This window comes from Massilia sp. 05N420, assembly GCF_056397205.1.
Map to the genome: position 1 here is coordinate 1 of NZ_JBFTMX010000012.1, position 113,718 is coordinate 113,718.

The 113,718-nt window shown below is 66.5% G+C and carries 102 protein-coding genes and 1 pseudogene (1 of these 103 only partly in view); 45 read left to right on the forward strand and 58 right to left on the reverse strand.

The genetic code is table 11. The annotated features are described in order from the left end of the window. The 6 genes and pseudogenes from AC1DIX_RS09120 to AC1DIX_RS09145 all read right to left on the reverse strand — a co-directional run. Window positions 1-98: pseudogene (locus tag AC1DIX_RS09120) on the reverse strand (electron transfer flavoprotein subunit beta/FixA family protein); the annotation flags it as partial. 222 nt (window positions 99-320) lie between these two features. Then, window positions 321-548 carry a sulfurtransferase TusA family protein gene (locus AC1DIX_RS09125; RefSeq protein WP_036238555.1) on the reverse strand — a complete coding sequence of 76 codons (228 nt, stop codon included), beginning with the start codon at window positions 546-548 and terminating at the stop codon, window positions 321-323. Window positions 549-765: 217 nt separating this feature from the next. Further along, the gene (gene alaS / locus AC1DIX_RS09130) at window positions 766-3,375 is read right to left on the reverse strand and encodes an alanine--tRNA ligase (protein WP_477323710.1); all 2,610 of its coding nucleotides are present in this window, start codon (window positions 3,373-3,375) and stop codon (window positions 766-768) included. 127 nt (window positions 3,376-3,502) lie between these two features. Further along, a complete protein-coding gene (gene ugpQ / locus AC1DIX_RS09135; protein WP_477323712.1) occupies window positions 3,503-4,282 on the reverse strand; it encodes a glycerophosphodiester phosphodiesterase in 780 nt (259 codons plus the stop codon). A gap of 11 nt (window positions 4,283-4,293) precedes the next feature. Beyond that, window positions 4,294-4,629, reverse strand: a complete 336-nt coding sequence (locus AC1DIX_RS09140; RefSeq protein WP_477249648.1) for a DUF1294 domain-containing protein — start codon at window positions 4,627-4,629, stop codon at window positions 4,294-4,296. A 49-nt stretch (window positions 4,630-4,678) separates the two neighbouring features. Next, on the reverse strand, window positions 4,679-5,671 hold the full coding sequence (locus tag AC1DIX_RS09145) for an alpha/beta fold hydrolase (RefSeq protein WP_477323714.1): 993 nt from the start codon (window positions 5,669-5,671) through the stop codon (window positions 4,679-4,681). 172 nt (window positions 5,672-5,843) lie between these two features. Here AC1DIX_RS09145 and AC1DIX_RS09150 point away from each other — a divergent pair, with 172 nt between their 5' ends. From AC1DIX_RS09150 to AC1DIX_RS09160, 3 genes are read left to right on the forward strand one after another with little or no spacing between them, the layout of a single operon-like run. Then, a complete protein-coding gene (locus AC1DIX_RS09150) occupies window positions 5,844-6,359 on the forward strand; it encodes a hypothetical protein (protein ID WP_442122612.1) in 516 nt (171 codons plus the stop codon). A gap of 15 nt (window positions 6,360-6,374) precedes the next feature. Continuing rightward, window positions 6,375-6,830, forward strand: coding sequence for a DUF3597 domain-containing protein (locus AC1DIX_RS09155; protein WP_477323716.1), 456 nt, complete (start codon window positions 6,375-6,377; stop codon window positions 6,828-6,830). Window positions 6,831-6,880: 50 nt separating this feature from the next. Next, window positions 6,881-7,999 (forward strand): sensor histidine kinase, encoded by a 1,119-nt coding sequence (locus tag AC1DIX_RS09160; RefSeq protein WP_477323718.1) that lies wholly within the window; start codon window positions 6,881-6,883, stop codon window positions 7,997-7,999. Window positions 8,000-8,001: 2 nt separating this feature from the next. Here AC1DIX_RS09160 and AC1DIX_RS09165 read toward each other — a convergent pair whose 3' ends face one another. Together AC1DIX_RS09165 and trpS are read right to left on the reverse strand one after the other, a co-directional pair. Beyond that, window positions 8,002-9,051: a serine endopeptidase gene (locus AC1DIX_RS09165; RefSeq protein ID WP_477323720.1), complete on the reverse strand. Its 1,050-nt coding sequence runs from the start codon at window positions 9,049-9,051 to the stop codon at window positions 8,002-8,004. A 126-nt stretch (window positions 9,052-9,177) separates the two neighbouring features. Beyond that, on the reverse strand, window positions 9,178-10,206 hold the full coding sequence (gene trpS / locus AC1DIX_RS09170; protein WP_477323722.1) for a tryptophan--tRNA ligase: 1,029 nt from the start codon (window positions 10,204-10,206) through the stop codon (window positions 9,178-9,180). A 282-nt stretch (window positions 10,207-10,488) separates the two neighbouring features. Between trpS and AC1DIX_RS09175 the strand changes: the two genes are divergently transcribed. From AC1DIX_RS09175 to AC1DIX_RS09185, 3 genes are all read left to right on the forward strand, one after another. Then, window positions 10,489-12,810, forward strand: a complete 2,322-nt coding sequence (locus AC1DIX_RS09175) for a family 1 glycosylhydrolase (RefSeq protein ID WP_477323724.1) — start codon at window positions 10,489-10,491, stop codon at window positions 12,808-12,810. 111 nt (window positions 12,811-12,921) lie between these two features. Next, entirely contained in the window at window positions 12,922-13,749 is an 828-nt protein-coding gene (locus AC1DIX_RS09180; RefSeq protein WP_442122606.1) for an MORN repeat-containing protein, read from the forward strand. Between the two features lie 45 nt (window positions 13,750-13,794). Next, a complete protein-coding gene (locus AC1DIX_RS09185) occupies window positions 13,795-14,712 on the forward strand; it encodes a hypothetical protein (protein ID WP_477323727.1) in 918 nt (305 codons plus the stop codon). On the opposite strand, the gene AC1DIX_RS09190 is transcribed toward AC1DIX_RS09185, so the two are convergent. From AC1DIX_RS09190 to AC1DIX_RS09205, 4 genes are read right to left on the reverse strand one after another with little or no spacing between them, the layout of a single operon-like run. Further along, window positions 14,706-15,455, reverse strand: coding sequence for a hypothetical protein (locus tag AC1DIX_RS09190; protein ID WP_477323729.1), 750 nt, complete (start codon window positions 15,453-15,455; stop codon window positions 14,706-14,708). The genes AC1DIX_RS09185 and AC1DIX_RS09190 overlap by 7 nt on opposite strands. A gap of 2 nt (window positions 15,456-15,457) precedes the next feature. Beyond that, the gene (locus AC1DIX_RS09195) at window positions 15,458-16,084 is read right to left on the reverse strand and encodes an alpha/beta fold hydrolase (RefSeq protein WP_477323731.1); all 627 of its coding nucleotides are present in this window, start codon (window positions 16,082-16,084) and stop codon (window positions 15,458-15,460) included. Beyond that, the gene (locus AC1DIX_RS09200) at window positions 16,081-16,323 is read right to left on the reverse strand and encodes a hypothetical protein (RefSeq protein ID WP_477323733.1); all 243 of its coding nucleotides are present in this window, start codon (window positions 16,321-16,323) and stop codon (window positions 16,081-16,083) included. Before AC1DIX_RS09200 ends, AC1DIX_RS09195 begins: the two co-directional genes overlap by 4 nt. Window positions 16,324-16,329: 6 nt before the next feature. Continuing rightward, on the reverse strand, window positions 16,330-16,563 hold the full coding sequence (locus tag AC1DIX_RS09205) for a hypothetical protein (RefSeq protein WP_477249670.1): 234 nt from the start codon (window positions 16,561-16,563) through the stop codon (window positions 16,330-16,332). 129 nt (window positions 16,564-16,692) lie between these two features. Here AC1DIX_RS09205 and AC1DIX_RS09210 point away from each other — a divergent pair, with 129 nt between their 5' ends. Together AC1DIX_RS09210 and AC1DIX_RS09215 are read left to right on the forward strand one after the other, a co-directional pair. Then, window positions 16,693-18,453 carry a cation:proton antiporter domain-containing protein gene (locus AC1DIX_RS09210; protein WP_477323735.1) on the forward strand — a complete coding sequence of 587 codons (1,761 nt, stop codon included), beginning with the start codon at window positions 16,693-16,695 and terminating at the stop codon, window positions 18,451-18,453. 46 nt (window positions 18,454-18,499) lie between these two features. Continuing rightward, window positions 18,500-19,720, forward strand: a complete 1,221-nt coding sequence (locus tag AC1DIX_RS09215) for a CaiB/BaiF CoA transferase family protein (protein WP_477323737.1) — start codon at window positions 18,500-18,502, stop codon at window positions 19,718-19,720. On the opposite strand, the gene AC1DIX_RS09220 is transcribed toward AC1DIX_RS09215, so the two are convergent. The 5 genes from AC1DIX_RS09220 to AC1DIX_RS09240 all read right to left on the reverse strand — a co-directional run bounded on the left by AC1DIX_RS09220 (window position 19,717) and on the right by AC1DIX_RS09240 (window position 22,793). Further along, complete coding sequence (locus AC1DIX_RS09220) at window positions 19,717-20,040, reverse strand: hypothetical protein (RefSeq protein ID WP_442122598.1); 324 nt, start codon at window positions 20,038-20,040, stop codon at window positions 19,717-19,719. The two genes, AC1DIX_RS09215 and AC1DIX_RS09220, sit on opposite strands and share 4 nt — an antisense overlap. Before the next feature lie 213 nt (window positions 20,041-20,253). Next, window positions 20,254-21,138 carry a hypothetical protein gene (locus tag AC1DIX_RS09225; protein ID WP_477323877.1) on the reverse strand — a complete coding sequence of 295 codons (885 nt, stop codon included), beginning with the start codon at window positions 21,136-21,138 and terminating at the stop codon, window positions 20,254-20,256. A 17-nt stretch (window positions 21,139-21,155) separates the two neighbouring features. Beyond that, on the reverse strand, window positions 21,156-21,953 hold the full coding sequence (locus AC1DIX_RS09230; protein WP_442122597.1) for a hypothetical protein: 798 nt from the start codon (window positions 21,951-21,953) through the stop codon (window positions 21,156-21,158). Then, window positions 21,950-22,471, reverse strand: coding sequence for a hypothetical protein (locus AC1DIX_RS09235; protein WP_442122596.1), 522 nt, complete (start codon window positions 22,469-22,471; stop codon window positions 21,950-21,952). The genes AC1DIX_RS09230 and AC1DIX_RS09235 overlap by 4 nt, the downstream gene beginning before the upstream one ends. A 31-nt stretch (window positions 22,472-22,502) precedes the next feature. Continuing rightward, entirely contained in the window at window positions 22,503-22,793 is a 291-nt protein-coding gene (locus AC1DIX_RS09240) for a DnaJ domain-containing protein (protein ID WP_442122595.1), read from the reverse strand. Window positions 22,794-23,002: 209 nt separating this feature from the next. Between AC1DIX_RS09240 and AC1DIX_RS09245 the strand changes: the two genes are divergently transcribed. From AC1DIX_RS09245 to AC1DIX_RS09255, 3 genes are all read left to right on the forward strand, one after another. After that, window positions 23,003-24,757, forward strand: coding sequence for a glutamine--tRNA ligase/YqeY domain fusion protein (locus tag AC1DIX_RS09245; RefSeq protein ID WP_477323739.1), 1,755 nt, complete (start codon window positions 23,003-23,005; stop codon window positions 24,755-24,757). Window positions 24,758-24,909: 152 nt separating this feature from the next. After that, window positions 24,910-26,763, forward strand: coding sequence for a sensor histidine kinase (locus AC1DIX_RS09250; protein WP_477323741.1), 1,854 nt, complete (start codon window positions 24,910-24,912; stop codon window positions 26,761-26,763). Window positions 26,764-27,127: 364 nt separating this feature from the next. Continuing rightward, window positions 27,128-27,862 carry a glycine-rich domain-containing protein gene (locus AC1DIX_RS09255; RefSeq protein ID WP_477323743.1) on the forward strand — a complete coding sequence of 245 codons (735 nt, stop codon included), beginning with the start codon at window positions 27,128-27,130 and terminating at the stop codon, window positions 27,860-27,862. 74 nt (window positions 27,863-27,936) lie between these two features. Here AC1DIX_RS09255 and AC1DIX_RS09260 read toward each other — a convergent pair whose 3' ends face one another. Both AC1DIX_RS09260 and AC1DIX_RS09265 read right to left on the reverse strand, forming a co-directional pair. Then, window positions 27,937-28,212 carry a hypothetical protein gene (locus tag AC1DIX_RS09260; RefSeq protein WP_477323745.1) on the reverse strand — a complete coding sequence of 92 codons (276 nt, stop codon included), beginning with the start codon at window positions 28,210-28,212 and terminating at the stop codon, window positions 27,937-27,939. A 158-nt stretch (window positions 28,213-28,370) separates the two neighbouring features. Next, window positions 28,371-29,258 carry an NAD-dependent epimerase/dehydratase family protein gene (locus AC1DIX_RS09265; protein ID WP_477323747.1) on the reverse strand — a complete coding sequence of 296 codons (888 nt, stop codon included), beginning with the start codon at window positions 29,256-29,258 and terminating at the stop codon, window positions 28,371-28,373. A gap of 12 nt (window positions 29,259-29,270) precedes the next feature. Between AC1DIX_RS09265 and AC1DIX_RS09270 the strand changes: the two genes are divergently transcribed. The 5 genes from AC1DIX_RS09270 (at window position 29,271) to AC1DIX_RS09290 (ending at window position 33,592) form a co-directional block, all read left to right on the forward strand. After that, the gene (locus AC1DIX_RS09270; RefSeq protein ID WP_477323749.1) at window positions 29,271-30,299 is read left to right on the forward strand and encodes a CDP-6-deoxy-delta-3,4-glucoseen reductase; all 1,029 of its coding nucleotides are present in this window, start codon (window positions 29,271-29,273) and stop codon (window positions 30,297-30,299) included. 33 nt (window positions 30,300-30,332) lie between these two features. Next, window positions 30,333-31,070, forward strand: coding sequence for a class I SAM-dependent methyltransferase (locus AC1DIX_RS09275; protein WP_442122588.1), 738 nt, complete (start codon window positions 30,333-30,335; stop codon window positions 31,068-31,070). Between the two features lie 140 nt (window positions 31,071-31,210). Beyond that, window positions 31,211-32,470 carry an MFS transporter gene (locus AC1DIX_RS09280; RefSeq protein WP_477323751.1) on the forward strand — a complete coding sequence of 420 codons (1,260 nt, stop codon included), beginning with the start codon at window positions 31,211-31,213 and terminating at the stop codon, window positions 32,468-32,470. Then, window positions 32,467-33,132: a DUF1345 domain-containing protein gene (locus AC1DIX_RS09285; RefSeq protein ID WP_477323755.1), complete on the forward strand. Its 666-nt coding sequence runs from the start codon at window positions 32,467-32,469 to the stop codon at window positions 33,130-33,132. The genes AC1DIX_RS09280 and AC1DIX_RS09285 overlap by 4 nt, the downstream gene beginning before the upstream one ends. 76 nt (window positions 33,133-33,208) lie before the next feature. Further along, entirely contained in the window at window positions 33,209-33,592 is a 384-nt protein-coding gene (locus tag AC1DIX_RS09290) for an HPF/RaiA family ribosome-associated protein (protein WP_477249685.1), read from the forward strand. Here the strand turns inward: AC1DIX_RS09290 and AC1DIX_RS09295 are convergent. Further along, complete coding sequence (locus tag AC1DIX_RS09295) at window positions 33,586-34,395, reverse strand: helical backbone metal receptor (RefSeq protein WP_477323759.1); 810 nt, start codon at window positions 34,393-34,395, stop codon at window positions 33,586-33,588. The two genes, AC1DIX_RS09290 and AC1DIX_RS09295, sit on opposite strands and share 7 nt — an antisense overlap. Before the next feature lie 107 nt (window positions 34,396-34,502). On the opposite strand from AC1DIX_RS09295, the gene AC1DIX_RS09300 reads away from it, so the two are divergent. Then, a complete protein-coding gene (locus AC1DIX_RS09300) occupies window positions 34,503-35,462 on the forward strand; it encodes a GGDEF domain-containing protein (RefSeq protein ID WP_477323763.1) in 960 nt (319 codons plus the stop codon). An 85-nt stretch (window positions 35,463-35,547) separates the two neighbouring features. Beyond that, window positions 35,548-37,002 (forward strand): exodeoxyribonuclease I, encoded by a 1,455-nt coding sequence (gene sbcB, locus AC1DIX_RS09305; RefSeq protein WP_477323767.1) that lies wholly within the window; start codon window positions 35,548-35,550, stop codon window positions 37,000-37,002. A gap of 39 nt (window positions 37,003-37,041) precedes the next feature. On the opposite strand, the gene pyrF is transcribed toward sbcB, so the two are convergent. Next, window positions 37,042-37,863, reverse strand: coding sequence for an orotidine-5'-phosphate decarboxylase (gene pyrF, locus AC1DIX_RS09310; RefSeq protein ID WP_477323771.1), 822 nt, complete (start codon window positions 37,861-37,863; stop codon window positions 37,042-37,044). Between the two features lie 203 nt (window positions 37,864-38,066). Between pyrF and AC1DIX_RS09315 the strand changes: the two genes are divergently transcribed. The 4 genes from AC1DIX_RS09315 to AC1DIX_RS09330 are packed head-to-tail and all read left to right on the forward strand — an operon-like array spanning window position 38,067 to window position 40,887. Further along, complete coding sequence (locus AC1DIX_RS09315) at window positions 38,067-38,645, forward strand: LemA family protein (RefSeq protein ID WP_442122623.1); 579 nt, start codon at window positions 38,067-38,069, stop codon at window positions 38,643-38,645. Window positions 38,646-38,658: 13 nt separating this feature from the next. Further along, the gene (locus AC1DIX_RS09320; protein ID WP_477323775.1) at window positions 38,659-39,531 is read left to right on the forward strand and encodes a TPM domain-containing protein; all 873 of its coding nucleotides are present in this window, start codon (window positions 38,659-38,661) and stop codon (window positions 39,529-39,531) included. After that, a complete protein-coding gene (locus AC1DIX_RS09325) occupies window positions 39,531-40,052 on the forward strand; it encodes a TPM domain-containing protein (RefSeq protein WP_442122579.1) in 522 nt (173 codons plus the stop codon). Before AC1DIX_RS09320 ends, AC1DIX_RS09325 begins: the two co-directional genes overlap by 1 nt. Window positions 40,053-40,110: 58 nt before the next feature. Then, entirely contained in the window at window positions 40,111-40,887 is a 777-nt protein-coding gene (locus AC1DIX_RS09330; RefSeq protein ID WP_477323778.1) for an SDR family NAD(P)-dependent oxidoreductase, read from the forward strand. 548 nt (window positions 40,888-41,435) lie between these two features. On the opposite strand, the gene AC1DIX_RS09335 is transcribed toward AC1DIX_RS09330, so the two are convergent. Then, entirely contained in the window at window positions 41,436-41,678 is a 243-nt protein-coding gene (locus tag AC1DIX_RS09335; RefSeq protein WP_477323780.1) for a hypothetical protein, read from the reverse strand. Between the two features lie 245 nt (window positions 41,679-41,923). On the opposite strand from AC1DIX_RS09335, the gene AC1DIX_RS09340 reads away from it, so the two are divergent. Together AC1DIX_RS09340 and AC1DIX_RS09345 are read left to right on the forward strand one after the other, a co-directional pair. Continuing rightward, window positions 41,924-42,316: a VanZ family protein gene (locus AC1DIX_RS09340; protein ID WP_477323782.1), complete on the forward strand. Its 393-nt coding sequence runs from the start codon at window positions 41,924-41,926 to the stop codon at window positions 42,314-42,316. Window positions 42,317-42,481: 165 nt separating this feature from the next. Next, the gene (locus AC1DIX_RS09345; protein ID WP_477323784.1) at window positions 42,482-43,078 is read left to right on the forward strand and encodes a hypothetical protein; all 597 of its coding nucleotides are present in this window, start codon (window positions 42,482-42,484) and stop codon (window positions 43,076-43,078) included. Window positions 43,079-43,246: 168 nt separating this feature from the next. On the opposite strand, the gene AC1DIX_RS09350 is transcribed toward AC1DIX_RS09345, so the two are convergent. The 6 genes from AC1DIX_RS09350 to AC1DIX_RS09375 all read right to left on the reverse strand — a co-directional run bounded on the left by AC1DIX_RS09350 (window position 43,247) and on the right by AC1DIX_RS09375 (window position 53,005). After that, window positions 43,247-45,874 carry an NAD(P)-binding protein gene (locus tag AC1DIX_RS09350; protein ID WP_477323786.1) on the reverse strand — a complete coding sequence of 876 codons (2,628 nt, stop codon included), beginning with the start codon at window positions 45,872-45,874 and terminating at the stop codon, window positions 43,247-43,249. A 152-nt stretch (window positions 45,875-46,026) separates the two neighbouring features. Beyond that, window positions 46,027-47,835 carry a glycoside hydrolase family 2 protein gene (locus AC1DIX_RS09355; RefSeq protein WP_442122573.1) on the reverse strand — a complete coding sequence of 603 codons (1,809 nt, stop codon included), beginning with the start codon at window positions 47,833-47,835 and terminating at the stop codon, window positions 46,027-46,029. Further along, window positions 47,822-48,922, reverse strand: a complete 1,101-nt coding sequence (galK, locus tag AC1DIX_RS09360) for a galactokinase (protein ID WP_477323788.1) — start codon at window positions 48,920-48,922, stop codon at window positions 47,822-47,824. The genes AC1DIX_RS09355 and galK overlap by 14 nt, the downstream gene beginning before the upstream one ends. Further along, complete coding sequence (locus AC1DIX_RS09365; protein ID WP_442122571.1) at window positions 48,919-50,022, reverse strand: M24 family metallopeptidase; 1,104 nt, start codon at window positions 50,020-50,022, stop codon at window positions 48,919-48,921. The genes galK and AC1DIX_RS09365 overlap by 4 nt, the downstream gene beginning before the upstream one ends. Further along, window positions 50,019-51,131 carry a galactose-1-phosphate uridylyltransferase gene (gene galT, locus AC1DIX_RS09370; RefSeq protein WP_442122570.1) on the reverse strand — a complete coding sequence of 371 codons (1,113 nt, stop codon included), beginning with the start codon at window positions 51,129-51,131 and terminating at the stop codon, window positions 50,019-50,021. Before galT ends, AC1DIX_RS09365 begins: the two co-directional genes overlap by 4 nt. Before the next feature lie 326 nt (window positions 51,132-51,457). Beyond that, the gene (locus tag AC1DIX_RS09375; protein ID WP_477323790.1) at window positions 51,458-53,005 is read right to left on the reverse strand and encodes a dipeptidase; all 1,548 of its coding nucleotides are present in this window, start codon (window positions 53,003-53,005) and stop codon (window positions 51,458-51,460) included. 126 nt (window positions 53,006-53,131) lie between these two features. Here AC1DIX_RS09375 and AC1DIX_RS09380 point away from each other — a divergent pair, with 126 nt between their 5' ends. Next, on the forward strand, window positions 53,132-53,989 hold the full coding sequence (locus tag AC1DIX_RS09380; protein ID WP_477323792.1) for a pirin family protein: 858 nt from the start codon (window positions 53,132-53,134) through the stop codon (window positions 53,987-53,989). 63 nt (window positions 53,990-54,052) lie between these two features. Here AC1DIX_RS09380 and AC1DIX_RS09385 read toward each other — a convergent pair whose 3' ends face one another. Together AC1DIX_RS09385 and AC1DIX_RS09390 are read right to left on the reverse strand one after the other, a co-directional pair. Continuing rightward, entirely contained in the window at window positions 54,053-54,421 is a 369-nt protein-coding gene (locus AC1DIX_RS09385) for a hypothetical protein (RefSeq protein ID WP_477323794.1), read from the reverse strand. Between the two features lie 236 nt (window positions 54,422-54,657). Next, window positions 54,658-55,575, reverse strand: a complete 918-nt coding sequence (locus AC1DIX_RS09390) for a LysR family transcriptional regulator (RefSeq protein WP_477323879.1) — start codon at window positions 55,573-55,575, stop codon at window positions 54,658-54,660. A gap of 95 nt (window positions 55,576-55,670) precedes the next feature. On the opposite strand from AC1DIX_RS09390, the gene lhgO reads away from it, so the two are divergent. From lhgO to moaA, 4 genes are all read left to right on the forward strand, one after another. Continuing rightward, on the forward strand, window positions 55,671-56,879 hold the full coding sequence (gene lhgO, locus AC1DIX_RS09395) for an L-2-hydroxyglutarate oxidase (protein ID WP_477323796.1): 1,209 nt from the start codon (window positions 55,671-55,673) through the stop codon (window positions 56,877-56,879). 73 nt (window positions 56,880-56,952) lie between these two features. Beyond that, window positions 56,953-58,266 (forward strand): MFS transporter, encoded by a 1,314-nt coding sequence (locus AC1DIX_RS09400; RefSeq protein WP_477323798.1) that lies wholly within the window; start codon window positions 56,953-56,955, stop codon window positions 58,264-58,266. A gap of 94 nt (window positions 58,267-58,360) precedes the next feature. After that, the gene (locus AC1DIX_RS09405) at window positions 58,361-59,383 is read left to right on the forward strand and encodes an asparaginase (protein WP_477323800.1); all 1,023 of its coding nucleotides are present in this window, start codon (window positions 58,361-58,363) and stop codon (window positions 59,381-59,383) included. Window positions 59,384-59,461: 78 nt separating this feature from the next. Then, on the forward strand, window positions 59,462-60,511 hold the full coding sequence (gene moaA / locus AC1DIX_RS09410) for a GTP 3',8-cyclase MoaA (protein WP_477323802.1): 1,050 nt from the start codon (window positions 59,462-59,464) through the stop codon (window positions 60,509-60,511). 6 nt (window positions 60,512-60,517) lie between these two features. On the opposite strand, the gene AC1DIX_RS09415 is transcribed toward moaA, so the two are convergent. Next, on the reverse strand, window positions 60,518-60,772 hold the full coding sequence (locus tag AC1DIX_RS09415) for an ArsR family transcriptional regulator (protein WP_477323804.1): 255 nt from the start codon (window positions 60,770-60,772) through the stop codon (window positions 60,518-60,520). A gap of 246 nt (window positions 60,773-61,018) precedes the next feature. After that, complete coding sequence (locus AC1DIX_RS09420; RefSeq protein ID WP_477323806.1) at window positions 61,019-62,497, reverse strand: aminotransferase-like domain-containing protein; 1,479 nt, start codon at window positions 62,495-62,497, stop codon at window positions 61,019-61,021. 139 nt (window positions 62,498-62,636) lie between these two features. Here AC1DIX_RS09420 and AC1DIX_RS09425 point away from each other — a divergent pair, with 139 nt between their 5' ends. Together AC1DIX_RS09425 and AC1DIX_RS09430 are read left to right on the forward strand one after the other, a co-directional pair. Continuing rightward, window positions 62,637-64,940 (forward strand): FdhF/YdeP family oxidoreductase, encoded by a 2,304-nt coding sequence (locus AC1DIX_RS09425; RefSeq protein ID WP_477323808.1) that lies wholly within the window; start codon window positions 62,637-62,639, stop codon window positions 64,938-64,940. Between the two features lie 118 nt (window positions 64,941-65,058). Then, a complete protein-coding gene (locus tag AC1DIX_RS09430) occupies window positions 65,059-67,188 on the forward strand; it encodes a TonB-dependent receptor plug domain-containing protein (RefSeq protein WP_477323810.1) in 2,130 nt (709 codons plus the stop codon). Between the two features lie 33 nt (window positions 67,189-67,221). On the opposite strand, the gene fdhD is transcribed toward AC1DIX_RS09430, so the two are convergent. Both fdhD and AC1DIX_RS09440 read right to left on the reverse strand, forming a co-directional pair. After that, complete coding sequence (gene fdhD, locus AC1DIX_RS09435; protein WP_477323812.1) at window positions 67,222-68,040, reverse strand: formate dehydrogenase accessory sulfurtransferase FdhD; 819 nt, start codon at window positions 68,038-68,040, stop codon at window positions 67,222-67,224. Between the two features lie 73 nt (window positions 68,041-68,113). After that, window positions 68,114-68,971 carry a hypothetical protein gene (locus AC1DIX_RS09440; RefSeq protein ID WP_477323814.1) on the reverse strand — a complete coding sequence of 286 codons (858 nt, stop codon included), beginning with the start codon at window positions 68,969-68,971 and terminating at the stop codon, window positions 68,114-68,116. 106 nt (window positions 68,972-69,077) lie between these two features. Between AC1DIX_RS09440 and AC1DIX_RS09445 the strand changes: the two genes are divergently transcribed. The 4 genes from AC1DIX_RS09445 to AC1DIX_RS09460 are packed head-to-tail and all read left to right on the forward strand — an operon-like array spanning window position 69,078 to window position 73,778. Beyond that, window positions 69,078-69,527: a MarR family winged helix-turn-helix transcriptional regulator gene (locus tag AC1DIX_RS09445; RefSeq protein ID WP_477323816.1), complete on the forward strand. Its 450-nt coding sequence runs from the start codon at window positions 69,078-69,080 to the stop codon at window positions 69,525-69,527. Between the two features lie 56 nt (window positions 69,528-69,583). Further along, a complete protein-coding gene (locus AC1DIX_RS09450) occupies window positions 69,584-71,083 on the forward strand; it encodes an MDR family MFS transporter (RefSeq protein WP_477323881.1) in 1,500 nt (499 codons plus the stop codon). Between the two features lie 18 nt (window positions 71,084-71,101). Further along, on the forward strand, window positions 71,102-72,604 hold the full coding sequence (locus AC1DIX_RS09455; protein ID WP_477323818.1) for an efflux transporter outer membrane subunit: 1,503 nt from the start codon (window positions 71,102-71,104) through the stop codon (window positions 72,602-72,604). A gap of 16 nt (window positions 72,605-72,620) precedes the next feature. Beyond that, window positions 72,621-73,778 (forward strand): EmrA/EmrK family multidrug efflux transporter periplasmic adaptor subunit, encoded by a 1,158-nt coding sequence (locus AC1DIX_RS09460; protein WP_477323819.1) that lies wholly within the window; start codon window positions 72,621-72,623, stop codon window positions 73,776-73,778. A gap of 130 nt (window positions 73,779-73,908) precedes the next feature. Here the strand turns inward: AC1DIX_RS09460 and AC1DIX_RS09465 are convergent, their stop codons facing one another. From AC1DIX_RS09465 to AC1DIX_RS09480, 4 genes are all read right to left on the reverse strand, one after another. Beyond that, the gene (locus AC1DIX_RS09465; RefSeq protein ID WP_477323820.1) at window positions 73,909-74,847 is read right to left on the reverse strand and encodes a 2-hydroxyacid dehydrogenase; all 939 of its coding nucleotides are present in this window, start codon (window positions 74,845-74,847) and stop codon (window positions 73,909-73,911) included. After that, window positions 74,844-75,539, reverse strand: coding sequence for a fumarylacetoacetate hydrolase family protein (locus tag AC1DIX_RS09470; protein WP_442122552.1), 696 nt, complete (start codon window positions 75,537-75,539; stop codon window positions 74,844-74,846). Before AC1DIX_RS09470 ends, AC1DIX_RS09465 begins: the two co-directional genes overlap by 4 nt. 176 nt (window positions 75,540-75,715) lie before the next feature. Continuing rightward, window positions 75,716-77,413 carry a methyl-accepting chemotaxis protein gene (locus AC1DIX_RS09475; RefSeq protein ID WP_477323822.1) on the reverse strand — a complete coding sequence of 566 codons (1,698 nt, stop codon included), beginning with the start codon at window positions 77,411-77,413 and terminating at the stop codon, window positions 75,716-75,718. Window positions 77,414-77,565: 152 nt separating this feature from the next. Then, window positions 77,566-78,645 carry an aldose epimerase family protein gene (locus AC1DIX_RS09480; protein ID WP_477323824.1) on the reverse strand — a complete coding sequence of 360 codons (1,080 nt, stop codon included), beginning with the start codon at window positions 78,643-78,645 and terminating at the stop codon, window positions 77,566-77,568. 103 nt (window positions 78,646-78,748) lie between these two features. Here AC1DIX_RS09480 and AC1DIX_RS09485 point away from each other — a divergent pair, with 103 nt between their 5' ends. Beyond that, on the forward strand, window positions 78,749-79,543 hold the full coding sequence (locus tag AC1DIX_RS09485; protein WP_442122549.1) for a hypothetical protein: 795 nt from the start codon (window positions 78,749-78,751) through the stop codon (window positions 79,541-79,543). 78 nt (window positions 79,544-79,621) lie between these two features. Then, a complete protein-coding gene (locus AC1DIX_RS09490; protein ID WP_477323826.1) occupies window positions 79,622-81,733 on the forward strand; it encodes a putative bifunctional diguanylate cyclase/phosphodiesterase in 2,112 nt (703 codons plus the stop codon). 6 nt (window positions 81,734-81,739) lie between these two features. On the opposite strand, the gene AC1DIX_RS09495 is transcribed toward AC1DIX_RS09490, so the two are convergent. From AC1DIX_RS09495 to AC1DIX_RS09545, 11 genes are all read right to left on the reverse strand, one after another. Further along, a complete protein-coding gene (locus AC1DIX_RS09495; RefSeq protein WP_477249735.1) occupies window positions 81,740-82,180 on the reverse strand; it encodes a MarR family winged helix-turn-helix transcriptional regulator in 441 nt (146 codons plus the stop codon). Between the two features lie 22 nt (window positions 82,181-82,202). Continuing rightward, a complete protein-coding gene (locus tag AC1DIX_RS09500; protein WP_477323828.1) occupies window positions 82,203-83,657 on the reverse strand; it encodes a sensor domain-containing diguanylate cyclase in 1,455 nt (484 codons plus the stop codon). A gap of 154 nt (window positions 83,658-83,811) precedes the next feature. Beyond that, complete coding sequence (kdpE, locus tag AC1DIX_RS09505; RefSeq protein ID WP_477249739.1) at window positions 83,812-84,507, reverse strand: two-component system response regulator KdpE; 696 nt, start codon at window positions 84,505-84,507, stop codon at window positions 83,812-83,814. Beyond that, window positions 84,500-87,238 carry a DUF4118 domain-containing protein gene (locus tag AC1DIX_RS09510; RefSeq protein ID WP_477323830.1) on the reverse strand — a complete coding sequence of 913 codons (2,739 nt, stop codon included), beginning with the start codon at window positions 87,236-87,238 and terminating at the stop codon, window positions 84,500-84,502. The genes kdpE and AC1DIX_RS09510 overlap by 8 nt, the downstream gene beginning before the upstream one ends. Window positions 87,239-87,248: 10 nt before the next feature. Further along, window positions 87,249-87,833, reverse strand: coding sequence for a potassium-transporting ATPase subunit KdpC (kdpC, locus tag AC1DIX_RS09515; RefSeq protein WP_477323832.1), 585 nt, complete (start codon window positions 87,831-87,833; stop codon window positions 87,249-87,251). A gap of 14 nt (window positions 87,834-87,847) precedes the next feature. Then, window positions 87,848-89,905: a potassium-transporting ATPase subunit KdpB gene (gene kdpB, locus AC1DIX_RS09520; protein ID WP_477323883.1), complete on the reverse strand. Its 2,058-nt coding sequence runs from the start codon at window positions 89,903-89,905 to the stop codon at window positions 87,848-87,850. 82 nt (window positions 89,906-89,987) lie between these two features. Further along, window positions 89,988-91,724: a potassium-transporting ATPase subunit KdpA gene (kdpA, locus tag AC1DIX_RS09525; protein ID WP_477323834.1), complete on the reverse strand. Its 1,737-nt coding sequence runs from the start codon at window positions 91,722-91,724 to the stop codon at window positions 89,988-89,990. Next, window positions 91,724-91,813, reverse strand: a complete 90-nt coding sequence (locus AC1DIX_RS09530; protein WP_442122541.1) for a potassium-transporting ATPase subunit F — start codon at window positions 91,811-91,813, stop codon at window positions 91,724-91,726. The genes kdpA and AC1DIX_RS09530 overlap by 1 nt, the downstream gene beginning before the upstream one ends. A gap of 112 nt (window positions 91,814-91,925) precedes the next feature. Then, window positions 91,926-92,672, reverse strand: coding sequence for a TorF family putative porin (locus AC1DIX_RS09535; RefSeq protein WP_477323836.1), 747 nt, complete (start codon window positions 92,670-92,672; stop codon window positions 91,926-91,928). Window positions 92,673-92,713: 41 nt separating this feature from the next. Beyond that, window positions 92,714-93,265 (reverse strand): P-loop NTPase family protein, encoded by a 552-nt coding sequence (locus tag AC1DIX_RS09540; protein ID WP_477323837.1) that lies wholly within the window; start codon window positions 93,263-93,265, stop codon window positions 92,714-92,716. Window positions 93,266-93,474: 209 nt separating this feature from the next. Next, window positions 93,475-95,382, reverse strand: a complete 1,908-nt coding sequence (locus AC1DIX_RS09545) for a sensor domain-containing diguanylate cyclase (RefSeq protein ID WP_477249751.1) — start codon at window positions 95,380-95,382, stop codon at window positions 93,475-93,477. Between the two features lie 447 nt (window positions 95,383-95,829). Here AC1DIX_RS09545 and AC1DIX_RS09550 point away from each other — a divergent pair, with 447 nt between their 5' ends. Further along, complete coding sequence (locus tag AC1DIX_RS09550) at window positions 95,830-96,960, forward strand: serine hydrolase domain-containing protein (protein WP_477323838.1); 1,131 nt, start codon at window positions 95,830-95,832, stop codon at window positions 96,958-96,960. Here AC1DIX_RS09550 and AC1DIX_RS09555 read toward each other — a convergent pair. Continuing rightward, window positions 96,944-97,726: an MBL fold metallo-hydrolase gene (locus AC1DIX_RS09555; protein ID WP_477323840.1), complete on the reverse strand. Its 783-nt coding sequence runs from the start codon at window positions 97,724-97,726 to the stop codon at window positions 96,944-96,946. The two genes, AC1DIX_RS09550 and AC1DIX_RS09555, sit on opposite strands and share 17 nt — an antisense overlap. A gap of 113 nt (window positions 97,727-97,839) precedes the next feature. On the opposite strand from AC1DIX_RS09555, the gene AC1DIX_RS09560 reads away from it, so the two are divergent. After that, window positions 97,840-98,817: a GlxA family transcriptional regulator gene (locus AC1DIX_RS09560; RefSeq protein ID WP_477323885.1), complete on the forward strand. Its 978-nt coding sequence runs from the start codon at window positions 97,840-97,842 to the stop codon at window positions 98,815-98,817. Here the strand turns inward: AC1DIX_RS09560 and AC1DIX_RS09565 are convergent. Further along, window positions 98,768-100,969 carry a TonB-dependent receptor plug domain-containing protein gene (locus tag AC1DIX_RS09565; protein ID WP_477323842.1) on the reverse strand — a complete coding sequence of 734 codons (2,202 nt, stop codon included), beginning with the start codon at window positions 100,967-100,969 and terminating at the stop codon, window positions 98,768-98,770. The genes AC1DIX_RS09560 and AC1DIX_RS09565 overlap by 50 nt on opposite strands. Window positions 100,970-101,231: 262 nt before the next feature. On the opposite strand from AC1DIX_RS09565, the gene AC1DIX_RS09570 reads away from it, so the two are divergent. Continuing rightward, window positions 101,232-101,879, forward strand: a complete 648-nt coding sequence (locus tag AC1DIX_RS09570) for a PEP-CTERM sorting domain-containing protein (RefSeq protein WP_477323844.1) — start codon at window positions 101,232-101,234, stop codon at window positions 101,877-101,879. 70 nt (window positions 101,880-101,949) lie between these two features. Then, on the forward strand, window positions 101,950-102,384 hold the full coding sequence (locus AC1DIX_RS09575; protein ID WP_442122533.1) for a DNA-binding transcriptional response regulator: 435 nt from the start codon (window positions 101,950-101,952) through the stop codon (window positions 102,382-102,384). 12 nt (window positions 102,385-102,396) lie between these two features. On the opposite strand, the gene AC1DIX_RS09580 is transcribed toward AC1DIX_RS09575, so the two are convergent. The 3 genes from AC1DIX_RS09580 to AC1DIX_RS09590 all read right to left on the reverse strand — a co-directional run bounded on the left by AC1DIX_RS09580 (window position 102,397) and on the right by AC1DIX_RS09590 (window position 106,753). Then, a complete protein-coding gene (locus AC1DIX_RS09580; protein ID WP_477323887.1) occupies window positions 102,397-104,958 on the reverse strand; it encodes a family 20 glycosylhydrolase in 2,562 nt (853 codons plus the stop codon). A gap of 16 nt (window positions 104,959-104,974) precedes the next feature. Continuing rightward, window positions 104,975-106,264 carry a sugar MFS transporter gene (locus AC1DIX_RS09585; RefSeq protein ID WP_477323846.1) on the reverse strand — a complete coding sequence of 430 codons (1,290 nt, stop codon included), beginning with the start codon at window positions 106,262-106,264 and terminating at the stop codon, window positions 104,975-104,977. 279 nt (window positions 106,265-106,543) lie between these two features. After that, window positions 106,544-106,753 carry a cold-shock protein gene (locus AC1DIX_RS09590; RefSeq protein WP_056136492.1) on the reverse strand — a complete coding sequence of 70 codons (210 nt, stop codon included), beginning with the start codon at window positions 106,751-106,753 and terminating at the stop codon, window positions 106,544-106,546. Between the two features lie 227 nt (window positions 106,754-106,980). Here AC1DIX_RS09590 and AC1DIX_RS09595 point away from each other — a divergent pair, with 227 nt between their 5' ends. Further along, window positions 106,981-107,436: a hypothetical protein gene (locus AC1DIX_RS09595; RefSeq protein ID WP_477323848.1), complete on the forward strand. Its 456-nt coding sequence runs from the start codon at window positions 106,981-106,983 to the stop codon at window positions 107,434-107,436. 325 nt (window positions 107,437-107,761) lie between these two features. Here AC1DIX_RS09595 and AC1DIX_RS09600 read toward each other — a convergent pair whose 3' ends face one another. From AC1DIX_RS09600 to AC1DIX_RS09615, 4 genes are all read right to left on the reverse strand, one after another. Next, a complete protein-coding gene (locus AC1DIX_RS09600; protein ID WP_477323850.1) occupies window positions 107,762-108,718 on the reverse strand; it encodes a hypothetical protein in 957 nt (318 codons plus the stop codon). 260 nt (window positions 108,719-108,978) lie between these two features. Next, window positions 108,979-109,296: an ArsR/SmtB family transcription factor gene (locus AC1DIX_RS09605; RefSeq protein ID WP_477323852.1), complete on the reverse strand. Its 318-nt coding sequence runs from the start codon at window positions 109,294-109,296 to the stop codon at window positions 108,979-108,981. Between the two features lie 37 nt (window positions 109,297-109,333). Continuing rightward, window positions 109,334-110,668, reverse strand: coding sequence for an MFS transporter (locus AC1DIX_RS09610; protein ID WP_477323854.1), 1,335 nt, complete (start codon window positions 110,666-110,668; stop codon window positions 109,334-109,336). Next, window positions 110,602-111,969 (reverse strand): FAD-dependent oxidoreductase, encoded by a 1,368-nt coding sequence (locus AC1DIX_RS09615; protein ID WP_477323856.1) that lies wholly within the window; start codon window positions 111,967-111,969, stop codon window positions 110,602-110,604. The genes AC1DIX_RS09610 and AC1DIX_RS09615 overlap by 67 nt, the downstream gene beginning before the upstream one ends. 281 nt (window positions 111,970-112,250) lie before the next feature. On the opposite strand from AC1DIX_RS09615, the gene AC1DIX_RS09620 reads away from it, so the two are divergent. The 3 genes in view from AC1DIX_RS09620 to AC1DIX_RS09630 are tightly spaced (at most 27 nt apart) and all read left to right on the forward strand, a layout consistent with a single transcriptional unit that may run on beyond the window. Next, a complete protein-coding gene (locus tag AC1DIX_RS09620) occupies window positions 112,251-112,595 on the forward strand; it encodes an ArsR/SmtB family transcription factor (RefSeq protein WP_477323858.1) in 345 nt (114 codons plus the stop codon). A 27-nt stretch (window positions 112,596-112,622) separates the two neighbouring features. Next, a complete protein-coding gene (locus AC1DIX_RS09625) occupies window positions 112,623-113,111 on the forward strand; it encodes an arsenate reductase ArsC (protein ID WP_477323860.1) in 489 nt (162 codons plus the stop codon). Between the two features lie 21 nt (window positions 113,112-113,132). Further along, window positions 113,133-113,718: the 5' portion of an aquaporin gene (locus AC1DIX_RS09630; RefSeq protein WP_477323862.1), read on the forward strand. Its footprint extends 152 nt past the window's final position; only the first 586 of its 738 coding nucleotides appear in the window; its start codon is at window positions 113,133-113,135; its stop codon lies off the right edge, out of view.

Consider the following 113,718-nt stretch of genomic DNA (forward strand, 5'->3'; position numbering starts at 1 on the left):
ATTTTGACGTTGGCGATATCGACACCGCTGCCGTCGGACTTGACGCGGACCTTGACGTTGTAGTCGACCACGCGTTTGACGGGTACCAGGACTTTCATAGTGGGCCTTTGAAAAATGGAATGTGACTGACTAAAAATGATCCGAATTATAAGAGCAAAACTGCTTCAGCACAGAATTAAAGCACGATCGTGCGTTTTTTACTTAGAAGGATGCCACTAATTCTGAGGAAAATCGATTTGCCGGATAGAAAAGTCGGATATGGAAAACACGAGGCTGCCCCTGCCCTGCCCCGTGCAGCGCTGCGCGCCGTCCTTGCGCGCTTACTTCCGGCGCAGCCAGAAGGTGAATTCGCCGTTGATGTGGGTATGCGCCAGCAATGCATTGCCAGTCTGCTTGGCGAAGGCCTGGAAGTCGCGGACCGAGCCGGTGTCGGTCGCGACGATGCGCAGCACTTCGCCGCTTGCCAGTTCTGCGAGGGCCTTCTTGGCCTTGAGGATCGGCAGAGGGCAGTTCAAGCCACGTGCATCCAGGTCCTTCTGGACCTCGATGGTGCCGGTGTCGAGTATGGTTTCGCTCATCATTTGCCTGCGGTTTTAGGGGGCAGATGCCCGCATGGTACTCCAATTGCGGGATTATGACGCGCCGCATCAAAATTTGGTATCCATGTTGCGTTGTGACAACGGCAAGACATTGACAGAAATGACAACGGCCGGAATTTCCCGGCCGTTCATGCTGAGCGCGTGGGCACGATGTGCCCACCCTGGCTTATACGCGTTCGCCGACCCAGCCAGCCACGCCGGCCAGTGCCTGCGGCAGCGCAGCAGCATCGGTACCGCCGGCCTGGGCCATGTCCGGACGGCCGCCGCCCTTGCCGCCCACCTGCTGGGCGACGAAGTTGACCAGCTCGCCGGCCTTGACCTTGGCGGTCGCGTCCTTGGTGACGCCGGCGATCAGGCTGACCTTGCCCTCCAGCACCGAGGCCAGCACGATGGCGGCGGTCCCGAGCTTGTCCTTCAGCTTGTCCATGGTCTCGCGCAGTGCGTTCACATCCGCGCCTTCCATGGTGGCGGCCAGCACCTTCACGCCGTTGACGTCGACGGCCTTGCCGGCCAGCTCATCGCCCTGGCCCGCGGCCAGCTTCGACTTCAGTGCGTTGACTTCCTTCTCCAGCGCCTTGACCTGGTCCTGGACCTGGCCGATGCGCGACGGCAGTTCGTCCGGGCTGGTCTTCAGGCTGGCCGCGGCTTCCTGCAGCTTGCGGTTGGTCGCCTGCACCCATGCCAGTGCGCCCTCGCCCGTCACCGCCTCGACGCGGCGGATGCCGGCAGCGACGCCGCCTTCCGAGACGATCTTGAACAGGCCGATGTCGCCGGTGCGGGTGACGTGCACGCCGCCGCACAGCTCTTTCGAGGAACCGATGTCCAGCACGCGCACGGTATCGCCGTACTTCTCGCCGAACAGGGCCATCGCGCCGTGCTTGATGGCGTCGTCCATCGACATGTGCTGGGCTTTCGTCGAATGGTTCTGCAGGATCTCGGCGTTGACGATCTGCTCGACCCTGGCGATTTCTTCCGCGCTCAAGGGAGCGTTGTGGGCGAAGTCGAAGCGGGTCTTGTCCGGATCGACCAGCGAGCCCTTCTGCTGGACGTGGGAACCCAGCACTTCGCGCAGGGCCTTGTGCATCAGGTGGGTGGCCGAGTGGTTGCGGATGGTGCGCGCGCGCTTGGCTTCGTCCACTTGCGCGTCGACCGTGTTACCCACCTTCAGGGAACCGGAGCGCAGCACGCCGTGGTGACCGAACACGTCGGCCTGGATCTTCAGGGTGTCCTCGACTTCGAACAGGCCGTCCGAGGATTTGATGACGCCCTTGTCGCCCACCTGGCCGCCGGATTCGGCGTAGAACGGGGTAGTGTCCAGCACCACGATGCCTTCCTGGCCGGCCTTCAACTCCTGCACCGAGACGCCGTCGGCGTACAGCGCTACCACGTGGGTATTGTGGACCAGCATTTCGTAGCCGACGAACTTGTTCTTCTCGCCCGAGTACTCGACGTTGGCGGCCATCTTGAACTTGCCGGCGGCGCGGGCGGTCTTCTTCTGCTGTTCCATGGCGGCGGCGAAGCCTGCCTCGTCCAGCGTCACGTTGCGCTCGCGGCAGATGTCGGCGGTCAGGTCCAGCGGGAAGCCGTAGGTGTCGTACAGGGTGAAGGCGGTGGCGCCGTCCAGGTTCCGCGGATCCCTGGCCAGTTGCGCTTCCAGGATCTTCATGCCGTTTTCCAGGGTCTCGCCGAAACGCTCTTCCTCGGCCTTCAGCACCTGCATGACGCGCGCCTTGGCGTCGCGCAGTTCCGGATAGGCGTCGCCCATCTCGATGTCGAGGTCTTCGACCAGCTTGTAGAAGAAGGGTTTCGTCTGGCCCAGCTTGTAGCCGTGGCGCAGCGCGCGGCGGATGATGCGGCGCAGGACGTAGCCGTGGCCTTCGCTGCTCGGGATGATGCCGTCGACGATCAGGAAACTCGATGCGCGGATGTGGTCGGCGATGACCTTGAGCGAGTTGTTCGCCAGGTCGGTAGCGCCGGTTTCGCGGGCGGCGGCCTTGATCAGGTGCTGAAACAGGTCGATCTCGTAGTTCGAGTGCACGTGCTGCAGCACGGCGGCCAGGCGCTCCAGGCCCATGCCGGTGTCGATCGACGGCTTCGGCAGCGGAGTCAGGACGCCCTGTTCGTCGCGGTTGAACTGCATGAACACCAGGTTCCAGATCTCGATGAAGCGGTCGCCGTCTTCTTCCTTTGATCCGGGAGGACCGCCCCAGATGTCGGCGCCGTGGTCGTAGAAGATCTCGGTGCAGGGGCCGCAGGGGCCGGTGTCGGCCATCTGCCAGAAGTTGTCGGAGGCGTAGCGGGCGCCCTTGTTGTCGCCGATGCGGATGATGCGCTCTTTCGGCACGCCGATCTCGTTGGCCCAGATGTCGTAGGCTTCGTCGTCTTCGAAGTAGACGGTGATGGTCAGCTTCTCGCTAGGGAGCGCGTAGACCTTGGTCAGCAGTTCCCAGGCGAAGTTGATGGCGTCGCGCTTGAAGTAGTCGCCGAAGCTGAAGTTACCCAGCATCTCGAAGAAAGTGTGGTGGCGCGCGGTATAGCCGACGTTTTCCAGGTCGTTGTGCTTGCCGCCGGCGCGCACGCAGCGCTGCACGGTGGTGGCGCGCTTGTACGGACGGCTATCCAGGCCCAGGAACACGTCCTTGAACTGCACCATGCCGCTGTTGGTCAACAACATCGTCGGGTCGTTGCCCGGCACGAGCGGGCTGGAGCGGACGATCGTGTGGCCTTTGGACTCAAAGAACTTGAGAAACTTTTCGCGTATTTCGGTGGATTTCATGTCGTAGGGGCGTGTGAGGGCAGCATGCTATATAAAGAAAATGATTATAGCGTAGCTGTTGGAAGGAATTGCAGGCAGCGAATGGTGGGATTGCACTAATTGCAACAGCAACGATGGAACGACGGATTCAAGGTCGCGGGAGGTCGTTCCAGCTTGCCGCAAACTCCGCCCCAATCAGATCGATCCGATCGGTACAAAAGGCGTCCACACCCCAGCCCAGCAATTCCCGAGCCCGCCCCGGGTCGTTGACGGTGTAGCAGAACAGCCCGAAACCGGCCGCCTTGATCTCCGCCGCCTGCCCCGGAGCAAGGTGGCGGTGGTTGACGTGGACGGCGACGGCATCCACCGCGCCGGCGCGGCGCTCCCAGTCGGGCGGCAGCGCATCCATCAGGCAGGCACGCGGCAGGCGGGGCGCCGCCTCGCGCGCGGCTTCCAGCGCCGCCTGGCTGAACGAGGACAGCAGCGGCGCCCGTTCCAGCTGTCCGGCCGCCAGCTCTTCGGCGAACAGGGCGGCGGCCATGCGCGCGACCGTGGCGCCGGTCTCGGTGTCGTGGCCCGGCACCGGCTTGATCTCGATGTTCATCCACACGCCGTGGACCTTGCAGTATTGCGCGAACTCGACGAACAGCGGCACCGGCTCGCCCTCGTAGGCGCGGCCGAACCAGGCACCGGCGTCCATGCCGGCCAGTTCCAGCGCGTCGTAGTCGCAGATCTTGCCGGAGCCGGCGACGGTGCGGCCCAGCCAGGGGTCGTGCATCACGATGGGCACGCCGTCGCGCGCCAGCATGACGTCGTATTCGATGGCGCGAAAGCCTGCGCGCATGCCGCGTCTCAGGCCGGCGAAGGTGTTTTCCGGCGCCAGGGTACCGCCGCCGCGATGCGCCAGGACTTTCGGGTAGCGCCACATGCTTCGTTCTCCTATCCGCGTGCCGACAAGACCAGGAAACCCGCCAGGTTGAGCGCCACCGTGCCCCAGAACATCCGGCGGAAGGGCTGCTTGACCGTCTTGTGCCGCAGCCATTGCTGGGCCACCAGGGCGCCGGGCCAGCCGCCCAGCAGGCCCAGCACCAGCAGCCTGCTTTCCGGGGTGCGCCGCTCGCCGCGCCGCGCCGCCGACTTGTCCAGCGCATAGCTGAAGAAACAGACCACGCTCAGCGCCAGATAGGCGGCGCCGACCACCGGCGGCAGGCGCCAGGCAAGGGTCGCGCCCGCATACAGCGCGGCGAACAGGAGGATGGGCAGATAGGGCGTCATGAACGGCAGCTTACGCCCCGCCGCTCATGGTGTCCATACGGAAAGGGCCTTAGTTGGCGGACTTCAGGAAGCCCACCACGTCGTTGTTGAAACGCTGCGACACGTCCAGATAGGGAAAGTGGCCGGCGCCGGCGTACTCGACCAGCTTCGCCTTCGGCAACGCCTTGGCGAGCGAGCGCTGGGCCGGCAGGCCGATCGCATGATCCTCTTCGCCTGCCAATACCAGCACCGGCATGGTCAGGCGGTCGAAGCGGGTGAAGCGGTAGGACAGGAAGCCGCTGTTCCACAGGGCGCCGCCCAGTTCGCCGGTATTGCGCAGGCCGCTCTTCGCATCGACGTCGCGCTGCTCGGCCACCCGTTTCATATCCGGGAACATGGTCTCGTCGTTGACGCGCTCGCGGATATCGTCGGCCACCGAGTTGAAGGCGAAGAAGCACTCGTCCGGCGCTTCCTTGCGTTCGGCGGCGGCGGCGCGCGCCTTCCGCAGGTCGGCCGGATAGCGCTGCGTCAGGAAGGCGACGCGGGCGGCGCAGGCGTCGGGAATGCTCGACGCCGCGCTGACCAGCACCAGCCTGTCGACGTGCTGGGGATAGGCGGCGGCGTACTCGAGCGCCAGGGCGCCGCCGAAGGAATGGCCCATCAGCGCCAGCTTCGGCACGCCGAGCTGCTTGCGCAGGGCTTCGATGTCCTCGACCATGATCGGCAGGGAATAGGCGCCGGTCCAGGGACGCTCGGAACGGCCGCTACCGCGCTGGTCCAGGTAGATGATCCTGAGCTTCCCTTCCAGGGCCTTGCCGGCCTGGACCTCGAAGCTGTAGCTGTTGTAGCCGGGGCCGCCGTGCAGGAACAGCAGCGGCGCAGCGCTCCCCTGGCCGGCGACCTTGTACCACAGGCGCACGCCGTTGACGACGGTCTGGTGTTCGCCGGCCCGGATGGCCGCGCTGCCGGCCTGGGCGACGGACGCCGCCTGGGCGGCAGGCGGCATGCCGGCGAAGGCGGCGGCGATGGCCACGATGGCCGCCAGGGTTGTGCTGAAGCGCATGATCTCTTGGTCTATCTTGCTGTTGTAATTACACAATTATAGAGAGCATGCCCCTCCTGGCGAAAGCCCCGGTTTGTCCGGGCTGTCCGCACTGTCCGTTAATGAACGTACGGAGAAATCCGGCCGAAGCGCCTACCCTCCATTTTCGACTGTCTCAACACCGGAGGAAATCATGGGATTCGATCTAGGCAACCTGCTGCAGCAATACCTGGGCGGCGGCGCCAACGCCAACCATGCGCAGGCCGAGGACGACTTCGACCGCGTCGCGCAACAGGCGCCGCAGGAAGAGGTGGCGCGCGGCGTGACCCAGGCGCTGCGCTCGGACCAGACGCCGCCCTTCCCGCAAATGGTCGGCCAGCTGTTCGGCAACAGCAACCCGGACCAGCGCGCCGGCATGCTGAACCAGTTGCTCTCCAGCGTCGGCCCGTCCCTGCTGTCGTCGGTGGCCGGCGGCGCGCTCGGCAATATCCTCGGCGGCGGCCAGACCAGCGTGACGCCGGAACAGGCTTCCCAGCTCTCGCCCCAGCAGGTGCAGGAAATCGCCGCCCACGCGGAACAGCAGAATCCAGGCATCGTCGACCAGATGGGCAATTTCTATTCGCAACATCCGACCCTGGTAAAAGCCCTGGGCGGCGCCGCGCTGGCGATCGCGCTGGGCCATATGGCGCAAGGCATGCAACGTCATTAAACAAAGGAGAATTACATGGGTATCCTAGGCGACATCTTCCACAAGATCTTCCCGTCCCACCATCCGGCAGCCACCCAGGCCGGCGCCCCCGGCGGCCAGCAGAACGTGCCGCCGCCGGCCCAGCAGGCGCCGGCCCAGCAGCCACAGGCCGCGCCGGCGCAGACCACCGGCACCACCGGGGCCGCAGCCGCTCCGGCTTCCACCCTGGACCAGCAGGTGGACGTCGAGGAGATCCTGACCAACATGCAGAAGCAGTCGGGCCAGCAGCTGAACTGGCGCACCTCGATCGTCGATCTGCTGAAGCTGCTGAACCTGGACAGCAGCCTGCAGGCGCGCAAGGAACTGGCGGCCGAGCTGAACTACACCGGCGACACCAACGACTCGGCCACCATGAACATCTGGCTGCACAAGCAGGTCATGACCAAGCTGGCGCAGAACGGCGGCAAGGTGCCGGCCGATCTGCAGGGCTAACGACGACGCCGGGCCGGGACGCGCAGCGCGCACCGGTCCGGCCCTTTTTGATGATGCTTTCGACCAATCAACAGTCCAGCACCAAGAACTTATCCGAGCAATCCAGGAAAGTCCTGGCCATCCGCGACGATGTTTTTGCCGAATGGGAAAAACGTGTGCGCAGCCTGATCCTCGGCGCGGATGAAGTCAGCCATCCCGTGCTGCTGGATACCCTCCCCTTGTTCTACGGGAACATCGCGGAAGCGCTCAGCCCGGGATTCGAGCGCGCAAACGGGGCCAGCGATTCGACCGCCGCCACCGGACACGGCAGCGAGCGGGCGCGCACGACCGAATACAAGGCCGTCGAGATCGTCCACGAATACCAGCTGCTGCGCGACGTCCTGTTCGAGGTCGCCGAACAGCACGGCATCAAGTTCAGCGGCGAGGAAGCCCGCATCATCCGCTCCTCCTTCGACCAGGCGATCCGCGACGCCATCGAAGAATTCACGGCCCTGCAGCGGACCTTCCGCGAACGGGTCGCCGCCTCGCTCACGCACGACATGCGCAGCCCGCTGTCCGTCATCGTCTCCGGCGCGGAACTGCTGCTGGCGACCAGTCCGGGCCAGTCGGACAAGATCGCCCGGAAGATCCTGGACAACGGCCTACGCCTGGAAACGATGATCCAGGAGCAGCTCGACGCCATCGTCCAGCCGGCGCCCCACACCGCCGCCCTGCCCCTGGCCCAGGTGGATGCCCTGGCGCTGGCGCGGAAGGTGGGCGAACACGTCAACGACACGACTTCGGCGCACTGCGAGGTGAGCGGCGAAGCCGTGACCGGCTGGTGGAACGAAAGCGCGCTGCGGCGCGCCCTCGAAAACCTGGCCCTGAACGCGGCCAAGTACGGCGACGGAAAGGCAGTGAGCGTGAAGGTCGCCCAGACCCACGGCCGCGTCGTCATCTCGGTCCACAACTGCGGCAACCCGATCCCCGACGACAGGCGCAAGGACATCTTCGAATACCTGAACCGCGGCGAACAGTCCGACAAGATCGGCTGGGGCATCGGCCTGCCCTTCGTCCAGGAAGTCGCCAAGCGCCACGGCGGCACCGTGGTGCTCGACAGTTCGGAACAGGCCGGCACCACCTTCACCCTCGACATCCCGATCGACGGACGCCAGTTCAACGGCGGCTGAACTCAATCGGCCAGGCTGGTATTCGCCGGCGTTCCGCAGGAAAAGCAGAAGCGCATCAAGGCATTCTTGCGCACCGTGCACACCGGGCAGCGGTCGAACAACCGGAAGCCGCAATGCGGGCAATGCGCCAGGGTCTCGTCCTTGTAGTTGGCGGGCCGCTCGCAGGACGGGCACAGGCCCTTGCCGATGCGCCCCATCACGAGGTCGTAGCGCATGCCGGTCTTGCGCTGCTGTTCCGGCATGGCCTCGATCGCCCTCTGGCGCGCCAGGTAGGCCTGCAGCCAGCGGATCGCGTAGCGGCCGCAGACTACCGTCAGCAGGATGCCGACGATGTAGCGCACATAGCCGCCATAGCTGGGCAGGTAGGGCACCAGCTCGAAGAAGAAGGCGAACAGGGCAAAGAAGATGAAGCCCCAGGCGAAGGGCCAGTAGGTGCTGTTGCGCTTGTGCCGGAATAGCCAGCCGGCAAGCAGCAGCAGCGGCAGGGTCAGCGCCAGGCGGTACAGGAAGACGTGCAGCTCGGCGCGGCGCGCGGCCTGCTCGGCCTGCTTCTCGGCCGGTTCCAGCAGCGCCGCATAATCTTGCCGCGCCTTCTGCTCGGCCTGGGCCGCATCCAGCCGGACCTGGCGCTGGGCTTCCACCGCGGCCAGCGCCGTCCGTTCGTCCTGCGCCAGGCCGTCCAGCGCGCGGGTACGTGCTATCAGCTCGGCATCCTGGTCCGGCCGCACGGTGGCATGGCGGGTGGCGAGCCAGTTGTGGAAAGTCTCGCGCGCGCTGCGCGTGTTGGCTTGGGCGACCTCATGCTTCTGCTCGGCCTGGTCGAGCGCGCGCCCGGCTTCCTCGCGCACTTTGGCCGCACGGTCGATTTCCGTCCTGATCTGCGCCGCCGCGGCCGGCTCCAGCATGGCCTGCGCGGTCGGCGCCGGGTCGAGCCCGCCCAGGTTGTCGATCAGCTTGCCGCCGAGGCCGATCAGGAAGCCGGCAAAGATGACGGCCACCAGCCACAGGGCACGGTGCATCCAGGTTTCGGTCAGGCGCAGGCCTTTGTTCATGGCGGAGTTCTCTTTTAAGGATGGCAACCCTCGCAGCTTGCCATTTTCGAAGAACGCGCACCAGACCCGAATCCGCGGCAGCCGCCGCGCGCTACCCGGGGTAGCGGATGGCGCTACCGGCGGGAATCAGAAATAGGACAAGCCCAGCGCCTTGCGCACCTCGTCCATGGTCTGCGCCGCCACTTCGCGCGCCTTGAAGGTGCCGTCCTTCAGGATCTGCATGACCTGGCCCTTGTCCTTGGCGAATTCCTCGCGGCGGGCGCGGATCGGCGCCAGCATCTCCTGCAGGATGCCTTCGAGACGCTTCTTGACGATCGAGTCGCCCAGGCCGCCGCGGGTGTAATGGGCCTTCATCTCGGCCAGGCCTTCCTTGTCCGTGTCGAAGGCGTCCAGGTAGATGAAGGCGACGTTGCCCTCCAGGTGGCCCGGGTCCGACACCTTGAGGTGCAGCGGGTCGGTGTAGACCTGCTTGACGGCGGCGCGGATCTCGTCGGCGCTGGCGCCCAGGTTGATGGTGTTGCCCAGTGACTTGCTCATCTTGGCGCGGCCGTCGGTGCCCGGCAGGCGGCCGACTTCCGGCACGATCGCCTTGCACTCGACCAGGATGTCCTTGTCCTGGCCGTAGGTGCGGTTGAACTTGCGCACGATCTCGTTGCACTGCTCGATCATCGGGATCTGGTCGTCGCCGACCGGTACGATGCCGGCCTTGAAGGCGGTGATGTCGGCGGCCTGGCTGGCCGGGTAGGTCAGGAAGCCGGCCGGGATGTCGCGCTCGAAGCCGCGCTGCACGATTTCGGCCTTGACGGTCGGGTTGCGCTCGAGGCGGGCGACGGTGACCAGGTTCAGGTAATAGAAGGTCAGCTCGGCCAGTTCCGGAATCTGGGACTGGATCAGGATGGTCGACTTGGCCGGATCGATCCCTACGGCAAGGTAATCGAGCGCCACCTCGATCACGTTCCGGTGTACCTTACCTATGTCATCCATGTTGTCCGTGAGCGCCTGGGCGTCCGCGAGCATGATGAATTGGCGATATTGATCCTGGTAAGTGACGCGATTGCGCAGGCTGCCGACGAAGTGGCCGAGATGCAGCGGCCCAGTGGGACGGTCGCCGGTCAGGATGACAGAGCTGGTAGCGGTGGGGGTTTGCTGACTCATCGGGGTTCCTTTTTATCCTTGCCCCGATCCTGCCGCGCCATTGACAACGCCACCTTGAATCGAGGCGGCGTTCATTGATTCACATTCAACTCTCTGGCCGCGCGCGCTTAGCGGCGCCACCAGGAAACGAGAATGAAATGTGTATTCGAAAAATTCATGATGGCATGGTTACAGGTTGCCGCACCGCTGTCAACCGCCAGCTTACCGATACCCCTGACATCCTGGACCGGAAGGGAGTTCCATGAATTTTTTGTTGCAATAAAACTAATAGATTGGTGATTTATGGATTCTACGAAGAGCACGAACAGCCAGCACAACCGCCCTTTGGCCCTCTGGGGCGGTCTCGAATGTACCGTCAATCGCGTCCGCGATGACTATTTCCACCAGCTCGATCGCAACGGCCACGCCACCCGTCCGGCCGACATCGAGCGTTTCGCCTCCCTCGGCATCCGTGCGATCCGCTATCCCATCATCTGGGAGCGTACCGCCCCGGACGGCATCGCCCATGCCGACTGGAGCTGGCCGGACGAGCGCCTGAACGCCCTGCGCGAAGCCGGCATCACCCCGATCGCCGGCCTGGTCCACCACGGCAGCGGCCCGCGCCATACCAGCCTGGTCGACCCGGCCTTTGCCGAGCAGCTCGCCGAATATGCCGGTGCCGTGGCCGCGCGCTACCCCTGGCTGGAGTACTACACCCCGGTCAACGAACCCTGCACCACCGCCCGCTTCGCCGGCCTCTACGGCGTCTGGTATCCGCACGGCCGCGACGACCGCACTTTCATCCAGGCCCTGCTGGTCCAGTGCCGCGCGGTGGTGCTGTCGATGCGCGCGATCCGCGCCGTCAACCCGAACGCCAAACTGGTCCAGACGGACGACCTCGGCAAGACCTACAGCACGCCGGAGCTGGCCCACGTGGCCGAGTTCTACAACGAACGCCGCTGGCTGGCCTGGGACCTGCTGTGCGGCATGGTCGGCCCCGACCACGCCCTGTGGAACTATCTGCTGCGGACCGGCATCCCGGCCGAGGATTTCCTGTGGTTCCGCGAGAATCCCTGCCCGCCCGACCTCATCGGCGTCAACTACTACGTCACCAGCGAGCGCTGGCTGGATCACCGCCCCGAGCGCTACCCGCAGCACCACCGCGGCACCGCCGACGGCATCCCCTGCGCCGACATCGAAGCCTCGCGCGCGCTGGCGACGCCGACCGCCGGCATCGCCCCGCTGCTGGCCGAAGTGTGGGACCGCTACCGCATCCCGCTGGCCGTCACCGAAGCCCACATCGACGCCAACCGCGAGGACCAGCTGCGCTGGCTGCTGGAGATCTGGGAAGCGGCCAAGGAGGTCCGCAACAACGGCGTCGACCTGCGCGCCGTGACGGTCTGGTCCCTGCTCGGCTCCTTCGACTGGAACAGCCTGGTCACGCAGAACCGCGGCTATTACGAGCCCGGTCCCTTCGACGTCCGTTCGCCCGAGCCGCGCCCGACCGCGCTGGCGCGCATGATGCGCGAACTGGCGTCGGGCCAGCCGCTGTCGCACCCGGTGCTGCGCGGCCAGGGCTGGTGGCGCCGTGCAGGCCGCTTCCTGTGCCCGCCGGTGGCGACCCCGGCCGCCGTCACCTCGATCACGGCCGACGGCCATACCCTGGTCGGAAAAGGCAGCCGCCCGATCCTGATCACCGGCGCCAGCGGCACCCTGGGGCGCGCCTTCGCCCATCTCTGCCGCAAGCGCCACCTGGCCTTCCGCCTGCTGTCGCGCCAGGACATGGACATCACCGACCCCGACTCGGTCGAGCGCGCGCTGGCCCATCACCGGCCGTGGGCGGTGATCAATACCGCCGGCTATGTGCGCGTCGACGAGGCCGAGAACGACGTCGAGCGCTGCATGCGCGAGAACGCGATCGGTCCGGCGATCCTGGCCGCCGCCTGCGCCCGCCACGGCGTCCACCTGACCACCTTCTCCAGCGACCTGGTGTTCGACGGCCGCCAGGACGCCCCCTATGCCGAGAGCAGTACGGTGTCGCCGCTGAACGTGTACGGCCGCAGCAAGGCCGAGGCCGAACAGCGCGTGCTGGACAAGCATCCCGGCGCCCTGGTGGTACGCACCTCCGCCTTCTTCGGCCCCTGGGACCGGCACAACTTCGTCACCCTGGCCCTGCAGGCGCTCGAGCGCGGCGAGGCCTTCACGGCCGCCAGCGACATGACGGTCTCGCCGACCTATGTGCCGGACCTGGTGCACGCCTGCCTGGATCTCGCCATCGACTTCGAGGCCGGAATCTGGCACCTGGCCAACGCCGGCGGCGTCACCTGGGCCGAACTGGCCGCGAAGGCGGCCCTGGCCGCCGGCGTGGACGCCAGCCGCCTGGAAGCGAAGCCGTCCGCGGACTGCGGCTTCGTCGCTGCCCGCCCGGCCTACACGGCAATGACCAGCGAACGCGGCATCCTGCTGCCGGCGCTGGACAATGCGCTGGCCCGCTACCTCGAGCTGCGCCGGCAGGGCGATCCGGAGATGGAGGAGCTGATCAGGTCGATGGAAACCCGCCAGCCTCTGGCCGGCGAACATCGCCAGATGGAAGTGACGCCACCGGAGGCGGTCCAGGCCTCCTGATCCCGATGCCGGCTGTAAGGACGCGGCTTTACTACGTTGCAATTTTTTTATTGACTGGAAGTAACAAGTTAATTGAAAATTAATGCATCCGAACTCGTAAGGAGCCCGTCCATGAGGTCCGCAGTTTTCCTGTCCGCCCTGCTGGGGCTTGCGATGCCGTGCGGCGCCGCTCTCGCGGCGTCGAACACGCCGAACCAGCCCGAAATCCAGCTCAGGATGCCCGCCCGCGGCAGCTACAACGGCCCCATCATCAATGGCATCGCCAAGGCCCGTTTCTCGAATGGCGATATGTACCAGGGCGAGTGGAAGAACGGCAAGCCCGACGGCATCGGCACGATGAGCTATATGCTGGGCGGCTCGTACGAAGGCGAATGGAAGAACGGCAAGCGGAACGGCAAGGGCGTCATGACCTTTGCCGGCAGCGAGCGCCGCGCCGAAGTCCGCTTCGTGGACGACCAGAGGGTCGACGTGGATGCGGAGCGTGTGTCCGCCGCCACGGCCTCCGCCAGGTTCTGGCTGTTGTCGGGCGACGAGCCGACCGGTTCGCACATCCGCAACAAGGTGGTCTACTCGACCCTGCCGCTGGACCGGGGCTTCGACGAGCTGACGCCCGACCAGCAGCGCCTGGTCCGCTCCACCTATCCGGCGCTGGATGCCGGCGACCAGCCGCCTTATCCGCTGAAGGGCGGGAAGGAGCTGTACAAGCTGCTGGTGCAGATGATCCGCCGTATGGAACTGATGGAGGACATCCTCGTCTACGTGGCGGTGGACGCGGAGGCCAATGTGACCTCGGTGACCACCATGACCACCATGGATCCCAAGCTCAGGGACCTGATCGCGGCCGGCGCCGGCCTGATCAAGTACAAGCCGGCGCAATGCGGCGGTCAGCCCTGCGCGGGCGTCGTGCCGTTCAACCTGCACCTGCGCACCCTGCTCTGAACCCTCTGAAGCTATTGAATCCCTATTGAATCAAGGAGCCCATCCGTGCAGTCTGCCGCTTTCCTGCTCGCCCTCGGCCTGGCCCTGGGCAGTTCCACCAACGCCTGGGCCCAGGCGGTGTCCGCGCCGGCAATGGCGCCGGGCGAAGTCCAGCTCAAGATGCCCGACGGCGGCACCTACATCGGCACCGTCACCAATGGCGTCCCCGACGGCAAGGGCTATTTCAAGGATGCCGACGGCATGCAGTACGAGGGCGAGGTCCGCATGGGCCATCGCACCGGCGTTGCCGAGGGCCTGTTCCCGAAGGGCGACCGCTACCAGGGCGAATGGAAGGACGGCAAGCCCGACGGCACCGGCAAGATGAGCTACATGCTCGGCGGCGCCTACGAGGGCGAATGGAAGAACGGCCGGCGCCACGGCAAGGGCACGATGACCTTCGCCGGCAGCGGCCGCCGCGCCGAGGTGCGCTTCGAAAACGGCCTGAGGGTCGACGTGAAGCCGGAACTGCCGTCGCGTGCCACGACCTCCGCCAACTATTCCCTGTCATCCAGCAATGCCCCTGTCGGCTCGCATATCCCGGACAAGGTGGCGCATGGACCGCTGCCGCTGGACCGGGGTTTCGCCGAACTGACGCCGGACCAGCAGCGCTTCGTGCGCTCCTACTATCCGGCGCTGGAGGTGGGCGACGATCCGCCCTACCCGCTCAGGGGCGCGCAGGACCTGTATGCCGGGCTGTCGAAGCTGGCCGGCCGCCTCCGGCTGAACGACGATGTGCTGTTGTACGTGGCGGTGGATGCGGACGGCAAGGTCACGACCGTCACCACCATGGGCTCCCTCGATCCGGAGGTCAAGCGTGCGATCGGCACCGCCGCCGGCCTGCTCGGGTACACGCCCGGCAAATGCGGCGGCCAGCCCTGCGGCGGCGTGGTGCCCTTCAACATGAAGCTGACCGTCAGCTACTGAGGCGTTTTCAGCATCCCGCCGGTCAACGCGTCCAGCTCGCGTTCGGCGAGCGCCTGCAGCGCCTCGAATGTCGGCGCCGCGGCGCCATCGACGATGATGCTGAACTCGCACAGGAAGTCGCCTGTCACCACGTAGCGCGACACGCCGAGGCTGCCCTTGGCCTGCGCCGTATCCATCATGACGCGATACGGAAAGTGCCATGAAAAGGCACGGTTCCTGACCGTTCGCTGGAGCGCCTGTCCCAGCGGGGTGTCGACCGCCTTGAAGCTCACGCCCTGTTTCTCGTACTGGGCGAATTCGGCGGCGCTCCCCGGGGCGAACCGGGCGAGGATCTCGGTGCGGCTCTTGGGCCTGTCGTCCCGCAGGCGCGTCACCACGACCGCCTGCGCCCCGAAGCCGCCATCCGGCAGGAACAGCACATGGCTCGTGATGACGGTGCCGTCCGGCCTGCGCGCGATGAGCGCCTGGTGGACATGGACGCGCGGATTGTCCGCCACTTTCGGGATACGGATCTGCCAGCCCTGGTAGGGCGAGGAATAGATGCCGTTGCCGATGACGCCTTCCATCGATTCCAGCTTCTTCGAGTAATGCGGCGGCGCGGAAGGCCCGTCCGGCGATCCCAGGAAGCTGTCTTCCCGCAGTTGAACGACAAGGACTTCCCTGTCCTGCTTGCCGTCGCCGCTGGCGCTTGCCGCTTGCGTCACGGCGATCAGGAGAGCGAAGACGATCCGGGCCAGCGCCATGTTTACCTCGACAGGTGTCGGTTGATGAGGGGCGCGACCACGCCCGCATGGGTGGCGGCGACATCGTGTTCGCCGCCCGGAATGACGTGCAGCTCCGCCAGCGGCAACACGGACGCCAGGCGCTCGCCGGCCCGGACGGGGCTGATCGGGTCGGCGTCGCCCCACAGCAGCAGGGTAGGAATCCGCAGCGCCGGCAGTTTCGGCGTCAGATCCTCGTGGTAGCCGGCGAACCAGTCCGGCAGACCGGGATGCGCGGCCCGGGTCGCCGGGCGCCAGTCCTGTGCCCCGAGCTCGTCCATGCGCATTCCGCCCGAGGTCACCGACAGCACCAGGTGGGTGATCAGTTCCGGCCTGCGCAGCGCGGCAAGCATGGCGACCACGCCACCCATCGATTGCGCGATCAGGGCGCTGGGCCGGTCGATGTGCCCGAGTACCCTGGTGACGAGGTCGTCGATGCCGTGGACGGCCGGATCCGGCGGTACGCCGCCGAAGCCGGGCCAGCCCAGGTGCCGCTTTTGCGCCGGATGCGTCAGCAGATCCGCGACGGGGTGCCAGAATTCGGTGCGGCCGAGGGCGCCGGGGAGGAAAAGCAGGCTGGACGGTTTTTCGGCCATGGCGTCGAATTTCATCGTTGCCGCCTGATCAGCCGCTCGAAAAGCATGAATATCGCCGCCGCCAGCAGCCCGCTCACGATACTTGCGGAAACGGGAGGCAGGTCAAGCCACCTGGGCAGCAGCGCACCCGCCGCCGCAGCTGCGATCAGCGCCTTCGAGGGCCTCCTGCGATGCAAACGGGCTTTCAAGGCGTCGTGGCGCAATGCCTTCGATACTTCCGCTTCCGCGCTCGATTCGTAGTCCGGATAAGGCATGTTCGCTTACCTTGTGCGTTCCCGCACTTCGCTCGCCGGCGACAGGCACAGCACGAGCAGCCAGCCGGCAAACGAAAAGCCGCGCTGCAAGCCTGCGAAGCACAGGAAGTACAGCAGCCATTGGGAAAAATTGTAGGGGTGGGCAATCCCGGCGGCATTCATTACATACTGGGTCAGCAGTACCGCCACCACCGCCACCGGGGCGGCAAACCACCATTTGCGTTCGAGTCTGGATGCCATGGTCGAATGATCGGAATAGATGACGCAGTGTACGAAGAATGCTGGCAAAGTGGCAAGTAATGGTTTTGCCGGCAACATGAACACGCGTTATACAATGTCCCGGATCGTCTTCGTGAAAGGCCGTATTCCGTGCAAGAGCAACACCCCTTTCCCTTTCTGCGGGAAATCCTGCTGTTCCTCAGTCTCGCCGGCATCCTGATCCCGCTATTACAGCGCCTGCGCATCAACCAGGTGCTGGGCTTCCTGGCGGTCGGCGCCCTGTTCGGGCCCTTCGGCCTGGGCCGCCTGGCCCAGGACCTGCCCTGGCTGGCCTGGTTCACCTTCCCCAACAACGAGGACGTCGCCATGCTGGCCGAACTCGGGGTGCTGTTCCTGATGTTCATGATCGGCCTGGAGCTGTCAGCGGCGCGCCTGTGGGCGATGCGGCGCTGGGTGTTCGGCGCCGGCACGTCCCAGGTCCTGCTGTGCGCCCTGCTGCTGGGCGGCGCCGTGTTCCTGCTGCTGGGCCAACGCATCGAGACGTCGCTGGTGCTCGGCCTGGTGCTGTCGCTGTCCTCCACCGCGGTCGTGATGCAGTTGCTGAGCGAGCGCCAGACCACCGGCACGCCGCTGGGCCAGGCCGCCTTCGCGGTGCTGATGCTGCAGGACCTGGCCGTGGTGCCGATCCTGATCCTGATCGGCGCCCTCGGCGGCCATGCGCCCGGCGACAGCGTGACTGTGCTGGCGCTGCTGGCGATGGGCAAGGCGGCCGTGGCGATCGCCCTGATCTACCTGATCGGCGGACGGGTCGTCCATCCGCTGTTCCGCGCCTTTGCCCGCCACCGCCAGCCGGACGTGTTCATGGCCCTGATCCTGCTGTCGACCTTCGGCATCGCCGGCCTGTCGTCGATGGCCGGCCTGTCGATGGCGCTGGGCGCCCTGATCGCGGGCCTGCTGCTGGCGGAGACCGAGTTCAAGCACGAGGTCGAGCTGATGGTCGAGCCCTTCAAGGGCCTGCTCATGGGCCTGTTCTTCATGACGGTCGGGATGAACATGGACCCGCTGCAGATCGTCCACGCGCCGCTGTGGCTGGCCTGCGCGGTGCTGATCCTGGTGCTGATCAAGGCCGGCGTGATCGCTTCCCTGATGCGGATCGGCGGCCTGCCCTGGGGCCGCGCGCTCGAAGGCGGCCTGCTGCTGGGCCAGGGCGGCGAATTCGCCTTCATCGTGATCGGCTACGCGGTCAGCAGCCGCCTGCTCGACGCCAGCCTGGGCGGCCGCGTGATGCTGGCGGTGGGCCTGTCGCTGTTCCTGACGCCRCTGCTGGCGCGGATCGGGCGCACGATCGGCGAGCGTGCCGAAAGCCAGGCGCGCGAGCTCGAGGCGCGGCACATGGAAGGCGGGCTGGAAGAGGCGCGCGGCCGCGTGGTCATCGCCGGCTTCGGCCGCGTCGGCCAGCAGCTGGCCAAGCTGCTCGCCAGCCAGCACATTCCCTACGTGGCTTTCGAGAACGACGCCAAGCTGGTGTCGAAGCTGCATGCCGAGGGCATTCCGGTGTATTTCGGGAATGCCGCCCGCCCCGAACTGCTGCGCCGCGTGCACGCGGACGAAGCGCCGGCCATCGTGCTGACCATGGACCACCCCTCGTCGGCGCTGCAGGCGGTGCGCGGGATCCGGCGCGAGTTCCCGCACGCGCGCCTGTTCGCCCGCTCGCGCGACGAGCGGCATGCGCGCGCCCTCAAGCTGGCCGGCGCCAGCGTGGTGGTGCCGGAGACGCTGGAAGCCAGCCTGCAGCTGTCCGCCTTCGTGCTGGAAGCGATGGGGCTGGACGAGCGTGTGGTGGACGGCATCGTCGACCGCGAGCGCGACCAGTTCGCCCAGGCCCTGACCGCGCCCGGCAGCGCCGCCTAGCGCCCGATATAATCCCTTCGATAATTACCCATCCATTGGAGACAGAATGGCAGCATTGAACCACATCCGCGTGCTCGACCTTTCGCGCGTGCTGGCCGGCCCCTGGTGCTCGCAGAACCTGGCCGACCTCGGCGCCGACGTGATCAAGATCGAGCGCCCGGACAGCGGCGACGATACCCGCGCCTGGGGTCCGCCGTATGCGCCGGGGCCTGACGGCAAGCCGACCGGCGAGGCTGCCTACTACCTGTCGGCGAACCGCGGCAAGCGTTCGGTGACGGTCGATATCGCCAGTCCGGACGGCCAGGCCCTGCTGCGCGAACTGGTGCGCCACTGCGACGTCGTGCTGGAGAACTTCAAGGTCGGCCAGTTGAAGCGCTATGGCCTGGATTACGAGTCGCTGAAGGCGCTCAAGCCGGACATCGTGTACTGCTCGATCACCGGCTTCGGCCAGGACGGCCCCTATGCGCACCGCGCCGGCTATGACTTCCTGATCCAGGGCATGGGCGGCCTGATGTCCGTCACCGGCGAGCGCGACGAGCTGCCGGGCGGCGGTCCGCAGAAGGCCGGCGTGGCCCTGACCGACCTGATGACCGGCATGTACGCGACCATCGCCGTGCTGGCGGCCCTGACCCACCGCGACCGCACCGGGGAAGGCCAGTACATCGACATGTCCCTGCTCGACACCCAGGTGGCGATGCTGGCCAACGTCGGCAGCAACTACCTGAACAGCGGCAAGCGTCCCAAGCGCTGGGGCAATGCCCACGCCAACATCGTGCCCTACCAGACCTTCGCCTGCGCGGACGGCCACATCATCGTCGCCGCCGGCAACGACGGCCAGTACCAGAAGTTCGTGCAGGCCGGCGGCCGCCCCGAGCTGGCGCTCGACGAACGCTTCGCCACCAATCCCCAGCGCGTGAAGAACCGCGACATCCTCGTTCCGCTGCTGGCCGATATGGTGAAGGAGCGCGGGCGCGACGAATGGATCGCGATGCTGGAAGACGTGGGCGTGCCCTGCGGGCCGATCAACAACCTGGACGAGGTATTCGCGAACGAGCAGGTGAAGGCGCGCGGCATCGAGATGACCCTGCCGCACCCGACCGCGGGTGAGGTGAAGCTGGTGCGCAGCCCGATGCGGATGTCCGCGCTGCCTTCCACCAGCGCCAAGGCGCCCCCGCTGCTCGGCCAGCATACCGAGGAGGTGCTGGCCGAGATCCTGGGCAAGAGCGGCGAGGAGATCACCGCCCTGAGGGAGAAGAAGGTTCTTTAATGTAGCTGGTGCTTTAGATTAGAGAGTTCGGCGTGCACCTTGGTGACCGCCGTCTCCAGCTCCGGCGACATGCTCGATGCCGAGCGGCTGATGCGCTTCGCCTCGTCGCCCATCGATTCGAGGTTGTCGACGGCTTCGACCATGCGCTGCTGGTCGCTCGATTGCATCACCTGCTGGGCCTGCTGGGATTCGCGGGCCATTTTCTCGATACAGTCCTTCAGGTCCTCGGGAGCGTCGTGCGAACGGCAGGCCTGCTCGGCGTCCTTGATGGTTTGCTGGATGTGGGAAAAGCGCTGCTGGATTTCGCGTGCTTGCAACATGTCGATCTCCTTGCTTTGTTGACGAAAGAGAGCTGCATGGTAGCCCTGTTGACCGGAGCGTGGCGCACGAACGGCATGGATGAGCTGGCGAACCCGGCAATAAATTCGCCGGATTTGAGCATCAGGAAGCCGCTTCCTGCTGCCTCAGAATAGATATTTGCCGAATCCAGGACTTATATAGGGTGAGCACGCCGTGCCCACCCTACGCAAACATCACGGGTACTCGGCGTCGATCTCGGAACCGGCAAAGTTTTCCAGCTCGACGAACAGCTGCTTGAGCGGCGTGCTGCCGCCGATGTCGCGAATGATGTCGCTGTTGCGGTACAGGGCGATGCGCTCGGCGATGATGGCGTGGTGCGGCGCCGGAATATTCTCCAGCAGCTGGACCCAGCCGGTATCGAAGTCCGGCTTGTTCTTGCGCACCGCCTTCACGAAGCGCTCGAATTCCTTCTGGCCGGTGCGCGCCACGATCCGCCCGCCTCCCTCGATGCCGAACACGATCGCCAGCGCGATCACGCCCTCGGCGTTCAGGTCCGGATCCTTGACCGGGCCTTCGTAGTGATGGCGGCGCAGCCACTGGGCCGCGCGCACGATCGCCTGCACGCCCTGGCGCTGCTTGAGCTGGCCCTGGTAGCGCTCGTAGCCCGACCAGGTCTCGCCCGGATCGGCGGTGCAGATGTCGACGAACAGCTCCTTCAGGCGGCGCTGGGCGTACACCGGGTCGGTGTCGTACTCGCCCACCAGGCTGTCCTCCGGCAGCGCGGCCAGTTCGCGAATCAAACGGAAGCCCTGCTGGAACACCAGCTCCGCGCCTTCCGAGATCAGGATGCCGGCCGCGGCCTTGTCGCCGACTTCGTCGTCGGTTTCCTCTTCCAGCAGGTACTCCAGGCCCAGCGACATTCCGCCGACGGTCAGGAGCTGCGCGCGCTGGATGCCTTCGGCGGTGCGGTCATTGGTGAACTTCTCGGCCACCATCGCGGTGATCCCGGCCAGTTCGTCGGCCAGGCCCACCGCTTCGTCGGGCGTGGCGGTCTCCGCCAGGTGCCTGATCGCGCGGATCAGGCGTGGCAGCTTCTCGATAACGATTGCCGGCAGCATGCTTGCGATGGCTCCGCTCACGAGAAGATGTCCGTGCCCATGCTGCGGCGGGAGCTGCGCTTGGGCGTGCCGCGCACCGACGGCACCTGCTTGCGCAGGCGGTGCAGCAGTTCGCGGGTGCCGCGATGCTGGAATTCCGACTCCTCGTCGGGGTCGTCCGGCAGCTCGACGTCGGCCAGGTCGGCGGTATTGCGGTATTCCGGGAACAGCTCCAGCAGCGAACGTTCCCAGCCGTCCTCGCTGGCCTTGGCCAGGTCGATCGCCAGCGGCACGATGTCGCTGTCGGAAGTCGTCTGGCCGGTCACGTAGCGGCCGCGGCTGTTGATCTCGCCGGCCACCTCGAGGATCTCCTTCGGCGCCAGCGACCACACGATGGCGAAGGCGGTCGCGCCCCAGTCGGAGCTGGAGGCCTCGCTCAGCAGCTCGTGGCGGCGGTCCTCGTCGTCGGTGGCGTAGACCACGCCGTGGATATGGTTGAACAGGTTCTCGGCGATACGCTCGGGATCGTCCTCGATCATGTCGTCCGGCCAGGTGGCGGCCAGGTAGGCCAGGCTCTCGGCCCAGGCCTTCGGCGGCACCAGCAGGGTCGCCACCGAAGTCTTGGCGCCGTCGAAGCCGGCCAGGTGCAGGGCCGTCACCTGCGGCGGCAGGGTCGACAGCACCTCGGCCACGGCATAGTCGCCGTGCTCGTCGGCGGCCTTGGACAGGGCTTCCTCGGCGTGCTGCAGGGAGCCGGCCAGCACCAGTTCATTGACCTGCCGGGTCAGTGCCGGCAGGTTGGATTTGGATTCGTTGGATTTAGATTCGTCGCTCATTCGCGCTCACCCTCCGGGTCGAAGATCTGCGTGAAATCGTCGCCGGCGGCGGTTTCATCCAGCTCGTCGTCGCCCTCGTCGTCCTTCGCCAGCTGGTCGAGCGACTGGTCGTCGTCTTCCCAGCGCGCCTGGTTCTTGTACAGGAAGGCGGTGACGATGGCCTGGCGCGCCAGTTCCGGATGGTTCTCGCAGATTGCGGCGTACATGGCCTTGCCTTCCTCGTCGTTACCGTCGGCGCCGTCGCAATTGGCCATGGCAAAGACTTTCGCCGGATCGTCGCCTTCGTAATCGATGGCTTCGCGGATCAGGCCCTTCGGATCCGTGAAGCGGATGCGGTCGACCAGGGCGAAGGCCATCATGTTGACGTCGTCCAGGCCGTCGCCGTTGGCGTATTCCGACACCAGGGCCTGCACCATCATGTCGTAGTTCTTGCGATTCGGCGGATCGCCCAGCGTGCCTTCGATCTGGCCTTCCAGTTCGCGCGACTGGAAAGCGAATTCCGGATGTACTTTTTTCATGGTTGCTTCAATTCTTTCGTTAATCCCGCATTCAGTGCGGAAGGTTCACGCCGTGCAGCGCGAACACCGAACGCCACAATTCGAAGGCCTCGCCTTCGGCATCGAGCACGATGCGGTGGTTGACGCTCTGGTTGTATTCGGCGCGCCTGGTCGGGTCCGACAGGACCTCGTAGGCCTTGGTGACGGCCTTGAAACGCGCTTCCGCGCCCGGCGCCTGGTTGCGGTCCGGGTGGTAGCGCATCGCGAGCGAGCGGTAGACTTTCTTGATCTCGTCGTCCGTCGCGTTCGGCGCGACGCCGAGGATCGCGTATAAATTTTCCACTTAGAACTCTCCGGCTGATGCCCGTAAAAACCTCAAACCGGGATTATCCTATAGAAAACGCCATCTTGACAGGCAGGACTGGCCGCGGTGATGGGCTTGTGGCGGGAGACAATATCCCCAAGTATGCCCAGCGGCCTCCCGGCAAACCGTGCGCTTTACCACATAGCTACGGTAAAATGCCTGCAATCTTACCCATCTAAAACTAATTCATGAGCAACGAGAAGAACCCCGCGGCGGCGGCACCTGCGCCGTCGTCGAATTTTGTGCGCGCGATCGTCGAATCCGACCTGGCGGCAGGCACCCATCAGCGCGAGGGCATGCCTTCCGTGATCACCCGCTTCCCGCCGGAGCCGAACGGCTACCTGCACGTGGGCCACGCGAAGTCGATCTGCCTGAACTTCGGCCTGGCGCGCGACTACCAGGGCCGCTGCAACCTGCGCTTCGACGACACCAATCCGGAAAAGGAAGACCAGGAATACGTCGACACCATCATGGACAGCGTCAAGTGGCTGGGCTTTTCGTGGGAGCAAGGCGGCCAGGAGCACCTGCACTACGCCAGCGACTACTTCGACCAGCTGTACGCGATGGCCGAGTACCTGATCCAGAAGGGCTATGCCTACGTCGACAGCCAGAGCGCCGAGAACATGTCGCGCAACCGCGGCAACTTCGGTACGCCGGGCATCAACTCGCCCTTCCGCAACCGCCCGGTCGAGGAATCGCTGCAGCTCTTCCGCGACATGAAGGCCGGCAAGTACAAGGATGGCGAACACATCCTGCGCGCCAAGATGAGCGAAGACGCGATGTCTTCCCCCATCATGACCAACCGCGACCCGGCGCTGTATCGCATACGTCACGCGCATCACCACCGCACCGGCGACAAGTGGTGCATCTATCCGATGTATGACTACACCCACCCGATCTCGGATGCGCTGGAAAACATCACCCATTCGCTGTGCACCCTGGAATTCCAGGATCACCGCCCCTTCTACGACTGGCTGGTCGAGACCCTGGCCGAGGGCGGCTTCTTCCAGCGCCCGGTGCCGCGCCAGTACGAATTCTCGCGCCTGAACCTGACCTATGTGGTCATGTCCAAGCGCAAGCTGCGCCAGCTGGTCGACGAGAAGATCGTCACCGGTTGGGACGATCCGCGCATGCCCACCATTGTCGGCCTGCGCCGCCGCGGTTACACGCCGGAATCGATCCAGCTGTTCTGCGAGCGCATCGGCGTCAGCAAGGCCGACGGCTGGATCGACATGAGCACGCTGGAAGGTTCGCTGCGCGACGACCTCGATCCGAAGGCGCCGCGCGCGATCGCCGTGCTGCGTCCGCTGAAGCTGGTCGTCGACAATTTCCCGGAAGGCGAAACGGTCGAGTGCAGCGCCCCGGTCCACCCCCACCATCCGGACATGGGCCAGCGCAGCTTCCCGTTCTCCAGGGAACTGTGGATCGAGCAGGAAGACTTCATGGAAGTGCCGAGCAAGGGCTACCACCGCTTCACCCCGCCGACCGCCGACAAGCCGGGTTCGCGCGTGCGCCTGAAGTACGGCTTCGTGGCCGAGTGCACCGGCTTCGACAAGGACGCGGACGGCAACGTGACCGCGGTGCACGTGAACTATTTCGAGGATTCGAAATCGGGCACCCCGGGCGCCGACAACTACAAGGTCAAGGGCAACATCACCTGGGTCAGCGCCGCCCACGCGCTCGAGGCCGAGGTGCGCCTGTACGACCGCCTGTTCAGCGATCCGAATCCGGACGCCGGCGGACGCGACTTCAAGGACCTGCTGAACCCGAACGCACTGGAAACCGTCACCGCCTACCTGGAGCTGGGCCTGAAGTCGGCCGAAGCCGAACAGCGCTTCCAGTTCGAGCGCCACGGCTACTTCGTGGCCGACCGCGTCGATTCCCAGCCAGGCAAGCCGGTGTTCAACCGCGTGACCACGCTGAAGGATAGCTGGGGCAAGTAAGCGCCTGCGCCGGCGGCCGCCCGCGCCGCCTCCGCCGAAGCCCGGTTCCTGCCGGGCTTTTTTTTCGCCCCGGCCACAACTAGTCGAACAGCTAGGTACGTCCTCCCTCCAAAGACCGTAAGTTGCTGTTGGTTACTATTCAGGGATAGCCGATGTCGAGGGTACTGAGAGACGCATTTTCGGTCACCCGGTTCTCGTTCTGGACCGGCCTGCTGCTGTCGTCCCTGATCGGCGGCCTGGCCTATATATTCACGGCGCGTTCCATCGAGAGCGATGCCCAGCAGCGCTTTTTCAACCACTGCAAATATGCCCAGAGCGTGATCGCAGTCCGGATCAAGTCCTATACCGACCTGCTGCGCGCCAGCGCCAGCACCCTGCAGAGCGCCGACACCGTGACGCAGCGCCTGTTCCACGATTACGTGAACGGCCTGAACCTGGCAAGGGATTATCCTGCCCTCGACTTCATCAATTTCGCCGTGTATGTCCGCGCGAGCGAGCGCCAGGACTTCGTGCGCCGTTTGCGCGCCGAAAAGAGCGCTCTCGGGGCACGCGCCGCCCAACTGGACATCGTACCGCCCGCCCCCAGGCCAGCCTATCTTCCGGTTGCCTATATCGAGCCGCAAGGGCAGCTTTCCGGCATGTACGGGTATGACCTGATGAGCAATCCCTATTTCGGCGACATGTTGTCGCGGGAGCGGGACGAAGGTACGGTGCAGGCCTCCGGTACGCCGATCCCGGTGCTGTCCCGTCCGAACGATGTCTACCTCGGCATGCGCATGCCGGTCTACCGGATGGGCGCACCGCGGGACACCGTCGACCATCGCCGTGCCTCCTACCTTGGCTCGATCGGGATTGCCTTCAGCGTCACCAAGCTGCTGAAAGGAGTGATGGACGAAATCTCGGTGCCGAACCTGAGAATGACCCTGTACGAGACCGGCCCCCATGTGGACGACGAAGTCGGCGACGATCCGGGGCGCAAGATGACGCTGTACGACAGCTACGGCACCCTCACCCTCCCCAGTCCTCCGCTCGACACCAGTAACCATGGGTTCACGGTGACCTTGCCGCTGGATTTCAACGGCCGTCCATGGACGACCGTCTTCAGCGTGCCCAAGTCCGCCCTGTACACCGACTTCGACGTCCATTATCCGAACCTGATGATGGCCTTCGGCTTTCTCGGTTCGATGCTGCTGTTCGCACTGGTGCAGACGTTGACGTCGTCGCGCCGCGCCGCTCTCGAACTGGCGAAGGAGATGACCAGCGAACTGCGCGAGAGCCAGAACAAGCTGCAGCTGTCGCACCACAAGCTGCGCCGCCTTGCCGATCATGCCTACCAGATCAAGGAGCTGGAACGCAAACGCATCGCGCGCGAGATCCACGACGACCTCGGCCAGAACCTGCTGGCGCTGCGCATCGAAGGCGAGATGCTGGCCGCCCGCACCAAGGCAAGCCATCGCCACCTGTATGGACGCGCGCGCGAGACGCTGCAGCAGATCGATACCATCATCAAGAGCGTGCGCCAGATCATCAACGACCTGCGCCCAACCGTACTCGACCTCGGCCTGTCGGCAGCCGTCGAGTGGCAGGTCAACCAGTTCGAGCGGCGCACCGGCATCCCCTGCGAACTGCGCAACGAGCAGGGAGAGATCGCCCTGCCCGACCACTGCGCAACCGCATTTTTCCGCATCCTGCAGGAATCGCTGACCAATGTCGTGCGCCATGCGAACGCGACCAGGGTCTGGGTCGAGCTGAGCCTGAACGACGGCTGGCTGTCGCTCATGGTGCGGGATAACGGTTGCGGCCTGCCGCCGGGCGGACATCACAAGTCCGGGTCCTTCGGCCTGGTCGGGATCGAGGAACGCGTCATCATCCTCGGCGGCACCTGTTCCGTGTTCAGCAAGCCCGGCGGCGGCACGACGGTGACGGTCTCGGCACCGGTCGTGAACGCACCCGAACATCTTCTGCAGGAACATCAGGAGCACGGCGCCGGTTCGGCCGTCATCTGAAGCAACCGGCGMCGATGCAGGCCGGCTCATCGCCCTCTTCCCTTTCTTCTGCGCCAGAGGCCTTGGCTCGCTATTCGCCATCGCGCACGGCCTTGCGCTGATCGGCGCACAGCGGTTCCCGCTTTAGTACACCACTTTCCTTTGATAAATGTCAAATTAAAAACAAAAACCTTTAACAAATATCAAAGCCTGAGCTTATTTCCTAAATTACATTAATCACATGCAACGCACATCAAGAAGTCTGAAAACGTTGCTAAAAATCATCATGCACAATTGGTAAATAGTTCAGCAGTTGCAGTGGATAGAATTACAATACAAAAGGGAAGCTGTTCAAAACATGCTGTCAATAAATTTGAGGATGATCATGAACGCCAACGACCTGTTCAAAGCAGTGACCGAGCTCGACCTGGAACCGATCAAGATGAAGCTGATGCACGTCGAATCGGGAGAAGGCTGGAGCCTGGAGAAAGTCAACGCTGTAGAAAAGGAATACCGGCGCTTCCTGTGCCTGATGAAGCTGTATCCTGAAGAAGATACGTCGCCCCTGGCCGATGTCGATACGTTCTGGCACTACCACATCCTCGATACCATGAAGTACGCCACCGACTGCGAGCGCGTGTTCGGCTACTTCCTGCACCACTATCCCTACGTCGGCATGGACGGCAGCGAAGAAGATGAACAGTTCCGCCTCGACAGCGGCGACCGCATGCGCGACCTGTACGAAGCCACCTTCGGCGAGGCCTACCCGGGATCGTCCGTGGAAGCCGCCGAAGCGACCGCCTTCTGCGCAGGCCCCTCGCGCGACAGGCTGAAAGCAATCGGTACGAACGTCTCCGGCGCGATCGCCTTCTGCGCGGGACCCTCGCGCGACAGGCTGAAAGCAATCGGTACGAACGTCTCCGGCGCGATCGCCTTCTGCGCAGGCCCCTCGCGCGACAGGCTGAAAGCAGGCGATACGAACGTCTCCGGCGCGATCGCCTTCTGCGCGGGCCCCTCGCGCGACAGGCTGAAAGGAATCGGTACGAACGTCTCCGGCGCGATCGCCTTCTGCGCAGGCCCCTCGCGCGACAGGCTGCAAGCCGAAGCCTGCCACCAATGACATCACCCTGATCCGGCCTTCCGCGCCGGATCTGCGCCGGGACCGGTTCTTGAGCCGGCCCGGCTTCCGGCGTTTCAGGCCGCGGCGGTCCCGGCGTCGGACTCGCTGCCGGCCCGCACCATCAGCGCGCGCAGTTCGCGGATGCTGAAATCGGATACCTCGTGCATGCGCAGCAGGATGGTCGCGCCGATCGGCAGCGTATTGTGGCGGATCTTGCTGATCACCGGCGGTGCGACTTCGAGCACGCGCGACAGTGCGGCGTCGTTCTTGAGCCTGAGTTTGCCGATGATGGCGTCGAGAACCCGGTTCGGGTCGTAGATGGAACCCTCCGGTATCCTTCTGATGGGCATGGTCTTCTTTCTAAAATAACAATCCGTGGGATATTCTTCACAACCCTTATAGGGTCGTGAAAAATCCGATAGTTTTGGGGTATAGGTAGTATTTATATGGCTGCGAGGCAGCTACCCCGAATGATACACGGACCAGTTATCTTTTGCTTAAGAGCACCTTATTTCGCCATTTCCAGCACCGCCTCCTCGACCCGCGGGTGATGCAGCCGGGCCCGCAATTCGCGCCTGATGCGGCGGTTGTCGAGCCGGCGCGACTCCGACATGAAGGACAGCAGCATCGGCGAGACCGCCTTTTCCAGCTCTGCGCGCGGCAGGCGCGGCGGGCGCGGCAGTCCGAAGGCGTCGGCCACCAGGTCGAAGTACTCTCCCATCTTCATGTGGGTATCGTCGCTGGCGTTGTAGGCGCGGCCGGGCCGTGCGCGGAACAGGGCCAGCAGGGCCAGGCGGGCGAGATCGTCGGCGTGGATGTGGTTGGTGTAGACGTCGTCCGCCGCCGCCAGCGCGGGCGTGCCCTGACGCAGCCGCTCGAGCGGCAGGCGCTCCGCCGCATAGATGCCGGGGGCGCGCAGGATGGACACCTGTCCGCCCGTGCCGACGGCCCAGGCGCGCAGCACCTGTTCGGCGTCGACGCGGCGCCGGGCGCGGGGGTTGCGGGCGGCGCGCGGCGCGGTCTCGTCGATCAGGGCGCCGCCACGGTCGCCATAAACGCCGGAGGTGCTGATATAAACGACATGGGTCCCCTCGGGTAGAATGGCGGTCAAATTTCGTGTGCGCAAGTCCAGAGCGCCCTGCCGCGGCGGCGGCGCCAGGTGCACGACCCATGGCGCGAGCCGCGCCAGGCGGCGCAGCGTTTCCGGCCGGTCGAGATCGGCCACGATGGGAACCGCCCCCGCGGCCCGCAGCTCGGCGCGGCGCGCCGGCTGGCTGGTGACGGCGAACACGCGAAAGCGCTCCCTGACCAGCGGCAGCAGCCGCATGCCGACATCGCCGCAGCCCACGATCAGGAGGCGCGGCTTGTTGAACCTGATATTGTTTAAAGTATTCATTCCGAGGATTGTATGACGTTCCAGATTACCGTTCAGCCCAGCGGCCACCACTACGAATGCGAGCAGGACGAAACCGTGCTCGCGGCGGCGATCCGCTCCGGCATCGGACTGCCGTACGGCTGCAAGAACGGCGCCTGCGGCTCCTGCAAGGGCAAGGTCGTCGAAGGGACCATCCACCACAAGCCGCACCAGCAGCGCGCCCTGTCCGAACAGGAAAAGCTGCAGGGCTATGCGCTGATGTGCTGCGTCGTCCCCGAAGGCGACGTGACGATCGAGGCGCGCGAAGTCGGCGGCAGCACCGACTACCCGGTGCGCAAGATGCCGACCCGCGTGACCGCGATCCGCCGCGCCGCGCCGGACGTGGCCATCCTCAGCCTGCAACTGCCGGCCAACGAAGCCCTCGCCTACCGCGCCGGCCAGTACGTCGAATTCATGCTGAAGGACGGCAAGCGCCGCGCCTACAGCATCGCCAATGCGCCATCCTTCAGCGGTCCGCTGGAACTGCACGTCCGCCATCTGCCGGGCGGCCTGTTCACCGACCACGTGTTCTCGACCATGAAGGAGCGCGACATCCTGCGCTTCGAAGGCCCGCTCGGCACCTTCTTCTTGCGCGAGGAATCCGCCAAGCCGATCGTGCTGCTGGCTTCGGGCACCGGCTTCGCGCCGGTCAAGGCCCTGGTCGAGCACATGATCCACCTGAAGTCGGAGCGCCCGGTCCACCTGTACTGGGGCGGCCGCCGTCCGCAGGACCTGTACATGCACGAGCTGTGCGAACAGTGGGCGCGCGAGCTGCCGCACTTCCGCTACGTGCCGGTGATCTCGGATGCCCTGCCGGAAGATGCGTGGACGGGCCGCAGCGGCTACGTGCACGCCGCCGTGATGCAGGATATTCCCGACCTGTCGGGCTACCAGGTGTATGCTTGCGGTGCGCCCATCATGGTCGACTCCGCGCGCCGCGACTACGTGGCGCAGTGCGGCCTGCCGGCCGAAGAATTCTACGCCGACGCCTTCACCACGGAGGCCGACCTGGCGCAGTCCTGAGGCGCTTTCTCAACTTCGATGAAGGGTCCAACCATGCGTAATCCGCTTCGCTCCGCCCTCGCCTTTTCCGCACTCTCCGCCGCGCTGCTGGCCGGCGGCTTCGTGCACGCCGCCGACCAGCCGGCCGCTTCCGGCTACCAGGCCGCGATCGCCAGCCCGATCCGCACCGACGACGACCGCAAGACCGACGCCAAGCGCAAGCCGGCCGAGTTCCTGGCCTTCGCCGGGGTCCGTCCCGGCATGAAGGCCCTCGACATCGCCTCGGGCGGCGGTTCCACCGCGTCCCTGCTGACGGCGGCGGTGGGTCCGAAGGGCGAAGTGTGGGCCCAGAACCCGAAGCCGAATCCCAAGCTGCAGGAACGCGTGGGCGGCTCGACCCTGCCCAACCTGCACGCGGTGGTCGCGGATTTCAACGATCCGGTCCCGAAAGGCACGCCGCCGCTGGACCTCATCACCATCAACATGTCCTACCACGACATCGCCAACACCCCGACCGACCGCGCGGCGATGAACAAGCGCCTGTACGAAGCGCTGAAACCGGGCGGCGAGCTGGTCATCATCGACAACGCGGCCAAGAAGGGCGCCGGCCTGACGGCCACCAAGACCCTGCACCGCATCGACGAAGACACCGTGGTCCAGGAAGTCACCAGGGCCGGCTTCAAGCTCGATACGCGCAGCGACTACCTGCACGTGGCCTCGGATCCGCGCGAGCAGCCTTTCTTCAAGATGGAGACGCCGGACGACAAGTTTGCGTTGCGGTTCAAGAAGTAGACGGCCCGTCGTTCCCGCGATGGCGGGAACCCGTGCCCACCCTAGGTCATTGCGGCCGCGCGCGGCCGTAATGACTGCGCACGATCCCGACATCAGGCACAATGAGCGTTGGCATTCCTGCCACCATCTCATTCCACTTTATGTCACTGATTTCCCCCTCGGGCCGCCTCGGCGTCCTGCGCAACCGTAATCTCGCCTTCTATCTTTCCGCCCGCTTCCTGGGCACGCTCGCGGTCCAGATGCAGAGCGTGGCCATCGGCTGGCAGGTGTACCAGATCACCCACAGCCTGTTCGACCTCGGCCTGATCGGCCTGGCCCAGTTCGCGCCCTTCCTGGTGTTGATCCTGTGGGCCGGCCACGTCGCCGATACCCATAACCGCCGCACCATCGTCCTGTGGTGCCTGGGCACCCAGCTGCTGTGCAGCCTGCTGCTGGTGCTGTTCACCCTGTCCGGCAGCACCGTCGTGTGGCCGGTGTATGCGGTGCTGGTGCTGTACGGCAGCGCGCGCGCCTTCATGATGCCGGCCCAGCAGGCCGTGCTGCGCAACCTGGTGTCGACCCAGGAGTTCTCGCAGGCGGTCGCGCTGAGCTCCTCGAACATGCAGGTCGCGATCATCCTCGGCCCGGTGCTGGGCGGCCTGCTGTACGTGTTCGGGCCGAACGTCGTGTATGCGGTGTCGAGCACCCTGCTGGCGGTGTCGGTGCTGCTGATGAAAGGCACCGAGAGCGCGCCGCAGGCCAGAACCCGAGCCCCGGTCAGCTGGCATACCCTGCTCGAGGGCCTGCGCTTCGTGTGGAGCCGCCCGATCGTGCTGGGCGCGATCTCGCTCGACCTGTTCGCGGTGCTGTTCGGCGGCGCCACCGCCCTGCTGCCGGCCTATGCCCACGACGTGCTTGCCGCCGGCCCCACCAGCCTGGGCCTGCTGCGCACCGCGCCCGGCGCCGGCGCGGCCCTGTGTTCGATCGCGCTGGCCTTCTGGCCGATCACGCGCAGGGTCGGCGCCTGGATGTTCGGCGGGGTCGCCCTGTTCGGCGCCGCCACCGTCACCATGGGCCTGGTCCACAGCTTCGGCGTCGCCCTGGTCGCTTTGTTCCTGCTCGGCGTCGGCGACATGGTCAGCGTCTACATCCGCCACCTGCTGGTGCAGTACGAGACGCCGGACGAGATCCGCGGCCGCGTCAGCGCCGTCAACTCCGTCTTCATCGGCGCCTCGAACGAGCTGGGCGAATTCGAATCGGGCCTGACCGCCAGCTGGTTCGGCCTGGTGCGGGCGATCCTGTTCGGCGGCGCCGCCACGCTGGTGGTCACCGGCACCTGGATGAAGCTGTTCCCGGTGCTGTCGCGCATGGACCGCTTCCCCCACCATGAGGCGGAAGTCGCCGCACAGAAAGCCGGATGATGGACAAGAGCTTCCTCCGCCACCTCATCCACAACCGGCCGCACCTGACGCTGGCGATCGCGCTCGGCGCCGCCGTCGGCCTGCTGTGGCCGGAGTCCCATCCCTGGCTGCGGCGCGCCCTGCTCGGCTGGAATACGGGGGTCTGGTCCTACCTGCTGGGGATGGGGTGGATGATGCTGCGGGCCGACCACGACAAGGTCCGCAGGATCGCGAGCAGGGATGACGAGAGCGCCGGCACCGTGCTGTTCTCGCTGGTCGTCGGCGCCATGCTGAGCCTGTACGCCATCATCTCCGAACTGGCGCACATGGACCACCTGCCCGCCAACAAGATCGCCATGCACTACGCCTTCACCGCCTTCACGGTGATCGGTTCCTGGCTGCTGGTCGGCGTCCTGTTCTGCCTGCACTACGCCCACCTCTACTACCGCGCGCCCGCCGGCAAGCGGCCGCTGCGCTTCCCGGACGAGGGGCTGGAACCGGATTACTGGGACTTCCTGTACTTCTCGTTCACGATCGCGGTCGCGGTCCAGACCTCGGACGTCTCGGTGATGACGCGCCCGATGCGCAAGCTGGTGCTCGGCCATTCGGTGCTGGCCTTCTTCTTCAACGTGCTGATCCTGGGCCTGTCGGTGAACATCGCGGCCAGCCTCGTGAACAGCTGAGCGCGTCCATCTGGGCGCGGCACATTCCGGGGACGGTGTAAGATCGTTTCAACAGTGTCAACTATTGGAGTGATTTATGGAAATCAACGTTAATACCGACAACACCATCGACCGCCACCAGGGTCTCGACGAACGCGTGCGCGACCTCGTCGAATCGAGCGTCGGCCGTTTCGAGCAGGTCCGCCGCGTGGATGTCCACCTGAGCAACCAGAACGGCCAGAAACACGAAGATGGCGACAATTACTGCATGATGGAAGCGCGCGTGGCCGGCTACGATCCGGTGGTCGTGCACGCCCACGCCGCCGACCTGCACCTGTCGATCTCGGGCGCGGCCGGCAAACTGAAGCGCGCACTGGACAGCGCAATGGGCCGCCTCAACGACAAGAACAAGCGCGATGCCGTCCCRCTGGATCCCGAGGTTCCCATCGAGTCCTACAAGGGCCTCACCGACAATCAGTAAGTTCCATCCACCAGCGCCCTGAGGCTTCCAAGGTATCGCAGGCCTTCGAGGGCGCGGCTGCCGTACCACGACATCATTTCGCCGTCGACCAGGAACACCGGAATGCCGATCTGCTTTTCCAGCGCATCGGCATGCTCTTCGGTGAAGCGATAGGGCTCGGTCGACAGCAGCACCGCATCGAGCCCGTCCACCAATCCCTGCGACCAGTCGAAACGCGGATAGCGCTCGCCCTGCCCCAGCGCCGGCACCTGCCAGCCCAGTTCGGCCAGCATGCTGGCGATATAGGTCTCCTTCGAAACCGTCATCCACGGATCCTGCCAGATGCAGTACAGCACCGTGCGCGCCGGTCCGGGAGGAAGCCGCTTCAGGGATGCGTATTCGGCTTCGAAGCCGGCGCACCAGCGCTCCGCCGCGTCGCTCGCACCGAAGATCCCGCCCATCAGGCGCGCCAGCGCCAGGTTGTCGCGCGGCGCATTCGGATGCGTGACCACCACGTGCGGCACGAATTCCGCCAGCCGCTCCACGGTCGGCTTCTCGYTCTCGTCGATGTTGACCACCACGTGGGTCGGCGCCAGCTTGCGGATCTTCTCGATGTTGACGTCCTTGGTGCCGCCGACCTTGGGGATCGCGGCGACCACGTCGCGGGGATGAATGCAGAAGCCGGTGCGCCCGGCCAGCTTGCCGGCCAGGCCCAGCTCGCACAGCAGTTCGGTAATCGAAGGCACCAGGCAGACGATGCGGGCATCCGGCGCGGGGTCGTGACGCTGCCCGAGTGCGTCGACAAGAGGATTCGATGGATTCATCCCTCTATTGGAACACTGTTGTTTATCCGGCGCCAAGTCTCGGCGTAGTTGTTGCAATGGGTTATGATTTCGAGCTTGTCAATATTCTTCATCGACCCGGGCTACCATTGAACCTCACCGGCACCTTCGGCGCATCCCGCTACGCGATCCGCGACCTGCAGCTGTTCCGCGACGCCGACACCCCGGCGGTGGCGACGCTGCTGGCCGCCTGCCCGGTGGTCGGCGTCAGCAAGGGTGAACCGGTCGAGGACGGGCTGCGCGCCCGCCTCTACGTTGTGCTGTCGGGCTCGCTCGGCGTGCAGCCGGCCACCGCCGCCGGCGAAGGCGAGATCCAGCGCATCCTGCCCGGCGAAAGCGTGGGCGAGCAGTCGGTGCTGGACGATGCCGCCAACCTCGACGCCATCACGGCGCTGGAAGACAGCGAACTGCTGGTGATCGAACCCGACATGGTGTGGCGCCTGATCGACGAAGCCAACGGCGTCGCCCGCAACCTGCTGCGCATGCTGTCCTTCCGCATCCGCGCCGCCAACGCCCTGCTGCGGCGGCGCCAGAAGCTGGGCGAGTTCTACCGCCAGCTGTCGATGAACGACGGCCTGACCGGGCTGTACAACCGCGCCTGGCTGAACGACATGCTGCCCAAGCTGGTCGCCCGCAGCCGCATGGACGGCACCCCGCTGTCGCTGGTGATGATCGACCTCGACCACTTCAAGCGCTTCAACGATACCCATGGCCACATGGCCGGCGATACCGCCCTCGCCACCGCCGCCGCCGCGATCCGCAGCGCCCTGCGGCCGTCCGACTTTGCGGTGCGCTACGGCGGCGAGGAGCTGATGGCGATCCTGCCGAACACCAACCGCACCCTGGCGGTGATGGTGGCCGAGCGCCTGTGCGGGCGCATGCGCGAGGCGGTGGTGTTCGACGACATGCGCATCGCCCTGCCCCACATCACCGGTTCCTTCGGCGTCGCCAGCCTGGGTCCCGAACAGGACGAGCGCAGCCTGGTCGAAGCGGCCGACGCGGCCCTCTACCGCGCCAAGCAGGCCGGACGCGACCGCATTCACATCTGAAGGTTCCGTGCCGGATCTTGCTTCCCGACTGGAGATGAGCAGGCCGGCAAGTTAGAATGGCCCGTCGCAATTCATGAGTAACCCCGTGAGCAACCACACCTTCCTCTGGCACGACTACGAAACCTTCGGCGCGGTGCCGCGTCGCGATCGCCCGGCCCAGTTTGCCGCGATCCGCACGGACGCCGAGCTGAACGAGATCGGCGAGCCCGTCATGATCTACTGCCAGCCGGCGCCCGACTACCTGCCGGATCCCCAGGCCTGCCTGATCACCGGCATCACCCCCCAGCACTGCCTGGAGCATGGCATGCCGGAGCACGAGTTCGCGCGGCAGATCTGCGAAGCCTTCAGCGAGCCGGGGACGGTCGGGGTCGGCTACAACACCATCCGCTTCGACGACGAGGTCACGCGCTTCCTTTTCTGGCGCAACATGATCGACCCGTATGCGCGCGAATGGCAGAACGGCTGCGGCCGCTGGGACCTGCTGGACGTGGTGCGCATGACCTATGCGCTGCGCCCGGACGGCATCCAGTGGCCGATGCGCGAAGACGGCAAGCCCAGCTTCCGCCTCGAAGACCTGACCCGCGCCAACGGCCTGGCGCACGAGGCCGCGCACGATGCCCTGTCCGACGTGCGCGCCACCATCGCGATGGCGCGCCTGATCCGCAGCAAGCAGCCGAAGCTGTTCGACTTCTGCCTGGAACTGCGCCGCAAGGACAAGGTGGCCGGCGAGATGGGCCTGCACCTGGAGCGCAGCCAGCGCCTCCCCGTCCTGCACGTGTCCGGCATGTTCCCGGCCGAGCGCGGCTGCCTGGGCCTGGTGTGGCCGCTGGCTTCCCACCCGACCAACAAGAACGAAGTGCTGGTCTGGGATTGCCGCCACGACCCCTCCGAGCTGTTCGCCCTGAGCGTGGACACGATCCGCGAGCGCCTGTTCACGCGCGCCGCCGAGATGCCCGAGGGCGTCTCCCGGCTGCCGATCAAGAGTGTGCACCTGAATAAATCGCCGATGCTGGTCGGGAACCTCAAGACCCTCAACCCGGTGCTGGCGGCGAAGTGGGAGCTGGACGTCGAACAATGCCTGGCGCACGCGCGCATCGCGGCCGGCGGGCCGGACATGAGCGCGGTATGGCAGAAGGTGTTCCAGCGCCCTGGCGCCGAGCCGGGTGCCGGTGTCGATGTCGACGAAGACCTGTACGGCGGCTTCGTCTCGCAGGGCGACCGCCGCCAGCTGGAAGCGCTGCGCATCGAGCAGCCGGCACGCCTGGCCCAGCGCCAGCCCAGCTTCGAGGACGAAAGGCTGGCCCAACTGCTGTTCCGCTACCGCTGCCGCAACTTCCCGCACACGCTGCAGGAGCATGAGCTGGAAAGCTGGGAAGCGCACCGCGCGGCGCGGCTGTTCGACGGCCTGGGCGGGGCGCGCACCATCGAGCAGCTGTTCGCCGAGATCGATGCGCTGTCGGAGACGGCGGATGAGCGTGCCGAGGAGATTCTGGGGGCGCTCTACGATTACGCGGAGTCGATTGCGCCACAGCGGTATTGATTGTTACGCGTGGGCACGGTGTGCCCACGCCAAGGTCGGTTACGCGCGATACTGGTTGATCGCGTCGCGCGTCTCCATCGCCACGCGGCGCGCCGCGGCGGCGAAATCTTCATTGCCCTGCGGCTGCGCGTACAGGATGGCGCGCGAGGAATTGATCATCATGCCGGCGCCATCGGCCGTGCGGCCTGATTTCACGGTCGCCTCGATGTCGCCGCCCTGGGCGCCGATGCCCGGCACCAGCAGCGGCATGTCGCCCACCAGGGCGCGCACCTGGGCCAGCTCCTGCGGGAAGGTGGCGCCGACCACCAGCGCGCACTGTCCATGCCGGTTCCACTTGTCCGCCACCAGCTGGGCCACGTGCTGGTACAGCGGGCGTCCGCCGACGTCGAGGAACTGCAGGTCGGAGCCGCCCGCGTTCGAGGTCCGGCACAGGACGATCACGCCGCGGTCCGGCCACTCCATATACGGTTCGACCGAGTCGAAGCCCATGTAGGGGCTGACGGTGACGGCATCGGCGCCGTAACGGTCGAAGGCTTCGCGCGCGTACTGGCGCGCGGTGGCGCCGATGTCGCCGCGCTTGGCGTCCAGGATCAGGGGGATGTGCGGATAACGCTGTTTCAGGTAATGGCAGACCGTTTCGAGCTGGTCTTCGGCGCCGAGGGCGGCGAAATAGGCGATCTGCGGCTTGAAGGCGCAGGCCAGGTCGGCGGTCGCGTCGATGATGGCCTTGCAGAATTCGGCGATGCCGTCCGGCCGGTCGCGCATCTGTTCTGGCAAGCGCTCGAGGTCGGGATCGAGTCCGACGCACAGCAGGGAATCGTTGCTGCGCCAGGCGGCATTCAGCTTGTCGATGAAGTTCATGGCAGGCCCTTGTCTCTTGTTGCAAACCCACTATTGTACCGCGCCGCGCCCGCGCTGCCGACCCTGCATATGGGCAGGACGCCACAGCATGGCCAATTCGGGTATATTTTTATTATTCGACAACTGGCGATGGATACCCGACGATGCAAAAGACGAACAAGCCCACCTCTATGACGCCTTCCCTGTTCACGCGCCTGGCCGGCATGCTGCTGGCCGCGGTCCTGGCCGGTTCCGCACTGTCGGGCTGCGGCTATAACGAATTCCAGACCAAGGACGAGGCGACCAAGGCGGCCTGGAGCGAGGTCGTCAACCAGTACCAGCGGCGCGCCGACCTGATTCCGAACCTGGTCAACACGGTCAAGGGCTATGCCTCGCACGAGAAGGATACGCTGGAAGCCGTCACCCGGGCGCGCGCCGCCGCCACCAGCTTCCAGATCACCCCGGAAGTGCTGAACAATCCGGAAGCCTTCCAGAAATTCCAGCAGGTGCAGGGCGAACTGAGCAGCGCGTTGTCGCGCCTGATGGCAGTGTCCGAGAACTACCCGAACCTGAAGGCCGACACCCAGTTCCGCGACCTGCAGTCGCAGCTGGAGGGCACCGAGAACCGCATCACCGTGGCACGCCAGCGCTACATCGCCTCGGTCCAGGAGTACAACGTGCTGGCGCGCAGCTTCCCGACCAACCTGACGGCCAAGATGTTCGGCTACCAGCCCAAGCCTTCCTTCACCGTCGAGAACGAGCGCTCGATCTCGACGGCGCCGAAGGTCGACTTCGGCAAGTGACGGGAGCGTCGCGATGAACCCGGTGCTGCGCCTGTTCCAGGGCCTTGCCCTCGCCTTCGCCCTGCTGCTCGCCGGGCAGGCCCACGCACAGCTCAAGCCGGTGCCGCCGCTGGCGGCGCGCGTCACCGACCAGGCCGGGATGCTGACGGCCGAGCAGCGCCAGAACCTGGAACGCGTGCTGGCCGACTACGAGACCCAGACCGGCAGCCAGATCGCGGTGCTGCTGGTGAAGTCGACCGAACCCGAGGCCATCGAGCAGTACGGCATCCGCGTCACCGACGCCTGGAAGCTGGGCCGCAAGGGCGTTGACGACGGCGTGCTGCTGCTGGTCGCGCGCGACAACCCCTCCTCGCTGCGGCGCCTGCGCATCGAGGCCGGGCGCGGCGTGCAGGGCGTGCTGACCGATGCCCAGTCCAAGCGCATCCTGCAGGACACCATCGCGCCCCACTTCCGCCAGAACGATTACTACGGCGGCCTGGTCGCCGGGGTGGGCGCCATCTCCGCACTGCTGAACCAGGAAAAATTCCCTGCGCCACAGGCCCAGCAGGGGCAGGCGCAGCAGCAGGCCGAGGACGGCGTCGACGGCCCCGGCATCGTGATGAGCATCTTCTTCATCGTCATCGGGATGGTGGTCCTGCGCTCGCTGTTCGGCCGGCGCCGCGGCCGCTTCGTGCAGCCGGGTCCCGGCGGAGGCTGGAACAATGGCTGGAACAGCGGCGCGGCCGGCTTCGTCCTCGGCAATATTCTCAGCAATTTGGAAAACCAGCGGCGCGGTGGTGGCGGCTTCTCGGGCAGCGGCGGCTTTTCCGACAGCGGCTTTTCGGGCGGCGGCTTTTCCGGCGGCGGCGGGACCTTCGACGGCGGCGGCGCCTCGGGAGACTGGTGATGGACGCGCCACAACATCAACCCGGCCGCCTGCGCCGCGCCCTGCGCCACCTGCTCAGCACCAGGACCGAGGCGGCGCGCATCTTCCCGCCTGACACGCTGACGGCCATCGCCGAGGCGATCACGGCCGGCGAGCGGACCCACCGCGGCGAAGTCCGGCTGATCGTCGAGAAATCCCTGCCGCTGGCGGCGGTCTGGGCCGACGTGACGAACCGCCAGCGCGCGCTGGCCCTGTTCGCCGACTACGGCATCTGGGATACCGAGGAGAATTGCGGCGTCCTCATCTACGTCAACCTGGCCGACCACAAGGTCGACATCGTGGCCGACCGCGGCATCGACCGCCGGATCGAGCCGGCCACCTGGCAGGCGGTCTGCCGCACGATGACGGCGGGCTTCGCCCAGGGACGCTTTCACGAGGCTACGCTGGATGCCGTCGGCCAGGTCAATGCGCTGCTGCGCCAGCACTTCCCGGCGAACGGCGCGCGGCCTAACGAATTGCCCGACAAGCCGCTGATGCTGTAGCGTCGAGGCTCAGGCCGCCCGGTACAATGGCATTTTCAGCCACCCAGGAAAGCCAGCCATGAAACTTGCCCAGAAAGTCGCCATCGTCACCGGAGCCAGCCGGGGAATCGGATATGCCTGCGCCGAACGCCTGGTGCGCGAAGGCGCGCGCGTGATGCTGGTCGACGTGCGCCAGGAAGGCGCGGCGGCGGCCGAAGCGCTCGGCGACAATGCCCGCTTCTTTTGCGCCGACGTCAGCCAGAAATCCGACGTCGACGCCATGCTGGCCGCGACCCTGGCCGCCTTCGGCCAGGTCGACATCCTGGTCAACAATGCCGGCATCACCCACGCCGCCGATTTCCTCGAGCTGGCCGAGGAAGACTTCGACCGCGTGCTGCGCGTCAACCTGAAGTCGATGTTCCTGTGCAGCCAGGCGGTGGCGCGCGAGATGGTCAAGCGCAATGACACGGACAAGCGCGGCTGCATCATCAATATGTCGAGCGTGAACGCCGAGCTGACCATCCCCAACCAGATCCCCTATGTCGTCTCGAAAGGCGGCGTGAACCAGCTGACCCGGGTGGCGGCGATCGCCCTGGCCGAACACGGCATCCGCGTGAATGCGATCGGCCCCGGCACCATCCTGACCGAACTGGCGAAGAATGCCGTGATGGGCAGCCCGGAAGCGCGCCACACGATCCTGTCGCGCACGCCGCTGGGCCGCTGCGGCGAGCCGGAGGAGATCGCCGGCATCGCGGCCTTCCTCGCCAGCGACGACGCCTCGTATATCACCGGCCAGACTTTGTACGCGGACGGCGGCAGGATGGCGCTGAATTACACGGTACCGGTAAAGGAATGAAGCGGACCAGGGTGAGCCCATCAATTATCATTTACGTGAATATCACATATCCATAAACAAAATTGGACATATATATCGCGCCGCAACATAATCTCACCTGTCTCCACTATTCTCCTCCAAGAAAATAGTTTGAAGCCCGCCGATGAAGCGGGCTTTTTTTTTATCTGTCGCCTGGGTTTCGTTCGGGGATTATCAATAGACCGATCTCAACCGAGTTGGTTCTCAGCCAGCCGACGATTGCTTGAGGCGTGTCATGTCCGGGTCACATTCGCCTCTTATACTGGGTTCATCTGCATACACGCAACCGATACGCGTGATCGCAGAAAGGCGTACCGCAAAGCGGTGCGCCGCACCGAATTCCGCGTCTCTTGGCCCTGATCTTGGGTTGTGCCCGTCCTCCGTTGGCGGGCATTTTTTTTTGTTCCGTATGATTAATGTCGAGAATGCAACGCAACAAATAAAAATGTCCCGCAATGCTTGAACCAGTCAGGGATTTCGCTATCATGAATTTCGCGCTTGCGTTTTTTCATGGAGCCAGTCCTATGACTTTACCTGAAGCGATGTCCCCACCCCAGCAGCAGCAATCCCAGCCATCGCGCCGGCGACAGCACTTCGCCGACGACTACCTGGTCCTCAGCGAACTCAACCCGCGCATGGTCATCGACCACCTCGACGATGAAGAACAGCCTCTTCACGTACTGACCTTCGGCAGCGTCCGCGAGATCTGCCCGAAATGCCGGACACACCAGCTCAAGCTCGTCCTGCGACAGCAAACCGTACGCGTCGCCCATCTTTTCTGCGCCGAATGCGAAAGCTGCTTCGACGCACATTACCCCAACGGGACACCCGCGCTCACGATCTGACGCGGTCCCGCCCTTGGCCGACGTTCCGTAACACGGTTCGCCGAGGCCAGGGGCCAAGCCTTCCTGATACCGTTTCACCCATGGCAAGGCGCAGCGGTCGTGCGGACGTTCTCGCAGGCGTCATGGTAAGGTGTGCGTTTTCCTGATACCAGTTGTTCCTTGCCATGAACGCCATGCYGTCCCAGTTGCTGCTCCACCCTCGCCTGCGCTACGCCTGCCTTGCCTGCGCCGTTCTGATGTACCTGGCAATCGTGGTGACCGGCAATATTCCTGGTGCGCGCGCCGACATCGGCCAGCTTGCGTCCGGCGTCGTGCTGCATTCGACCGCGTATGCCATCCTGGCCGGCCTGTGCTTCCTCGGCAGCACCGGCAGCCCGGCCGCGCGCGCCGTCAAGGCCGTGCTGGCGGTCGCCCTGATGGGCGCCGGCGACGAATTCATCCAGAGTTTCTTTCCCTATCGCGGYGCCAACGTGCATGATTGGGAAGTCGATTGCACTGCCGCCATCCTGACGGTCCTACTGTTATGCGCCGTGCTGCCGAAATCGGTCCTGGCAACGAAACGCTGAGTCGCACGCCACGCCGAATTCCACTATCCCTCGACGTCCTTGACGTGGCTCATGCCCAACCCGAGTCAGCTGGAACGTCGCTCCCAAACGCGCCTCTTATTCGAGTGGCACGCGATATCATCGCGCACCTACCTGACCTATCCATCCCATCAGAAGGAGTTGATCATGAAGCTAAAACACCAGAGCGTACTCCTGGCGGGCTTGCTGACGCTGGCTTTCGGGCTGTCCGCGTGTAAATCCATGCAGGGCGACAAGGGCAGCATGGAAAGCGGCAGCTCCACCAGCAGCGGCGGCAGCGGCGGCATGTCCGGCACCGGCGCCGGCACCGGCAGCAGCGGATCGGCCGGCTGGGGCGGCGGCACCGGCAGCTCGGGCAGCTCGGGCACCTCGGGCAGCGGCACCTCCAGCAGCGGCTATGAGGGTGGCGGCGGCACCGCGAGCGCCACCACCGGCCAGGGTTCCATGGGCGCCTCGGCGGCGGGTTCGTCCACGGCGGCGAGCTCGAGCCCGAACGCCACCGTGATGGCGGTCGAAGTCGTGCCGCGCACGGCCAGCGGCATGGCGGGCGCGGGTTCGGTCGGCGCGGCGGCAGTGGGCGGCAGCGGCAGCAGCGGCACCACCGGCAGTTCCTCGTCCGAGCGCGTCTACCGCGTGACCCTGCGCATGGACGATGGCAGCACCCAGGTGATCACCCAGGAAACCACGCCGGATTTCCGCAGCGGAGACCGGGTCAACCTGTCCGACGGCATGATCAAGCACTGAACAGCCGCGCCAGGCCGGACGAGCGGCGCTCAATAAACGCGCTCCACCAGATGGCCCCGCTGTGCCAGCAGCCGGGGCAGCATACCTAGCCCGACGAAAGTCCCGCTGTCCTCACGCATCAGGCAAGAGCAGCAGCGGCAAGCCGGCCCGGGCGAAGGGGCCCATCGCCTACTCCGCGCTGGCTTTCTGGGTGCGGGCGCGCTTGTCGAGGACGATTTCGGCGCCCCGCTTGCCGGCCAGCAGGGCGTGATCGGAGTTGTAGTACTCCCACTCGCTGTAGCGGCCAACCAGGGTGATGTCGAACTGCTTCAGCCAGGCCTTGCAGGTCTCGACATTGAGCGCACGCTGGTGGTCGTAGAGCACATAGGCGTAGGGCATGTCGACCTGGTTGCTGACGAGGATACGGTCGCCTTCGCGGATCATGCCGACCCGGCGGCAATCCTCGATCGCGCGGGCGATCAGCTCCTCGCCGTCGAGCGGCAGCGGCTTGGTCGGCGAATACGAGATCTCGCAGGTGAAGCCGAAGCCGCCCGGCGGATTGCATGCGGGCGCAGCGTTCCCCTGCACGAAGATGCGGTGGAAGATCGTGTCGTCCGGATAGTAGATCCAGTGCTTGTCGGTGACGACACGCTTATTGTCAATTCCTAAGCCGATGTTGACGCAGCGGATCGACACATGGCGCAGGCCACGGGCGGCATTCCTCACCTCTTCCGGCGCCTCGTCGCCGATCGCCTTGATCAGCTCCGGCAGCGGCATGGTCGAGATCAGGTCGTCATAGCGGAAGCGGCGGCCGTCGGCCAGTGCCACGATGTGTTCGCGCGGCAGCACCTGCACGACTTCGGCGCCCAGCTCGATCTTGCCCTTGATATGCGGCAGGAAGCCGTTCATCAGCGCCTGGAAGCCGCCCTCGAGCGGATAACCGAAGCGCGCGTTCGGCCCGACCGGCTTGGGCGAAGGCTCGAGCGCACCCTGCACGATCTCTTCCAGGTTCGGCAGCGGTACGCGGCCGCCCAGCCAGGACGTCTCCATCTCGGCCAGCGGCACGGTCCAGAGCTTGCGGTTGTAGGGAATCGCGAAGTGCTTCGCGATGCCCTTGCCCCAGACCTTGTAGATGAACTGCTCGAAGTTGTTCACCTTGCCCCGCACCGAACGGTCGGTGTTGCAGACGTCGGCGGTGCCGTCGGCGCAGCAGTCGTCGATGGCCTGGGCCTCGTCGTCGAGCTGGGCGTCGTTGGCGGTGTAGCGGGCCTCGATGGCTCCCATCACGCACTCGGTGATGACCTTCGGCGGCAGGCCGTACAGCGCGCCCTGGAAGGGATAGCGGGTGTACACGCCCTTGCTGTAGATCCAGGCTTCGCGGTTCTGCCAGTGCACGTTATCGCCCAGCAGCACTTCGTACATCTTCAGCACATAGGGGTCGTTCGAGAACATGATGTGGCCGGCGTGATCGAAGGTGAAGCCCTTGTCTTCGATCGAGCGGCACCAGCCGCCGACGGTCTCGTTGCGGTCCAGCAGCAGCGCGTCCGCGCCCAGGTGGTAGGCGGCCGACAGCCCGGTCGGGCCGCCGCCGATGATGACGGTGCCGACATGGCGCGGACCCTGGCTGCGCAGCGGATTGACGTTCGGCGCGGCGCTGCCCGCCTGCGGCGCGGGCTGGCCGGCATCGTGCGAGGCGGTGCGCTGCATGGCCCGGCGTTCGCCGCGCACCGGCGTGGAATCGAGCAGCTCGTGCATGTGCCTGGCCGTGCTGTCCCAGGAAGTGGCAGCCACCACGGTTTTCATCGCCTCGACCATGTGTTCGCGCTGGGCCGGCGTCTGGGCAAGGGCCGCTTCGCAGGCGGCGACGAATTCGCGCGCGCCGCTGGCGATCGCGACCACGTGGCCATAGGGGTTGGCGACGTCGGCGATCGGCGTGCTCACGATCGGCAGCTGGGCCGCCATGTATTCGAGCACCTTGGTCGGGCTGATGAACTTGGTCGCCTCATTGATGGCGAAGGGCATCAGGCAGACGTCCCAGCCGGCCAGCAGGTCGGGCAAGGCGGCATACGGCTGCTGGCCCAGGTAGTGGATGTTGGCGCGGCGCGGCAGCCGTTGCTCGTCGATCTTGACCACCGGGCCGGCCAGCACGAGCTGCCATTCCGGATGGGCGTCGGCGAGTTCGCCGACCAGCTCCGGGTCGAAACGCTCGTCCAGCACGCCGTAGAAGCCGAGGCGCGGATGCGGGATCTCGCGCTGCTGCGGATGGCTGCGGCTGCGGTCGAGGGCCTGCTGGAAATGCACCACGTCGACGCTGCTGGGAAAGCAGTGCAGGTTCGGGTGGCGGTGCTTCTTCGCCTCGTACAGGCTGGGGCCGCCGGCGAACACCAGGTCGGCGATGTTCAGCAGCGCGCTCTCGCGCTGCAGCAGCTGCTTCGGCGGATTCTTGAACGAGGCCAGCTCGTCCATGCAGTCGTAGAGGACCAGCGCGGGCTGGAGCGACTGCAGCAGGGGCAAGGCCATCGGCGTATAGAACCAGGCGATGACCTGCTCCCCTGGTGGTGCCAGCTGCGCCACCATGGGCTGGAGCAGCCGCAGCTGGTCGTCATGGAAGCCGATGGCATGGATCGGGGTGTGCGCGCGGCACACGGTCACGTTCGGCGCGGGATTCGACCGCTGCATGAACGGGGCGCCGTTATCGTATTCCGGTTCCTCGACGAACAGGATCGGATAATGCTGCGCCAGGCGCGACAGCAGGTGCTGCGGCCGCTGGAATACGAAATCCCAGCGCAGGTGGCTGAAAACGACGATCGTAGTCATGATGGCTCCTTTGGTGGGAGCCTCGCAAACCTGCTGCGCGTTGCAGAGGCGGCCTGCGATGCTCGCCGTACCGTAAGTACGGCTGCGCTTCTCGGCCACCTCTGCGGCCGCTCGCGACGGTTTTCGAGGCCCCTGTAACTGTGTAAAGCACGTCAGGCGCCGCCTTGTCCTTTACCCTCCTTCTCAGGGTCTTGCGGGTGCAGCGGGACGTTGCGGGTTGCGGCGCTGATCACCTCGAAAGGCAGCTTGGGGGTACGGTCGGCGTTGAGCAGGCCGTTGGCTTCCTGGAAGGTGTCGGCGAACTGGGTGTAGCAGAAGCCGCTGAACATGAAGGTCTCGTTGACCACTTTCAGCAGGCGTTGGTACAGCGAGTGATAACTCTCGGCCGTATGGGCACGGGTATAGCCCCAGGTGCCGTCCTCGGGGGTCGCGTTCGGATCGAAGGCGATGCCGCCGAATTCGGTCAGCACGATGGGCTGGCCGCGATGCGGGAAGCCGTCCAGCGTCAGGATGCGTCCGCCGGGACGGCGCTGATCGAACAGCGTGCGCACGGGGTCGCTGACCTCGTAGCGTGCCTTGATCTTTTCCGGATCGCTGTCGTAGTCGTGGATGCCCAGGATGTCGGTGGCCGAGGCTTCCCAGCCGTCGTTGCCGATCACCGGGCGGGTCGCGTCGAGGGTGCGCGTCAGGTGGTACAGCGCCTCGACCGCGTTGCGGTGCGCCTGGGTCAGCGTCAGGTTCGGCACGCCCCAGGATTCGTTGAACGGCACCCACACGATGATGCAGGGRTGGCTGTAGTCGCGTTCGATGGCCTCGGTCCATTCCTTGACGATGCGCTTGATCGCATGCGGACTGAAGCGGTAAGCCGAGGGCATCTCTTCCCATACCAGCAGGCCCAGCTTGTCGGCCCAGTACAGGTAGCGCGGATCCTCGATCTTCTGGTGCTTGCGCACGCCGTTGAAGCCCATCAGCTTGGCCAGTTCGACGTCGCGCTTGAGGTGCTCGTCGCTTGGTGCGGTCAAGAAGGACTCGGTCCAGTAGCCCTGGTCCAGCACCAGGCGAAGCGGGTAGGGACGGCCATTCAGCAGCAGGCGGTCGCGGTTGATGTGGAAGGCGCGCAAGGCAGTATACGACTTGATGTGGTCGACCACCTGGTCGCCGCAGCGCAGGATCACCTCGGCGTCCAGCAGGGTCGGCCGCTCGGGACTCCACAGCAACTCGTTCCGCGAATCGTCGATGCCGGGGTCGGACAGCGCGATCTTGCGGTTCGCCTCGCCCTGCAGCAGCTTGTAGTGATCGTCCGCCATCAGGATATCGCCATGCCAGATCTTGACCTCGACGAACATGTTCTCCTGGATGTCGCCGCCGGCGAATACCTCGCAGCCGATCTCGAAGGTCTCGAAGATCGGGGTCCAGCGCAGGCTCCTGATGAAGGTGCGCGAGACCTGCTCGACCCACACGGTCTGCCAGATGCCGGTGGTGCGCGGATACCAGATCGAGTGCGGCTCCAGCAGCCAGTCCTGCTTGCCGCGCGGCTTGGCCAGCTCGGCCGGATCGTCCTCGACGAACACGGTCACGACCTGCCTGCCGTCCGCCTTCAGCGCCTGCGTGATGTCGGCCGAGAACGGCGTGTGGCCTCCCTCGTGCTCGGCCACCAGTTGGCCGTTGACCCAGACCCGGGCGAAGTAGTCCACCGCGCCGAAGTGCAGGATCGTGCGCTGCTCGGATGGTTTCAGCTCGAAGTCGCGCTCGTACCAGCAAAAGCGGTGGAAGCCGGTGTCCTGGATGCCCGACATTTCGGTTTCCGGCGCGAAGGGCACGTTGATCTCATGGGTCCAGCCGGTCACGCCGTCCGGCATCCTGCAGCTCACCTCGTCGTCGAAACGGAAGCGCCACTTGCCGTTCAGGTTGATCCAATTGTCGCGTACCAGCTGGGGGCGGGGGTACTCAAACTGGCTCATTGTTTTCCTTTCCTTGGGCGGGAACCGGGATCAGGATGCGTCCCTTGCGTCCCTCTTTGTTGTAGTTGGAGAGTGCGGTTCGTGCCGCCTCTTGCGCCTGGCCGGCGCGGCACAGCGCCACGCAGGCGCCGCCGAAGCCGGCCCCGGTCAGGCGTGCGCCGAGCACGCCCGGGGCGGCGCGCAGGGCATCCACCAGCAGGTCCAGTTCGCGGATCGAGACTTCGTAGTCGTCGCGCAGGCTGTCGTGCGAGGCGTTCATCAGTTCGCCGAAACGCTCGGCCGATACGCCCTTTGCAGCTTCCAGCACGCGCAGGTCTTCCAGTACCACGTGGCGCGCGCGGCGGCGCAGCGGCTCGGGCAGCTGCTCGACGAGCTGCGGGTCGGTGACGTCGCGCAGGGCCTTGACACCCAGCTTGCGCGAGGCTTCCTCGCATTCGGAGCGGCGCTCGTTGTACTTGCTGGCGGCCAGGGTGCGCGGCACGCCGGAATCGATGACGATCAGCTCGCTTCCGGCCGGCATCTGGACCAGCCGGTGCTCCAGCGTGCGGGCGTCGATGAACAACATGCTGCGCTCGTCGCACAGGCTGGACGCCATCTGGTCCATGATGCCGCAGTTGACGTGGGCATAGTCGATCTCGGCGCGCTGGGCGATCTGGGCCAGCTTGACGTCGTCGAGCGAGAAGCCGAGCAGCTGGCGCAACGCGCGCAGGGTCGCGACTTCGAGCGCCGCCGAGGACGACAGGCCGGAACCGACCGGCAGGTCGGTGGTGACGAACACGCGCAGCGGCGGGATCTCGACCCCGGTGGCCTCGACCAGGCGGATGCAGCCTTCGATATAGCTGCCGAAGCCCTGCGGCGCGCTGCCGCCCTTCGCCGCGAAGGTCACGTTGCCGTCCAGGGTGCCGGAATACAGGTGGTGCTGGTCGTCCTGGCTGTGCGCCAGCGCCACCGAGGTGCGCTGGGGCGTGGCGACCGGCAGCATGAAGCCGTCGTTGTAGTCCGTGTGTTCGCCCAGCAGGTTGACCCGGCCGGGAGCCGATGCGCACGCCTCCGGGGCGCCGCCGAAGAAGGTTTCTGCACTTGTCATGTCAACTCCAGCCAAAGCGGCCGCACACGGCCGCCGATGTTCGCCGCCGGCCACTGCGGGTCGAGCGTCAGGTTTTCCAGCCCGTTCGCGCCGAGCAGGAAGCTGTCCTCGATCACCATGCCCTCGAAGCCGGGGTTGAATGCGAAGGCCATGCCGGTCTCCAGTCCGGTCGCGGTGCTGGGGCTGACGGCGAGTTCGCAGGCCTGGTAGCCGGCGATGCCGCCCAGGCGCCGTTCGCGGATCGCATCCGGCCGGTTGGCGTGGCGATAGGCGGCGTCGAAGGCGTGATACACCGCCGCCAGCGACTGCCCGGGGCGTACCGCGTCCAGTCCGGTCGCCTCCAGGCGCAGCAGCTCCTGCTGGACGCCAGGCGCCGGCCCGAAGCTGGCCGAACGGGACAACCTGGCGATCAGGCCGTGCCTGCGCGCGCAGCAGGACAGCGTAGCGCGCGCGCCGAGGGTTTCATGCGAAGGCGTGGGCCGGCGCCACTGCCCCATCCGGCGTTCGCCGGCGGCCAGCACCAGCGCCGGCTCGATCCCGCGCCGCAGCAGGGCGCGCGCGCCCTCCCCCGCCAGCCGGTATTCGGTCCAGTCAGGGCGCGCAGCGCGCAGCGCTTCGCCGATCGCCTCGGCCGTTTCGCGGCCCAGCCGGCGGTAGCGTTCACTTTCCTCCACGCCCAGCACCATGCGGCGCAGCTTCAGGCTGGCGGGCAGCGCCAGTTCGCCGTTGTGCGGACGGTCGGACAGCACGGCGCGACCGGCGGCCGCGCCCAGCGCATAGGTCTCGTGCAGCTCGGGCTCGGTCCAGGGCGCGATGTGGAAGGTGAAGCCGGCCGGAATCTCTTCCTGGCGCAGGCGCTCGGCCTCGACCTCGTCGGTGAGCACGCAGGCTTCCTCGGGCGTGACCAGCAGTTCGGCCACGCAGGCCTCGCAGCCTTCCGGCGCGAACGGCGCGCCGCCCGCCGTCGCCCAGGCGAACCAGCCGGCGCCGCGCAGGCGGATTGCACCGGCGCCCGCCTGGGCCAGCGCTTCGCGCAGCAGGGCCAGCTTGGCGGCGGCTTCCGCGCCGCGCACCGCCAGCGGATCGGCGCTCACGCTCATGCGCCATCCTCCAGGTTCACTTCGACCTGCTGCAGCTCGTAGGCCGTGGTTTCGGGCAGCACGTCCATCGCGAACATGCCGGCCGCCAGCTCGGTGCCGGCCAGGTACTTCAGGCGGTCGCGGGTGCGGTACGGCGGATAGAACTGGCAGTGCAGCTGGGTTTCCGGATGCTCGGCGCCGTCGGTGGGCGCCTGGTACCACGCCATCAGGTAGGGGAAAGGCCGGTCCCACAGATTATCGAACTTGAGCAGCACGGTCTTCAGGGCGCGCGCCAGGCTCGCGCGCTGCGGCGGGGTGAGCGCGGCGAAGTCCTTGCAGGGGGCGGTCGGCATCACCCACACCTCGTAGGGATAGCGGGCGCAGGCCGGCACGAAGGCGATCGCATGCTCGTCCTGGAACAGCACGCGCTTGCCGTCGGCGGCTTCGTCGCGCGCCATGTCGCACAGCAGGCTGGAGCCGTGCTGCAGGTAGTACTCGCGTTCCTGGGCCAGCTGGCGCGCCGGCACCGAGGGCACGAAGGGATAGCAGTAGATCTGGCCGTGCGGATGGTGCAGGGTCACGCCGACCTCCGCGCCGCGATTCTCGAACGGCAGCACGTACTGGATGTGCTGGCGGCCGCCGATGCGGGTGGTGCGGTCGCCCCACACCTGCAGCAGCAGCTCGATGCGCGACAGCGGCAGCCGGCCCAGCGCAGCCTGCGGATCCTGGGTGAACACCACCACTTCGCAATGGCCGTTGGCCGGCGCGGTCGGCACCGTCAGCACCGGCGGATCGTGGGAATCCAGCGCCAGCGACGGGAAGCGGTTGTCGAACACCGCGATCTCGTAATCGCCGGCCGGCATCTCGGTCGGGTGCTGGGGGTCGCTGGTCGGGGCCAACGGGTTGTACTGCGGCGGCGGCTGGTAAGTCCTGTTTTGCCGGAACGCCGCATAGGTGACCCACTCGCCGCGCAGCGGATGCCAGCGCAGGTGCGGATTCGCATGTTGCGGGTCGGGAAATGGGCTCGGCGCAACCAGGCCGGCCGGGATCGGCTTGTTACTGTAGAGGGTGAGTGGGCGTCCGTCTGGCTTTACGAGTTCTTGGATGTGCATGGCGATGATGGCGGTCATGTCGGGTCAGTGACCGATCCTATCATGGCGTTTTCGACACATTTTCCAAGTGTCAGTGCGGGGTTTTCCGGCCATCAACAAGCTCATGCGGAAGGCTTCCGGCAAGCACAGGCTCGGGCGCCCACTCTCCTAGGGAGAGCGTGGAACGAGGGCAGTTTTCCCCTATGAAGCGGGACCCCTTGTAGGCTTAGACCTACAGAACGATTAGAAAATTTCGCAGATTTTGGCGAGGCTTCCGCCTACATGTCAAAACGCGGGATCGAAGCGGGCGGCGGGGGTCGGAAGCGGTCCCGGACGCATCGCCGCGGGACCGCGATGGTGAATTCTTACTGCGCGAGTTCGGCCAGTACGGCCGTGTACATCTCGAGGTTCAGCAAGAGTTGCTTGAGGGTGATGAACTCGTGCTCCGAATGGCCGGTGTAGACCGTACGCGGCATCGCCGGGCCGAAGCTGACGGCGCGCGGGAACAGGCGCGAGTTGGTGCCGCCGCCGACCGCGACCGGCTTCGGATCCTTCACGCCCGTAAAGTACGAGAACACCTTCATCAGAACCGGCAGCTGCGGCGCGTCCTGCTGGATCCAGGGCTCGCCGATCTGCACCTTCACATCGGCCAGCTGCATCGCGCCGTGCGCGCCCTGCCATTGCGCCAGCGCGGCGTTGATCTCGTTGGAGAGCTGCTGGGCGGTCTTGCCCTGCGGGCGGCGGATGTTGATCGACAGCTCGGGACCGTCCCCCTTCTGGCGGATCACGGTCGGGGCGAAGGTCATCGGCCCCATGAAGCCGTCGCGGTAGGCGATGTTGCCGAACTTCTCGCCGTAGTAGCCGGTGCCGACCATCTCGTTGAGGAAGTTGACCAGGGCGCCGGCAGGCGTGTCGGGCCAGGCCTGCACGGCCAGCGCGTCGGCCAGCATGCTGATCGCGTTCAGGCCGTCCTCGGGTTTGGACGAATGCGCCGACACGCCCTTGGCCGCGATCTCCAGCTCGCCGCCCTTGCGTTCGAAGGTGTAGCGCATGCCGGTCTGCTTCGCGGCGCGCTGCCTGATCTGGGTTTCGAGCGCCGGGCTGGCGTTGGCGATGGTCGCCTGCGCATCCTCGGGGATCTGGCTGCCGAAGAAGCCGCCGCCGAACTGCGCAACGACGGGCGAATCCTGCGCCGGCTGCGCGCCCTTCGGGAAGGTGACGGCGACCGTGCCGTAGCCCTTTTCCGCCGTCACCGCCGGGTACTCGGCGTCCAGGGTGATGTTCACCTGCGGCAGCGGATGGGTCTTCACGAAAGCGGCCAGCGGCTCCCAGTCCGATTCCTCGGCCATGTAGACGTAGAGCTCGATGCGCCTGGACAGCGGCAGCTGCAGGTCCTTCAGCGATTTCATTGCGTACAGGGCGGTGGCGATCGGGCCCTTGTCGTCCTCGGCGCCGCGCGCCAGCAGCTTGCCCGGTTCGCTGGTGCGGTCCAGTTCGAAGGGCGACTTCTTCCACTTCGACGGGTCGACCGGCTGCACGTCGCCGTGCGCGATCATGCCCACGCGCTCGAGGGCGTCGGGCGCGCCCAGGCCGATCACGACCACGTGGCCGTAGTCGGCGAAATCAAGGCCGAGGCGCGTCGCCTCCGCCTTCAGGAAATTCTTGAAGCCGATGTGCTGGGGGTTGCGCTCGACGGGCAGGTCCTTGTCGGCCACCGTGTTGTAGCTGACCAGTTTGGCGAGGGTGTCGACGACGTCGTCGCGGTAGGCGGTGACGGCGTGCTTGGCGGCCTTGACCGCGGCCTCGCCCGGTACGGCGGGCGCGGCGGGTGTCGCGGGTACGGCATTGACGGCGGCGGCGGTGCCGGCGGCGAAGGCCAGCAGCAGGCCGGCCAGGGTCTTTCTTGTTTTCATTGAAGCTTGTCTCCTTGTTGCAAAAGCGCAAGGAGTCTAGCACGGCCTCAGCGGGCCGGCGCGCGCCGCCGGCAGCGCGGAATCGGTTATCGTATGGGGAAACGAACAACATCAAAAAGGACAGGCATGAGCTACAAGACCATCCAGCGGCTGCACCCGGCCATGCGCGACGATATCGGCGACCTGATCACCCAGCGCCCGGTGCCGGGCCCGCACCTCGACCAGGTCGATCCCTTCCTGTTCCTCAACCACCAYGGTCCCCAGGTCTACCCGCCGCACAACGGCGGCCTGCCCTTCGGCCCGCATCCGCACCGCGGCTTCGAGACCGTCACCTTCATCCTCGACGGCATGCTGGCCCACCGCGACAGCGCCGGCCACGAAAGCGTGATCGGCCCGGGCGGCGTGCAATGGATGACGGCGGGACGCGGCATCGTGCACGCCGAGATCTCGCCGCGCGAATTCATGCAGAACGGCGGCCCGCTCGAGATTTTGCAGCTGTGGGTGAACCTGCCCCCTGGCCTGAAGATGACGGCGCCGCGCTACGTCGGCCTGCAGCGCGACCAGATCCCGGTGGTGGAAACCGACACCGGGCGGGTGCGCGTGCACCTGGTGTCGGGCGAATTCCAGGGCGTCAAGGGCCCGGTCGAATCGCTGACCGGGGTCTTCATGAGCACCGTGGAGATGCAGGCGGGCGGCCGCCTCTACCTCGACAATCTGCTGGACCGCAGCGTCTTCCTGTACGTGGTGCGCGGCGTCATCAGCATTGCGCCGGACACCGTCGGCCCCTTCCACCTGGCCCAATTCGACACCGTCGGCGACGAACTGGAAATCATCGCGGAAAAGGACTGCCTGCTGCTGCTCGGGCACGCCGAACCGATCGGCGAGCCGGTCGTCGCACACGGCCCCTTCGTGATGAACACCCGCGAAGAGATCAACCAGGCGATCCTGGATTACCAGGCGGGACGCTTCGGGGATCCCTTCTGAGGAATGAATCGCCGGCCCGGTCCCATCGGCCAGGCCGGCCGCTTGATGTGTCCGTACAAGGTATCAGCGGCGGAACTGGGTCAGCTGCACGTTGTCCGGGAAAGCCTCTTCGTCGATCTCCACCCGTGCGCCGCTGTTTTTCGCCACGAACTCGGTGCGCGACAGGGGGAGCAGTTGTTCGCGCTTGCCGTCGACTTCCATGAACATCTTGCTGTCGCGGCTGGTCAGGCGCAGCATGCGGCCATCCTTCAGCTTGAAGGAGCCGGTGGCGTCCGCGGCCTGGCCCGGCGTCAGGTGGATCAGCTGGCTGGTATTGCCGTACACGGTCACGGTGTTGCCGTCGGCGCTGACGGCCACCGGTGCGGGTTCGGCCAGGGCCAGGGTCGAGACTGCGGCGGCGCCGATGAAGGCCAGGACTTGTTTGATGCGCATGATTGCTCCCATTCACTTTTCGATATAAATCACGGACCGAAGGCGCCTCATCAAAACAATTTATGATCGCGCTACGGGTCCACCGTTTTTCATATCGCCGCATCCCAGAATGTGCGGCGAGTGATGGAAGTGTATGCAGGCCCTGCGCAAGCGTCAGCCGGTATCCGCCGAAGCGTCGAAAACGCGGGATGAAATGCCGAAAACCGGCGCCAAAGCGTTGGCAATATGTATAGAAATCAGACCAGCAAAGGCAGGCGCGCGTCGGCGGAAAAGTCCACCGCACTCCTTGCCAGCGCCAGCATCTGGTCGACCAGGGGGCGCGAATCGCCGCGCCGCCACTGGAAGGAATAGGTGAGCGGCCGCGGCACGTGCTCGTCGCTCAGGATGCACACGAGGCCCTCGCCTACCAGCTTGCGCGCCCATGCCTCGGGCAGAATGCCCACGCCGACCGACGCGATCAGCATCCCGGCAATCGCACCCCAGTTGTTGCAGCTGATCCGTTCAACCGCCGCGATCCCGTGCGCCAGCAGCCAGTCGTCGATCAGGCGCGTGGTCCCGGCGCCGGGCGGCAAGGCAATGATCGGCTGCCTGGCCCGGATCATCCCGGGCACGGTCCCATACTGCGCCGCCGCCGCCGGTGTCGCCGTCCATACGAACTGCGCCTGCGCGATCGGCTGCGACAGCATGGTCTGGCGCGACGAGCGGCCGGCGATGATGGCGAAGTCGAGCTCGCCGTTATCCACCTTCGCCTCGAGCACTGCGCCAACGTCGACATAAGGTTCCAGCACCAGCTTCGGGTACTGCGCCCTTGCCTGCGCGATGAAACGGGGCAGCCAGGTCAGGGCGCTGAGCTCGCCGACACCGAAGGCGCAGCGGCCGACCAGGCCTGCGCCCGGCGCGAAGGTATTGCGGATGCCGGCGGCGGCATCGAGCAAGTCCAGCGCCCGCGGCAACAGGCCTTGCCCAGCCTCCGTCATGACCGCGCGATGGCCGCTGCGATCGAACAGGCTCACGCCGAGCGACTCTTCGAGCTCGGCAATACGCTTGGACAGCGAAGAGACCGACAGGTGCAGGCGCTCGGCCGCGATGGCGAAATTCGCGCAGCTTGCCGCCCAATAGAAAGCCTCGAGTTGTTTGAACGTCATTACCAGCACTTGTTCGACAAAAGGAAACAAGTTTATCTGAAATTTTTCGCTTTTCATCGATATTCATGCCGCTAACATGCGAGTGTCATTCTCGAAAGGTGTGTATGAGCAAGAAGCGCTATGCCGTCATTGGCGGTGGTATCAATGGACTGTCGGTGGCCCGGCAATTGTTGCTGGACGATCCGGACGCCTCGGTCACGGTATTCGAAAAAGAGACGGCGGTTGCGCAGCACCAGTCGAGCCATAACTCCGGCGTCGTGCACGCCGGCCTGTACTACGAACCCGGCGGCCTCAAGGCGCGCCTGTGCCGCCGCGGCGTCGAACTGGTCAGGAACTACTGCCTCGAACATGCCATCCCCTACGACGAGTGCGGCAAAGTGGTCGTCGCCCTCAACGACGAAGAACTGCCGCGCCTGGATGCCATCTACAAGAAATCGCTGAACAACAAGGTGCCCGGCGTGCGCATGGTCGGCCCGGAAGAGCTGCGCGAGATCGAGCCGAATTGCATCGGCATCCGCGCCCTGCATTCGCCGCATACCGCCATCGTCAGTTACGGGCAGATTGCCCGCCGCATCGCCCAGGAGATCGAGGAAAAAGGCGGCAGCATCCGCCTGAATGCACCGGTATCCCGCCTGATCGAACGCGGCGGCCAGATCCATGTCGAACTCGAGAGCGGTGAAGTGCACCCCGGGCATTTCGACTTCGCAATCGCCTGCTCCGGCCTCCAGTCGGACCGCCTGGCCCAGCGCTCCGGAGACGAGGCGACCCCGAAAATCGTGCCTTTCTTCGGCCAGTACTACGTCATCGACGAGGCCTTCAAGTCGCACGTCAAAGGCCTGATCTATCCGGTCCCCGACCCGCGCTTCCCCTTCCTCGGTGTGCATTTCACGAAGCGCATCGACGGCCAGATGACCATCGGCCCGAACGCCTTCATCTCGCTCGGCCGGGAAAATTACGACGGCAAGCGTTTCAGCGCGCGCGATATCGCCGACTTCCTCACCTATGGCGGTTTCTGGAAATTTGCATCGCGTAATGTGCCCGCCGCGCTGCGCGAACTGAAGACAGTCCTCAGCGAATCGGTGTTCGTGCGCGAAGCCGCCAAGTATGTACCGAGCCTGTCCGAGGTCGGCGTGACCCCGGCCGTGCGCGGCATCCGGGCCCAGGCCATGCAGGGCGATGGCTCCCTGGTGGACGATTTCGTCATCCGCCGCCAGGGAAACATCACGCACATCCGCAACGCACCGTCGCCTGGCGCCACCTCGTCGATGGCGATTGCCGAGTACATCGTGCGCGAAGTGATTCCCGGCCGCTGAACCGCAGCCCGCAAGCGGCCCTATTCAACAGATTCCAGATAACACATAACAACCAGGATCCAAGGAGACATACATGGAGATGCGCAAACCCGATTGGGAAACGCCTGAACAGGCGGCCAGCCGCCTGAAGCGGGTGGCAACCGCGACCATCGTCGGCTCGATGCTCGAGTGGTACGACTTTTACCTGTACGCGACGATGGCATCGATCGTCTTCAGCAAGGTGTTCTTCGATGCGTCGAATCCGTCGACCGCGTCGATGATGGCATTTTCCACCTTCGCCATCGGCTTCGTGGCACGCCCGCTCGGCGGCGTGTTGTTCGGCTACTTCGGCGACCGCTTCGGCCGCAAGAAGCTGCTCTACGTGACCTTTTTCCTGATGGGTGTCTGCACGACCGCCATTGGCCTGATTCCTTCCTACGCAAGCATCGGCTTCTGGGCCCCRCTGCTGCTGGTCATCATCCGTATCCTGCAGGGCCTGGGCGCGGGCGCCGAATTTGCCGGCGCCTCCGTGACCTCGTACGAGCATGCCAGCGACGACCGGCGCGGCCGCCAGGGGTCCTGGCCGGCGCTCGGCCTGAACCTCGGCCTCCTGCTGTCGTCCTTTACGGTGTACCTGCTGACCCTCGGCGGCGACAAGTTCCTGCAGACCGGCGGCTGGCGCATCCCCTTCCTGCTCAGCTCCGTGCTGGTGATTGTGGGTATCTGGGTGCGCAAGCGCCTGCCGGAAACGCCGGCGTTCGACCGGGCGGAAGCCGGCGGCGCCGAGAAAAAGCCTTTCAAGGAACTGTTCGGCACGAACCGCGCCGGCCTGCTGGTCGTCTTCCTGGTGGCGATCGGCTACAACGCCCTGAGCTACATCTTCAAGACCTTCTCGCTGGCCTATCTCACCCAGTTCAAGGGTGTGTCCGCGAACGTGACCTCGCTGTCGGTGACGCTCGCGAGCCTGGTTGCCATCGTCGCCGTGCCGACCTTCGGCTGGCTGTGCGACAAGTACAGCAGCAAGAAGGTACTGATCGTCGGCGGCCTGCTGTCGGCACTGTTCGCCTACCCCTTCATGGCGCTGCTGGCCAGCGGCCAGAATTCGCTGATCTATGCGGCCCTGATCGTCGGCACCGGCATCCTGGCGCCGATGATGTTCGCGCCGCAAGGCTCCTTCCTCAGCCGCCAGTTCTCGGTGCAGAGCCGCTCGACCGGCATGGGCGCGGCCCGCGAAATCGGCACCGCGATCGCCGGCGGACTCGCGCCGTTGTGGGCGCTGTCGATGGTCGCCAGGTCGCCCGGCCATGCCACCGGGGGCGTCGTCCTGATCCTTGCCGCTTCGGGCCTGATCCTCTCGCTGGGCTCGGCATTCGACCAGGGACACCGCTTCAGCAAGCACAAGAACTGAGCAGGATTGCCGCAGATGCATGGGTTTTCGCGTCCTGCGCGCCCCGGTGCGAATATCCGCTAGAGTTTCGGAATCGATCATCAGGACGACACCCATGCATCCAGTCCCCCTCGTCGCCACCAGCCGTGGCTATCCGGAGACCGGCTACCCGGTCGAGAACATCCATTTCGGTTCGATCGCCGTGGTCGACGCCGCCGGCCGCCTGCTGTACTCCAGCGGCGATCCCGACGCCATGGTCTTCACGCGGTCGGCGCTGAAGCCCTTCCAGGCCCTGCCCTTCATGCTGGCCGACGGCCCGGCGCGCCTTGGCCTCACGCTCGACGAACTGGCCCTGCTGTGCGCCAGCCACTCGGGCGAGGAAAAGCACCTGGCGGGCGTCCAGTCCATCCTCGGCAAGATCGGCCTCGACGAGACCCACCTCGAATGCGGCTGCGCCACCCCGCTGTACTACGACGCGGTCGGCCTGCCGCCCCCGGCCGGGCGGCGCTGGCGCACGGTGCACCACAACTGCTCGGGCAAGCACAGCGGCTTCCTGGCCTGGTGCCGCCTGCACGACGTACCGACCGCCGGCTATGTCGGCCCCGGCCACCCGCTGCAGCAGGCGATCCGCGCCACACTGGCCGAGGCGGTGCAGATGAACGAGGAAAACCTGCCGACCGGGATCGACGGCTGCTCGGCGCCCAACTATGCGATGCCGCTGGCGCGCCTGGCCCACCTGTATGCGCGCCTGGCGCAAGGCGGCCGCGATGCGCGCCTGGGCAGCGTGCTGGGCGACCTGTTCGATGCGATGACCAAGCGGCCCGACCTGGTGTCCGGCGAGGCGCGCACCGACCTCGCCTGGATGACGGCCGGCCGCGGCGACTGGGTGGCGAAGATCGGCGCCGACGCGGTGCAGGCGATCGGCGTGCGCTCGGCCGGCATCGGCATCGCGATCAAGGTCGCGGACGGCGCCGTGCGCGCCCTGCATCCGTCCACCTTCAGCGCGCTCGATCAGCTCGGCCTGCTGGACGCGCAGCGCCGCGAACTGCTCGAACCCTGGCGCGCGCCGGCGATCCTGAATGCGCGCGGCATGCCGGCCGGCGAGGTGCGCGCCGTGTTCACCCTGCAGCCGGGCTGACGCCAGCGGAACTGTACTGCCTGCGCCCAGGCCCGACTGTATGCACGCGGTGCGCGCAAGCGCTGCTATCCTCGCCGCATGAATCCATTCCTGCCCGCGACGGGCCTCACCGACACCTTGATGCGCCCCCTCAAGGACTTGCGGCTATCCGTCATCGACCAGTGCAACTTCCGCTGTACCTACTGCATGCCCAAGGAAGTCTTCACGCGCGACTACCCTTTCCTGCGCGCGGCAGAGCGCCTGTCCTTCGACGAGATGACGACGCTTGCCAGGACCTTCGTCGGCCTGGGAGTGGAAAAGATCCGGATCACCGGCGGCGAGCCGCTGCTGCGCAAGGACCTGCCGCGCCTCGTCGAAGCGCTGGCGCGACTGGAGACACCGGCCGGCAAGCCGGTCGAGATCGCGATGACGACCAATGGTGCCCTGCTCGCGGCGCAGGCGCGCGCGCTCAGGGATGCGGGCCTGGGCCGCGTGACCGTCAGCCTCGACGCGCTCGACGATGCCGTGTTCCGCGCCATGAACGACGTCGACTTCCCGGTCGCCCGGGTGCTCGACGGGATCGAGGCCGCGCAGGCCGCCGGACTGGCGCCGGTGAAGGTGAACGCGGTGATCAGCAGGACCCGCAATGCGCACCAGGTCCTGCCGCTGGCGCGCCATTTCCGCCACAGCGGCGTCAATCTGCGCTTCATCGAATACATGGACGTCGGCGGCGCCGAAGGCTGGCGGCTCGACCAGGTGGTGACGGCGGCGGAGATGCGCGCACTGATCGACAGCGAGTTCGCGCTGGTCCCGCAGCCGGGGCATGCCAGCGATACCGCCAACGGCTTCCGCTACGCCGACGGCGGCGGCGAGGTCGGATTCATCGCCAGCGTATCGAAGCCGTTTTGCGGCGACTGCACCCGCGCCCGCGTCAGCGCCGACGGCAAGCTGTTCCTGTGCCTGTTCGCGGCGCGTTCGGTCGACCTGCGTCCTTGGCTGCGTGCCGGCCGGACCGACCAGCTGGCGCAGACGATCCGCGCCAGCTGGAGCACGCGCGCCGACCGCTATTCGGAACAGCGCGGCGCGCTGCGGACGCACGGCGGTGCGGGACGCTATCCGGTAGTCCGCATGTCGCTGGTCGGAGGATAAGAGCTCTCAGGCGCCGAACCAGCCGGCGCACAGCTCGCGCCCGGCCGCCGTCAGCGTCACGCTGCCGCCGCCCTCCTCGTGCGCCGCCACCTGCACCCAGCCGGCCTCGGACAGCAGGCTCAGTTGCCGCGTCAGGACGCTCATCGGGCGCCGCGTGCGCTTGCTGGCCCGCGCCAGCGAACAGGACCTGGACGGCGCCTCCTGCGCCATCCGCCACAGCTGTTCGAGCAGGCCGGCCAAGGCCGCCTCGCCCTCGTTCATTTGTTCATTGCTCTTGTCCATCGCCGCAGCATACTGCGGCCAGCCCGGGGGCAAGGAATACAGATGCATCGGGACAGGACGGACACAGCGCTCGGGCGACTGCATCCTTTTCATGCGAGCAGTTCTGTACCGCAGAGCAGGTTACGGCTGCGCCGACACTAGCGGCCTTTTGCGGTATCCGAAAGCTCTACCATGTTCGACACGACGATTGACCAGCTCGCCGACTCCGGCGCCGCTGCGCGAACGCTAGGAAGCGTCCCCGGCCAGTTCGGCCACCAGGCGGCCGAGCCGCTTCACCGCGGCTTCGACGCGGGCGCTCCACGGGTAGCTGTAGTTCAGCCGGATGAAATGATCGAAGCTGCCGCGCGCCGAGAACATATTCCCGGGGCCGACCGTGATGCCCTCCTCGAGCGCGCGCGCATACAGCGTCATCGCATCGACCCCGCCGGGCAGCTCCACCCACAGCACATAGCCGCCCTTCGGCTCGCTCACCCGCGTGCCTTCCGGGAAGAAGCGCAGCACGGCCGCGGACATGATCCGCGCCTGCTGCGCGAAGGCCTTGCGCATCTTGCGCAGGTGGGCGTCATAGCCGTCGTTCTGCAGGTATTCGGCGATCGCCAGTTGCGGCAGCGAGGAGGTCGCCAGGGTATTCAGGAACTTCAGCTTTTCCACCTCGGCCGTGTAGCGGCCCGGCAGGCACCAGCCGATCCGGTAGGCCGCCGTCAGGCTCTTCGAGAACGAGGCGCAGTGCAGCACCAGCCCCCTGGTGTCGAAGGACTTCAGCGAGGTCGGATGGCTGTCGCCGTAATACAGCTCGTGGTAGACGTCGTTCTCGATGACCGGGATCCCGTGCGTCCCCAGCAGCTCGACCAGCGCGCGCTTGCGCTCGTCGCTCATCTGGAAACCGAGCGGATTCTGGAAGTTCGGCATCACCATGCAGGCGGCGATCTTCTGGCTGGCGATGACTTCGGCCAGCGCCTCGAGATCGATGCCCTCCTTCCGATCCGTCACCACCTCCACGGCGCGCATCCCGAGCCGCTCGATCGCATGCAGCATGGCGTAGTAGGTCGGCGACTCGACCGCGATGGTGTCGCCCGGCCGCGCCACCGCCTGCAGGCACAGGTTGATCGCCTCGGTCGCCCCGACCGTGACGATGATCTCGCCCGGATCGACCGCGAGGCCGTTCTCGAGGTGGCGGCGGGCGATCTGCCGGATCAGCTGCGGATGCCCCGGCGGCAGGTCGTTCATCACGCTCCACTCCTGGTGGCGGCGCGCGATCGCATTGGCGTACTGGCTGAGGCGCTTCCACGGGTAGCTGGACGGATCCGCATACGGCGATCCGAGCGGCACCGCGCCGCCGGTGTGGATCGAGCGCAGGGTCTTGAGCACCAGCCGGCTGACGTCGACCTCGGACGACAGCATCAGCGGCGCAGGGACGTGCGACGGCGGCGGCGCCGGCTTGACGCGCGGGCGCACGAAATAGCCGGATTGCGGCCGGCTCTCGACGATGCCGCGGCTTTCGAGCAGCACGTAGGCCCGCAGCACCGTGGTGATGCTCAGGTTGTGATGCTGGCTGGTCTGGCGTACCGAGGGGATTTTTTCGCCTTCGAGCAGGACGCCGCTGGCGATCTGGCTCTCGATTTCCGCGGCGAGGGTTTCATACAGTGTGGGCACGCCGGCAGTATAGCCGAAGGGCTGCGGCGCTGCCGGAGGCTGCCGTTCCATGTTCCGTACTGTGCTCCTGTCAACAGGAGGATTGTGTGCACGCTGCCGTCGGGTAAGCGGGCGTACTCTGTCGACTCGACTCGGACCGGCACCACGTCGCGCCGGCCGTGTCGCCAGATACAGGAGTACAGGAGTAATCGTGGGAAAACAAAACAACGAAGGTTTCGTCGCGCCCTACACCCATGCCGCCGCCGGCTGGGGTGCGGTCAAGCAGGTGGCGATCAACCTGTTCAGGGAAAAGGTCAGCGGCAGCAATTACAAGACGCTGTTCAGGCAGAACCAGCCGGACGGCTTCGACTGTCCTGGCTGCGCCTGGCCGGACCGCGCGCATGCATCGACCTTCGAATTCTGCGAGAACGGCGTGAAGGCGGTCGCCGCTGAAGCGACCGGCAAGCGCGTCGGTCCGGATTTCTTCGCGCGCCACACCGTGGCCGAACTGATGCGGCAATCGGACTATGAACTGGAGCAGCACGGCCGCCTGACGGACCCGTTGGTCTACGACGGCGCCAGCGACAAATACGTGCCGATCGCCTGGGCGGACGCCTTCGCCCTGGTCGGGCGCCACTTGCAGGCCCTGCCCGACCCGAACCAGGCGGCCTTCTATACCTCCGGCCGCGCCAGCAACGAGGCGGCCTTCCTGTTCCAGCTGTTCGTGCGCCTGTACGGCACCAACAACTTTCCCGACTGCTCGAACATGTGCCACGAGCCGACCAGCCGCGGCCTGCCCGGCACGGTGGGCATCGGCAAGGGCACCGTCACCCTGGAAGACTTCGAACAAGCCGACACCCTGCTGATCTTCGGCCAGAACCCGGCCACCAACCATCCGCGCATGCTGGGCGAGCTGCGCGCCTGCGCCAAGCGCGGCGCCACCATCGTCTCGATCAACCCGCTCAAGGAACGCGGCCTGGAACGCTTCACCGACCCGCAGGCCCCGCTCGAGATGCTGACCAATTCCAGCACCAGGATCGGCACCCTGTTCGTGCAGCCGAAGCTGGCCGGCGACCTGGCCCTGATCAAGGGCGTCGCCAAGCGCGTGATCGAACTGGACGACACCGCCCTCGAAGCCGGCCTGGCGCGCGTCATCGACGTCGGCTTCATCGCCCGCCACACCACCGGCTTCGAGGCCTTCGCCGCCGACCTGCGGGCCGAGAGCTGGGACGACATCCTGACGGAGTCCGGGGTCGCGCGCGAGCGGCTGGAGGAGCTGGCCCAGGTCTACGTCAAGGGCAAGCGCGTGATCGCGACCTGGGGCATGGGCCTTACCCAGCACAAGAATTCGCTGGCGGCGGTGCAGCTGCTGTCCAACCTCATGATGATGCGCGGAAATATCGGCCGTCCCGGCGCCGGCCTGTGCCCGGTGCGCGGCCACTCCAACGTGCAGGGCGACCGCACCGTCGGCATCGAGGAGCAGCCCTCCCAGGCCTTCCTCGACCGCCTCGGCAAGGCCTTCGACTTCGAGCCGCCGCGCCACCACGGCTACGACGTGGTCGAGACCATCAAGGCGATGCTGGACGGCCGGGTCAAGGTCTTTATCGGCCTGGGCGGCAACTTCGCCATCGCCACCCCGGACACCCCGCTCACCTTCCAGGCCCTGCGCTCCTGCGCGCTGACGGTGCACGTGACCACCAAGCTGAATCGCAGCCACCTGGTGCACGGCCAGGACGCCCTGATCCTGCCGACCCTGGGACGCACCGAGATCGACCTGCAGCAGGGCGTCGCGCAAGGCGTGACGGTCGAGGATTCGATGAGCATGGTGCACATCTCCTACGGCATGAACAAGCCGGCCTCGCCCAACCTGCTGTCGGAACCGGCGATCGTCGCCGGCATGGCCGCGGCGACCCTGGGCAGCACCAAGGTCGACTGGAACTGGCATGTGGCCGACTATGCGCGCATCCGCGATGCCATCGAGCGCTCGATCGCCGGCTTCCACGAGTACAACGCGCGGGTCGCGGTACCCGGCGGCTTCCATTTGAAGGTCGCTTCGCGCGAGCGCGAATGGGTCACGGCCAGCGGCAAGGCGCAGTTCGTGGTGCAGGAAATCGACAAGGACACGCCGATCCACCGCGCGCGCGCGCGCCACGGCGAGCGCCTTCTGGTGCTGATGACGACCCGCTCGCACGACCAGTACAACACCACGATCTACGGCATGGACGACCGCTACCGCGGCGTGTTCGGCATGCGCCGGGTCTTGTTCGCCAACCGGCTCGACCTGGAGATGCTCGGCTTGCAGAACGGCCAGTGGGTCGACATCACCAGCGTATGGGATGACGGCGTCGAACGCCGCGCCGAGCGCTTCATGCTGGTCGAATACGACATCCCGCGCGGCTGCCTGGGCGCCTACTACCCCGAGACCAATGCGCTGGTGCCGCTCGACAGCGTGGCGACCGGCGCCGGCACGCCGACCTCGAAATCGATTCCGGTGCTGCTCAGCGCCTGCATGTGAAGGAAGGCGCCGGCTTCTCGGCCGGCGCGTCCATGGACGCGGAAATTTCTTGTTGTTAGCAATTTAAGCTGCTAGTGTTTAGCACATTAATTACTACACAACCCGAATTCATATGCATATGAAAAAACTGACGGCCGCCCTGTGCGTCGCGCTGGCCGCCGCATCCGCGCATGCCCAGCAGTCCGCCGACAAACCGCAGCAGGTCGAAGTACGCGGCTCGCTCGACGCCTACGACCCGCGCCGCGACGACACCGCGGCGAAGATCGTCGTCAATCGCGAGGAGATCGTCAAATACGGCGATACCAGTGTGCTCGACGTGCTGAAACGCGTGCCCGGCGTGACCGTCAGCGGTGCCGGCGGCCGCGGCAGCGAAGTGCGGATGCGTGGCCTCGGCAACGGCTACACCCAGATCCTGATCAACGGCGACCGCGCGCCCGCCGGTTTCACCATCGATTCCCTGTCGCCCGACCTGATCGAACGCATCGAGGTGCTGCGCGCCGCCAGCGCCGAGTTCTCGACCCAGTCGATTGCCGGCACCATCAACATCGTGCTGAAGAAAACGGTGAAGGCCGGCGAGCGCGAGCTGAAGACGGGCTTTGCGCGCGGCAGCGAATCGCTGGGCCCGAACGCCAGCCTGCAGCTGTCCGACAAGGCGGGCAAGCTGGCCTGGTCCGTCGCCGCCAACTACGCCCACCAGCATCACGACCGCACGGTGCGCAGCGACCAGGAATTCGACGGCGCGGCCGGCCTTCCCTACGGCCTGCGCCTCGGACGCCAGCTGGAATCCGGCCGCTTCTCGAATTACAGCCTGACCCCGCGCCTGATCTGGACCCTGGACAACGGCGACACCCTGGCTTCGCAGACCTTCGTGAACGTCAACCGCTTCCAGAACGACAACCGCACGCTGATCGACACCGTGCTGGGCGCGCCGCCGGTCTATCCGGCGCTCCGCCAGACCATGAGCAACGACGTCAAGACGCTGCGCGAAGAAGCCAACTGGGTGCACAAGTTCGAATCCGGCGCCAGGCTGGACGCGAAGCTGAGCGGCAGCGTCGGCGCGGCCGCGAACGCGACTTACCGCAGCGCCGATCCGGCCCTGCATGAACTGATCCGGTCGAACGCCAGCTTCCGCGAAGCCAGCACCAAGGGCAAGTTCACCAGCGCCAGCCGGGAAGGCCATGCGCTGGCCTTCGGCTGGGACGGGGGCTACCAGACCGAGAACGATGCGCGCCGCGAGCGCGATGCCGGCCAGCCCGAGCTCGCGCTACCCGGCGGCGACGAGTTCTATACCGGCGACGTGACCCGACTGGCGCTGTACGGCCAGGACGAGTGGAACCTGACGCCGCGCTGGTCGGTGTACCTGGGCGTGCGCTGGGAAGCCATCCAGACCCGCATCGAAGGCAATACCTTCGCTACGGTGCACAAGCGCTCGAGCGTCTGGAGCCCGCTGTTCCAGACCCTGTACAAGCTGCCGGGCACCAAGGCCGACCAGCTGCGCTTCGCGCTGACCCGCAGCTACAGGGCGCCAAGCCTGCAAAGCCTGATCCCGCACCGCTACACTTCGGTCAACAACGACCAGACCCAGCCCGACAGCACCGGCAACCCGGACCTGAAACCGGAACTGGCGCTCGGCATCGACGCCGCCTACGAACACTACTGGGCGGAAGGGGCGCTGCTGTCGGCCGCGGTCTCGGCGCGCAACATCGACAACAACACGCGCCTCCAGACCGTCTTCGACGGCAGCCGCTGGGTCGCGCGTCCGGTCAACACGGGCCATGCGCGTGCGCGCAGCATCGAGCTGGAAGCCAAGTTTCCGCTCAAGGCGCTGATCGACACCACCACCGCGCTCGACCTGCGCGCCAGCCTGTCGCGCAACTGGTCCAGCGTCGACAACGTGCCGGGCCCGCACAACCGCCTGATGGGCCAGACTCCACTGTCCGCCACGCTGGGCGCAGACTACAAACGGGGCGCGTTCTCGGCCGGCGGCGGCTTCGTCTTCAAGAACGGCGGCGAGGTGCAGGTGTCGACCAACCAGGTGAGCTATGAGAGCGTGCGCCGCGACCTCGACCTGTACGCGCTGTGGAAGTTCACGCCCAAGCGCCAGCTGCGCATCGCCGCGTCCAACCTGCTCGGCCAGGACTACCTCAGCGCCAGCAGCTACACGGTGGCCGGCCAGGGTACCCAGCGCAGCCGCACGGTCTATCCGGGCTCGGCGACCTTGCGCGCGACGCTGGAAACGAAGTTCTGAACGCTGTCGGGCGCGGCGGCGCTCAGGTGCCGCTCAGGTGTATTCGACGAAACCGTCGAGGCGGCAGAAGCTGGCCAGCTTCAGGCCGGCCTGGGCCGCGATGTCGATCGCCAGCGAACTGGGCGCGGAGATCGTCGCCAGCATCGGGATGCCCATGCGCGCGGTCTTGCGTGCGAGCTCGTAGCTGGCGCGGCTGGACATGAAGACGAAGCCGCCACGCAGGTCGGCGCGCGCCAGGGCCAGGTGGCCGACCAGCTTGTCGAGCGCATTGTGGCGGCCGACGTCCTCGAACACGGCGGCGATGGCGCCGTCCAGCCCGCACCAGGCCGCCGCGTGCACGCCGCCGGTCTCCCGCATCAGGGTCTGGTGACGCGRCAGTTCGGCGGCGGCGCGCGCGATGGCCGCGCCGGGGTCCGCCGGCAGCGCCGCCGGCGCCATCTTTTCCGGCGCCAGGTCGAGCAGTTCCAGGCTTTCGATGCCGCACACCCCGCAGCCGGTACGTCCGGCCAGCGCGCGGCGCCGTCCCTTCAGGCGCTGGAAGGCTTCCTGGGCCACGGTCAGCTCGACCTCGGCCGCGCGCGCATGCAGGCGCAGTTCGATGTCGTAGATCTGCGCACGGCTGTCGACCAGCCCTTCGGTCAGCGCGAAGCCGGCCGCGAAGGCCTCGAGGTCGCGCGGGGTGACCATCATGACCACCTGCGAAATGCCGTTCACCACCAGGGCCAGCGGCATCTCTTCGGCCACGCTGTCCTCGGCCGCGCCATGGCTGGCGCCGCGGTGGCGCACGATGGGCCGCAGCTGGAAGCCGGCCGGCTCCGCCCGCGCGGCGTGTTCTGCAATCGATTCTCTCATGTCCCCGATGGTAGCCTGACGGCGTCCGGCATGGCGCGCACAGAAGCCGGCGCGGCGCGGGAATACAGTTCGCTCAGGTGACTTCCAGGCGCAGGCGCTGGGTCAGCGCGTCGAGCACCTGGGCGTCGCTCCAGTAGACCGTGTGCGACAGCGGGTTCCAGCTCTTCAGAATCCAGGTCACCACGCCCTGCCCCGCATTGATCGCGCGGTCGTCGGCCAGTTCGGCGTAGCCCGGCGAGAGCGGCTGCAGCGGCCAGCCCAGCGCGTCGTCGGGGTCATAGAAGTTGATCCACTCGAAGCCGGGCGTCGGCCGCGCGATCGGCTTGATGTCCATCTGCTTGTGGGCCGCGCAGAAGATCGGGATGTTGCAGCCGGTGGTGACGAAGGCGCTGCAGGTGGCGCCGGCCATGAAGTGCCGGTCGCTGTCGCTCAGGCGCGCCCCCAGCGCGCGCATGGCCCAGGCGTCGACGTCCTTCCACACCCCGGCCAGGACCTGGCCGCCCGCCAGCGCCTTCTGCGCATCGTAGATATAGCTGGACAGCACCTGGCAACCCAGCGACTGCGCCAGGAACACCACCCGCGCCGACGGGTCCTGCCTGGCCACGCCCAGCAGCTGGCGCGCGATCGCCGCCTGCGCCAGTTCATACACCGAGCCGTCGATCTCCTTGCGGTTCTCCAGCCCGGCGGCGTCGCCGAAGCCGAACAGCAGGAAGCGGCGCAGGTCGGCATAGTGCAGGCTGGTGGTGTCGCTGACCCTGGCCCACACCGTTTCCTGGTTGGGCTTGAGGATGTCCTGGTAGTAGATCGAGCGGAAATCGACCTGGCCGGACAAGGGTCCCAGCCGTGCAGCCACGGCCTGGAACAGCTTTTCGGCGTAATCGCGCGGCGTCTCTCCCATGCCGTGGACGGTCAGCAATGCGGCTTGCGGCATCTTCCCTCCTCACTCATCGTTATGTCCATTCTGACACGACACGCTCTTTACAACTCAACTTGCATAAACTAAACTCGATAGATTCCTATCGATTCGAATTCTAACGATGAGTGATCTACCTGAATCTCCGATCGGGGAGCGCTTCTCCGCCGCCGTGCACAACACGGCGCGCGGCTGGCGCCTCCTGATCGACAAGCAACTGAAGCACCTGGGCATCGGCCAGGCCGGCTGGATGACCATCGCCATGATCGCCAAGTCGGGCGAAGCAATGTCGCAGCGCGCGCTGGCCGACCTGGTCGGCGTCGAAGGCCCGTCGATGGTGTCGATGCTCGACCGCCTCGAGCGCGAAGGCCTGGTCACGCGCGCGCCCTCGCCCACCGACCGCCGCGTCAAGCTGGTCCACCTGACCGATGCCGGCACCACCTTGTACAAGCAGGTGAAGGAGCAGGCGAATGCCGTGCGCCTGGCCCTGCTGGGCGACATCGACCCGGCCCGGCTCAAGGCCGCCACCGAGCTGCTGGAACTGCTGCGCGCGCGCATCGAGGAACAGCTGTGAGCGCAGCCACCGCGAACGCGGCGCCGGCCTCCGGGAATCCGCCGATCAACCGCACCATGATCACGATCTCGATCATGCTGGCGACCATCATTCAGGCGCTCGACGGCACCATCGCCAACGTCGCCCTGCCCCACATGCAGGGCGCGCTGTCGGCCTCCCAGGACCAGATCACCTGGGTGCTGACCTCCTTCATCGTGGCCGCCGCCATCGCCACCCCGCTGAACGGCTGGCTGGTCGACCGCTTCGGCCTGAAGAAGGTGTTCCTGGTCTCGGTGGCCGGCTTCACCATCGCCTCGGCCCTGTGCGGGCTATCGATGAACCTGACCGAGATCGTCGTCTCGCGCATGCTGCAGGGCGTGTTCGGCGCGGCCCTGGTGCCGCTGTCGCAGTCGGTCCTGCTCGACATCAATCCGAAAGAAAAGCACGGCTCGGCGATGGCGGTATGGGGCATGGGCGTGATGATCGGCCCCATCCTCGGCCCGACCCTGGGCGGCTGGCTGACCGACARYWWCAGCTGGCGCTGGGTCTTCTWYATCAACCTGCCGATCGGCGCGGTGGCCTTCTACGGCATCTGGCGCTACATCCACGCCACCACCGCCGCGCGCCGGGTGCGCTTCGACATGTTCGGCTTCGTCACCCTGTCGATCGCGATCGGCGCGCTGCAGATGCTGCTCGACCGCGGCGAACAGAACGACTGGTTCCAGTCGCTGGAGACCTGGGTCGAGCTGGTCATGCTGCTGCTGGCCGGCGCCTACTTCATCGGCCACACCCTGACGCGTCCGGCCGGCCAGTCCTTCGTCGACTTCCGCCTGCTCAAGAACAGCAACTACGTCACCGGCCTGCTGCTTATCTTCATCGTCGGCATGGTGCTGTTCGCGACCCGCGCGCTGATGCCGACCATGCTGCAGGGCCTGATGGGCTACCCGGCGGCGCTGGCCGGCCTGGTGACGGCGCCGTCCGGCCTGGGCACGATGGCGGCAATGCTGGTGGTGGGACGGCTCACCGGCAAGGTCGACTTCCGCCTGCTGCTGGGCGCCGGCTTCGCCATCACCGCGTTCTCGCTGTGGCAGATGACCCAGTACACGCTGGTGCTGTCGCAGTCCGACATCGTGTGGCCCGGCGTGATCCAGGGCGTGGGCCTGGGCCTGGTGTTCGTGCCGCTGTCGGCCGCCACCTTCGCCACCCTGTCGCCGCAGATGCGTGCGGAGGGTACGGCGCTGTACAGCCTGGTCCGCAACATCGGTTCCTCGATCGGCATCGCCATGGTGCAGGCCCTGCTGGTGCGTAACACCCAGATCGCCCACGCCTCGCTGACGACCCAGATCACGAATGCCAATCCGGCACTGAACGACCCGTCCAGCATCTACAACATGGGCAGCCAGCTCGGCGCCGCCATGATCAACAACGAGATCACGCGCCAGGCCTCGATGATCGCCTACGTCGACGACTACTGGCTGATGATGCTGCTCACCGCGGCCGTGATTCCGCTGCTGATCCTGATCCGTCCGCCAAAAGCTGCTTCAGCCCCGGCCCCGGTCGACGTGCACCTCGATTAATTTGGAAAGCTAGAACAAGTGCGACACACCTCATTCATCCTGAAAAACAGCCTCGCCGCCGGCGCCGTGCTGGCGCTGCTGGCCGGCTGCATCAGCGTGCCGGCCGACAGCAAGCGCGCCGCGCCGATCGACCTGGCGGCAAAGGCCCAGCACGCGCCCGGCATCACCCTGCCGCAGGACGCCTGGCCGGCCGAGCAATGGTGGCTGACCTACGGCGACCCGCAGCTGAACGCCCTGGTCCAGCAGGCGCTGCACGACAACCCGAGCCTGGCCGTGGTGCAGGCGCGCGTCGCCAGCGCCCAGGCCATCGTGACGGCCGAACGCGCCGACGAAGGCGCCCAGGTGGGCCTGTCGACTGGCCTGAACCGCCAGCGCTATTCCTCGAACGGCTTCTTCCCGCCGCCGATCGGCGGCAACTACTTCAACGACGCCAACGTGCAGCTGCGCGCCTCCTATGACGTCGACTGGTGGGGCAAGCACCGCTCCCTGGTCGCTAGCGCGCTGGGCGAAGAAAATGCGCGCAAGGCCGAAGCCGCCCAGGCCGCGCAGGCGATCGCCGCAAGCGTCGTCCAGGGCTACTTCCGCCTGCAGATGCTGTGGGCACGCCAGGACAACGTGAAGCTTCTCGCGGCGGTGCAGCGCGAGCTGGTGGCCGGCCGCAAGGCCCGCATCGCCCACGGCCTGGCCAGCGCCGACATGCTGCGCAGCGCCGAACTCGACCTCGGCACGATGGAAGAACAGTCGGCCCGCTTCGCCACCCAGGCGGTGCGCGAGCGCGAGGTGCTGCGCGCCCTGATCGGCGGCGATACGCAAGCCCTCGCCAAGCTGGCCCGCTTCAAGCCGGCGCCCGGCGCGAATACCCTGCCGCGCGAACTCGGCATGGAGCTGCTGGCGCGCCGTCCCGACCTGCAGGCCGCGCGCTGGCGGGTGGAGGCCCAGCTCGGCCGCGTGGCCGCCAGCGAAGCCGCCTTCCGTCCCGACATCAACCTGGTGGGCGCGCTCGGCCTCGACGCGGTTTCGCTCGGCAAGCTGCTGCGCTGGCCCAGCCGCACGCCGCTGCTCGGCGCCACCCTCGACCTGCCGCTGTTCGACAGCGGCCGCCTGAAGGCCCAGCTGGGCGTGGCCCGCGGCAGCCGCGAGGAACTGGTGGCCGAGTACAACGAAGCCGTGCTGGCCGCGGTGCGCGAAGTGGCCCAGGAAGGCGCAACCCTGCAGGGTCTCGACCAGGAAGCGCAGGCCCACCGGCAGACCGTGGAATCCAGCCACAAGCTGCTCGACAGCGCCGAGGCGCGCATGCAGCGCGGCCTGCTGGAACGCGCCGGCGTGCTGCAGGCGAAGATGACCCTGCTGCGCCAGCAGGACACCGATCTGCAGCTGCTCGACGCCCGCCTGCAGACCCAGGTGGCGCTGGTCAAGGCGCTCGGCGGCGGTTATCGCGCGCCCGCCTCGGCTGCCGCAACGACGGCCACCGCATCGACGGCTGCCGCAGCGACGGCTGCCGCATCGAACAACACCAAATAATCCAGAACCCAAGACCATGAGCACCGAGAACAATCAAATCACGAACAAGGGCAAGCGCCGCGCAGTCCTGGCCGGCATCACCGTCGCCTTCCTCGCCGCCGGCCTCGCCTACGGCGCGTATTACACCCTGGTCTCCTCCAAGCGCGTCGAGACCGACAATGCCTACGTGGGCGGCAACCTGGTCAACGTCTCGTCGCAGGTGACCGGCAGCGTGGTCGAGATCCGCGCCGACGAGACCCAGCTGGTGAAAGCCGGCGAAGAGATCGTGCGCCTCGACCCCTCCGACGCCGAAGTGAACCTGGCCCAGGCCGAGGCGCGCCTGGGCACCGCCGTGCGACAGCAGCGCGAGCGCTATTCCAACGTCGATCAGCTGAACGCGGTGGTCGAACAGCGCCGCGTGACCCTGAAGGCGGCCCAGGACGACCTGGCGCGGCGCTTGCCGCTGGCGCTTGATAATGTCGTCTCCGGCGAAGACGTGGCGCACGCGCGCCGCGCCGTGCAGGATGCGAAGGCCGCGCTGGACGTGGCGCTGAAGCAGGTGGCGGCGGCGCGGGTGGCGGTGGCGGGCGTGCCCCCGTCCGAGCACCCGGCCGTGCTGGCGGCGAAAGCCGATTACCTGTCGGCCTGGCTGGCGGCGCGCCGCAACGCCATCGTCGCGCCGGTGAGCGGCTACGTGGCCAAACGCAGCGTGCAGGTGGGCAGCCGCATCGCCCCGGGCGCGCCGTTGCTGTCCATCGTGCCGCTGGACCAGCTGTGGATCGACGCCAACTTCAAGGAATCGGAACTGCGCGACATCCGCGTCGGCCAGCCGGCCACGATCGAGGCCGACATCTACGGCAGCAAGGTGGTCTATCACGGCAAGGTGGTGGGCCTGGCCGCCGGCACCGGCAGCGCCTTCTCGCTGCTGCCGGCGCAGAACGCAACCGGCAACTGGATCAAGGTGGTGCAACGGGTGCCGGTGCGGATCTCGCTGGATCCGAAGGAGCTGGCCCAGCATCCGCTGCGCGTGGGCCTGTCCGCCACCGTCGACGTCGACATCAGCAAGCAGGACGGCGGCGCGCTGGGCGCCGTGGCGGCCCCGAGCCCGACCTATACGACCAATGTGCTGAACCAGCCGCTGCAGCAGGCGCAGGCGGCTACGGATGCGATCGTGGCCAAGAACATGGCGAATTGAGTCGGCTTTAGAACCGTCGTTCCCGCGCAGGCGGAACCGAGGTTTGCAGGCGCGGTCGAAACGCACGCAAAACTTGGGTCCCCGCCTTCGCGGGGACGACGTTCATGCGCTGACGTTCATGCGCCAAGGTTCAGGCAGTCACCGGCGTCAACGCCCGCCCACTCCTGAACCAACTCCGCAGATTATCCAGCATCAGCTGCGCCATCGCCGCCCGCGTTTCCTGCGTGGCGCTGCCGATGTGCGGCAACAGCAGCACGTTCTCCAGCCCGAAGAAGCGCTTGTCGATGTCCGGCTCGCCGTCGAACACGTCGAGCGCGGCGCCGGCGATGCGCTTCTGCTCCAGCGCCGCCAGCAGCGCTTCCTCGTCCACCAACGAACCGCGCGCCACGTTCACCAGCCAGCCGCGCGGCCCGAGTGCGTCCAGCACGCGCGCATCGATCATGCGCGCGGTCTCGCGTCCGCCCGGCGCCGCCACGATCAGGATGTCGACGTCGCGCGCCAGCGTCGCCAGGTCGGCCTCGAAGCGCCAGTCCAGCCCCTGGTCGCTGCGGCCATGGTAGGCCAGGGCCACGCCGAACAGTTCGAGCCGGCGCGCGATCTCCTTGCCGATGCGGCCCAGGCCGACGATGCCGACGTGCTTGCCGGCCAGGCTGGTACTCAGGGGGAAGTTGGTGTCAAGCCAGCGGCCGTCGCGCACATAGCGGTCGGCCTGGGGCAGCTGGCGCAGCAGCGACAGCAGCGCGCCGATGCACAGCTCGGCCACGGCGGCGTTCAGCACGTCCGGGGTATTCGACACCACGATGCCGCGCCGCGCCGCCAGCTCGAGCGGGATCAAGTCGTAGCCGACGCCGTTGGTGGCGATGATCTCCAGCTTCGGCAGGCGCTCGACCAGGCTGGCCGGCACCTCCAGGTTGCTGCGGGTGACGATGGCGCGGATATCGCCGGCGCGCGCGGGATCGCGTTCGATGTCCGCGGCGCCCAGCCGCTCGAATTCGGCGTCGATCTGCGACTGTACCTCCGGCGGGAAGCCGCCGATCTGTAGCAGCCCGGGGCGGTGYAGGCCCGTCATTGGCCGCCGATGGCGAGTTCGAAAGTGGCGACGCCGTCCACGCCGCCGCGCACGTGGTCGCCCGGGTTCAGGGCATCGACCCCGGCCGGGGTGCCGGTGAAGATCAGGTCGCCCGGCGCCAGCGTCACGAAGCGCGACAGGTAGGCGATCACGTCGGCCACCGGCCAGATCATCTCGTTCAGGTTGCCCTCCTGCTTCAGCTGGCCGTTCACCTCGAGCCAGATGCGGCCGGCCTGCGGGTGGTCGGTACAGGAGACCGGCTGCAGCGGGCTGCAGGGCGCCGAGGCGTCGAAGCCTTTCGACATGTCCCAGGGCCGTCCGTCCTTCTTGGCGACGGCCTGCAGGTCGCGCCGGGTCAGGTCGAGGCCGACCGCATAGCCCCACACCATGCCGAGCGCCTGTTCCGGCGCGATGTTCGCACCGCCCTCCTTCAGGGCCACCACCAGTTCGACCTCATGGTGCAGCTCCTTCGTGGCTGGCGGGTAAGGCAGCGTGCCGCTGGCCGGCACCACGGCGTCGGCCGGCTTGGTGAAGAAGAACGGCGGTTCGCGGTCCGGGTCGGAACCCATTTCTCGCGCGTGGGAGGCGTAGTTGCGGCCGACGCAGAACACGCGGCGCAGCGGGAAAGTCTGGTCGGAGCCTGCGATGGCAAGCGCGGGGGTGTCGGGAGGGGTGATGACGAAGCCGGTCATGCTGATCCTTGTAAAGACGGTTGCCGAACGCGCCTTCGGGGGCGCGTCGGATACCATAACATAATCAGCGGCTGCGAGTTGAGACTGTCGTCCCCGCGCAGGCGGGGACCCAAGTTTGCTCGCGTTTCGGCAGATCAAGCAGAACTTGGATCCCCGCCTTCGCGGGGACGACGTTCTTAGAACTCTTCCCAATCACTCTCCACCGCCTCGGCCGGCGCCGGACGCGCGGTGCGGGCCGGCCTGGCCGCCGGCTTGGCGGCCGTCGCCCTTACTGCCGGCAGGGTGGAACGCGGCGCAGCCGGGGCGGCGGCCATGGCCGGCGCGGCGCCGTGCTCGAGCTTGAACACCGCCACCGCCTGCGCCAGGCGCGTGGCCTGGTCCTGCATGGCTTGCGAGGCGGCGGCCGCCTCTTCGACCAGCGCGGCGTTCTGCTGGGTCACGGTGTCCATCTGGGTGATGGCTTCGTTGATCTGCTCGATGCCGGCGCTCTGCTCCTGGCTGGCCGAGGTGATCTCGTTGAGGATGTCGGTGACGCGGCCCACGCTGTCGACGATGTCGTTCATGGTGCTGCCGGCTTCCTTCACCAGGCGGCTGCCGGTATCGACCTTGTCGCTGGAATCGTCGATCAGGGTCTTGATTTCCTTGGCCGCGGCGGCCGAGCGCTGGGCCAGGTTGCGCACTTCGCCGGCGACGACCGCGAAGCCGCGGCCCTGCTCGCCGGCGCGCGCCGCTTCCACGGCCGCGTTCAGCGCGAGGATATTGGTCTGGAAGGCGATGCCGTCGATCACGCTGATGATGTCCGTGATCTTGCCGGAAGCATCGTGGATCTGTTCCATGGTGGCGACCACCTGGTGGATCACCTGGCCGCCGCGCGCGGCGACGCCGGATGCGGCTTCGGCCAGGGTATTCGCCTGGCGCGCGTTGTCGGCGTTCTGCTTCACGGTCGAGGTCAGCTCTTCCATCGAGGACGCCGTCTCTTCCAGCGAACTGGCCTGCTGTTCGGTGCGGCTCGACAGGTCCTGGTTGCCGGCCGCGACCTCGCTCGACGCGGTGCCGATCGCCTCGGTGCCGGTGCGCACCGTGGCGACGGTCTTCACCAGGTTGTCGTTCATGGTCTTCAGCGATGCCAGCAGCTGGCCGGCCTCGCACTTGCTGGTGACCTCGACCCTGGTGGTCAGGTCGCCGGCGGCGACGGCGTCGGCCACCGCCAGTGCGCGGCGGATCGGGCGCACGATCGAGGCCGTGGTCCACAGCGCCAGCGCGGCGGCGGCGCCCAGGATCAGCAGGCCCACCCCCAGCATCAGGCTACGGGTGCGGGCATAGGTGCCGGCGGCGGCGGCGGCATCGGCGTCGGCGAGTTCCTTCTGCTGCCGGATCTGCTCGGCGATCACCTTCTTGTACTCGACCAGGATCGGGCGCATCTCCTTCGCGAGGTAGGCCTTGGCGCTGTCCATGTCGTTCGCCTCGACCATGCGGATCAGTTCATCCTGGCTCTTCACATACCTGGCGTTCAGCTCCTGCTGCTGGCCCAGCAGGGCGCGTCCCTGGGCGCTTTCCAGAGTCTTGTCGAGTTCGGCCAGAATGGTCTCGGCATCCTTGCGCGAGGCCTTCACTTCATCGAGCTGGGTGGCGCGGTCGGCCTTGTCGTCGCTCAGCATGATGTTGCGCAGCGCGATCGCGATGTCGTCGACTTCGCCCGACAGACGGCTGCTCAGGTCCAGGCGCGGCATGCGCTTGCTGACGATCGTATGGGTACCGGTGTTCACACTGCCGAGGCCGATCACACCCTGTCCGACGATGAACACCAGCGCCAGGCAGATGACCCCGAAACCCATCCCGAGACGGGTCCCGATCTTCCAATCCGTAACTTTCATTCTTCTCTCCGAAACCTTGTTGATTACAAGTCCATGCACAAATATGACGCAAAGCGACAAAGTTTATGGCGAGAAACTAACGAAAGTCGATAGAAAAGTGAAGTTTGTGGGAAGATATTTACAAAAGTGAGTTATCGGAACAACACCTTTGCTTATGCCTCCACCGAAAACCTGAAGCGCGACTCGGTCGCATAAATATCGCCCGGGCGCAGGATCGTGTTCGGGAAAGCAGGCTGGTTCGGCGAGTCCGGGAAGTGCTCGGGCTCGATCGCGAAGCCGCCGCGGTGGGGATAGGCGCAGCCCTTGCCCGACAGGCTGCCGTCGAGGAAGTTCCCGCTGTAGAACTGCACGCCCGGCTCCTGGGTCAGCAGTTCCAGCACCCGCCCCGAACCGGGATCGCGCACGCGCACCGCGCGCGTCAGCAGGCGGCTGCCGGCCTCCCTGTTCAGCACGAAGCAATGGTCGTAGCCCTGGCCGTTGGCGAGCTGCCGGTCGTCCTCGCCGATCCGGCTGCCGATGCTGCGCGGCTGGCGGAAGTCGAAGGGGGTGCCGGCCACCGGGCGCACCYGGCCCAGCGGGATCGATTCGGCGTCGATCGGCACGAAGCCGTCGGCATCGATGAGGAGTTCATGGCCGAGGATGTCGCCGCAGCCCTCGACGCCGGCCAGGTTGAAATAGCTGTGCTGGGTCAGGTTGACGGGCGTCGGCTTGTCGGTGACCGCCGAAAACCGCACGACGATCTCGTTGTCGTCGGTGAGGCTGTAGACGACCTGGGCGTCCAGATTGCCCGGATAGCCCTCCTCGCCGTCCCCGCTGCGGTAGCGCAGCCGTAGTTCATTGCCTTCGACGGCGGCCTGCCACAGGACCTTGTCGAAGCCGCGGTCGCCGCCGTGGAGGTGGTTGCTGCCGTTATTGGTCGCCAGCTGGTAGCTGTGGCCGTCGAGCGTGAAACGGCCCTTTGCGATGCGGTTGCCGTAGCGGCCGATCAGGGCGCCGAAATACGGGCTCTCGCCAAGGTAGGGCGACAGCTCGTCGAAGCCGAGGGCGACGTCGGCGAAGCGGCCCTCGCGGTCGGGCACGAGGATATTCGTGATGATGCCGCCGAAATCGAGGATCTTCACCGTCATGCCGTGGCGGTTGACGAGGGTGTAGCGGGTGACCGGCGCGCCGTCGGGCAGCTTGCCGAACGGCGCCTGGATGATGCCTGGGGTGGAGTCGGTTTGCACGTTCACGTTCGGTCCTGTATAGGTATGAGGTATCGCCGCCGCGGCGGCAGGTCGGCCCGATGCTAGCACGGCGCCCCGCTCGGCCGGCGCACCGTGGCACAATACGGCCATGCCTGCCCAGTTTGCTGACTACGCGGACCTGATCGCCGCCACCGACCTCGCCGCGATCGCGAATCCCGCACAGATTCCGGATGCCTATTTGCTCGGCCGCGCCGGCCGCGTCGAAGCGCATTACATTCCCTTCGACTACGTCAATCCCGCCGCGCGCGTGGTGGTGGTCGGGATCTCGCCCGGCTTCGTGCAATGGAAGAATGCGGTGCGCGCCGCGCAGCAGGGCTTGCGCGATGGCCTGCCCCTGCCCGACCTGCTGCGCGCGGCCAAGTACACGGGCGCCTTCAGCGGTGCGATCCGTCCCAACCTGGTGGCCCTGCTCGACCATATCGGCCTGCAGCGCTGGCTCGGGATCGCCAGCTGCGCCACGCTGTTCGGCGCCGACGCCCACCTCATGCACGTGACCGGGGCGCTGCGCCAGCCCATCTTCGTCGACGGCAAGAACTACAACGGCGCCAATCCGAACATGGTGACCACGCCCCTGCTGCAGGAGCAGCTGCTGGCGTACTTTGGCCAGGAAGCGGCGCAGCTGTCCGGCGCCGTCTTCGTGCCGCTCGGCCCCAAGGTGAGCCAGGCGCTGTCGTGGCTGGCGCGCCGCGGCATGCTCGACGAAGCGCGCATCCTGCATGGCATTCCCCACCCCTCCGGCGCGAACGCGGAACGCATCGCCTACTTCCTCGGCCGGAAAACGAAAGCCGCCTTGTCGAGCCGCACGAACGGCGGCCAGATCGATGCCGACCGCCTGGCCCTCGGCGAGAAAATGACGGCCCTCGGGATGGCGCCGCTGCGATAAAGCCGGGGCCGCTTGGCGTGCTCCGCGTATCGACTACCGCGATTACACTGGAGCCGTCCAGCGTTCCAACAGGCGACCATGTCATTACATTCGTGGGAATACAATCGGCTCACCCTCGTCAATCTCGAAGACAAGCCTGCGGATTTCTTCAAGGGCCTGATCCAGGCGAGCAGCACGGCCATCGTCATCTGCGATGCAAAGCAGCCCGATGATCCGATCGCCTGGGTGAATCCGGCCTTCGAGGCGATCTCCGGCTACACGCTGGCCGAGGTGATCGGCCGTAACTGCCGTTTCCTGCAGGGCAGCGACCGTGACCAGCCCGCACTCGCCGGCCTGCGCGAGGCACTCGCCGCCGGCCGCAGCCACACCTGCACCTTGCGTAACTACCGCAAGGACGGCAGCGTGTTCTGGAGCCGCATGCACCTGTTCCCGGTATGCGATGCCGCCGGCGCGGTCACCAATTTCGTCGCCTTCCTGGAAGACGTGAGCGTCGCGATCCAGGCCCAGGCCGAGGTGGCGAATGCGCGCGAGCACCTCAGCACCCTGCTGGAGAGCATTTCCGACGGCTGCTTCTCGCTCGACCGCGAGTGGCGCTTCACCTTCATCAACAGCAAGGGAGCGGCATGGATGCGGCGCAGCGCCGACCATCTGATCGGCAAGGTGATCTGGGACGAGTTCCCGGAAGCCGTCGGCGGCCCCTTCTATCAGACCTACCATCGCGCGCTCGAGCGGCAGGAAGCGGCCAGCTGCGAAAGCTATTATGCGCCGCTGCAGATGTGGCTGGAGGCGCGCGCCTATCCGTCGAAGGATGGCCTGACGGTGTTCTTTGCGAACATCACCGAGCGCAAGGAAGCCGAAGCGCGCCTGGTCCACATGGCGACCCACGACAGCCTGACCGGCCTGCACAACCGCTTCAGCTGCCTGCGCGCGCTCGACGAGGCGCTGGCGCGCGACGACATGATCGGGGTGCTGTTCGTCGACCTCGACCACTTCAAGGAAGTCAACGACGCCCACGGCCACCAGTCCGGCGACCTGGCGCTGCAGGAGATCGGGCGCCGCCTGGCGGCATTCGGCAATGCCGATACCACGGTGGCGCGCATCAGCGGCGACGAATTCGTGTTCGTGCTCACCGATGCAAATCCGGAAGCGGCGAAGGCGCTGGCGGCCACGGTGCTGCAGCGCATGGCCGAACCGATCGCGATCGGCCCCCTGAAGGTCACGGTCGGCGCCAGCATCGGGATCGCGCTGGGCAAGCCCGGCGAGGTCAGCGCCGACGAACTGCTCAACAACGCGGATGCCGCGATGTATGCCGCCAAGGACAACGGCCGCCATACCGCCTGCCTGTTCTCGCCCAAGTCGGCACAGCTGATCAAGGAACGCCTGCAGCTGCGCCAGGAAGTGTTTTCGGCCCTCGAGCGGCGCCAGTTCGTGCTGTTCTACCAGCCGCAGATCAGCGCCGCCAACGGCGCCGTGGTGGGGGCCGAGGCCCTGCTGCGCTGGGAGCATCCGCGCCTGGGCGTGATCGCGCCGGGCGCCTTCCTGTCGATGCTCGAGGATTCGCCGGCGATCAACGCGGTCGGGGCCTGGGTCTGCGAGGAAGCCTGCCGCCAGGCGCGCGAATGGGAGCTGCTCGGCTTCCAGCTGCAGATGGCGGTGAACGTGTCGACCCGCCAGCTCACCGACGAGAACCTGCCGGTGCTGCTGAAGAACCTGGTGGCGCACTACGGGCTGGACACCGGCTGCATCAAGCTGGAAGTCACGGAGAGCATGCTGACCCAGGACATCGAGAAGGCGGCGTCCGTGCTTCGTTCGCTGCAGCAGGAAGGTTTCAGGATCGCGCTCGACGATTTCGGCACCGGCTACTCGAACCTCTCCTACCTGCGCCAGTTCCCGATCACCGCGATCAAGATCGACCGCTCCTTCGTGCAGGAGATCGAGGAAGACCGGCGCTGCCTGGACATCGTCAACGGCGTGATCGCCTTCGCCAAGTCGCTCAAGCTGTCCGTGATCTGCGAAGGGATCGAAACCGAGGCGCAGGCCTGCGCGATCCGCTCGACCGAATGCGACGTGCTGCAGGGCTACCTGATCGGCAAGCCGATGCGTGCCAGCGATTTCCAGGCCCTGCTGCTGGCCCAGCGCACCATGCCCCAGCAGGACTATCCCGGTTGCAGCCAGCCGGACACTGATTGACGCCGGCTAGCTGTCTGCTGCCAGCTTGCCGCGCAGCTGCTCGAGCTGGCGCTTGAGCGCCGCCAGGTCGCCCGGCGGGCAGGCCGCCGCGCACAGCACCTGTTCCTGGATCGCCGCAGCGTCGCGCGCCATCGCGCGGCCGGCGTCGGTCAGGCTGACCACCACCTGGCGCTCGTCGAGGTTCGAGCGCGCCCGCGCCACCAGGCCGGCCGTCTCCAGGCGCTTGAGCAGCGGCGTCAGGGTCGCCGAGTCGAGGAAGAGCCGCGCGCCGATGTCGGACACGGTCACCCCGTCGCGCTCCCACAGCACCAGCATCACCAGGTATTGCGGATAGGTCAGGTCCAGCTTGCGCAGCAGCTTGCGGTAGACCTTGTTCATCGCCAGCCCGGTCGAGTACAGCGCAAAGCACAGCTGGTTGTCCAGCAAGGGGGTCGTCTTCGATTCCATGGGATGGATGTTAGATCGCGCGCTATGCAATTGCAAGCCGCGCCGCGATGCGATTGCGCCCGCCTTCCTTGGCTTCGTACAGCAGGCGGTCCGCGGCCTCGACCCAGGCGCCGTCCGGCCCGGCGCCGGCCAGGCCGGCCACCACGCCCAGGCTCAGGCTGACCTGGCCGTAGGGGCTGTCGGCATGCTCCAGCTTCAGTTCCGCCACCGCGGCGCGGATCGTTTCGGCCACCTTCACCGCGCCATCCAGGCTGGTAGCAGGCAGGATCACGGCGAATTCCTCGCCGCCGTAGCGCGCCGCCAGGTCGCCCGGCCGGCGCGCGCCGGCCGCGATCGCCGTGGCCACCTTGCGCAGGCAGTCGTCGCCGGCCACATGGCCGTAGCGGTCGTTGTACTTCTTGAACCAGTCCACATCGGTCAGGATCAGCGCGAATCCGCTGCCGCCGCGGCGCGCCCGCGCCAGCTCGCGCGCCAGGGTGTCTTCGAACAGGCGGCGGTTGGCCAGCCCGGTCAGGCCGTCGCTTTCGGCCAGCGCCCGCAAGGTTTCCTCGAGACTCTCGCGGATGCGGATCTGGTGGATCATGCGCCGCCCGCCCCAGGCCAGCAGGACGATCGCGAACGCCACCACGCAGCTCATCTTGACCGCGCCCGCCCGCCAGTCGCCCAGGATCTCGTCCTTGGACTCGGCGCTGGCCACCACCAGCGGATAGCCGTCCAGGTGGCGGTAGCTGTAGAGGCGCTCGATGCCGTCCATCCTGGCCCGCAACATCGCGGTGCCGACCGGCCCGGCGCTCTTCATCATCTGGAAGATCGGCCCGCCGGCGATGCTGGTGCCGACCAGGTTTTCCGAGAACGGGCGCCGGTAGATCAGGGTGCCGTCGTCGAGGGCGAGCAGGATGGTGCCCTGGCGTCCGACGTCGAATCGGTCATAGAAGCGGCCAAAGAAGCCGAGGTCCAGCGTCACCAGCGCGACGCCGCCGAAGCTGCCGTCGGGACGGTCGATGCGGCGCGACACCGGGATCACCATCACGCCGGTGGAACGGCTGCGCACCGGCTTGCCCACGTGGCTGCGGCGGTCGGGGTCGGCCTGGTGATAGCGGAAGTACTCGCGGTCGGCGTTGTTGGCCTGCGGCGGCTTCGCCTGCGTCGTCACTTGCCAGCTGCCGTCGGGGCCATACACGAACAGGCCATGCACTTCGGCGGAATGGGCGGCGATGTGCTGGAAGCGCCGTTGCAGGCGCTCTCCCGCCGCGCCCTCCACGCCGTCCTGCTCGACACGCTCGACGGTCTCGGCCAGCACCGCATCGGCCACCTTGAACGAGGTCTCGGCCTGGGCCGCCAGCGCGAGCGCCATGTTCGCGGTGCTGGCCGAGGTTTCTTCCAGCTGTGCCTCGCGCGCCGTCCACAGGCTCCAGCCGTAGATCCCCAGCAGCAGCACGCAGAATGCCGCCAGCAGGGCGATCGAACGCCCGACCATCGGGCGGCGTATCTGGTTCAGGTGTCGGAGGCGGGGCGTGAAACTCGGCGGCATCGGCATCGGGAGAGGAAGCTATCGCGCGAGGATAGATGCTGAACACACGACTAGTCCAGAAAATACCGTATTGGCGGCGTTTGGTTGCCCCGAAACAACATCAAGGAAGCTGGAAGCGGTAGCCGACACCGGTCTCCGTCACCATGAAGCGGGGCTGCGCAGGATTGTCTTCCAGCTTGTGGCGCAGGTGGCCCATGTAGATGCGCAGGTAGTGGGCATTGTCGGCCTGGTTCGGGCCCCAGACCGCGCGCAGCAGTTGCGGCGTGGTCATCACCTTGCCGGGATTGGCGACCAGCACCGCCAGCAGCCGGTGCTCGGTCGGCGTCAGGCGCACCGCCTTGCCGGCCTTGGTGACGCTGCGGTTCTGGACGTCCACCTCGACGTCGCCGAAACTCACCTTGCCGTCGCCGCCGGTCGCCAGGCCGCGCTGGCGCCGCCGCGAGGCGCGCACCCGCGCCAGCAGCTCGCCGACGCCGAAGGGCTTGGTGAGGTAGTCGTCGGCGCCGCGGTCGAGGGCGCGGATTTTCTCCTCTTCGTCGACCCGTGCCGACAGCACGATGACCGGCACCGCCGACCAGGCGCGCAGGTCGCCGATGAAGTCGACGCCGTCGCCGTCCGGCAGGCCGAGGTCGAGGATCACGAGGTCGGGCTTGCGCGTGCCCGCCTCGACCAGGCCGCGCTGCAGGGTGGCCGCCTCGTGCACCTGCCAGCCTTCCTGCTCCAGCGCGCCGCGCACGAAGCGGCGGATGTGCGGCTCGTCTTCCACGAGCAGGGCCACGCCGATGAAATCACTCATCCTCTTCCTCGATCTCCATGTCTTCATCCGGCAACTGCATGTCCGGCGGTGTCCCCAGCGGCAGCGTGAAGACGAAGGCGGCGCCGCCCTCCGGCCGGTTGGCGGCGCGGATCGTGCCGCCGTGCGCTTCCACGATGGCGCGGCAGATCGCCAGGCCGAGGCCGACGCCGGGCTTGGCGGACTCACGCTCCCCACGCACGAATTTTTCGAACACCGCTTCCTCCTGGCCCGGCGGCAGGCCGGGGCCGTCGTCGGCAACCGTCATCTCCAGCCATATGCCGTGCGGCCGGGCCGAGATGCTCACCGTGCTGCCGGCCGGCGTGTATTTTCCCGCATTTTCCAGCAGGTTGGACAGCACCCGCTCGATCAGTACGGCATCGTAGCGCACCAGCGGCAGGCCGGCCGGCACCTGGGTCTCGACCCTGCGGCCGGCCAGCGCCGCGCGGCTGGCGCGCAGCGCGCCACCCACGGTTTCCTCGACCGCCTGCCACTGCAGGCGCAGCTTGACCTCGCCGGTCTCGATACGGGCCATGTCGAGCAGGTTGGTCACCAGGGTGCTCATGCGCACGGTTTCCTCGCGCAGCGCCTCGGCCATGCTCCGCTGCGCCGGCGCCAACGGCGGCGTCGAGCACGCCAGCGACTCGGCCTGCGCCATCAGCGTGGTGAGCGGCGTGCGCAAGTCGTGCGACAGCGCCGACAGCAGCGAATTGCGCAGGCGCTCGGACTCGATCCTGACCAGCGCGTCCTGCGCCACCTCGATGTAGTGCACCCGTTCCAGCGCGATCGCGGCCAGGGCGGCGAAGGTATCCAGCTGCTGCACCTGTTCGGGCGCCAGCAGCCGGTGCGGCGTGGAGGCCTCGATCGCCAGCACGCCCCGAGTGCGCATCGGCGCCACCAGCGGCATGTAGAAGAGCGGACTGCCCGGCAAAGTATCGCTGCCCATGCCGGCGGCGGCGCCATGATCGAAGGCCCATTGCGCCACACCGAGGTCCAGACCGGCAAGGGCCGCCTCGTCCTCCGCCGTGCCCCCTTTTGCAGGGCTCAGCCGGCCGTCGGCATCCGGCAGCAGCAGCACGGTACGGGCCCCGAAGGTGCGGTCAATGGCATCGCGCGTGGCTTCCTGGATCTGCTCCGTCTGCAGCACCCCGGACAGCGCGCGCGCAAATTCGTAAAGGGCATGCGTCCGGCTCTCGCGGCGGGCCGCGACCCGCGCCTGGAAGCGCAGCCCCGCCGTCAGGTGTCCGGTGATGGTGCCGACCGCCAGCATCACGCCGAAGGTCACCAGGTACTGGAAATCCGAGATCGCCAGCGTGAAGCGCGGCGGCACGAAAAAGAAGTCGAAACAGGCCACGCTGACGCAGGTCGCGGTGACCGACGGGCCACGGCCGAAGCGCACCGCCACCAGCAGCACGACCAGCAGGAACAGCATGGCGATGTTGGCCAGGTCGAGATAGGCAATCGCCGGGGTGGCGGCCAGCGCCATGCCCACGCTGGCGGCGACGGCCATGCCATGCGCCGGCAGGACCTGGCGCAGCGGCATCCGGCCTGCGGGGCCGCCGGCAGGCCGCGGCGCGCCATCGGCCGGCCGGTCGTGCGCCACGGCCACCTCGACCAGGTCGACGTCCGGCGCCAGCCGTCCGATGCGCAAGCCGGCCGGCACCTGCCAGCGCCACCGCGCACCGCTGCGGCCGAGCGCGATCCGCGACAGGTTGTGGCTGCGCGCATAGTCGACCACGGCCGCCTCCATGCGGTCGCCCGACAGGACGGCGGTGGCCGCACCGAGTTCACGCGCCAGCTCGAGCGCGCCCAGGATCCGCTCGCGCCGCGCCGGATCCAGGCGCTGCAGCGCCGGCGTCTCGACGTAGACGGCATGCCACTCCGCGCCGAGCTGGGCCGCCAGGCGCGCCGCATTCCTGACAACGCCTTCAGCCTCCGGCCCCGGTCCCACGCAGGCCAGCAGCGCGCTGCCGGTGCGCCATACGGTATCGATCGATTTCTCGACCCGGTAGGCGCGCACGTCGTCGCCGATGCGCTCGGCGGTGCGGCGCAGCGCCAGCTCGCGCAGCGCGATCAGGTTCCCCTTGCGGAAGAAGTTCCGGCCGGCGCGCTCCGCCTGCTCTCCCTGGTAAACCTTGCCGAGCCTGAGCCGGGTCAGCAGCTCGTCCGCCGGCAGGTCCACCAGCACCACTTCGTCGGCGCCGTCGAAAACGCTGTCGGGCACCGTCTCCGCCACCCGCACCCCGGTAATCCCTCCCACCACTTCGTTCAGGCTCTCAAGATGCTGGACGTTGACGGTCGTGAAAACGTCGATGCCGGCCTCGAGCAGTTCCTCGACGTCCTGCCAGCGCTTCGGGTGGCGCGAGCCGGCGACATTCGAATGCGCCAGCTCGTCGACCAGGACCAGCTCGGGCCGGCGCTCCAGGGCGGCGTCGATGTCGAATTCGGTGAGCGTCTTGCCGCGGTAGCCGATGCGCTTGCGCGGCAGGACGTCCAGCCCTTCCAGCAGGGCCGCGGTTTCCGCACGTCCGTGGGTCTCGGCGACGCCGACCAGCAGCTTGCGGCCGGCGGCAAGCTGGCGCGCCGCCGTCAGCATCGCATAGGTCTTGCCGACGCCGGCCGAGGCCCCGAAATAAATGCGCAGCCGGCCTCGCGCGGCACGGCGCTCCTGTTCCTTCACCTGGGCCAGCAGCGCGTCCGGGTCGCGCCGCGGGCCTTCGCCGGGGAAGCTCATGCGGCTCGCCTCATTGCGGATGCGCCTTCTTGCCGTCCAGCGCCAGGTTCAGCGCCAGAACGTTCACGCGCGGCTCGCCGAGGAAGCCCAGGGCCGGCTGCATGCGGTGGGCGGCGATCAGCGCGCGCACCTGCGGCTCCGGCAGCCTGCGCGCCGCCGCCACGCGCGCCGCCTGGTACGCCGCGGCCGCGATGCTGATCTCCGGATCGAGACCGCTGGCCGAGGCGGTGACCAGGTCGACCGGAATCGGTGCGCGGTTGGCCGGATCGGCTTTGCGCAAGGCCGCCACGCGGGCCTTGACCGCATCGATCAATGCCGGATTGGTCGGCCCCAGGTTGGAACCGCCCGAGCCCGCGGCATTGTCCGGTACCGGCGCCGTGGCCGATGGCCGGCCCCAGAAGTAGCCGGGAGCCGAGAATGGCTGACCGATCAGCGCGGAGCCGATGGTGCGGCCGTTCGCGGCAAGGAGGCTGCCGTCCGCCTCGTGGGCGAAGGCGGCGCGGCCGATGCCGGCCACGGCCGCCGGGTACAGCAGGCCGCACAGGATGCTCAGGGCGCCGAACAGGACCAGCGCGGGACGAATGATGGATGCCATGGTGATTTCCTTGTTCAGACGAGATCGAGCGACGCCAGCAGCATGTCGATCAATTTGATGCCGATGAACGGCAGAATGATACCGCCGATACCGTAGACCAGCAGGTTCCGGCGCAGCAGCGCGGTGGCGCCGATCGCCCGGTAGCGCACGCCACGCAGGGCCAGCGGGATCAGGAACACGATGATCAGCGCGTTGAAGATCAGCGCCGACATGATCGCCGAGGCCGGGCTGGCCAGGTGCATGAGGTCGAGCGCCTTCAGCTGCGGGTAGGCGCCGACGAAGGCCGCCGGAATGATGGCAAAATACTTGGCGACGTCGTTGGCGATCGAGAAGGTGGTCAGCGAACCGCGCGTCATCAGCATCTGCTTGCCGATCTCGACGATCTCCAGCAGCTTGGTCGGATTCGAATCGAGGTCCACCATGTTGCCGGCTTCCTTGGCGGCCTGGGTGCCGGAATTCATCGCCACCGCGACGTCGGCCTGGGCCAGCGCCGGGGCGTCGTTGGTGCCGTCACCAGTCATCGCCACCAGCCGGCCTTCGGCCTGGTACTTGCGGATCAGCGCGAGCTTGTCCTCCGGCGTAGCCTCGGCCAGGAAGTCGTCGACGCCGGCTTCGGCGGCAATCGCGGCGGCGGTCAGCCGGTTGTCGCCGGTGATCATCACGGTCCTGATGCCCATGCGGCGCAGCTCGGCGAAGCGTTCCCTGATGCCGCCCTTGACGATGTCCTTCAGTTCGATCACGCCGAGGATGCGGGCGCCGTCCGCCACCACCAGCGGGGTACTGCCGCGCCGCGCGGCGTCCTCGACGATGCGTACGACCTCCGCCGGGAACGGCATGCCGAGCGCCTCGACGTGGCGCCGTACCGCATCGGCGGCGCCTTTCCTGATCCGGCGCGCGCCGGCATCGACGCCGCTCATGCGGGTATTCGCCGAGAATGGCAGGAACACCGCGTGCAGGCTCTCCAGTTCGCGCTCGCGGATGTTGAACTTCTGCTTGGCCAGTACCACGATACTGCGCCCTTCCGGTGTCTCGTCGGCCAGCGAAGCCAGTTGCGCGGCGTCGGCCAGCTCGCGTTCGGCGACGCCCGGCGCCGGCAGGAAGGCGGCGGCCTGGCGGTTGCCGAGCGTGATGGTCCCGGTCTTGTCGAGCAGGAGGACGTCGACGTCGCCGGCGGCCTCCACCGCGCGGCCGGACGTGGCGATCACATTGGCGCGCATCATGCGGCTCATGCCGGCCACGCCGATTGCCGACAGCAGGCCGCCGATGGTGGTCGGGATCAGGCACACCAGCAGCGCGATCAGGACCGTGATCGTGACCGGCGAGCTGTGCACGCCGGCAGCCTTCGCCAGCTCGACCGAGTACAGCGAGAACGGCAGCAGGGTCACCGTCACCACCAGGAACACGATGGTCAGCGCCACCAGCAGGATGGTGAGTGCGATCTCGTTGGGCGTCTTCTTGCGCCTGGCGCCCTCGACCATCGCGATCATGCGGTCGAGGAAGGTCTCGCCCGGATTCGCGCTCACCTTTACCACCAGCCAGTCCGACAGCACACGGGTGCCGCCGGTGACGCTCGAAAAGTCGCCGCCGGATTCGCGGATCACGGGCGCGGACTCGCCGGTGATCGCGCTCTCGTCGACCGAGGCCACGCCTTCGACCACGACGCCGTCGATGGGCACGACGTCGCCCGCTTCGACCAGGATGTACTTGCCTTTTCGAAGATCGGTGGCCGGGCACGGCAGCCAGCTCGTGCCGTGCTTCGGCGTGGCCAGCTTCTTGGCGATCACGCTCTGCTTCAGGCCCCGCAGCGAGGCCGCCTGCGCCTTGCTGCGGCCTTCCGCCAGCGCTTCGGCGAAATTCGCGAACAGCACGGTGAACCACAGCCAGACGGCGCAGGCGAGGATCAATCCGGCCGGCGCCTCGCCGGCGCCAAGCAGCGCCTGCACATAAAGCAGCGTGGTGACGATACTGCCGACGTAGACCACGAACATGACCGGGCTGCGCAGCTGGGTGCGCGGGCCCAGTTTCTTGAAGGCGTCGACCAGCGCGGGGCCGGCCAGGCTGGCGTCGAACATGCCCAGGCGCTTGGCGCCGGGCGCGGCGCCGGCCGGCAACCGGGCAGCGGACGGAGGAAGTTGCGTCATGAGGTGCTCCTGATTATTGTGCATGGAACTGCAGGTGCTCGACCACCGGCCCGAGGGCCAGCGCCGGCACGTAGTTCAATACGCCGACCAGCACCACCACGCCGACCAGCAGGCCGACGAACATCGGGCCATGGGTGGGCATGGTGCCGCTGGTGGTCTGCAGGCGCTGCTTGGCCGCGAGCGAGCCGGCGATCGCCAGCACCGGCACGATCACGCCGAAACGGCCGAACCACATCGCGATCGCCAGCATCCAGTTGTAGAAGGGGGTGTTGGCGGACAAGCCGGCGAAGGCGCTGCCGTTGTTGTTGGCGGCCGAGCTGAAGGCGTACAGGATCTCCGAGAAGCCGTGCGCGCCCGGATTGGCGACGCCGGCCTTGCCATCGGCCGTCATCACGGCGATCGCCGTGCCGGCCAGCACCAGCACCGGCGTCACCAGGATGGCGATCGAGGTCATCTTCATCTCGTAGGCCTGGATCTTCTTGCCCAGGTATTCCGGCGTACGGCCGATCATCAGGCCGGCGATGAACACCGCCATGATCGCGAACACCAGCATGCCGTACAGGCCGGCGCCGACGCCGCCGAACACCACCTCGCCGAACTGCATCAGCAGCAGCGGCACCGCGCCGCCCAGCGGCGTGAACGAGTCGTGCATCGCGTTCACCGCGCCACAGGAAGCGGCCGTGGTGACGGCGGCGAACAGGGCGGAGGCATCGATGCCGAAGCGGGTTTCCTTGCCTTCCATGTTGCCGCCCGACTGCAGGATGCTCGCCTGCTGGTCGATGCCCAGGGCCTGCAAGGCCGGATGCGCCTGGTGCTCGGCCAGTACGACGCCGGCCGTCGTCACCACGAACAGGAAGGTCATGGCGCCCAGGATCGCCCAGCCCTGGCGGCGGTCGCCGACCATGCGGCCGAAGGCGAAGCACAGGCCGGCCGGGATCAGGAAGATCGCCACCATCTGGAACAGGTTCGACACGGCGGTCGGATTCTCGTAAGGATGGGCGGAATTGGCGTTGAAGAAGCCGCCGCCGTTGGTGCCCAGCAGCTTGATCGCTTCCTGCGAAGCCACCGGTCCCATCGCGATGGTCTGCGTGGCCCCGGCACCCTGGGCCAGCGGGTCGAGCAACGGCACCTGCAGGTAGCCCGAGAAGTTCTGGATCACGCCCTGCCCCATCAGGAAGACCGCGAACAGCAGCGACAGCGGCAGCAGCACGTACAGGGTGCTGCGGGTGAGATCGACCCAGAAGTTGCCGACCGAACTGGCCGACTTCGCGGAAAATCCGCGGATCAGGGCGAACACCACGGCGATGCCGGTGGCGGCCGAGAAGAAGTTCTGGCAGGTCAGCGCCAGCATTTGCGTCAGGTAGCTCATGGTCTGCTCACCGCTGTAGCCCTGCCAGTTGGTATTGGCGACGAAGCTGACCGCGGTATTGAAGGCCGAGTCCGGGCCGACGTTGCCGAACCCCTGCGGGTTCAGCGGCAGCCAGGCCTGTACGCGCTGCAGTCCATAGACGGCGAAGGTGCCGACGGCGTTGAACACGAGCAGGGCAATGGCATATGCCTTCCAGCCCATGCCCTGCTCCGGGTCGATGCCGGCAGCCCGGTACAGCGCCGTTTCGGTCCGGTGCAGCCAGCCGAGGCCACGCAGGCGGCCCCCCTCGGCCACGCGGGCCAGCAGGATCCCGAGCGGCCAGGACATGGCCAGCAGGACCAGCAGGAAGACTGCGGGAAGCGCAAGCGAACGGATGTCCATTACAGGTCCTCCGCGTTGAACATGGCGTACAGCAGGTACACCAGCAGGCCGCCCGAAGCGAGCGCACCGATGAGATAGAAGAGCGTCATTTGCGCTCTCCCAGGCGGGCGCAGGCGCTAGCCATGCCCCAGATCAGGGCAGTGAGCAGGACGATTGCACCGATGAAGACGAAGTCCATGAATACCTCGGATGTCGGGTTGATCAAAAGGTCTTGCCGACGCTGGCGAGCAGCGCCTTCTTGCCAAGGAATTTACCGTTGGCCGGGGATGCATAGGCCGCTTCGCCGGCGTTGGTGCCGACGAAGGCCAGCGCCAGGCTGGCGATCCCGAAGTCCTTGGTCAGGCCGAGCTTGTAGTCGGTATAGCTGGCCGTACCGTGATGGCGCACGTCCTGGCGGCCGACGTGCAGGTTCAGCGTGAGGCCCTGGACCAGGTCGAGATTGGCGCCGAGATCCAGGTAGCTGCTGTGGCGGCTGTCGGCGATGCCGAACAGATTGGTCAGCGCCAGCGAATACTTGGCGTAGGCCGGCCCGTAGCCCAGCTGGCCGTAGATCTCGGCGGTGTCGGCGTCGGCGAAGCCCGCCACCTGCTTCAGCCCGTTCGACGGGTAGACATAGCCCAGCACACCCACGTCGTAGCCGAGGCCGGCGCCGAGCTGGCCGCGCTTGCCGCCGTACAGGTCCCACTCGAGGTTGCCGCCGCCGCCCGCGTCCCGGGCCCACTTGATGGTGGACAGCCAGGTGCCGGCGTACAGGCCGTCGGGGTTGTGGGTGTAGTCCGCGCCCCCCTGCAGGGCGGGCTGGAGGCGGGTCTGGGAGATGCCGCGGTAGCGGTAGTCGGAGGTGAGCGCCGCGTTGAAGGTGAAAGTATCTTCCGGCTGGGCCTCCTGGGCATGCAGCGGTGCCGACAGCGCGGCAAGCGTCGCCAGCATAAGGATGGTTCTGCTCATGGTCTGTTGTGTTTCCTTGTTATTGTAAAAAGCCGGCCGGCTCATGGGGCCAGGCCGAACGAGGGGTTCCGCGACGAGGCCGGAGCGGCGGGAACGGCGTGGTAGACCTCCTGGTACAGCGCCGCCGGATCGCACTCGCCGCCGGCGACGACGAACAGGACCCGCAGGCCGGGGTTGAACATGCGTGCGTTGTCGATGCGGGCGAGCAGGGCATGGTGGCGCTCGCCATTCGCCTGTTGAGGCGACAGCGGCACCACGGCGACGTTGGCCATGATCAGCGCGGAGAGGCATTCGTGGCCGTCACCGCCGTCGGTATCGATGACGACGTCCGGAAAACGCGGATAAAGGCGCTCAAGCTCCTCGGGCAGACCGAAGCCGCGTACGGCACGCAGCTCCGGCATCGGGGCGACGCTTCGGCGTTCGCACTCCTCGGCCCACTGCCGGCTGGCCTGGGTGGAAGTTGCGTCGAGCAGCAAGACCCGGCGGCCGCCGCGGGCACGCAACAGGGCGAGGCGTTCGGCCACCAGTTCGCCGGCAAGCGGCGGCGCGTGGCGGGCGATGGTGACGATCATGATGACTGCACTCCTTGCCATGTTGCGATGCAAAGAAGTGTAGGCAGGGAGGTGTAAAAATTTTCTAAAAAGACGGTCAGGCTTGATAAACGATGCATTTACACGATCGCCGACGCCAGCCCGGCTTGGCCGAGCGGACATCCACGCCACCGCTTGCGCCGGTGGCGTGTCCTGCCTTCAGGAATGGAGGGAATTCGCAGCCGGCGCCGGGTGGCCGGCCGGGCGGCCGCTCAGTGCCTGTCGGCCACCAGCACCGACGAGGTATCGCGCCCTGCCCGCTTGGACTGGTAGAGTGCTTCGTCGGCGGCGTGCGCCAGCGCGGCCTGCTCCGGATGCGCGGACCAGGCGATGCCGATGCTGGTCGTGATCCGGCGCGGCTGGCCGTCGACCAGGAAGTCGGCGCGCACCGCTTCCAGCAGCTTGTCGGCGATGCGTGCGCACTCGCGCGCCGAACCGACCTGCTCGAGCACGATCACGAACTCGTCGCCGGCCAGGCGCGCCACGGTGTCTGTGCTGCGCACGGTGGCGGACAGGCGCTTCGCGAACTCGCGCAGCACGGCGTCGCCGCTGGCGTGGCCGAGGCTGTCGTTGATCTGCTTGAAGTGGTCGACGTCGAGGTAGACCAGGGCCATCGCCATCGCGCTGCGGCGCGAGCGCGCGATCGCCTGCGCCAGCCTCTCCTCGTAGCTGCGGCGGTTCGGCAGGCCGGTCAGGTGGTCCGAGTGGGCCAGCGCATGCAGCTGGCGTTCGTATTCGCGCGCGGAAGTCGCGTCGGTCGACAGCACGTAGATGCCCTGCACCACGCCGTCACGCACATGCGGCAGGTAGGTCGAGCTGATCACGCGGCGGCGCCCGCGGCGCTCCTCTTCGATCTCGAGGGCCGAGGCATGGCCCTGCAGGCAGCGCTCGAGGGCCGCGCGGCGCGGCGCATAAAAGGTTTCGCCCATCGCCTCGAGCACGGTCCTGCCGAGCATCTCGGCGCTCTTCACCCCGAACCATTCCTGGTAGCGCTGGTTGGCGAAACAGTAGCGCAGTCCGGTGTCGATGTAGGCGATCAGGGCCGGCACGTTGTCGGCGATGGTGCGGAGGCGCTCTTCGCTTTCGATCACGCGCGAGCGCGACTCGGCCAGTTCGGTGACGTCCTTCATTGCGACCACCGCGCCCAATGCCTCGCCATTCGGGCCCTTGAGCGCGCGGCCGCTGGCCAGCACGCGGTGCAAACCGCCCTGTTCGCACGCGATCACCATCGGTGCGTCCTTGACGTTCTCGCCGCGCAGGGCGCGCGCCAGCGGGATGTTCGCTTCTTCCAGCGGCGTGTGGCCGTCTTCCGCAAACAGGTTGTAGTGCCGGGCCCAGTCCCGCGCCACGACGTCGGCGACATCCATGCCGTGCAGGTCGCGCGCGGCGCGGTTGAACAGGGTCAGCGTACCGTCGGCGCCGCAGGCCACCACGCCGACGTCCACCGACTCGAGCACGGCGTCGAGCAAAACCTGCTTCTGCAGCAGGGCCTGCTGGGTCAGCATGCGCTGCCGGCCTTCCTGCTCCAGCAGCCTGTTCTTGGCGTGCAGTTCGCGGGTGCGGTCTTCGACGCGGCGTTCGAGCTGCACGTTCAGCTCGCGCAACGCCAACTGGGCGGCGTCGCGCGTGGCCACCAGCGCGCCGCGGTTCAGTTCATCCTGCACCATCTGGGCCAGGTCGCGCAGCATGCGTTTGTCGGCGTCACTGAACTCGCGCGGCTCCTGGTCGATCAGGCACAGGGTGCCGAGCGGCTGGCCGTCGACGCTGTGCACCGGCTGGCCCGCGTAGAAGCGGATGAAGGGCGAACCCAGCACCAGCGGATGGTCGCGGAAGCGTTCGTCGAGGCGGGTGTCGGGCACTACCAGCAGGTCGTCGAGGGCGATGGTGTGGCTGCAGAAGGCCACCGAGCGCGGCGTCTCGCGTACGTCGAAACCGACGCGCGACTTGAACCATTGGCGATTGGTGTCGACCAGCGAAACCAGCGCGGTCGGCACATCGAAAGCGGCGGCGGCGATGCGGGTGAAGCGGTCGAAGCGGTCTTCCTGCGGCGTGTCGAGCACTGCCAGCGCGTGCAATGCCTTGACGCGCTCCTGTTCTGCGAGTTCTTGTTGACTGAGCATGAAACGTCCTTGCCGCCGCGCGGCGAAGAAAAGAACCGGCTGGGTCGAGGCCGGTGGTCGGGATGAGCGATTCTAGTCCATCAAAATCTGGCTGTGCAGCATCTTTACAGCCATTGCCATACGGAAATCATTAGTTCGATTTCAACATATGAGATGAATTGTATAACGAAAGTATTTGAGAGAATTCAATATTTTTCTTGGATTCAAGAGTGACAGCGAGCTTGCGACGAGGTCCATATGCCTTGGCCGATGCCCTTGGAATGGCCTGTGCAGGTGTCGCGGCGGCGTGGGCACTACACAACATAATGCAAGGGTTTGCGTAGTACGCCGATGTCGCCGGTGCAGCGTAAGCCCTGAGCGCCGGCATTCGCGCTTTCGCGGGTATGACGGAGTGGATTCATGCGCCTGTGGCATCATCTGCATCTGCGAGCCCAACCGGAGATGCCGATGAAATGGTTCATACCGCTATTCGCATGCCTGCTATCTTCCTGCGCGGCCACGCCGCCCGCGCAGTCGCCCGCCGATCCTGAAATCACCCAGCTGATGCAGCGCGAAAAGCTGCAGGGCCTGGCCCTGGCCGTGATCGACGATGGCCAGATACGGAGTGTGCGCAGCTGGGGCTGGCGCAATGCCGAAAAGGGACTCCCGCTGCAGACCAACACCATCATGTACGGCGCCTCGCTGACCAAGGCCGCCTTCGCCTACATGCTGCTGCAGCTGGTCGACGAAGGAAAGCTCGACCTCGACGCCCCGCTCGAGCGCCTGCTGCCCAAGCCCCTGCCCGACTACCGGGAACCCGACGACTACGCCGACCTCGCACGGGACGAGCGCTGGCGCAAGCTCACGCCGCGCATCCTGCTGACCCACTCGGCCGGCTKCGCCAACTTCCGCTGGCTGGAGCCGGACAAGAAGCTGCGCTTCCACTTCGAGCCGGGCAGCCGCTATGCCTATTCCGGCGAAGGCCTGACCATCCTGCAGCTGATCGTCGAACAGGGCCTGAAGCTGGACACCGGCGCGGAAATGCAGCGCCGCGTGTTCGACCGCTTCGGCATGCGCAACACCAGCATGAAGTGGCGCCCCGGCTTTGCCGCCAACCTGGCCGACGGCTACGACGAGAACGGCAAGATGGAAGCGCACGACGAGCGCAGCCGGGTGCGCGCGGCCGGCTCGATGGACACCACCATCGATGACCAGGCGAAGCTGTGGGCAGGCATCGTGCGCGGCGACGGCCTGAGCCCGGCATCGCGCGCGGCCATGGTGAAGGGCTGGCTGCCTATCGTGTCGAGGCACCAGTTCCCGACGCTGGAGGAAGGAACGGCCAGCTGGCCGCAGCAGCTGGCGGCCGGCCTCGGCGTGGTCAGCTTCCGGGACCGCAGCGGCGGGGCCGGCTGGTTCAAGGGCGGCCACAACGAGATCACCGCGAACATGGTGATCTGCCTGGACGCCAGGCGCCGCTGCGTGGTGATGCTGTCGAACGACGTGCGCGCCGAGCGCATCTACCCCGAGCTGGCGCGGCGCGTGCTGGGCGAGAACGACATGCCCTGGGCCTGGGAGTACAACTTCACGCCGCCGCACTGAAGGCGCACACCTCGCCGTCCTCGGGCACCAGCACGCGCGCACGCAGGCCCTGGGCGTCGAGGAAATCGCGCAGCGCCGCGCGCGACAGCACGCAGTGGTTCACCGCTTCCAGGTGGCTGGCGACGATGGTGGCTTGCGGCGCGGCCTGCGCCACCTTCGCCAGGTCGTGCTGGTCCATGATGATGGCGCCGAGGCCCGGCACCTGGGCGTCGCCGCAGTTCAGCACCACGACGTCCGGACGGTGGGCGGACAGGCTGTCCTCGACGTGGCGGTTCCAGACCGTGTCGCCGGCCAGGTACAGGGTCGGTTCATCCGGATGGCTGAACACCACCCCGCTCACCTCCCCCATGCGTTCGCCGATCACGGCCATCACCTGGTCGCTGCCGTGCTGGCCGCCGGTCCTGTGCAGGACGATATCGCCGAATACGGCGCCGTCTCCGAACACGCGCACGTCCTCGAAACCGTCGGCGCGGAGCAGCGCGGCGTCATGCAGGTTCTGGGCGAAGATGGGCAGGCCGCGCGGGACCAGGCGGCGCGCCGCATCGTCCCAGTGGTCGGCGTGCAGGTGGGTGACGACGACGGCGTCGACGTCCAGCAGTTCGCTTAGCGGAACCGGCAGGCCCACCAGGGGATTGGCGAGGTGGCTATTGGCGGTACCCGCGAAACCCGGGTAGGCGCCCTGTGCCGCGAGCAGGGGATCGACCAGCAGGCGCTTGCCGGCGTAGTCGATGACGAGGGTGGCGTTGCGGATCTGTTGGACTTGCATGTCGGCTCCTGAAGTAAGTGAATGTCGGAGCATTGTGCTGGCCAGCTATCAAGCCTGACAGTGGCCCGCAAGCCGATATCCGATAGAATCGGGCCATGACAACATCCAAGCCCATCCAGGTCGCCGTCATCGCCTTCGACGGCATGACGCCCTTCCACCTGTCGGTTCCCTGCCTGGTGTTCGGCAGCAGCCTGGGGGCGCAGGCGGCGTTCTCGCTGCGCGTCTGCGGTCTGGACGGAGACACCCTGGACACCAGCGCCGGCTTCGGCATCCGGCCCAGCCACGGACTCGATGGGCTGGACGAAGCCGACATCGTCGTCATGCCTGCCTGGCACGACGACTGCCGGCCCGCGCCACCGGCCTTGCTGGACGCGCTGCGCCGGGCGCACGCGCGCGGCGCCTGCGTGGTGGCGCTCTGCCTGGGCGCCTTCCCGGTGGCCGAGGCGGGCCTGCTGGATGGGCGCACCGCGGCCACGCACTGGGCCGCCGCGGACGCGCTGGCGCGCCTTTATCCGAAGGTGAAGGTGGATCCGGAAGTGCTGTACGTCGATGAGGACGAGGTCCTGAGCTCGGCCGGGGTGGCGGCCGGGATCGACTGCTGCCTGCACCTGCTGCGCCGCCTGTGCGGGGCCGAGGCGGCGAATGCGGTGGCGCGCCGGCTGGTGGTGGCGCCGCACCGCCAGGGCGGCCAGGCCCAGTTCATCGAACGGCCGCTGCCGGTGTCGCCCAGCGACGGCAGGTTGTCGCGGGTACTCGACTGGGTCAGCCGCCACCTGGACGCCCAGCACGACCTCGACGCGCTGGCCGGGCGCGCCGCCATGAGCCGGCGTAACTTCACGCGCCACTTCCGCCAGGCCACCGGCATGTCCTTCAAGCAGTGGCTGCTGGAGCAGCGCCTGGCCCACGCGCGCAGCCTGCTGGAGGGCAGCGATGCTCCGGTCGAGCTGGTGGCGCAGCGCGCGGGTTTCGGTTCCGCCCTCTCGCTGCGCCAGCATTTCCGGAGCGCGCTGCAGACCTCCCCGGCGGCCTACCGCCGCCAGTTCAGAACTTCGTCTCGAGCATCGCCCGCAGCTGCAGCATCGTCGGCGTGATCGTCGTATCGGTCAGGCGGCTGCCGTCCGCGCTCACATAGGTGGCGGCGCCGACGTTATCCTGGCGCAGGGTATTCGCCAGCGACATCCGCACCTGGGTCTTGGGCGTGAACTTCCATACGCCGTACAGGTCCAGCGAGCGCTTCACGCCGGCATAGGCGTACTGGTTCTGCGAGATGCGCACCGGGCCGCCGTTCTGGAAGCTCAGGCTGCCGCCGAAGGTGGCCGGCAGGCCGTCGAATTTATAGTCGAAGCCGAAGGTGCCGGAGAGGGGCGTCTGCTGATCCAGGCGGTTGTTCGGACCCGGCACCATCGACAGGCTGGACCAGCTGCGCGTGACGTTGGCGCGCAGGTCCAGCGCCGGCCAGCCCGGGAACATCTGGCGCAGCGGCAGCTTGGCTTCGAGTTCGATGCCGCGGGTGTTGGCGGCGCCGTCGTTGACCGGCATCGACACCCACAGGCCGTCGATGAAGAACACGCGCGAGTGGGTGATGTCGTCGATGTGGCGCACATAGGTGCTGGCCGAGAGCAGTCCGCCGCCCGGCAGGTAGTGTTCGTAGGCCAGGTCCAGGCCCCAGGCCAGTTCCGGCTTGAGCTGCGGGTTGCCCATCGTGTCCGGCGTGGTCGGGCTGTTGTTCGAGGCGATGCCGCGGCGCGGCACCAGGCTGGCAACGTTGGGCGCCTTGTAGGTGCGCGTGATGCCGGCGCGGATCTGGTCGTTCTTCGAACCCGGGATCTTGTACAGGGTCTGGAACAGCGGGCTGAAGACGCTCGAACGGTTGTCGATCGCGGCGTAGCTGTTGCCTTCGCTCTTGATCTGGATGCCTTCCCAGCGCAGGCCGAAGTACACCGACCATTGCTGGGTCACGCTCCACTCGTCCTGGGCGAACAGGGCGAGGCGGCGCACGGTGGCGTCGAAGCTCTCGTCGCGGTTGACGATCGGCGCGCCGACCGTGGTTGTCTCGTGTTGCAGGCGGGTCTCGTTGCGCAGGCTGTAGGCGCCGTCCCAGCCGACCGCGATCGCATGGCCCTGTCCGACCGGACGCGAATACTTGCCGGTGCTGCTCCAGCCCTTGTCGGTGAAGTCGCTGTCGATGTCGCGGTCGAGCGCCAGCACATCGTTCGGGTAGTACTGCAACTGTCCCACGCCGCTGTCGCGGTGCGCGTAGTTGACGCCGAACTTGGCGTCGATCTTGGCACCGTCAAGCAGGCGCCTGGTCCACGACAGGTCGCTGCGCAGCATTTCCATCTTGTTCTCGGCATCGGTGGCGGTGGCCACGTAGCGCGGCGGCGCGCCCAGCGAAGTCACCACGGTCTCGGGCGCATCGCCGCGCGAACGGGCGATGTTGATGAAGTTCTGCGAGGTGATCACTTCGCCGGCGCCGAGGTTCCAGTTGATCCGCGGCGAGAGGCCGATCGCCAGCAGGCGGCCGCGGTTGCCGTCCCAGGCGACGCGGTGCAGGACTTCGCGCCCCGCGGCGTCATAGCCTTCGGTGACGATGTGCGAAGGACGGTCCTGGCGGCCGTACAGCACGTTGCCGCTCATCGCATACGACATCTTGCCGCTCTTGTCCGACAACTGGAAGGTCGAGACCGCGCCATAGGCGCCGTTCTCCGCCTGCACGCCGGTCTTGAGTTCGCGCTGCGCGGTCTGGACCTGGCGCTTGAGGACGATGTTGATGCCGCCGGCGATCGCCTGGGTGCTGTACTCGGCGGTGGCGGCGCGCATGATCTCGATGCGCTCGACCATCTCCGGCGACACCTGGTCCAGCGAGAAGCCCGGCGGCGCCGGCTCGCCGTTCAGCAGGATCTGCGTGTAGCCGTTGCCCAGGCCGCGCATGCGGACGTCGCCGCCGCGGCCCTGCACGCCGCCCACGGTAATTCCAGGCAAGCGCTTCAGCACTTCGCCGAGGGTGGTGTCGCCGTGGCGCAGGATCTCTTCCTGGTTGACGACGATCTTGGTGGCGGTATCGTCGCGGCGAGCGTCGTAGGCGGCGGCCTGGCCCTTGACCTCGACCTGCTGCACCGGGGCCGCTTTGTCCGCAGGCTTGGCCGTGGTGGCCTGGCCGGCGGCGTAGGCGCTGAACATGCCGAAGATGGCGGGCGATGCGAGGAGCAGGCGGACGAGGTGTTGGGTGTTCTGGCGTGACATGGTTTTTGTTGTTAGCGATGAGCTGTTGATCGAGCCCGCATCATGCCGTCCAGTACGTACAGCCGACAGGCCGATGCGACGAAATGCCGAAAATACGGCGCGAAATGCTGCATGGCCATATGTACGGTAGCGCACTGTCGACCCGCTTTACATATTTGTGACGGGTATGCACCCTGCATTGTTAAATTCTTTTTCAAATCAAGGACGTGGATGCGCAGGCGCAATCCTTGCTTGTTAAATGGAATCATTTCTGGAGACACATATGTTCCGCAAGATTCTCTGCCTGGCCGCCACCGCCCTCGTCACCCAAGCCGCTTCGGCGAATGTCCTCTACACCTGGCAGCAGGTGGCACACACGGATGCGACGCCGGCCGGCCTGCATCTCGAACTCGAATTCACCGACACCGCCGTCGCCCAGGGCACACTCTCGCTGAACGTCGAGAACCAATGCATGGCGGAGATCTGCGAAGAACAGCAGGACAGCCTGCTGGCGCTGCACTACTGGTATGCCGGCGACGACGGCCAGCAGCACTGGAACCGCATCGACTACCGCTATCGCGATGAAACCCTGCCCGGCCTGCAGCGCTTGTCGATGACGCTGCAATTCCTGGCGGACGGCCGGATGAAAGGCAGCATCATGGCCAACGACGGCTTCTCGGATTTCACCATGCAGGGCGACGACGGCGTGTTCACCATGCTGTGGGCGCACAGCGACCAGCCGGACGGCTGCGGCGACGCCTATCCCTCCTGCGCGGGCGAGCGCGGCGTCCTGCGCAAGGCCGCCCAGGTAGTCGTGCAGCCGCAAACCCAGGCCTTGCCGGAACCGGCCGGGCTGGCCAGCCTGGCGATCGGCGGCCTGGCCGCCTGGCTGGCGCGCCGCCGCCGCGGCACGCCTCTCAGGAATGGATGAGAAAAATTGTTACAACTTTGCGCTTGAACTAGCGTGAGGCGTCGTCATCCACCTATCAGGAGGATAGACGATGAAATGCGCACTGCTCGTAGAACATGACCCGCTGGCTTGCGGCGAGATTGCCACGCTGCTGAAATCGCTCGGCTATATCGTCGCGACCACGGACAGTCCGCGCGCGGCCCTGAACACGGCCCAGACGGTGCGCTTCGACCTGATCCTGACCTACACCACCTCCAACGCGGACGACCGCCGTTCCTTCATCGGCGAGATCACCCGGCTGGCGCCGCGCGCGCCGGTGGTCCTGCTGCTCGACGACGAAAGCCATGTGCCCCACTACCATGCGGGCCGCATCGCGGTGCTGGCCAAGCCGGTCACGCTGCGCTCGCTGCGCCGCGTGATCGAGTTCGGTATCGACGGCAACGGCGCCATGCCGTCCTATGCGATGCAGCCGGCGCCGCGCGACGAGCGGCGGCGCCAGGGGCAGCGGCGCATGCGGCCGCGCTGAAAGCGGCCGGCACTAGCGGCGCTCGACGCTCGCCACCAGCCCTCGCCTGCCGTTACGGTCGAAGGCCGCCGCCTTGATCGTGCCGCGCTCCGTGATCGGTCCCGTGACAGGCCGGCTGGCGGACGTCGGATCGCTGCCGTCAGTCGTATAACGCAGCGTGATCCCGGGCAGCGCATGATTCACCAGCACCTGCTCGCCATCCACCATCAGGCCGGGCGGCGCGATGCGGTAGGCCACGCCGGTCTGTTCGAGGTCGAGGCGCGGCAGCACGCGCTGGCCCAGCGCATTCACGAAGCCGGACCAGGCGCGGCGATGCAGCGCGGCCGCCTTCGCCGCATCCTGCTCGCCAGCCCAGGCCGGATCGGGCGCCCAGGCCCGTTCCGCCACCGCCAGCAGGCGCGGCATGACGAGGTAGTCGATGCGGCTGGCATCGCGCACGGTCTCGGTGAACAACGTCGCCTCTAGTCCGCGCACGTGGCGCTTGCCGTAGTCGGTCAGCCCGTCCTTGCCGACGCGCGCCGACTCGGGTGCATTCCTCAGCATGTCGAAGGGGACGAAGTCGTAGACGGTGTCCAGCTCGACGTAGTCGTTCCAGTTGACGCCCGGCTCCTCCGGATTCGGGTTGGCCGCCATGTCCAGGTACATGGCGCCGACCGGCGCCAGCACGATGTCGTAGCCGCCGTTGGCGAGGCGGTTGGCGAAGTCCTCGGCACCGCGCGAGTCGTTCCATACCCAGGCGGTGAAGCCGCGCGTGGTGAAGCGCGGATTCGGGATCAGCTTGCTGCGGCCGGCGAGCAGCGTCTGGCGCGCCGCCAGCTCTTCCCAGCCGGACGTGCTCAAGCCGTGCCGGCGCATGATGCCGTCGACGCGGTCGTAGAAGTAATCCCACAGGTCGGCCGTCGACGCCAGCTTCTCCTTGCGCATGCGCGCGAGGCTGGCGGGCGAGCGCTCCCATGCGCCGTTCGCCAGTTCGTCGCCACCCATGTGGATGGTGCGCAGCGGGACACCGGCCTCGCGGTGCAGCGCCACGATCTGCGCGACCACGTGGTCGATGAAGGCGAAGGTCGAATCGAGGCCGGGATCGATGACGTTGTCGGTGAAGTACTGCGCCGAACTGTACTTCGAGCGGTCGTCGAAATCGTTCAGCAGGTACTTCGCGGCGTCCTTGCCGCCGGCCGCCTTCAGGCGGTGGTAGCGCGCCGCCATCGCCTGCACGGCGGCGCGCGCGTGGCCGGGCATCTCGATTTCAGGGATCACCTCGATGTGGCGGGCCTTCGCATGGCGCAGGATCGCGATGTAGTCGGCGCGGCTGAAGTAGCCGCTGCCGCTCGGGTCCTTCGGATCGGGACCGGAACCATAGGCCGGCTGCAGGCGCACGCCGGGCCTGGCACTGTGGCCGCGCACCGCGCCGATCGCCGTCAGTTCCGGCAGGCCGGCGATCTCGATGCGCCAGCCTTCATCGTCGGTGAGATGGAAGTGGAATTTGTTCAGCTTGTAGCGCGCCATCAGGTCGAGCCACTTGAAGACCGTCTGCTTGCCGTGGAAGTTGCGGGCGACGTCCAGCTGGAAGCCGCGATAGCCGAAGCGCGGGGCATCGACGATGCTCACTTCGTTCAGCACCGGTTCTTTCGAACCGGGCAGAGGCAGCAGGTCGCGCAGGGTCTGCAGGCCGTAGGCGACGCCGGCGGCGCTGTTGCCGACGATGGCGATGCCGCTCCTGGCGTCGATCGTCAGGCGATAGGCTTCGGGCGAATCCTGGCCCTCCACCTTGCCGATGCCGAGCTGAAGCTTCGCACCGCCTGCGGGCAGGGTCTGCGGAAACAGCGAGCGTGCCAGCGCCGCTTCGTTCTTCAAGGCGACCGGCGCTTCCACTTTCGGCTGCGCGTTCAACAGCAGCCTGCCCTCGCCCACCTGCATCCGCAGGGGCGTCGGCAGCACCGGCGGCAGCTCGGCGGGCGGCAGCAGGTCGGCGCGGGCGTTGCGGCGATAGGTATCCGCGGGCGTCACTACCGGCTTGGCGCCGCTGGTTCCGCGGTCCAGCTGTTCCGGCCGCGTCACCGGCAGCAGCGCGTAGTCGGCGATGGCCACGCCCAGCTCGGGAGCGGCGTCGTAGACCAGGTAGGGACCGGTCGGCGCCTTGGCCAGCTTGATCACCAGGCCCGGGTAGGTATAGACGATGTCCAGGGTCTGGCCAGGGGCCACGCCCTGAAAGCCCGGCCCCGGCAGAATACGGAACAGGCTGCCCGCGACCTGCTCGAGCACCAGATTGCCGGCCAAGGGTCCGGGCATCATGCGGTCCAGGCAGTTGAAGTACAGCGACCAGCCCCGCGGCGGCAAGGGGCGATCGTCGTGGTTGGTGAGAATCAGGCGCGCCTGCGAGCGTCCGTGCGGAGCCTCGGCGCTGAACAGGTTGCGCTGCAGTTCCCAGCGCAGCTGCAATTTCGTGGCGCTGGCGACGCCGCCCAGGGCGGCCGGCGCTTCCTGTCCGGCCGGGGCTTCCGCGATGGCCGGCGTCATCGGCGCGAGCAGCGCCGTCATCAGTGCCAGCGTCGCGCCGGCCGCTCCTCGAATCATCAAGCCTCTCTCCAGTTCAGCGCCAGCGGCGGATCTTGTGGCCGCTCGCGGCATACCAGAGGATCAGCGCATAGCAAGGCAGCAGCAGCCAGTAGGCGCTGCGCGGGGTGACGATGTCCGCCAGATGGCCGTAGAGCAGCGGCAGCAGCGCGCCGCCGGCGATCGCCATCACCAGCACCGCCGAGCCGCTGGCGGTATGCCGCCCGAGTCCCTGCAGGGCCAGCGGCCAGATCGCAGGCCACACCATGGCATTGGCCAGGCCAAGCAGCGCCAGGAACATCACGCTGTCCGGCACCAGCGGCGCACCGCTCCAGCCGAGCAGTGCCTGCGACAGCGCGGCGTCCGTGGCCGAACCGGTGGTCACGCCGACCGTCAGCAGGACGCCGACGAGGCCCGACAGCACCAGCGCCCGCTGCTGCGACATGAAGCGCGGGATCGCCACCACGCCGATCAGGTAACCGATCACCATGCACACCATGGTGTAGGAAGTCAGCACGCCGAAATTGGCGACCTTCAGCTCATGGCCGTACAGGCCGATGGTGTCGCCGGCGATCACCTCCACGCCGACATAAGCGAACAGCGCCAGCGCGCCCAGCACCAGTTGCGGGAACTGCAGGACCGAGGTGGCGTCGACACTGGCGTCGTCACCATCGAGCTCCGGCGGAATCTCGCGCAGCTTCGAAAAATGGATGAAGGCCATGATCACGAACAGCGCCGCCGCCATGCAGGCATAGGGGAAGACCAGCCGCTGCGCCAGCACGGCCTCGGACGCGGTGTCGATATTCTTCAGCATCAGACTGGTGAAGATGAGCGGCACGACGATGCCGGCACCTTTATTGAAGAGTCCCATGATGCTGATGCGCATGGCGGCGCTCTCGCGCGGGCCGAGACAGACGATGTAGGGATTGATGGCGGTCTGCATCAGGGTCATGCCGGTGGCCAGCGTGAACAGCCCGGCCAGGAACAGCTCGTAGTGCCGGCTCTGCGCGGCCGGAATGAAGAGCAAGGCGCCGATGCCCATGATCCCCAGACCCAAGCTCATCCCCTTCTTGTAGCCGGTGCGCTTGAGTACCGCGGCCGACGGCAGGGCCATCACGGTGTAGGCGATGTAGAAGGCGAAAGTGACCAGCAGGGCCTGGAAATTGGTCAGCTTGCAGACCACCTTCAGGAAGGGAATCAGCGAACCGTTCAGCCAGGTGACGAAACCGAGGATGAAGAACAGGAGGCCGACAAAGAGCATGCCGACGACCACGTCGCGGGTCGCGTTGCTGGTCTGCTGTTCCTGGGGACTTGCGCTCAATTCCATGCCGAGGCACCTCGAGGGTTGTCGATGTGGCATGCTAGCAGTCGCTTCCAGGCAAGTCTATCGATGGACCTGTTTAGCGGACTTGTTTAGTCGCCGCTAGCAAACTGCGATGTGAAGCGCTCGAGGCGCGCCCATAAAAAAACGGATTTACGATGAACGTAAATCCGTTTTTTCCTGCCGATCCAGGCCCAGTCGCTGGGTGGCCGGAGTCAGCTGAAATCCGGGCCCGCCGGGCACGGCAACGCTATCCGCGTCGCACGCGTCGCCAGGGCTGGCCGCTTAGATGGCGCGGATATTGCCCGCTTTTTCGCCTTTCGGGCCGGTCGAGCGCACGAACGAGACGCGCTGGTTTTCGGCAAGGCTCTTGAAACCTTCCGATTGGATATCCTGGAAATGGGCAAACAGATCGCCGCCGCCTGCATCAGGCGTGATGAAGCCGAAGCCTTTGGAGTCGTTGAACCATTTTACGGTGCCGGTTTGAGTAGTCATTTTTAGTCCTTTAAGATGCATGGGCAAATCGCCCGAAACGCACATTCGACCAAGAGGGTGTAGCGGAGGAAATCAAACAGGACCGCCAGAAGGCGAGACGGGAGAGAAAGACCAACAATAACGACGACTTGATGTAGTGCGAGGTCCAATATACAGGGGCTTCGGCTTTTCACCTAATCATTTCGCGCTATTGTACAAAAAAAGGTTTTCACACAAATCAGTCTTGCATGAAAAAGGCAATTGTTATCGATCCGCCATCCGACTCGGTATCCAGTGTGCAATTCTCGAATCGGCGGCAGCATTTCCACAATTGCTGTATCTTGTGGACGCGTGACGCGACAACCATGAGGCTGAAAACAGAAATTACCATGAATGATAGAGAGCCCTACGATACAGATGATGCGGTAGCGGCTTTGCATGCCCTGCACTCGGCACTCGCCGACGATCTCGAAGAACTGGAAGCGCGTATCAGCGCTCTGGATCCTTCTCTTGCCGCCGTGGCGCTTCAGGAGAGGCATCAAATGGCTAATCTTGTCGAGGCCCGTACGGCCTTGTATAGCGGTCTTGCCAGTATCGAAGAAGTGCTCGGCTGGGTTCAGTGGAAAACCGAGGAAGATCCAGAAGGCGATGTCGCCGTGGCCATGCAGCCGCTGCCCACATTGCGCGGATACTCGGTTCATTGACGCCGGGTGAAAATCAGTGACCGGTGCAGAATTTCAATTGGAGAATATAAATGAGTAAAAGCCAGGACGCAAAAAAATCCACCAAAAAAGAGCCCGCAAAGACGGCCAAAGAAAAGAAGGCGGACAAGAAAGTAAAGAAGGAAGAGAAAAAGCGTGCGCAATAATTATTGCGGTCCATCTTCTCCCGCCATCTGATCATCTTCAGAATGCCTTAACGGCAGCCGAGCCCTGTCTCTGGACAGGGCGGCGGCGAATCTCGCAGCGTCAATCCGGCGCGGCACTACCGACCGGTCATTCCGGCAATCCCTTCCACAACGTTCCCGATTCACCGGAGTCCATCGTCATCTGCGTGCTGCGAAACGGATGCGGCTTCCACTTCGGCCACCCGGCGCACGACGAGGCTCGGCACCGTGTGAAAACGGTAGAATTGGCGCAGGCTGTCAGCGGCAAGCGCATGGGGCAAGGCATCGTGCACGACCGTGCGCTCGACCGGCAAGCGACGCGCGCCAGGGGACCGGCCGCGCAATGACAGCGCGGGCACCAGCAGGTCGCCGGCTAGCTGGAACCGGGCCGGGCTCTGCCATCGTGCAGTCGCAATCCATTCCCGCTCGGCATCCAGGCGCGGCGAACGGAAACGCGGCAGCACGGCGCCGACGGCCTGGCGAAACGCGTCCCAGCATGAGTCCAGCACTTGTTCGGCGTTCCCTTGTCCGAAGCGCCCGCTCGCCTGCACGTAGTAGGTTTCGAACGCGGTAAAAATCGCGTCCATGATGGCACGCTGGGTGTCGAGGTCGTAAATGACACGGCCGATTTCGAACCTCCGCTTCTTCGCCCCCTTCGCCGGAGCGATGTCAAGCTCGGCGGTGCGCAGGCCGAGCGCATATGGCCGACACTCTCCGCTTCGGCCCAGTGGCGCGTCCGCGCCATCAAACAAGCGCACGACATAGCGGTCGAAGTAATGGCCGACAGGATGCAGGTCGCGCGCGAGCGCATTCCCGAAACGATATTCCGGCGTATCCGATACACGGCTGCGCCGCTCGTCGATGAAGCAGCGCAGCAAGGGCAAGGCATAGGCGTCCAGCGCGGCCTCGCCGGAAAAGCGGCTGTCGGGTGCTGGCCAGCTACCATCCTCGACCGCGTCGCGCACTTCCTGGCCGTTTGCGAGGACGTATAGCAGTGGCGGCGGGACTGCGGTCGCGTCGATCGCTTCCGTGAATCCGCGCTGCAGTACCGCGCCCAGTTCGGCTCCGACGACAAGCCGGACGTGCTTGTCAAACGTCATGGGCATTCCCCGGCAAACCACGGCCCAGGCAGTCAGCAAAATTCATCGGCATCCCGTTTCGAATTGGCGAGACCGATATCTTGCGCCAGGGGTGCGACAAGGCGCGTCGCGTTGAGAAGTTCACCGGAGAGATCGACGCCGAAGACGCGCGCGGCGAGGATAGCAACCGATCAAAGCGCCCCTGCTCAGCATCGTCACACCGCGCCGACCCGAGGAGGAAGTGCAGCAAGTGAATTGGAGGCCGACGCCCTCCGCCAGTTTTAAAGTGCCGCGACCGCGAGCTTGAACTGCTGGAGCCGCTCCTGGTTGACGCAGTAGCACACCCGCTGCATGTCCGACGAGCCTTCGATCAGTCCAGACTCCTTCAGGATCGAGACGTGGTTCGAGATCGTCGACGGCGCCAGCGGCAGGACGTCGGCCAGGCTGCCGAAGTAGCAGTCGCCGTAGTCGATCAGATGCCGCAGCAGCTGAAGGCGGGCAGGATGCGAGACGGCCTTGCACATGCGCGCAAGATCATCGACATCGATCTCCGCGCTGCGCGTGCGAGGACTGGTCGGGGGACAGCAGGACTTTGACATGGAGTTCATTCGTTGTTTGACGAACAGAGAATAGACACTAGGCGGCGCTCTTGTCAAAGTCTTTGACCGTTTCCGCTTGGCGAGGACCGGCGACCGCCCGCAGATAGAACCCGAGCGAGGCGATCGCCATGGCCAGCAGCACGAACAAGAGCACTTCCGGGCCGCTGGCATTGCGGAGGATCGCCGCCGCGACAAGCGGACCAGCCGCTTTCGAGAGCAGCGAAGGACCCGCCATGGCGCCGGCGATGGCGCCGTAGTTTTCGCGGCCGAACAGCGCCTGCGGGATCGAGCCGCGCACGATGGTCAGGATGCCATTGCTCAGCCCGTACAGCACGCAGAACATGGCGGCCGTCCAGGCGTGCAAACCGAAAAGAGCCAGGACGAGCAAGGCCGCGGGGAGCATGGCGAAGGTCAGCTTGCCGACCGTCTGCGGCGGCGTATCCCGCGCGATCGTCATCTCCCCTACCCGTCCCAGCACCTGCATCGGGCCGATCAGCGCGGTCAGCAGGACTGCGGTTGTCGCGGAATGGCCCAGGCGTTCGAGCAAGGGGATCAGGTGCACCGCCATGGCCGAGAAGATGAATGTGTTGGCGGAGAATGCCAGCGCCAGCGTCCAGAACGCGGGGTGCCGCAAGGCTTCCGCCAGGGTGTGGTCGCGGCGCGGGCTGGCAGGCGCTCCCCGTTGGTCGCGAACGGGATCGGCGCCCAGCCAGAGGTGCAGCGGCATGCACACCGCCACCTGCAAGACGCCGTACCACAGGTAGGTGTCGCGCCAACCGAGCACCGCATGGAGCTTGGCGGTCAGCGGCCAGAACAAGGTGCTGGCGAAGCCGCCAAACAGGGTCAAGGTGGAAATCGCCGGCCGCGAGCCGGCCTCCAACTTGCGGTTGATCGTGCCGAAGGCGGCCTCGTACAAGGTCAGGGCCATGCCCACGCCGATCACGGTCCAGGCGAGGTAGTAGGACGCCGCGCCGTGGCAGCGGCTGATCCAGGCCAGCCCGAGGAAGCACAGGAACGAGCCGGCGGCCATGACATGGCGGCCGCCGTAGCGGTCCAGCAATATGCCGACCGGGGTCGCCGCGATTCCGGCAACCAGCAGCGCCCAGGAAAAGGCGCCGAACACGACTTCCGGCGTGAGCGCCAGGTCGCGCTGGATGCCGGGCGCCAGAATGGTGAAGGCGTAGTAAAGCGATCCCCAGGACAGGATCTGGGTGACGGCGAGGATGCCGATGGTCTTCGATGACGGATGCACGGAAAGCTCCAGGATGGTCACCGCCGGTGCATGCCGGCGGCGGATCGAGAATATCAGGCGCAGCAGCTTGCCTCGACGGACTTGCTGCAGCCGCCAGCGCCGGATGGCGACACACAGCACGAGCTTGCCGGATCGGCTCCGGCATCCTCGTAGGCCAGACGCGTGTTGCACACCCCGGTTTCCGGCAGCTCGAGCTGCACGTCGTCGGCTGCCGCCATGTCGCCCACGAGGGCCGCGACCACCGAACGCACCTGCTCGTAGCCGGTCGCCATCAGGAAGTTCGGCGCACGGCCGTAGCTCTTCGCGCCGACAGCGTAGTAGCCGCTCTCCGGGTGCGCCAGTTCGCGGTGCCCATGCGGGCGTACGGAACCGCAGCTATGTTCATTCGGGTCGATCAGGGGCGCCAGCGCGTCGGTACTTTCGAGCCACGGATCATGGCGCACGCGCAGTTCCCGGGTCAGCGCGAGCTCCGGCCGTGCACCTGCTGCGCAGACGATCCGGTCGATCCCGTCGATAACCGGAACCTCGCCGCCGACCGGCTCTCCGATCACACGGACCCGACCGCCGACCTCGGTCAGCGCCTCGATGCGGAAGTTCTGGCGCAGTTCCAGGCCGCCCGAATCGCGCAGGGCCTTGAGCCGCATGCCCAACTGTCCGCGCGCCTGCAGACCATCGGCTTCACCGCCGCCGAACACCCGTGCCAGCTGGCTGCCGCGGGTCGCCCATACGATGCTGGTTTCCGAGTTCTCTCGGGCCAGCTGGGCGAGCGCAAGCAAGGTGCCGGCTGCGGAGTGCCCTGCACCGACGACCAGTACCCGCCGTCCCGCAAAGTGCTGGCGAGCAGCGCCCAGCACGTCGGGCATGCCATAGTCGATCCGCCAGGCCAGGGTCGCCTCGCCCAGCGCGGGAATGCCGTCCGCGCCCAGCGGGTTCTGGTGCGACCAGGTGCCGGTGGCATCGATCACCGCGCTGGCGAGATACTGGCGCGGGCCGTCGGCTGTCTCGGCACGAATGAGGAAAGGCGCGCCCTCGCGGCCCTTGGTTTTCACCTTGTCGAAGCCAAGCCGGGTGATGGCCACCACGCGGTGCCCGAGCAGCAGACCGGGCGCGATTTCCGGCGTCTCGGCGAGCGGGACGAGGTAATCGTCGAGCAGCTCGCCAGCGGTCGGGAGTCCGTCGTCGGCGGGCGCCTTCCATCCATGACCCTGTAGCAGGCGGCGTGCCGCCTTGTCGATGTTGTACTGCCACGGCGAGAATAGACGCACATGGCGGTAGGTGATCAAGTTGGCGGCGACGGTGGCGCCGGCTTCGAGGACCAGTGGTGTCAATCCGCGCTCGATCAGATGTGCAGCCGCCGCAAGACCTACCGGACCGGCGCCGAGCACTGCGACCGGAAGCTCTTGTCCATCATTCATGTTCATGTTGTTCTCCTCGTCCAATCCGGCGCCAGTCCGGTTGTTGATATGCAGCCGCGACGCAGCTGTTCTTTTTTCGTCGAATTACGAATAGCTCAGCGACACATCATGACCAAGGTATCTCGACATCATGTTTATTCGTAATTCGACGAATAAAGAATAGTCACTTGTCATCCACCGGTCAAGTTATTTCGATATATTTAGAAGCGTCGTATTGGCACACCTGCCAGCTTGCAGTCGAGACCTCAATTCCACTATACTAGAATTATCAAATAATGGATGACCTCATGGAAACCAAACCGGCTCTCGCCGCCCTCGCCGCCCTGGCCCAGGAATCGCGGCTGGCAACTTACCGCTTGCTCGTGCAGGCTGGCCCTGCCGGCCTGTCGGCGACAAAGATCGCCGAAGCCCTGAACGTGGCGCCGTCCTCGCTTTCGTTCCACCTGAAGGAGCTGGCCCACGCGAACCTGGTGACGCCGAAGCACGACGGACGCTTCATCTACTACGCCGCGAACTTCGAGACGATGAACCAGCTGCTGGGCTTCTTGTCCGAGAACTGCTGTGGCGGCAACCCCTGCACGCCGGCCAGCGGTTCAAGCTGCGAACCCAGCACGGCCGGCGCAAGCGCCTGATTCCTTACCGCTAACCAAAGGTCTACTGTGAACGTACTTTTCCTCTGCACCGGCAACTCCTGCCGCTCGCTCATCAGCGAAGCCGTCTTTAACCATCTGGCGCCAACTGGCTGGCACGCCATCAGCGCCGGCAGCCAGCCTACCGGCAAGCTGAACGAGAAGGCGCTCGCACTGCTGGCCAGCAAGGAGATCCCTACCGAGGGCTATTACAGCAAGTCCTGGGACGACCTGCCCGTGACGCCGGACATCGTGGTGACTGTCTGCGCCAGCGCCGCCGGTGAAACCTGCCCGGCCTATCTCGGCCCGGTGCTGCGCACCCACTGGGGCGTGGAAGACCCGAGCCATGTGGTCGGCACCGAGGCGGAAATCAACGCCGCCTTCGAGACCGCCTACGCGATCCTGCGCGCCCGCATCGAAGCTTTCCTGGCTCTCCCACTGGACCAGTTGAAGAACGACAAGGCGCGCCTGAAGGCGGAGCTGGACCGCATCGGGACCCTGCAGCCGGTCGCGGCCTGACGTGAACGGAGGACTTGCACAATGACATTTTCCAGACGAATCGTTGCCGAGGGCCTCGGCACGGCACTCCTGCTGGCCGTGGTCGTGGGTTCGGGCATCATGGCCGAGCGCCTGGCCGGCGGCAACGTGGCCATCGCCCTGCTGGCCAACGCGATAGCGACCGGCGCCGGCCTGCTGGCCTTGGTCCTGATGTTCGGGACGATCTCGGGCGCGCACTTCAACCCGGTCGTCACGCTGTCGGAAGCGTGGCAGAAGAATATGCCGGCCTCCGAGGTGATCCCCTACATCGCCGCGCAGCTTGCCGGCGCCTTTGCCGGCGTGGCTGCTGCGCACCTGATGTTCGACGTCCCCCTGTTCGTCGCGTCCGAACACGTGCGCACCGGCGCCGCGCAATGGTGGAGCGAATTCGTCGCCACCTTCGGCCTGATCGCCGTCATCATCGGGTGCTCGCGCAGCCGGCCCAGCGTGACGCCGTTCGCCGTCGCGGCCTACATCACGGCCGCCTACTGGTTCACTTCCTCGACCTCGTTCGCCAACCCGGCGGTGACCCTGGCGCGCAGCGCCACCAACACCTTCGCCGGCATCCGTCCCGCCGATACATTCGGCT

Coding starts and splice junctions, on each gene's coding strand:
- alaS (WP_477323710.1), bottom strand. CDS start 3,375: ATGAAATCCACCGAAATACGCGAAAAGTTTCTCAAGTTCTTTGAGTCC.
- ugpQ (WP_477323712.1), bottom strand. CDS start 4,282: ATGTGGCGCTACCCGAAAGTCCTGGCGCATCGCGGCGGCGGTACCCTG.
- AC1DIX_RS09140 (WP_477249648.1), bottom strand. CDS start 4,629: ATGACGCCCTATCTGCCCATCCTCCTGTTCGCCGCGCTGTATGCGGGC.
- AC1DIX_RS09145 (WP_477323714.1), bottom strand. CDS start 5,671: ATGCGCTTCAGCACAACCCTGGCGGCCATCGTGGCCATCGCCGCCGCC.
- AC1DIX_RS09150 (WP_442122612.1), top strand. CDS start 5,844: ATGGGATTCGATCTAGGCAACCTGCTGCAGCAATACCTGGGCGGCGGC.
- AC1DIX_RS09155 (WP_477323716.1), top strand. CDS start 6,375: ATGGGTATCCTAGGCGACATCTTCCACAAGATCTTCCCGTCCCACCAT.
- AC1DIX_RS09160 (WP_477323718.1), top strand. CDS start 6,881: ATGATGCTTTCGACCAATCAACAGTCCAGCACCAAGAACTTATCCGAG.
- AC1DIX_RS09165 (WP_477323720.1), bottom strand. CDS start 9,051: ATGAACAAAGGCCTGCGCCTGACCGAAACCTGGATGCACCGTGCCCTG.
- trpS (WP_477323722.1), bottom strand. CDS start 10,206: ATGAGTCAGCAAACCCCCACCGCTACCAGCTCTGTCATCCTGACCGGC.
- AC1DIX_RS09175 (WP_477323724.1), top strand. CDS start 10,489: ATGGATTCTACGAAGAGCACGAACAGCCAGCACAACCGCCCTTTGGCC.
- AC1DIX_RS09180 (WP_442122606.1), top strand. CDS start 12,922: ATGAGGTCCGCAGTTTTCCTGTCCGCCCTGCTGGGGCTTGCGATGCCG.
- AC1DIX_RS09190 (WP_477323729.1), bottom strand. CDS start 15,455: ATGGCGCTGGCCCGGATCGTCTTCGCTCTCCTGATCGCCGTGACGCAA.
- AC1DIX_RS09195 (WP_477323731.1), bottom strand. CDS start 16,084: ATGAAATTCGACGCCATGGCCGAAAAACCGTCCAGCCTGCTTTTCCTC.
- AC1DIX_RS09200 (WP_477323733.1), bottom strand. CDS start 16,323: ATGCCTTATCCGGACTACGAATCGAGCGCGGAAGCGGAAGTATCGAAG.
- AC1DIX_RS09205 (WP_477249670.1), bottom strand. CDS start 16,563: ATGGCATCCAGACTCGAACGCAAATGGTGGTTTGCCGCCCCGGTGGCG.
- AC1DIX_RS09215 (WP_477323737.1), top strand. CDS start 18,500: ATGGCAGCATTGAACCACATCCGCGTGCTCGACCTTTCGCGCGTGCTG.
- AC1DIX_RS09220 (WP_442122598.1), bottom strand. CDS start 20,040: ATGTTGCAAGCACGCGAAATCCAGCAGCGCTTTTCCCACATCCAGCAA.
- AC1DIX_RS09225 (WP_477323877.1), bottom strand. CDS start 21,138: ATGCTGCCGGCAATCGTTATCGAGAAGCTGCCACGCCTGATCCGCGCG.
- AC1DIX_RS09230 (WP_442122597.1), bottom strand. CDS start 21,953: ATGAGCGACGAATCTAAATCCAACGAATCCAAATCCAACCTGCCGGCA.
- AC1DIX_RS09235 (WP_442122596.1), bottom strand. CDS start 22,471: ATGAAAAAAGTACATCCGGAATTCGCTTTCCAGTCGCGCGAACTGGAA.
- AC1DIX_RS09245 (WP_477323739.1), top strand. CDS start 23,003: ATGAGCAACGAGAAGAACCCCGCGGCGGCGGCACCTGCGCCGTCGTCG.
- AC1DIX_RS09250 (WP_477323741.1), top strand. CDS start 24,910: ATGTCGAGGGTACTGAGAGACGCATTTTCGGTCACCCGGTTCTCGTTC.
- AC1DIX_RS09255 (WP_477323743.1), top strand. CDS start 27,128: ATGAACGCCAACGACCTGTTCAAAGCAGTGACCGAGCTCGACCTGGAA.
- AC1DIX_RS09260 (WP_477323745.1), bottom strand. CDS start 28,212: ATGCCCATCAGAAGGATACCGGAGGGTTCCATCTACGACCCGAACCGG.
- AC1DIX_RS09265 (WP_477323747.1), bottom strand. CDS start 29,258: ATGAATACTTTAAACAATATCAGGTTCAACAAGCCGCGCCTCCTGATC.
- AC1DIX_RS09270 (WP_477323749.1), top strand. CDS start 29,271: ATGACGTTCCAGATTACCGTTCAGCCCAGCGGCCACCACTACGAATGC.
- AC1DIX_RS09275 (WP_442122588.1), top strand. CDS start 30,333: ATGCGTAATCCGCTTCGCTCCGCCCTCGCCTTTTCCGCACTCTCCGCC.
- AC1DIX_RS09280 (WP_477323751.1), top strand. CDS start 31,211: ATGTCACTGATTTCCCCCTCGGGCCGCCTCGGCGTCCTGCGCAACCGT.
- AC1DIX_RS09285 (WP_477323755.1), top strand. CDS start 32,467: ATGATGGACAAGAGCTTCCTCCGCCACCTCATCCACAACCGGCCGCAC.
- pyrF (WP_477323771.1), bottom strand. CDS start 37,863: ATGAACTTCATCGACAAGCTGAATGCCGCCTGGCGCAGCAACGATTCC.
- AC1DIX_RS09315 (WP_442122623.1), top strand. CDS start 38,067: ATGCTGCTGGCCGCGGTCCTGGCCGGTTCCGCACTGTCGGGCTGCGGC.
- AC1DIX_RS09320 (WP_477323775.1), top strand. CDS start 38,659: ATGAACCCGGTGCTGCGCCTGTTCCAGGGCCTTGCCCTCGCCTTCGCC.
- AC1DIX_RS09325 (WP_442122579.1), top strand. CDS start 39,531: ATGGACGCGCCACAACATCAACCCGGCCGCCTGCGCCGCGCCCTGCGC.
- AC1DIX_RS09330 (WP_477323778.1), top strand. CDS start 40,111: ATGAAACTTGCCCAGAAAGTCGCCATCGTCACCGGAGCCAGCCGGGGA.
- AC1DIX_RS09335 (WP_477323780.1), bottom strand. CDS start 41,678: ATGGGCGACGCGTACGGTTTGCTGTCGCAGGACGAGCTTGAGCTGGTG.
- AC1DIX_RS09345 (WP_477323784.1), top strand. CDS start 42,482: ATGAAGCTAAAACACCAGAGCGTACTCCTGGCGGGCTTGCTGACGCTG.
- AC1DIX_RS09350 (WP_477323786.1), bottom strand. CDS start 45,874: ATGACTACGATCGTCGTTTTCAGCCACCTGCGCTGGGATTTCGTATTC.
- galK (WP_477323788.1), bottom strand. CDS start 48,922: ATGACAAGTGCAGAAACCTTCTTCGGCGGCGCCCCGGAGGCGTGCGCA.
- AC1DIX_RS09365 (WP_442122571.1), bottom strand. CDS start 50,022: ATGAGCGTGAGCGCCGATCCGCTGGCGGTGCGCGGCGCGGAAGCCGCC.
- galT (WP_442122570.1), bottom strand. CDS start 51,131: ATGACCGCCATCATCGCCATGCACATCCAAGAACTCGTAAAGCCAGAC.
- AC1DIX_RS09375 (WP_477323790.1), bottom strand. CDS start 53,005: ATGAAAACAAGAAAGACCCTGGCCGGCCTGCTGCTGGCCTTCGCCGCC.
- AC1DIX_RS09385 (WP_477323794.1), bottom strand. CDS start 54,421: ATGCGCATCAAACAAGTCCTGGCCTTCATCGGCGCCGCCGCAGTCTCG.
- lhgO (WP_477323796.1), top strand. CDS start 55,671: ATGAGCAAGAAGCGCTATGCCGTCATTGGCGGTGGTATCAATGGACTG.
- AC1DIX_RS09405 (WP_477323800.1), top strand. CDS start 58,361: ATGCATCCAGTCCCCCTCGTCGCCACCAGCCGTGGCTATCCGGAGACC.
- moaA (WP_477323802.1), top strand. CDS start 59,462: ATGAATCCATTCCTGCCCGCGACGGGCCTCACCGACACCTTGATGCGC.
- AC1DIX_RS09415 (WP_477323804.1), bottom strand. CDS start 60,772: ATGAACGAGGGCGAGGCGGCCTTGGCCGGCCTGCTCGAACAGCTGTGG.
- AC1DIX_RS09420 (WP_477323806.1), bottom strand. CDS start 62,497: ATGGAACGGCAGCCTCCGGCAGCGCCGCAGCCCTTCGGCTATACTGCC.
- AC1DIX_RS09430 (WP_477323810.1), top strand. CDS start 65,059: ATGAAAAAACTGACGGCCGCCCTGTGCGTCGCGCTGGCCGCCGCATCC.
- AC1DIX_RS09440 (WP_477323814.1), bottom strand. CDS start 68,971: ATGCCGCAAGCCGCATTGCTGACCGTCCACGGCATGGGAGAGACGCCG.
- AC1DIX_RS09445 (WP_477323816.1), top strand. CDS start 69,078: ATGAGTGATCTACCTGAATCTCCGATCGGGGAGCGCTTCTCCGCCGCC.
- AC1DIX_RS09460 (WP_477323819.1), top strand. CDS start 72,621: ATGAGCACCGAGAACAATCAAATCACGAACAAGGGCAAGCGCCGCGCA.
- AC1DIX_RS09470 (WP_442122552.1), bottom strand. CDS start 75,539: ATGACCGGCTTCGTCATCACCCCTCCCGACACCCCCGCGCTTGCCATC.
- AC1DIX_RS09475 (WP_477323822.1), bottom strand. CDS start 77,413: ATGAAAGTTACGGATTGGAAGATCGGGACCCGTCTCGGGATGGGTTTC.
- AC1DIX_RS09485 (WP_442122549.1), top strand. CDS start 78,749: ATGCCTGCCCAGTTTGCTGACTACGCGGACCTGATCGCCGCCACCGAC.
- AC1DIX_RS09490 (WP_477323826.1), top strand. CDS start 79,622: ATGTCATTACATTCGTGGGAATACAATCGGCTCACCCTCGTCAATCTC.
- AC1DIX_RS09495 (WP_477249735.1), bottom strand. CDS start 82,180: ATGGAATCGAAGACGACCCCCTTGCTGGACAACCAGCTGTGCTTTGCG.
- AC1DIX_RS09500 (WP_477323828.1), bottom strand. CDS start 83,657: ATGGTCGGGCGTTCGATCGCCCTGCTGGCGGCATTCTGCGTGCTGCTG.
- kdpE (WP_477249739.1), bottom strand. CDS start 84,507: ATGAGTGATTTCATCGGCGTGGCCCTGCTCGTGGAAGACGAGCCGCAC.
- AC1DIX_RS09510 (WP_477323830.1), bottom strand. CDS start 87,238: ATGAGCTTCCCCGGCGAAGGCCCGCGGCGCGACCCGGACGCGCTGCTG.
- kdpC (WP_477323832.1), bottom strand. CDS start 87,833: ATGGCATCCATCATTCGTCCCGCGCTGGTCCTGTTCGGCGCCCTGAGC.
- kdpB (WP_477323883.1), bottom strand. CDS start 89,905: ATGTTCGACGCCAGCCTGGCCGGCCCCGCGCTGGTCGACGCCTTCAAG.
- kdpA (WP_477323834.1), bottom strand. CDS start 91,724: ATGGACATCCGTTCGCTTGCGCTTCCCGCAGTCTTCCTGCTGGTCCTG.
- AC1DIX_RS09530 (WP_442122541.1), bottom strand. CDS start 91,813: ATGACGCTCTTCTATCTCATCGGTGCGCTCGCTTCGGGCGGCCTGCTG.
- AC1DIX_RS09535 (WP_477323836.1), bottom strand. CDS start 92,672: ATGAGCAGAACCATCCTTATGCTGGCGACGCTTGCCGCGCTGTCGGCA.
- AC1DIX_RS09540 (WP_477323837.1), bottom strand. CDS start 93,265: ATGGCAAGGAGTGCAGTCATCATGATCGTCACCATCGCCCGCCACGCG.
- AC1DIX_RS09545 (WP_477249751.1), bottom strand. CDS start 95,382: ATGCTCAGTCAACAAGAACTCGCAGAACAGGAGCGCGTCAAGGCATTG.
- AC1DIX_RS09555 (WP_477323840.1), bottom strand. CDS start 97,726: ATGCAAGTCCAACAGATCCGCAACGCCACCCTCGTCATCGACTACGCC.
- AC1DIX_RS09565 (WP_477323842.1), bottom strand. CDS start 100,969: ATGTCACGCCAGAACACCCAACACCTCGTCCGCCTGCTCCTCGCATCG.
- AC1DIX_RS09570 (WP_477323844.1), top strand. CDS start 101,232: ATGTTCCGCAAGATTCTCTGCCTGGCCGCCACCGCCCTCGTCACCCAA.
- AC1DIX_RS09575 (WP_442122533.1), top strand. CDS start 101,950: ATGAAATGCGCACTGCTCGTAGAACATGACCCGCTGGCTTGCGGCGAG.
- AC1DIX_RS09580 (WP_477323887.1), bottom strand. CDS start 104,958: ATGATTCGAGGAGCGGCCGGCGCGACGCTGGCACTGATGACGGCGCTG.
- AC1DIX_RS09585 (WP_477323846.1), bottom strand. CDS start 106,264: ATGGAATTGAGCGCAAGTCCCCAGGAACAGCAGACCAGCAACGCGACC.
- AC1DIX_RS09590 (WP_056136492.1), bottom strand. CDS start 106,753: ATGACTACTCAAACCGGCACCGTAAAATGGTTCAACGACTCCAAAGGC.
- AC1DIX_RS09595 (WP_477323848.1), top strand. CDS start 106,981: ATGAAAAAGGCAATTGTTATCGATCCGCCATCCGACTCGGTATCCAGT.
- AC1DIX_RS09600 (WP_477323850.1), bottom strand. CDS start 108,718: ATGACGTTTGACAAGCACGTCCGGCTTGTCGTCGGAGCCGAACTGGGC.
- AC1DIX_RS09605 (WP_477323852.1), bottom strand. CDS start 109,296: ATGTCAAAGTCCTGCTGTCCCCCGACCAGTCCTCGCACGCGCAGCGCG.
- AC1DIX_RS09615 (WP_477323856.1), bottom strand. CDS start 111,969: ATGAACATGAATGATGGACAAGAGCTTCCGGTCGCAGTGCTCGGCGCC.
- AC1DIX_RS09620 (WP_477323858.1), top strand. CDS start 112,251: ATGGAAACCAAACCGGCTCTCGCCGCCCTCGCCGCCCTGGCCCAGGAA.